91 protein-coding genes and 1 pseudogene (1 of these 92 cut by a window edge) are annotated in these 105,440 nt (G+C 66.3%); 61 read left to right on the top strand and 31 right to left on the bottom strand.

Going from position 1 to position 105,440, the window contains the following annotated elements; translation table 11 throughout:
• The 7 genes from M5D76_RS09215 to M5D76_RS09025 form a co-directional block, all read left to right on the top strand.
• The coding region (locus M5D76_RS09215) for an MBG domain-containing protein (protein ID WP_283102130.1) at window positions 1–1,582 on the top strand (1,582 nt) is incomplete at its 5' end.
• Window positions 1,583–1,587: 5 nt separating this feature from the next.
• Window positions 1,588–2,109, top strand: a complete 522-nt coding sequence (locus tag M5D76_RS09050) for a hypothetical protein (RefSeq protein ID WP_248923056.1) — start codon at window positions 1,588–1,590, stop codon at window positions 2,107–2,109.
• 239 nt (window positions 2,110–2,348) lie between these two features.
• Entirely contained in the window at window positions 2,349–3,191 is an 843-nt protein-coding gene (locus tag M5D76_RS09045; RefSeq protein ID WP_248923055.1) for a transketolase, read from the top strand.
• A gap of 2 nt (window positions 3,192–3,193) precedes the next feature.
• Window positions 3,194–4,129, top strand: a complete 936-nt coding sequence (locus M5D76_RS09040; RefSeq protein WP_248923054.1) for a transketolase family protein — start codon at window positions 3,194–3,196, stop codon at window positions 4,127–4,129.
• Between the two features lie 213 nt (window positions 4,130–4,342).
• Window positions 4,343–4,606 (top strand): type II toxin-antitoxin system RelB/DinJ family antitoxin, encoded by a 264-nt coding sequence (locus M5D76_RS09035; protein ID WP_248923053.1) that lies wholly within the window; start codon window positions 4,343–4,345, stop codon window positions 4,604–4,606.
• A 724-nt stretch (window positions 4,607–5,330) separates the two neighbouring features.
• Window positions 5,331–7,010 carry an energy-dependent translational throttle protein EttA gene (gene ettA / locus M5D76_RS09030; protein WP_248923052.1) on the top strand — a complete coding sequence of 560 codons (1,680 nt, stop codon included), beginning with the start codon at window positions 5,331–5,333 and terminating at the stop codon, window positions 7,008–7,010.
• 259 nt (window positions 7,011–7,269) lie between these two features.
• Complete coding sequence (locus tag M5D76_RS09025; protein WP_248923051.1) at window positions 7,270–8,388, top strand: aldo/keto reductase; 1,119 nt, start codon at window positions 7,270–7,272, stop codon at window positions 8,386–8,388.
• Between the two features lie 169 nt (window positions 8,389–8,557).
• On the opposite strand, the gene M5D76_RS09020 is transcribed toward M5D76_RS09025, so the two are convergent.
• The 4 genes from M5D76_RS09020 to M5D76_RS09005 form a co-directional block, all read right to left on the bottom strand.
• The gene (locus tag M5D76_RS09020; RefSeq protein WP_248923050.1) at window positions 8,558–9,778 is read right to left on the bottom strand and encodes a glycoside hydrolase family 25 protein; all 1,221 of its coding nucleotides are present in this window, start codon (window positions 9,776–9,778) and stop codon (window positions 8,558–8,560) included.
• A 7-nt stretch (window positions 9,779–9,785) separates the two neighbouring features.
• The gene (locus tag M5D76_RS09015; RefSeq protein ID WP_248923049.1) at window positions 9,786–10,940 is read right to left on the bottom strand and encodes an NAD(P)-dependent malic enzyme; all 1,155 of its coding nucleotides are present in this window, start codon (window positions 10,938–10,940) and stop codon (window positions 9,786–9,788) included.
• 3 nt (window positions 10,941–10,943) lie between these two features.
• Window positions 10,944–12,311: a class II fumarate hydratase gene (fumC, locus tag M5D76_RS09010; protein WP_248923048.1), complete on the bottom strand. Its 1,368-nt coding sequence runs from the start codon at window positions 12,309–12,311 to the stop codon at window positions 10,944–10,946.
• Between the two features lie 86 nt (window positions 12,312–12,397).
• Window positions 12,398–13,411, bottom strand: coding sequence for an alpha/beta hydrolase fold domain-containing protein (locus tag M5D76_RS09005; RefSeq protein WP_248923047.1), 1,014 nt, complete (start codon window positions 13,409–13,411; stop codon window positions 12,398–12,400).
• 378 nt (window positions 13,412–13,789) lie between these two features.
• On the opposite strand from M5D76_RS09005, the gene M5D76_RS09000 reads away from it, so the two are divergent.
• The gene (locus M5D76_RS09000; RefSeq protein WP_248923046.1) at window positions 13,790–14,512 is read left to right on the top strand and encodes a B3/B4 domain-containing protein; all 723 of its coding nucleotides are present in this window, start codon (window positions 13,790–13,792) and stop codon (window positions 14,510–14,512) included.
• Window positions 14,513–14,605: 93 nt separating this feature from the next.
• On the opposite strand, the gene M5D76_RS08995 is transcribed toward M5D76_RS09000, so the two are convergent.
• Window positions 14,606–15,103 (bottom strand): GAF domain-containing protein, encoded by a 498-nt coding sequence (locus M5D76_RS08995; RefSeq protein WP_248923045.1) that lies wholly within the window; start codon window positions 15,101–15,103, stop codon window positions 14,606–14,608.
• Window positions 15,104–15,229: 126 nt separating this feature from the next.
• On the opposite strand from M5D76_RS08995, the gene asnS reads away from it, so the two are divergent.
• Complete coding sequence (asnS, locus tag M5D76_RS08990) at window positions 15,230–16,633, top strand: asparagine--tRNA ligase (RefSeq protein WP_248923044.1); 1,404 nt, start codon at window positions 15,230–15,232, stop codon at window positions 16,631–16,633.
• A gap of 150 nt (window positions 16,634–16,783) precedes the next feature.
• Here asnS and M5D76_RS08985 read toward each other — a convergent pair whose 3' ends face one another.
• The 4 genes from M5D76_RS08985 to M5D76_RS08970 are packed head-to-tail and all read right to left on the bottom strand — an operon-like array spanning window position 16,784 to window position 19,512.
• Window positions 16,784–17,056 (bottom strand): barstar family protein, encoded by a 273-nt coding sequence (locus tag M5D76_RS08985; protein ID WP_248923043.1) that lies wholly within the window; start codon window positions 17,054–17,056, stop codon window positions 16,784–16,786.
• A 33-nt stretch (window positions 17,057–17,089) separates the two neighbouring features.
• Entirely contained in the window at window positions 17,090–17,608 is a 519-nt protein-coding gene (locus tag M5D76_RS08980) for a ribonuclease domain-containing protein (protein WP_248923042.1), read from the bottom strand.
• A complete protein-coding gene (locus tag M5D76_RS08975; protein WP_248923041.1) occupies window positions 17,605–18,570 on the bottom strand; it encodes a hypothetical protein in 966 nt (321 codons plus the stop codon). Before M5D76_RS08975 ends, M5D76_RS08980 begins: the two co-directional genes overlap by 4 nt.
• A 12-nt stretch (window positions 18,571–18,582) precedes the next feature.
• On the bottom strand, window positions 18,583–19,512 hold the full coding sequence (locus M5D76_RS08970) for a zinc dependent phospholipase C family protein (protein WP_248923040.1): 930 nt from the start codon (window positions 19,510–19,512) through the stop codon (window positions 18,583–18,585).
• Between the two features lie 210 nt (window positions 19,513–19,722).
• Here M5D76_RS08970 and M5D76_RS08965 point away from each other — a divergent pair, with 210 nt between their 5' ends.
• Together M5D76_RS08965 and M5D76_RS08960 are read left to right on the top strand one after the other, a co-directional pair.
• Window positions 19,723–20,343, top strand: coding sequence for a manganese efflux pump MntP (locus tag M5D76_RS08965; protein ID WP_248923039.1), 621 nt, complete (start codon window positions 19,723–19,725; stop codon window positions 20,341–20,343).
• 92 nt (window positions 20,344–20,435) lie between these two features.
• Entirely contained in the window at window positions 20,436–20,972 is a 537-nt protein-coding gene (locus M5D76_RS08960; protein ID WP_248923038.1) for a DUF308 domain-containing protein, read from the top strand.
• Window positions 20,973–21,108: 136 nt separating this feature from the next.
• Here M5D76_RS08960 and M5D76_RS08955 read toward each other — a convergent pair whose 3' ends face one another.
• Window positions 21,109–23,199 carry a glutamine synthetase III family protein gene (locus M5D76_RS08955; RefSeq protein WP_248923037.1) on the bottom strand — a complete coding sequence of 697 codons (2,091 nt, stop codon included), beginning with the start codon at window positions 23,197–23,199 and terminating at the stop codon, window positions 21,109–21,111.
• A gap of 387 nt (window positions 23,200–23,586) precedes the next feature.
• On the opposite strand from M5D76_RS08955, the gene gltB reads away from it, so the two are divergent.
• From gltB to rnhA, 5 genes are all read left to right on the top strand, one after another.
• Window positions 23,587–28,203, top strand: a complete 4,617-nt coding sequence (gene gltB, locus M5D76_RS08950; protein WP_248923036.1) for a glutamate synthase large subunit — start codon at window positions 23,587–23,589, stop codon at window positions 28,201–28,203.
• A 2-nt stretch (window positions 28,204–28,205) separates the two neighbouring features.
• Complete coding sequence (locus M5D76_RS08945) at window positions 28,206–29,711, top strand: glutamate synthase subunit beta (RefSeq protein WP_248923035.1); 1,506 nt, start codon at window positions 28,206–28,208, stop codon at window positions 29,709–29,711.
• Window positions 29,712–29,928: 217 nt separating this feature from the next.
• On the top strand, window positions 29,929–31,080 hold the full coding sequence (locus M5D76_RS08940) for an IS110 family RNA-guided transposase (protein ID WP_248922114.1): 1,152 nt from the start codon (window positions 29,929–29,931) through the stop codon (window positions 31,078–31,080).
• Between the two features lie 772 nt (window positions 31,081–31,852).
• Complete coding sequence (gene polA, locus M5D76_RS08935; protein ID WP_248923034.1) at window positions 31,853–34,585, top strand: DNA polymerase I; 2,733 nt, start codon at window positions 31,853–31,855, stop codon at window positions 34,583–34,585.
• A gap of 128 nt (window positions 34,586–34,713) precedes the next feature.
• Window positions 34,714–35,208, top strand: a complete 495-nt coding sequence (gene rnhA / locus M5D76_RS08930) for a ribonuclease HI (RefSeq protein WP_248923079.1) — start codon at window positions 34,714–34,716, stop codon at window positions 35,206–35,208.
• A 48-nt stretch (window positions 35,209–35,256) separates the two neighbouring features.
• On the opposite strand, the gene M5D76_RS08925 is transcribed toward rnhA, so the two are convergent.
• On the bottom strand, window positions 35,257–35,568 hold the full coding sequence (locus M5D76_RS08925; RefSeq protein WP_248923033.1) for a helix-turn-helix domain-containing protein: 312 nt from the start codon (window positions 35,566–35,568) through the stop codon (window positions 35,257–35,259).
• Between the two features lie 232 nt (window positions 35,569–35,800).
• Between M5D76_RS08925 and M5D76_RS08920 the strand changes: the two genes are divergently transcribed.
• On the top strand, window positions 35,801–37,276 hold the full coding sequence (locus M5D76_RS08920; protein WP_248923032.1) for a BspA family leucine-rich repeat surface protein: 1,476 nt from the start codon (window positions 35,801–35,803) through the stop codon (window positions 37,274–37,276).
• 99 nt (window positions 37,277–37,375) lie between these two features.
• Here the strand turns inward: M5D76_RS08920 and M5D76_RS08915 are convergent, their stop codons facing one another.
• Together M5D76_RS08915 and M5D76_RS08910 are read right to left on the bottom strand one after the other, a co-directional pair.
• Window positions 37,376–38,680: an L-cysteine desulfidase family protein gene (locus tag M5D76_RS08915; RefSeq protein WP_248923031.1), complete on the bottom strand. Its 1,305-nt coding sequence runs from the start codon at window positions 38,678–38,680 to the stop codon at window positions 37,376–37,378.
• A gap of 179 nt (window positions 38,681–38,859) precedes the next feature.
• Complete coding sequence (locus M5D76_RS08910) at window positions 38,860–39,615, bottom strand: HAD family hydrolase (protein ID WP_248923030.1); 756 nt, start codon at window positions 39,613–39,615, stop codon at window positions 38,860–38,862.
• Between the two features lie 290 nt (window positions 39,616–39,905).
• Between M5D76_RS08910 and rpsA the strand changes: the two genes are divergently transcribed.
• The 12 genes from rpsA to M5D76_RS08850 all read left to right on the top strand — a co-directional run bounded on the left by rpsA (window position 39,906) and on the right by M5D76_RS08850 (window position 52,512).
• A complete protein-coding gene (gene rpsA, locus M5D76_RS08905; protein WP_248923029.1) occupies window positions 39,906–41,123 on the top strand; it encodes a 30S ribosomal protein S1 in 1,218 nt (405 codons plus the stop codon).
• Window positions 41,124–41,278: 155 nt separating this feature from the next.
• Window positions 41,279–41,890: a pyroglutamyl-peptidase I gene (gene pcp / locus M5D76_RS08900; RefSeq protein WP_248923028.1), complete on the top strand. Its 612-nt coding sequence runs from the start codon at window positions 41,279–41,281 to the stop codon at window positions 41,888–41,890.
• Window positions 41,891–42,076: 186 nt separating this feature from the next.
• Window positions 42,077–43,708: an ABC transporter substrate-binding protein gene (locus M5D76_RS08895; protein ID WP_346348411.1), complete on the top strand. Its 1,632-nt coding sequence runs from the start codon at window positions 42,077–42,079 to the stop codon at window positions 43,706–43,708.
• Between the two features lie 133 nt (window positions 43,709–43,841).
• Window positions 43,842–44,777 carry an ABC transporter permease gene (locus M5D76_RS08890; RefSeq protein WP_248923026.1) on the top strand — a complete coding sequence of 312 codons (936 nt, stop codon included), beginning with the start codon at window positions 43,842–43,844 and terminating at the stop codon, window positions 44,775–44,777.
• The gene (locus M5D76_RS08885) at window positions 44,777–45,733 is read left to right on the top strand and encodes an ABC transporter permease (RefSeq protein WP_248923025.1); all 957 of its coding nucleotides are present in this window, start codon (window positions 44,777–44,779) and stop codon (window positions 45,731–45,733) included. Before M5D76_RS08890 ends, M5D76_RS08885 begins: the two co-directional genes overlap by 1 nt.
• Before the next feature lie 11 nt (window positions 45,734–45,744).
• A complete protein-coding gene (locus tag M5D76_RS08880) occupies window positions 45,745–46,848 on the top strand; it encodes an ABC transporter ATP-binding protein (RefSeq protein WP_248923024.1) in 1,104 nt (367 codons plus the stop codon).
• Between the two features lie 3 nt (window positions 46,849–46,851).
• The gene (locus tag M5D76_RS08875; protein ID WP_248923023.1) at window positions 46,852–47,889 is read left to right on the top strand and encodes an ABC transporter ATP-binding protein; all 1,038 of its coding nucleotides are present in this window, start codon (window positions 46,852–46,854) and stop codon (window positions 47,887–47,889) included.
• A 4-nt stretch (window positions 47,890–47,893) separates the two neighbouring features.
• Window positions 47,894–49,153, top strand: coding sequence for a peptidase T (gene pepT, locus M5D76_RS08870; RefSeq protein ID WP_248923022.1), 1,260 nt, complete (start codon window positions 47,894–47,896; stop codon window positions 49,151–49,153).
• A 36-nt stretch (window positions 49,154–49,189) separates the two neighbouring features.
• Entirely contained in the window at window positions 49,190–50,245 is a 1,056-nt protein-coding gene (locus M5D76_RS08865; RefSeq protein WP_248923021.1) for a M20/M25/M40 family metallo-hydrolase, read from the top strand.
• A 545-nt stretch (window positions 50,246–50,790) separates the two neighbouring features.
• The gene (locus tag M5D76_RS08860; RefSeq protein WP_248923020.1) at window positions 50,791–51,195 is read left to right on the top strand and encodes a zinc ribbon domain-containing protein; all 405 of its coding nucleotides are present in this window, start codon (window positions 50,791–50,793) and stop codon (window positions 51,193–51,195) included.
• 95 nt (window positions 51,196–51,290) lie between these two features.
• Window positions 51,291–51,923: a dephospho-CoA kinase gene (gene coaE, locus M5D76_RS08855; RefSeq protein ID WP_248923019.1), complete on the top strand. Its 633-nt coding sequence runs from the start codon at window positions 51,291–51,293 to the stop codon at window positions 51,921–51,923.
• Window positions 51,910–52,512, top strand: coding sequence for a lytic transglycosylase domain-containing protein (locus M5D76_RS08850; protein WP_248923018.1), 603 nt, complete (start codon window positions 51,910–51,912; stop codon window positions 52,510–52,512). Before coaE ends, M5D76_RS08850 begins: the two co-directional genes overlap by 14 nt.
• Window positions 52,513–52,708: 196 nt before the next feature.
• Here the strand turns inward: M5D76_RS08850 and M5D76_RS08845 are convergent, their stop codons facing one another.
• The 6 genes from M5D76_RS08845 to M5D76_RS08820 all read right to left on the bottom strand — a co-directional run bounded on the left by M5D76_RS08845 (window position 52,709) and on the right by M5D76_RS08820 (window position 55,761).
• Window positions 52,709–53,056, bottom strand: coding sequence for a DUF7674 family protein (locus tag M5D76_RS08845; RefSeq protein ID WP_248923017.1), 348 nt, complete (start codon window positions 53,054–53,056; stop codon window positions 52,709–52,711).
• Window position 53,057: 1 nt separating this feature from the next.
• Complete coding sequence (locus tag M5D76_RS08840) at window positions 53,058–53,471, bottom strand: hypothetical protein (protein WP_248923016.1); 414 nt, start codon at window positions 53,469–53,471, stop codon at window positions 53,058–53,060.
• Entirely contained in the window at window positions 53,471–54,190 is a 720-nt protein-coding gene (locus tag M5D76_RS08835) for a DUF4417 domain-containing protein (RefSeq protein ID WP_248923015.1), read from the bottom strand. The genes M5D76_RS08840 and M5D76_RS08835 overlap by 1 nt, the downstream gene beginning before the upstream one ends.
• A gap of 212 nt (window positions 54,191–54,402) precedes the next feature.
• The gene (locus M5D76_RS08830) at window positions 54,403–54,915 is read right to left on the bottom strand and encodes an ImmA/IrrE family metallo-endopeptidase (protein WP_248923014.1); all 513 of its coding nucleotides are present in this window, start codon (window positions 54,913–54,915) and stop codon (window positions 54,403–54,405) included.
• On the bottom strand, window positions 54,915–55,289 hold the full coding sequence (locus M5D76_RS08825; protein ID WP_248923013.1) for a helix-turn-helix domain-containing protein: 375 nt from the start codon (window positions 55,287–55,289) through the stop codon (window positions 54,915–54,917). The genes M5D76_RS08830 and M5D76_RS08825 overlap by 1 nt, the downstream gene beginning before the upstream one ends.
• 34 nt (window positions 55,290–55,323) lie before the next feature.
• Complete coding sequence (locus M5D76_RS08820; RefSeq protein WP_248923012.1) at window positions 55,324–55,761, bottom strand: tyrosine-type recombinase/integrase; 438 nt, start codon at window positions 55,759–55,761, stop codon at window positions 55,324–55,326.
• Between the two features lie 159 nt (window positions 55,762–55,920).
• Here M5D76_RS08820 and uvrB point away from each other — a divergent pair, with 159 nt between their 5' ends.
• From uvrB to M5D76_RS08760, 12 genes are all read left to right on the top strand, one after another.
• On the top strand, window positions 55,921–58,167 hold the full coding sequence (gene uvrB / locus M5D76_RS08815; RefSeq protein ID WP_346348414.1) for an excinuclease ABC subunit UvrB: 2,247 nt from the start codon (window positions 55,921–55,923) through the stop codon (window positions 58,165–58,167).
• 75 nt (window positions 58,168–58,242) lie between these two features.
• On the top strand, window positions 58,243–58,521 hold the full coding sequence (locus M5D76_RS08810) for a PTS sugar transporter subunit IIB (protein ID WP_248923011.1): 279 nt from the start codon (window positions 58,243–58,245) through the stop codon (window positions 58,519–58,521).
• A 177-nt stretch (window positions 58,522–58,698) separates the two neighbouring features.
• Window positions 58,699–59,418 carry a GntR family transcriptional regulator gene (locus M5D76_RS08805; protein ID WP_248923010.1) on the top strand — a complete coding sequence of 240 codons (720 nt, stop codon included), beginning with the start codon at window positions 58,699–58,701 and terminating at the stop codon, window positions 59,416–59,418.
• A gap of 331 nt (window positions 59,419–59,749) precedes the next feature.
• Window positions 59,750–61,204: a YfcC family protein gene (locus M5D76_RS08800; RefSeq protein WP_248923009.1), complete on the top strand. Its 1,455-nt coding sequence runs from the start codon at window positions 59,750–59,752 to the stop codon at window positions 61,202–61,204.
• A 25-nt stretch (window positions 61,205–61,229) separates the two neighbouring features.
• Entirely contained in the window at window positions 61,230–62,810 is a 1,581-nt protein-coding gene (locus M5D76_RS08795; protein ID WP_248923008.1) for an amidohydrolase, read from the top strand.
• A gap of 60 nt (window positions 62,811–62,870) precedes the next feature.
• A complete protein-coding gene (locus M5D76_RS08790; protein ID WP_248923007.1) occupies window positions 62,871–63,839 on the top strand; it encodes an SIS domain-containing protein in 969 nt (322 codons plus the stop codon).
• Window positions 63,840–63,891: 52 nt separating this feature from the next.
• Window positions 63,892–64,755, top strand: coding sequence for a PfkB family carbohydrate kinase (locus M5D76_RS08785; protein WP_248923006.1), 864 nt, complete (start codon window positions 63,892–63,894; stop codon window positions 64,753–64,755).
• 202 nt (window positions 64,756–64,957) lie between these two features.
• A complete protein-coding gene (locus M5D76_RS08780; protein ID WP_248923005.1) occupies window positions 64,958–65,575 on the top strand; it encodes a recombinase family protein in 618 nt (205 codons plus the stop codon).
• 191 nt (window positions 65,576–65,766) lie between these two features.
• Window positions 65,767–66,897, top strand: a complete 1,131-nt coding sequence (locus M5D76_RS08775) for an SPFH domain-containing protein (protein WP_248923004.1) — start codon at window positions 65,767–65,769, stop codon at window positions 66,895–66,897.
• A gap of 20 nt (window positions 66,898–66,917) precedes the next feature.
• The gene (locus tag M5D76_RS08770) at window positions 66,918–67,577 is read left to right on the top strand and encodes a hypothetical protein (protein ID WP_248923003.1); all 660 of its coding nucleotides are present in this window, start codon (window positions 66,918–66,920) and stop codon (window positions 67,575–67,577) included.
• A gap of 93 nt (window positions 67,578–67,670) precedes the next feature.
• Window positions 67,671–68,771, top strand: coding sequence for a hypothetical protein (locus tag M5D76_RS08765; RefSeq protein WP_248923002.1), 1,101 nt, complete (start codon window positions 67,671–67,673; stop codon window positions 68,769–68,771).
• A 30-nt stretch (window positions 68,772–68,801) separates the two neighbouring features.
• The gene (locus M5D76_RS08760) at window positions 68,802–69,710 is read left to right on the top strand and encodes a hypothetical protein (protein ID WP_248923001.1); all 909 of its coding nucleotides are present in this window, start codon (window positions 68,802–68,804) and stop codon (window positions 69,708–69,710) included.
• Window position 69,711: 1 nt separating this feature from the next.
• On the opposite strand, the gene M5D76_RS08755 is transcribed toward M5D76_RS08760, so the two are convergent.
• The 4 genes and pseudogenes from M5D76_RS08755 to M5D76_RS08745 all read right to left on the bottom strand — a co-directional run bounded on the left by M5D76_RS08755 (window position 69,712) and on the right by M5D76_RS08745 (window position 73,757).
• The gene (locus M5D76_RS08755) at window positions 69,712–71,085 is read right to left on the bottom strand and encodes an ISL3 family transposase (protein ID WP_248923000.1); all 1,374 of its coding nucleotides are present in this window, start codon (window positions 71,083–71,085) and stop codon (window positions 69,712–69,714) included.
• A gap of 231 nt (window positions 71,086–71,316) precedes the next feature.
• Window positions 71,317–72,018 (bottom strand): methyltransferase domain-containing protein, encoded by a 702-nt coding sequence (locus tag M5D76_RS08750; RefSeq protein ID WP_052241580.1) that lies wholly within the window; start codon window positions 72,016–72,018, stop codon window positions 71,317–71,319.
• Window positions 72,019–72,081: 63 nt separating this feature from the next.
• Window positions 72,082–72,222, bottom strand: a pseudogene (locus M5D76_RS09345) (putative RNA methyltransferase); the annotation flags it as partial.
• Between the two features lie 485 nt (window positions 72,223–72,707).
• Window positions 72,708–73,757 carry an ISL3 family transposase gene (locus tag M5D76_RS08745; protein WP_248922999.1) on the bottom strand — a complete coding sequence of 350 codons (1,050 nt, stop codon included), beginning with the start codon at window positions 73,755–73,757 and terminating at the stop codon, window positions 72,708–72,710.
• A gap of 443 nt (window positions 73,758–74,200) precedes the next feature.
• Here M5D76_RS08745 and M5D76_RS08740 point away from each other — a divergent pair, with 443 nt between their 5' ends.
• Window positions 74,201–74,479 (top strand): hypothetical protein, encoded by a 279-nt coding sequence (locus M5D76_RS08740; RefSeq protein ID WP_248922998.1) that lies wholly within the window; start codon window positions 74,201–74,203, stop codon window positions 74,477–74,479.
• A 149-nt stretch (window positions 74,480–74,628) separates the two neighbouring features.
• Here M5D76_RS08740 and M5D76_RS08735 read toward each other — a convergent pair whose 3' ends face one another.
• From M5D76_RS08735 to M5D76_RS08710, 6 genes are all read right to left on the bottom strand, one after another.
• Window positions 74,629–76,293, bottom strand: coding sequence for an NAD(P)/FAD-dependent oxidoreductase (locus M5D76_RS08735; RefSeq protein WP_248922997.1), 1,665 nt, complete (start codon window positions 76,291–76,293; stop codon window positions 74,629–74,631).
• 126 nt (window positions 76,294–76,419) lie between these two features.
• The gene (locus M5D76_RS08730; protein WP_248922996.1) at window positions 76,420–77,700 is read right to left on the bottom strand and encodes an aminoacetone oxidase family FAD-binding enzyme; all 1,281 of its coding nucleotides are present in this window, start codon (window positions 77,698–77,700) and stop codon (window positions 76,420–76,422) included.
• A gap of 9 nt (window positions 77,701–77,709) precedes the next feature.
• A complete protein-coding gene (locus tag M5D76_RS08725) occupies window positions 77,710–78,576 on the bottom strand; it encodes an Mrp/NBP35 family ATP-binding protein (protein WP_248922995.1) in 867 nt (288 codons plus the stop codon).
• Window positions 78,577–78,731: 155 nt separating this feature from the next.
• Window positions 78,732–79,448: an acetolactate decarboxylase gene (budA, locus tag M5D76_RS08720; protein WP_248922994.1), complete on the bottom strand. Its 717-nt coding sequence runs from the start codon at window positions 79,446–79,448 to the stop codon at window positions 78,732–78,734.
• A 152-nt stretch (window positions 79,449–79,600) separates the two neighbouring features.
• Window positions 79,601–80,602 (bottom strand): DUF5692 family protein, encoded by a 1,002-nt coding sequence (locus tag M5D76_RS08715; protein WP_248922993.1) that lies wholly within the window; start codon window positions 80,600–80,602, stop codon window positions 79,601–79,603.
• A gap of 56 nt (window positions 80,603–80,658) precedes the next feature.
• Window positions 80,659–81,243 (bottom strand): TetR/AcrR family transcriptional regulator, encoded by a 585-nt coding sequence (locus M5D76_RS08710; RefSeq protein WP_248922992.1) that lies wholly within the window; start codon window positions 81,241–81,243, stop codon window positions 80,659–80,661.
• Window positions 81,244–81,547: 304 nt separating this feature from the next.
• On the opposite strand from M5D76_RS08710, the gene M5D76_RS08705 reads away from it, so the two are divergent.
• From M5D76_RS08705 to hisE, 13 genes are all read left to right on the top strand, one after another.
• Window positions 81,548–82,768 carry an ATP-binding cassette domain-containing protein gene (locus tag M5D76_RS08705; RefSeq protein ID WP_248922991.1) on the top strand — a complete coding sequence of 407 codons (1,221 nt, stop codon included), beginning with the start codon at window positions 81,548–81,550 and terminating at the stop codon, window positions 82,766–82,768.
• Between the two features lie 219 nt (window positions 82,769–82,987).
• On the top strand, window positions 82,988–85,882 hold the full coding sequence (gene uvrA / locus M5D76_RS08700) for an excinuclease ABC subunit UvrA (RefSeq protein WP_248922990.1): 2,895 nt from the start codon (window positions 82,988–82,990) through the stop codon (window positions 85,880–85,882).
• Window positions 85,883–86,076: 194 nt separating this feature from the next.
• A complete protein-coding gene (locus M5D76_RS08695; RefSeq protein ID WP_248922989.1) occupies window positions 86,077–87,048 on the top strand; it encodes a CPBP family intramembrane glutamic endopeptidase in 972 nt (323 codons plus the stop codon).
• Between the two features lie 144 nt (window positions 87,049–87,192).
• Window positions 87,193–87,690 carry a Cys-tRNA(Pro) deacylase gene (gene ybaK / locus M5D76_RS08690; protein ID WP_248922988.1) on the top strand — a complete coding sequence of 166 codons (498 nt, stop codon included), beginning with the start codon at window positions 87,193–87,195 and terminating at the stop codon, window positions 87,688–87,690.
• 294 nt (window positions 87,691–87,984) lie between these two features.
• Window positions 87,985–89,658, top strand: a complete 1,674-nt coding sequence (gene hisG / locus M5D76_RS08685) for an ATP phosphoribosyltransferase (RefSeq protein WP_248922987.1) — start codon at window positions 87,985–87,987, stop codon at window positions 89,656–89,658.
• Entirely contained in the window at window positions 89,655–91,172 is a 1,518-nt protein-coding gene (gene hisD, locus M5D76_RS08680; protein ID WP_248922986.1) for a histidinol dehydrogenase, read from the top strand. Before hisG ends, hisD begins: the two co-directional genes overlap by 4 nt.
• Window positions 91,169–92,269: a histidinol-phosphate transaminase gene (gene hisC / locus M5D76_RS08675; RefSeq protein WP_248922985.1), complete on the top strand. Its 1,101-nt coding sequence runs from the start codon at window positions 91,169–91,171 to the stop codon at window positions 92,267–92,269. The genes hisD and hisC overlap by 4 nt, the downstream gene beginning before the upstream one ends.
• Window positions 92,266–92,850, top strand: a complete 585-nt coding sequence (gene hisB, locus M5D76_RS08670; protein WP_248922984.1) for an imidazoleglycerol-phosphate dehydratase HisB — start codon at window positions 92,266–92,268, stop codon at window positions 92,848–92,850. The genes hisC and hisB overlap by 4 nt, the downstream gene beginning before the upstream one ends.
• A complete protein-coding gene (gene hisH, locus M5D76_RS08665) occupies window positions 92,850–93,509 on the top strand; it encodes an imidazole glycerol phosphate synthase subunit HisH (RefSeq protein WP_248922983.1) in 660 nt (219 codons plus the stop codon). The genes hisB and hisH overlap by 1 nt, the downstream gene beginning before the upstream one ends.
• A gap of 3 nt (window positions 93,510–93,512) precedes the next feature.
• Entirely contained in the window at window positions 93,513–94,247 is a 735-nt protein-coding gene (locus tag M5D76_RS08660; RefSeq protein WP_248922982.1) for a 1-(5-phosphoribosyl)-5-[(5-phosphoribosylamino)methylideneamino]imidazole-4-carboxamide isomerase, read from the top strand.
• 30 nt (window positions 94,248–94,277) lie between these two features.
• Complete coding sequence (hisF, locus tag M5D76_RS08655) at window positions 94,278–95,045, top strand: imidazole glycerol phosphate synthase subunit HisF (RefSeq protein ID WP_248922981.1); 768 nt, start codon at window positions 94,278–94,280, stop codon at window positions 95,043–95,045.
• A gap of 22 nt (window positions 95,046–95,067) precedes the next feature.
• On the top strand, window positions 95,068–95,457 hold the full coding sequence (gene hisI, locus M5D76_RS08650; protein ID WP_248922980.1) for a phosphoribosyl-AMP cyclohydrolase: 390 nt from the start codon (window positions 95,068–95,070) through the stop codon (window positions 95,455–95,457).
• 1 nt (window position 95,458) lies between these two features.
• Window positions 95,459–95,779, top strand: coding sequence for a phosphoribosyl-ATP diphosphatase (gene hisE, locus M5D76_RS08645; RefSeq protein WP_248922979.1), 321 nt, complete (start codon window positions 95,459–95,461; stop codon window positions 95,777–95,779).
• A 277-nt stretch (window positions 95,780–96,056) separates the two neighbouring features.
• Here the strand turns inward: hisE and M5D76_RS09210 are convergent, their stop codons facing one another.
• Complete coding sequence (locus M5D76_RS09210; RefSeq protein WP_283102126.1) at window positions 96,057–96,185, bottom strand: hypothetical protein; 129 nt, start codon at window positions 96,183–96,185, stop codon at window positions 96,057–96,059.
• Between the two features lie 371 nt (window positions 96,186–96,556).
• On the opposite strand from M5D76_RS09210, the gene murJ reads away from it, so the two are divergent.
• Window positions 96,557–98,290 (top strand): murein biosynthesis integral membrane protein MurJ, encoded by a 1,734-nt coding sequence (murJ, locus tag M5D76_RS08640; protein WP_248922978.1) that lies wholly within the window; start codon window positions 96,557–96,559, stop codon window positions 98,288–98,290.
• 24 nt (window positions 98,291–98,314) lie between these two features.
• Complete coding sequence (locus M5D76_RS08635) at window positions 98,315–99,550, top strand: carboxylate--amine ligase (RefSeq protein ID WP_248922977.1); 1,236 nt, start codon at window positions 98,315–98,317, stop codon at window positions 99,548–99,550.
• Window positions 99,551–99,689: 139 nt separating this feature from the next.
• Here M5D76_RS08635 and M5D76_RS08630 read toward each other — a convergent pair whose 3' ends face one another.
• A complete protein-coding gene (locus M5D76_RS08630) occupies window positions 99,690–100,991 on the bottom strand; it encodes a peptidoglycan bridge formation glycyltransferase FemA/FemB family protein (RefSeq protein ID WP_248922976.1) in 1,302 nt (433 codons plus the stop codon).
• A gap of 189 nt (window positions 100,992–101,180) precedes the next feature.
• On the opposite strand from M5D76_RS08630, the gene M5D76_RS08625 reads away from it, so the two are divergent.
• The 4 genes from M5D76_RS08625 to rapZ all read left to right on the top strand — a co-directional run.
• The gene (locus tag M5D76_RS08625) at window positions 101,181–102,179 is read left to right on the top strand and encodes a lipid II:glycine glycyltransferase FemX (protein WP_248922975.1); all 999 of its coding nucleotides are present in this window, start codon (window positions 101,181–101,183) and stop codon (window positions 102,177–102,179) included.
• Between the two features lie 28 nt (window positions 102,180–102,207).
• Complete coding sequence (uvrC, locus tag M5D76_RS08620) at window positions 102,208–104,202, top strand: excinuclease ABC subunit UvrC (RefSeq protein ID WP_248923077.1); 1,995 nt, start codon at window positions 102,208–102,210, stop codon at window positions 104,200–104,202.
• A 100-nt stretch (window positions 104,203–104,302) separates the two neighbouring features.
• The gene (locus M5D76_RS08615; RefSeq protein WP_248922974.1) at window positions 104,303–104,653 is read left to right on the top strand and encodes a tRNA-binding protein; all 351 of its coding nucleotides are present in this window, start codon (window positions 104,303–104,305) and stop codon (window positions 104,651–104,653) included.
• Between the two features lie 8 nt (window positions 104,654–104,661).
• On the top strand, window positions 104,662–105,440 hold the 5' portion of the coding sequence (gene rapZ, locus M5D76_RS08610) for an RNase adapter RapZ (protein WP_248922973.1). It continues 145 nt past the right edge of the window; only the first 779 of its 924 coding nucleotides appear in the window; its start codon is at window positions 104,662–104,664; the stop codon falls past the right edge of the window.

The raw sequence follows: 105,440 nt of genomic DNA, 5'->3' as shown, positions 1-105,440 counted from the left end.
CTCCGAGATCGACTTCGCGCTCAGCCGCCAGGCGGGCGAGGACGTCGGCGAGTACGCCATCAGCGTCACGCTCGGCGACAACCCCAACTACGACGTGACCGCCACCGGCGCGACCTTCAAGATCACCGCGGCGAAGCTCCCCGACGTGAAGCCCGACCCCTCCGACGAGACCGCGCGCTTCGTGGTCGAGGGCCCGGAGAACACCACCTACAACGGCCAGGAGCAGAGGCAGCTCGTCACCATCCGCGACAAGGCCACCGGCGCCACCCTCGTCGAGGGCACCGACTTCGAGCTGGCCTACCCGGCCGACGTCACCAACGCCGGCACCAAGGCCGTCAAGGCCACCGGCAAGGGCAACTACGACGGCGAGATGGCGCTCTCCTACGAGATCGCCAGGGCCAAGTACACCGTCACCACCGACGGCGCCGAGAAGACCTACGACGGCAGCGCCCTCACCGCGCCCGCCAGGATCGACGGCCTCGTGAACCACGAGACCGCGACCATCAAGGCGACCGGCTCCCAGACCGAGGTCGGCTCCAGCGAGAACGGCTACGAGCTGACGTGGGACGGCACGGCCTCCGAGTCCAACTACGAGCTCGGCGAGGCGACCCTCGGCACGCTGACCGTCACCGCGGCCAAGCTGCCCGACGTGAAGCCCGACCCCTCCGACGAGTCCGCGCGCTTCGTCGTCGAGGGCCCGGAGAACACCACCTACAACGGCCAGGAGCAGAGGCAGCCCGTCACCATCCGCGACAAGAAGACCCGCGCCACCCTCGTCGAGGGCACCGACTTCGAGCTGGCCTACCCGGCCGACGTCACCAACGCCGGCGCCAAGGCCGTCAGGGCCACCGGCAAGGGCAACTACGCCGGCGAGATGGCGCTCTCCTACGAGATCGCCAGGGCCAAGTACGCCGTCACCACCGACGGCGCCGAGAAGACCTACGACGGCAGCGCCCTCACCGCGCCCGCCAGGATCGACGGCCTCGTCAACGGCGAGACCGCGACCATCAAGGCGACCGGCTCCCAGACCGAGGTCGGCTCCAGCGAGAACGGCTACGAGCTGACGTGGGACGGCACGGCCTCCGAGTCCAACTACGAGCTCGACGGGGCGACCCTCGGCACGCTGACCGTCACCGCGGCCCCGGCGCCCGGCCCGGCCCCGACGCCCGGCCCGACCCCGACGCCCGGCCCGCTCGGCCCGACGACCGACGGCGGTGCTACTGCCGCGCCTGCGCCCACGGCCGCCGCGGCGCCCGCGGCTCCTGCGGCTGACGCCACGCCTGCCGAGACCATCGTCGACGACGCGGTCCCGATGGCCGAGCCCCAGGCCGAGACCATCGAGGACGAGGGCAACCCGCTGGCCGGCAAGGCCGACCACGACCACGGCGAGTGCTGGGTCCACTGGGCCATGGGCTTCGGCATCCTGCTCTCGCTCATCGCCTACGGCATCGTCCTGCGTCGTCGTCGCTCCTTCACCGACGGCCTGCATGACGACGGCGACTCGATCCGCGGCATCAAGCGCGACGAGTCCAACGAGCCGCAGGGCTCCGCCTACGGCGTCCCCGCGTACAAGGAGGTGTAGTTGAAATGACCAAGTCTACCGCCATCATCACGGCAGTCCTCGTGGCCCTCTCGATCGCACTGCTGGTCGTCTGGTACGTCTCCGGGCTCTACCTGGTCGACGCCCCGCTCGACCTCATCGTCGACGCGTTCTGGTGGGTCGTCATCGCGGCCTGCGTCGTGCTCGTGGTGCGCAGCGAGCAGAAGCGCCGTCGCGCGATCCGCACGATCTACGTGTCGCCCACGTCGCTCTACAGCAGCAGCACCGGCGTCGTCGCGTGCCCCGACCCCTCGCAGCGCCCCGCGACGATGCGCAGGATGCTCGACAGCGTAAGCTACGACTACAGCAAGAAGCCGCTTCCCGATCGCAGCGAGTTCGAGTGCCACTACGTCGTGACCACCGACCGCTTCGAGGAGGGCGAAGACGCCAGCACCGAGGGGGTGCGCGTGTGGGAGGGCACCGTCGACACCGTGATTCCCGGCGCGCGCCAGCCCGTCTCCAGCAAGGCCTTCAAGGACGCCAGGGAGCTCTCCGCGATCGTTGCCTAATCAGTTGGGCATAGAGGTTCCTGCCACGAATCCGGCTCTTCTCCATTGCCTCATCGCGATGGGGGAGGGCCGGATTCCTTGCTTGGTTTGCGATGGCTATGTTGCCGTCCGCGGCGATGTTCGTGAGCTTGCCGATACGGGGGTGTGTGCGGACGTTCGAAGACGTATAGTAGCGGGTGGTCATTTTGCCTTGGGTCGGGGGTCGTCCCCGACCCGATTACTGACGAGGGAGTGAACAGATGACTGACACGTTGACTCGGCATTCGAATGACGAGCTCAAGGCGCTTGCCAGCAGCATTCGCCAGGGTATCGTGACGGCCACCCACGCGGCCAAGTCCGGCCACCCGGGCGGGTCGCTTTCTGCGGCGGACATCCTCACGTATCTCTACTTCGAGGAGATGAACGTGGATCCCGCGAACCCGCGCGACCCCAAGCGCGACCGCTTCGTGATCTCGAAGGGTCATGCGGCGCCTGGCCTCTACGCGACGCTCGCCGAGCGCGGTTTCTTCGACAAGGCCGAGCTCGAGACCCTGCGCCACATTGGCTCGATGCTCCAGGGTCACCCCAACATGAACGACACCCCCGGCGTCGACATGTCCACCGGCTCCCTCGGTCAGGGCTCCTCGGCCGCGGTCGGCATGGCCCTTGCCGCCCAGCACTGGGGCGAGGACTGGCGTACGTACGCTCTTCTCGGCGACGGCGAGATCGAGGAGGGCCAGGTGTGGGAGGCCGCCATGTTCGCGGGCAACCACAAGCTGGACAACCTTGTGTTCATCGTCGACTGGAACGGCCTGCAGATCGACGGCACCATCGAGGACGTCAACTCCGCGGCGCCGATTGCGGACAAGTTCCGCGCGTTCAAGTTCCACGTGGTCGAGGTTGCCGACGGCAACGACTTCGACCAGATTCGCGCCGCCTTCGCGGAGGCCCGCGCCACCAAGGGGATGCCGACCTGCATCGTCGCGAAGACGGTCAAGGGCAAGGGCGTCTCGTTCATGGAGAACCAGGTTGGCTGGCACGGCAAGGCACCCAACGACGAGCAGTTCGAGCAGGCCATTGCCGAGCTCAAGAAGGAGGCGTAGAGATGGCTGACGTGAAGAAGGTCGCCACGCGCGACAGCTATGGAAACGCTCTCGTGGAGCTTGGTGCGGAGCACGACGACTTCGTGGTGCTCGACGCCGACCTGGCCGCCGCCACCAAGACCGGCATCTTTAAGGCCGCCTACCCCGAGCGCTTCTTCGATGCGGGCATTGCCGAGGGCAACCTGATGGGCCTCGCCGCCGGCATCGCCACGACCGGTCGCGTCGCGTTCGCCTCGACGTTCGCGATGTTTGCCGCCGGCCGCGCCTTCGAGCAGGTGCGCAACTCCATCGGCTACCCGCACCTGAACGTGAAGATCGGCGCCACGCACGCCGGCATCTCCGTGGGCGAGGACGGCGCCACGCACCAGTGCTGCGAGGACATCGCGCTCATGCGCACGATCCCCGGCATGACCGTGGTCAACCCGTCCGACGACGTTGAGGCCCGCGCTGCGGTGAAGGCCGCCTACGAGACGGACGGCCCGTTCTACATGCGCTTCGGCCGTCTTGCGCTGCCCGTGATCAATGACCGCCCGGACTACAAGTTCGAGCTGGGCAAGGGCGTCCTCATGCGCGAGGGCTCGGACGTGACCATCGTCGCGACCGGCCTCATGGTGGCCGCGGCCCTCGAGGCCGCCGAGTCACTGGCGGCCAAGGGCGTCGACGCCGAGGTCATCAACATCCACACGATCAAGCCGCTCGACGAGGAGATCATCCTCGCGTCCGCGCAGAAGACCGGCAAGGTCGTCACCGCGGAGGAGCACTCCGTCATCGGCGGCCTCGGCAGCGCCGTGTGCGACGTGCTCGCCGAGAAGTGCCCCACGCCCGTGCGCAAGGTTGGCGTGCAGGACACGTATGGCGAGTCGGGCCCGGCGGTCGATCTTCTCGCCAAGTACGGCCTGGATGCCGCGGGCATCGAGAAGGCGGCTCTCTCGTTCTAGGGGAGCGCGCTTGGCGCACATGCGACTTCGCAAGGGGGCGGGCTTCGGCTCGCCCCCGTTTTTGTGTGGCCATCAGCCTGCCCTATGCGGGGTCGCCGAGAACGCGCTGCCTTTCGGGGGAAGCCCCTGCAGCCCGGCCTTCTTGAATTAGCTCGTCGGATATACTGACAATGTCGTACATTATTAGTACGTAATTGCTTGAGGTGATTGGTGATGACCACGCTTACTGTCCGTATGGATGAGGAAACAAAGGCCGCTGCCGCGGCCGTCGCGCATGAGTATGGATTTGACCTTTCCTCAATTACGCGGGCATTCCTTCGTCAGGTTGCTCGCGAACGAAGGATTCCGATCGATGTTGTGACCCCGTTGCCCAATGCGGAAACGCTCGAGTCCATTGCAGACGCACAGGCAATTATTGCCAGAGGCGAAGAGGGGTTCGATACCGCTGATGAGCTTCTGGAGCAGGCGAGATCGTAGGAAATGCGTCTCAAGGCATACTTCACGCCGGCATTTCGCAGGGACTTGGAAAAGCTTGATAAGCGACACGTTGATGATCGGCCTCTGCGCGAGGTGCTAGTGCTGATATATGGGGTCGATCGAGCGTCCGACCCGTTCTGTTCTTTGGCGTCATCTTTTTAGCATGCACGATTACGATGGCATATTGATAGACAGTCAGTGGCAGCGAGAAACGTCAGAACGATTGCATGCGCATGACTTGACGTGCGTTTCGCAGTGCTGATTACTCAGATTACGAAAAGGACGCAGATAATTACTCGAATTTCAGATTTGGCACGGCGGATTACTCAGATTACGGAAAAGGTACCAGAAATTACTCAGATTACGGAAAAGTCACCGACCCTCGTGAGGTGCGTTTTGAAGGCCCGCAGGTAGACGAGGTGCAAGTCGATTCGGGGTCGTGTTTGAGTGCGTCCTTTTCGAAATCTCAGTAATCGGCGGTGACATTTTCGTAATCTGGCTAATAATCTGCGTCCTTTTCGTAATCTGAGTAATCGGCGCGCGAGGGGCGGACGTGGGGTCGTTTCGAGATGCGCGTGGGGTTGTGCACGGGGTCTGGAATGGGGCTCTTCTCGGCGGGTGACGTTGCCTGGGCCTGATGTGGCGTGGGATACTTGGGAAAGTTTGCGATTGCACGCGCGCGCGGGCGGATGGCTCGGCGCGACCCAACCACAAAGGACGTGACATGGCGGAATTCATCTACCAGATGCACCAGGTTCGCAAGGCGCACGGCGACAAGGTCATTCTTGACGACGTGACGATGGGGTTCTTCCCCGGGGCCAAGATCGGCGTCGTGGGCCCGAACGGCATGGGCAAGTCGACGCTGCTCAAGATCATGGCCGGCAAGGAGGAGATCTCGAACGGCGAGGCGCGCATGGCGCCCGGCTACTCGGTGAGGCTGCTGGAGCAGGAGCCCGAGCTTGACGACACCAAGACCGTCAAGGAGAACATCGAGATGGCGTTTGGCGAGGTGATTGCCAAGGTCAACCGCTTCAACAAGATTGGCGAGGAGATGGCCGACCCCGATGCGGACTACGACGCGCTGATGGAGGAGATGGGCAAGCTCCAGGACGAGATCGACGCCGTGAACGGGTGGGACCTCGACAGCCAGCTCTCGCAGGCGATGGACGCGCTGCAGTGCCCCGACGCCGACGAGCTGGTCGACCACCTCTCCGGTGGCGAGAGGCGCCGCGTGGCGCTCTGCAAGATCCTGCTCGAGGCGCCGGACCTGCTGCTTCTGGACGAGCCGACCAACCACCTGGACGCCGAGTCGGTCCTGTGGCTCGAGCAGTTCCTCAAGAACTACCAGGGCGCCGTGCTCGCCGTCACGCACGACCGCTACTTCCTCGACAACGTTGCCGAGTGGATCTGCGAGGTCGACCGCGGCACGCTCTACCCCTACAAGGGCAACTACTCCACCTACCTGGAGACGAAGGCCGCGCGCATGGAGGCCGAGTCCAAGCAGAACGCCAAGCGCGTCAAGAAGATGAAGTCCGAGCTCGAGTGGGTGCGCAGCTCCCAGAAGGCGCGCCAGGCCAAGAGCAAGGCTCGTCTCGCCGCGTATGAGCAGATGGAGGCCGAGGCGCTGCGCGCGTCGGGCGTCGACTACACCGACATCCACATTCCCGTGGGCCCGCGCCTGGGCAGCAAGGTCCTCGAGGTCGAGCACCTGCACAAGGCCTTCGGCGACCGCGTGCTGATCGACGATTTGTCGTTCAGCCTGCCGCGCAACGGCATCGTGGGCGTGATCGGCCCGAACGGCGTGGGCAAGTCTACGCTGTTCAAGATGATCGTGGGCAAGGAGCAGCCGACGAGCGGCTCGCTTGAGCTGGGCGAGACCGTGCTGCTCTCGTACGTCGACCAGAACCGCGAGGGCCTCGAGGCCGAGAAGAACGTGTGGGAGGTCGTCTCGGGCGGCAACGACTACATCATCGTGGGCAAGCAGGAGATCCCGAGCCGCGCGTACGTGTCGGCCTTCGGGTTCAAGGGCACCGACCAGCAGAAGCGCGCCGGCGTGCTCTCCGGCGGCGAGCGCAACCGCCTGAACCTGGCGCTCACGCTCAAGCAGGGCGGCAACCTGCTGCTGCTCGACGAGCCGACCAACGACCTCGACACCGAGACGCTCGAGTCGCTCGAGGAGGCGCTGCTGGAGTTCCCCGGCTGCTCGGTCATCACCTCGCACGACCGCTGGTTCCTGGACCGCATCTGCACGCACATTCTGGCGTGGGAGGGCACCGACGAGAACCCCGGCCAGTGGCACTGGTTCGAGGGCAACTTCGAGGACTACCAGCGCGACCGTCTGAAGAGGCTCGGGCCCGACGCTTCGCGCCCGCACCGCATCCACCGCAAGCTGACGCGAGACTAGCGCAAGCCACCGTTCCCTCGTCGGCCGCAGCGAGCAGCGCGCCTTCGGCGCGAACTCGCGGCCAACGAGGGAAACGGCGTCTGCCCGTGCCTTGCGCGAACTTGCGCAGGACATGGGGAGTGGGAGTCAGTCGGCAGTCGCCGGCGCGTGTCGGGGAGGCGGCTGCATGGTGGTCGCGAGGCAAGCCCCGACGGGGTGATTGCCGAGGGAGTCGCGTGGAAGGCGCAGGCTCTTCTCGGCGGAGAGAAGGAAGTGACGTATGTCCGGATCATTTGACGAGTGTGGCGGCAAGCTGGGCTTCGGGCTCATGCGACTGCCGAAGCTCGAGGACGGCTCGATCGACATCGAGCAGACCAAGGAGATGGTCGACCACTTCATGGACGCGGGCCTCACGTACTTCGACACGGCCTTCGTCTACACCGGATCCGAGGAGGCCACGCGCAAGGCGCTGGTCGAGCGCTACCCGCGCGAGTCGTACACGCTGGCGACCAAGATCAACGCATGGATGGGCTGCACCGACGCGGCCTCCTGCAAGGCGCAGTTCGAGACGTCGCTTGCGCGCACGGGCGCCGGCTACTTCGACTACTACCTGCTGCACGCGCTGCAGGCCGACAACTACAAGAAGTACGACGAGTACGGCATCTGGGACTTTGCCGCCGAGATGAAGGAGAAGGGCCTCACTCGCCACGTGGGCTTCTCGTTCCACGCGACGCCCGAGCTGCTCGACGAGATCCTGCGCGCGCATCCTGAGGTTGACTTCGTGCAGCTCCAGCTCAACTATGCCGACTGGGAGAACCCGGCTGTCACGAGCCGCGCGAACTACGAGGTCGCGCGCAGGCACGGCAAATCGATCGTGGTCATGGAGCCCGTCAAGGGCGGCGCGCTCGCCAACCCGCCTGAACACGTGGCCTCCATCCTGCGCGAGGCGAACCCGGAGGCGTCGCTGGCCAGCTGGGCCATCCGCTACGTCGCGTCACTCGAGGGCGTCGAGGTCGTGCTCTCGGGCATGAGCAACCTCGAGCAGATGGACGACAACCTCTCCTACATGCGCGACTTCAAGCCGCTCGACGAGGACGAGGCTGCTGCTATCCGCCGCGTGCAGGCGGTGCTCGACTCCATCGAGCGCGTGCGTTGCACGGGATGCCGCTACTGCGCGCCCGGTTGCCCCATGGGCATCGACATTCCGGAGTACTTCTCCGCCCTGAACGACCTGCTCGTCTTTGGCAACGTCGAGCGGGCTCGCCGCGACTTTCGGGAGACCCTGGAGGATAGCGCGGCGCCGGACGCGTGCATTGGCTGCCTGCAGTGCGAGAGTGCCTGCCCGCAGCAGCTGCCGATCACGAGCTGGCTCAAGCGCGTGACCGCCGAGCTGGCGTAGGGCAGTGATAGTGGCCCGCGACTCGGGTGCGCGGGCGACGTGAGCGCGGCCCCTCCGTTTTGCGCAAGTTCGCGCCGAAGGCGCGTTGTTCGCAGCGCAAGGCGGAGGGGTCGCGTCCTGTGTCGTGCCGGATCGGCGGCGAGCAAGGCCAGGCTCTTCTCGCCCGGCGCTACGACGTGGCGAGCACGCCCATGAGGTCGAGGTCGAGGTCGACCTTCTCCTTGATGCCGTCGACGGTGGCGCTGTCGGAGTACTGCCAGATGCCCATGCGCAGGCTCATCTGGGGACGGCTGGAGTAGTCGGCGAACCAGAAGCCGTAGTCGATCAGGTCGTCGAGCTCGTAGTTGGAGAGGTCGCTGCGGCTGCCGTAGACGATCGCCTTCTGGCCGTGCGACGCAAGCTCGCGGCAGAAGGCGCGCGCGACGGCGTTGCGTTTGGCCTTCGAGAGCGAGCTGATGCGGTCGGAGCCCGACGAGGAGGGCTCCATGTCGAACGCGATGGGGTAGCGCGTCACGGTCGAGCCGAGCTTGCCCATCACGAACTGGGCCTCCTCGATGGCCTCGTCCTCGTTGATCGCCTCGGAGAAGAAGTAGACGCCCACGTCGAGGCCGGCCTCCTGCGCCTCGCGGAAGTTCTTCTCGAAGCTCGTGTCCTCGGCGATGTTGCCCTCGACGGTGCCGCGATATCCCACGCGCACGTACGCGAAGTCGATGCCGTCGGCGGCGACCTTCTTCCAGTCGATCGTCCCGCTGTGCGACGAGACGTCGATGCCCGCGCGCGACAGCGTCTGGCCGCCGTCCACGTAGCTGACTCGGCCGCGGTCGTCGGTCTCGAGCTTGTCCCAGTCGTAGGGGCTCACGAAGATGTCGTCGGCGCTCGCGATGGCCGCGCTCAGGCGCGTGTCGGGCGCGCCGACCTCGCCGGGCGCCGGGAAGAACACGAGGCGCACGAGTGCGATGACGAGAAGAGCCGACACCACGGCGATGAGGGTCTTGAACGGGAAGGACGTCTTGCGGGCGTTGTTGCGCCTCACGGTGCGGACGCGGCTCTCGTTCATGCGGCGCTCGGCCGCGCCGCGCATCTGGGCCATGTCGCGCGAGCGCGCGCCGACGCGGCGGGCCTGGCGGACCTGCGCCGGGCGGTCGTCGCGGGTGCCGCGGACCTCGTGCGCCATCGAGCCGAGGGGCGTGCTTGCGGGCGGGCGGTAGCGCGTGCTCGCGCTCGAGCCCGTGCTGGGGCCGGCCGCGAGCGTGGCGTGCGGGCCGCGCGAGGTGGCCTTGCGTCGCTTGGTGGCACGGCGCTGGGCCCCGGAGGAGGCTCTTCTCGCCTGCGGGCTGCCCTGGGCGCGGCTCGTGGCGCGCCTGTCGTCTCTGTTGGGGAGGTACGTCACGCGGAAGCTAGCCCTCCACGTTCTCGGCCACGGCGCGCGCGACGACGTCCGCGACGGACTTGTCGAGGGCCGAGGGGATGATGTGGTCGGGCGCGAGGTCGGCGTCGCTCACGTGCGCCGCGATGGCGCGGGCGGCCGCGACCTCCATGGCGCGCGTGATCTTGGGCGCGCGGGCCGCGAGGGCACCCTTGAAGATGCCGGGGAAGACCAGCACGTTGTTGATCTGGTTGGGGAAGTCGGAGCGGCCGGTGCCGATGACGGTCGCGCCCGCGGCGGCCGCCTCGTCGGGCATGATCTCGGGCGTGGGGTTGGCCAGCGCGAAGACGATGCCGTCGTTCATGGAGGCGACCATCTCGCGCGTGACGAGGCCGGGGCCCGAGACGCCGATGAAGACGTCGGCGCCGCGCATGGCGTCGGCCAGGGTGCCGCGCTCGTGGTCGGCGTTGGTGAAGCGGCTCGCCTCGGCCTTGCCGGCCGAGAGGCCCTCGTCACCCTCGCAGATGATGCCCTTGCGGTCGCAGAGCAGGACGTTGCCGAAGCCCATGTGGGTGAGCAGGGTCGCGATCGCGATGCCTGCCGCGCCCGCGCCGCTCATCGCGATGCGGAGGCTCCCCTTGGGCTTGCCGGTGACCCTGAGCGCGTTCTCGAGCGCCGCGGCCACCACGATGGCGGTGCCGTTCTGGTCGTCGTGGAAGACGGGCACGTCGCAGAGGTCCTGCAGGCGGCGCTCGATCTCGAAGCAGCGCGGGGCCGCGATGTCCTCGAGGTTGATGCCGCCGAAGCTCTTGGAGATGAGCTGCACCGTGCGCACGAACTCGTCGGTGTCGTGCGTGTCGACGCAGATCGGGAAGGCGTCCACGTCGCCGAACTCCTTGAAGAGGGCGCACTTGCCCTCCATGACCGGCATGCCCGCGGCGGCGCCGATGTCGCCGAGGCCGAGCACGGCCGTGCCGTCGGTGATGACGGCCACGAGGTTGCTCCGGCGCGTGAGGTCCCACGACCGCTGGTAGTCCGCCTGGATCTGGCGGCAGGGTTCGGCCACGCCCGGCGTGTAGAGCAGGGCGAGGTCGTCGTTGGTCTCGATGGGCTTGCGGCTCACGACCTCGATCTTGCCGTGCATCCGCTCGTGCAGGGCCAGGCTCCTGGCGCTCGTCTGGTCCATGGGCTAGATCATCTCCTCAGGCTTGAACACCTCGTCGAAGCGCTGGGCGTCCATCAGGCCGAGCGAGACGCAGGCATCGCGTAGGCTCGTCTCGTCCTCATAGGCCTTGTGCGCGACGCGCGCGGCGTTCTCGTAGCCGATGTAGGGGTTGAGGCAGGTCACGAGCATGAGGGACTGCTCGAGGTTGTGGCGCATGCGGTCGCGGCGCGCCTTGATGCCGCGGGCGCAGTTCGCGTCGAAGGAGCGGATCGCGTCGGCGAGCAGGCGCGCGCTCTGCAGGTAGCAGTGGGCGATCACGGGCATGAAGACGTTGAGCTCGAAGTTGCCCTGGGAGGCCGCGAAGCCGATGGTGGCGTCGTTACCCATGACCTGCGCGGCGACCATGGTGACGGCCTCGCACTGGGTGGGGTTGACCTTGCCGGGCATGATGGAGCTGCCGGGTTCGTTGGCCGGGATCTCGATCTCGCCGAGGCCGCAGCGCGGGCCCGACGCGAGCCAGCGGACGTCGTTGGCGATCTTCATCATGTTGGCGGCCAGGGTGCGGAGCGCCCCGTGCGAGAACGCGACGGCGTCCTTGGCGGAGAGCGCGTGGAACTTGTTCTGCTCCGCCGAGAAGAGCATGCCCGTGAGCCGGGAGATCCTCTGGGCACAGAGGGCGTCGAAGTTCTCGGGGGCGTTGAGGCCGGTGCCGACGGCGGTTCCGCCGACGGCGAGGCGCGAGAGGCCGGGCAGGGTCGCTCGGATGGACTCGGCCGAGAACTCGAGCATGCCGCGCCAGCCGGAGATCTCCTGGGCGAAGCTGATGGGGACCGCATCCTGCAGGTGCGTGCGGCCGCACTTGACGGCGTCGGCGTTCTCGCGCTCGAGGCGGCGCAGGGTCCGGGCGAGCCCCTCGATGGCGGGGAGGACGTCGTTCACGAGCGCCTGCGTGCAGGCGATGTGCAGGGCGGTGGGGAAGGTGTCGTTGGAGGACTGCGAGCGGTTGACCGTGTCGTTGGGGTGCAGGAGGCGCTCGCCGGCAATCTGGTTGCCACGGTTGGCGATGACCTCGTTGACGTTCATGTTGGACTGGGTGCCCGAGCCGGTCTGCCAGACCTTGAGGGGGAACTGGTCCGCGTGGTCGCCGGCGAGGATCTCGTCGCAGACGGTGCAGATGAGGTCGGCCTCGCGGCCCCCGATGGTGCCGAGCTCGGCGTTGGCCTCGGCCGCAGCCCGCTTGAGGATCGCAAATGCCGAGATGATGCCTGCCGGCATGCGCTCTTCTCCGATTCTGAAGTTCTCGAGCGAGCGCTGCGTCTGGGCTCCCCAGAGCGCGCTGCTCTCAACGCGCACCTCTCCCATGGAGTCATGCTCTACGCGGTAGTCGGGCACCGTTCCTCCTTCTCGTGCGGCTGGCATGACCGCCGGACGCTGGGTCCCGGCGGTCCGCCCTCGGCCATCGTGGTCTTGCGGGCGGGCTAGTCCATCGAGATCGCGAGGATGATCTTCTCGACCGCGCGATTCGCCTCGGGGATGGGGTAGAGGGGGAAGTTGTTGTGGAGGCCCGTGCCGACGACGAGCTCGCTGTGGTTGCCGCAGGCGTGGACGCGCTGGTGGAAGAGGACGGCGTCGGGGTGCAGGACCTCGCGCGTGCCGGTGAAGACCATGACGTTGCGCAGGCAGGTCACGTCGCCGTTGATGGGGCTGACGCGCGCGTCGGCCGGGTCGAGGTCGGCGGCCCAGAGCTTGCCGGACTTGCGCAGGCCGCTGGCCGAGAGCATGGGGTCGGCGCCCTCGAAGTGGGTGACGTCGGGGTTCTTGAGAGAGAGGTCGACCCACGGCGAGACGAGGATCAGGTGTTTGGGCTGGGCCAGGCCCTTGGCGGGCAGGCTCTGGCAGAAGCTGGCCGCGATGCCGGCGCCCGACGAGTCGCCCATGATGGTGATGTTGTCGGCTCCGTACTTGTCGGCGGTCGCGCGGTAGAGCTTCTCGATGAGGGCCTCGGCCTCCTCGTGCGTGTGGTCGGGCGCGAGGGGGTAGAGCGGGACGATCACCTCGGCGCGAGTGCGGCGCGCGATGGTGTCGAGGAACTTCCAGTGGTAGATCGTGGGCTGGTCGACCAGGGTGCGGCCGTGCAGGTAGATGACCGCGCGGTCGTTGATGGCGCGGCGGTTGAGGATGAAGGTCTGCATGCCCTCAAAGTCGGTGTCCTCGATGGAGACCTTGAAGGTCATGAGGGCGGGCATGGTGTAGCGGGCGTCGTTGACGTCGCTGCGCTCGAGGATGTAGTTGTCCCACTCGACGGGGTTGGCCATGCGCTTCTTGTTGCCGTTGACGCGGTGGTAGACCTCGGAGGCCGAGGCTATGTTGGAGCGACGGAACGCGATGCGGTTGATCGCGGTCACGGCGCCAAAGAGGACCGCCGGTGCCGCTGCCGCCGCGATGAGTGCCTTGGTTGCGGTGTTGCTGACCTTGCTCTTCCCGTCTGCCATGGGATCTGCCTCCGGGCGATTGCCTTGGATAGGAAACCTTGGTGCGACGTGCGCTCGCGCGTCGCACACCTATTCTAGTTGGACTTCGCCGCAGTGTGGGTGCCATATCCGACCCTCGACCGATTATGCACTCGGCGACGCGCTGAGCGGTGTCGGCTCTCACGGCCTGCGCCCCCGGCGCGGCGCGGGGCAGGGGATATGCTCTTCTCGCCCGCCCGACGTATGCAATTTGAAATGAATATTACTGTCAGATATTTCGATTTTCAGTCGTTAATCTGCTGCAAAACACCGAAAGATTCTCGCGCGCGGCTCATTTTTATGAGTGCCAGATGCTATGCTATGCGTCGTTGGACAACCGTCGCCGCAAGGGAGGATCGCATGAAGAAGTTCGTGGTCGAGGATTCGTTCTGGGAGCTCTTTCCCGAGGTCGAGATCGGCGTGCTCTGCGTCGACGGGATTCTGCCGACCGACCAGATCAGCGAGGAGAGCGCACGCGCCGCGGAGGCCTTCCTGAACCGCGCGAACGCCAACGCCGAGAAGTGGCTCACGAGCACGACCATCAGCCAGAACGAGGTCGTCGCCGTCTGGCGCAAGGCCTACCAGCAGTTCAAGACCAAGAAGGGTGCGCGCTGCTCGGTCGAGAACCTGCTCAAGCGCGTGCTGAAGGAGAACCCCGTCGGCCACATCGTCCCCTCCGTCGACGTCTCCAACGCGATCTCGCTCAAGTACGCGCTCCCCATCGGCGCCGAGAACATCGACGCGATCGAGGGCACGTTCCGCCTGGCCAAGACCGAGGGCGGCGACTACTTCCTCCCGATCGGCGAGGAGGAGAGCGACCCCACGCTGCCCGGCGAGGTTGCCTACCTCGACGACGCCGGCGCGGTCTGCCGATGCTGGAACTGGCGCGACGGCCAGCGCACGGAGGTCTCGGACGAGACGCCGCACTGCATGTTCATCATGGAGAACGTGATGCCCGAGCGCTCGGAGGACCTGCACGCCGCCATCGACGAGCTGGCCGAGAAGTGCGAACAGCTTCTTGGTGCGACCGTCACCAACAAGGACTACGCCACGCGCGAGCACCCCGAGATCGATCTGGTCTAAGGGACTGCGTCCAGAGACTCAAACCCCCTCGAAGGCGCTCGCGTCCTCGAGGGGGTTTGCTGTGTGCTGCGGTAGCGTTTGCTCGCGCCCGGCCTAGGCGAGGTCGGAGAAGTCGCAGCTGCGCTCGATGGTCGCGGCCACGAGCTCAAGCTCGCGCGCGTCCGCCTCGGAGAAGCGGTCCGGCAGGGGGCTGTCGACGTCGAGGACGCCGACGATCCTGCCGTCGGCGTGCAGCGGCACGACGACCTCGGAGCGCGACGCGCTGTCGCAGGCGATGTGGCCGGCGAACGCGTGCACGTCGGGAACGAGCTGGGTCTCGTCCTGCTCGACGGCGGTGCCGCAGACGCCGCGGCCGACCTCGATCGTCACGCAGGCGACCCTGCCCTGGAACGGGCCGAGCGCCAAGCGCCCTCCGCGCATGAGGTAGAAGCCGGCCCAGTTGAGGTCCGCCATCGAGTCCATCACCAGGGCCGAGGCGTTGGCGAGCACGCTCGACCAGTGTCGCTCCAGCTCGGCGAGGGACTCGACCTGTGCCGCGACGAGCGAGCCGTCGATCGTGGGCTTCTCGGCGCCGTTGTTGTCCTGAGCCATGGTTTCTCCTTCGTGAGGGTTGTTCGCAACTTGTGACACTGTAGGGCATTTCGCGATATGCTAGCTGAGTTGTTTTCCATGGCATGGCCCCATGCCATGCCCGTCTGCAAGAAGGGAGCTCGACAGATGGACCGCACTACGATCGCTCGTCTCTTTGCTGAGATGGACGAGTTCGGCGGCACTAAGGTGACCGTCGCCGGCTGGGTTCGCTCGATTCGCGACATGAAGAACTTTGGCTTCGTCATGCTGAATGACGGCAGCTGCTTCAAGGACCTGCAGGTCGTCATGAATCGCGAGGAGCTTGCCAATTACGCCGAGGTCGCGGCCCTCACCGTCGGTTCCGCGCTGCAGATCCAGGGCACCCTCGAGCTCACCCCCGACCGCCCGCAGCCCTTCGAGCTGAAGGCCGAGTCCATCTTCATCGAGGGGCCGGCCCAGGCCGACTACCCCATGCAGAAGAAGCGCCAGACCCGCGAGTACCTGCGCCTGCACCAGCACCTGCGCAGCCGCACCAACCTCTTCCGCGCCGTCTTCCGCGTCCGCTCGGTCGCGGCCTTCGCGATCCACTCGTTCTTCCAGGAGCGCGGCTACGTCTACGTGAACACTCCCATCATCACCGCCTCCGACGCCGAGGGCGCCGGCGAGATGTTCCGCGTCACCACGATCGACCCCGCCAACCCGCCCCTGAACGAGGACGGCACCGTCGACTACAGCAAGGACTTCTTCGGCAAGGCCACCAACCTCACCGTCTCCGGCCAGCTCCAGGGCGAGAACTTCGCCATGAGCTTCGGCGACATCTACACCTTCGGCCCGACGTTCCGCGCCGAGGACTCCAACACCCGTCGCCACGCCGCCGAGTTCTGGATGGTCGAGCCCGAGATGGCCTTCTGCGACCTCGAGGGCGAGATGGACGTGTCCGAGGACATGCTCAAGTACGTCATCCGCTACGTCATGGACCGCTGCCCCGACGAGCTCGAGATGTTCAACAAGTTCGTCGACAAGGGCTTGCTCGAGCGTCTCGAGCACGTCGCCAGCTCCGACTTCGCGCGCGTCACCTACACCGACGCGATCAAGATCCTGCAGGACGCCAAGGCCTCCGGCACCGAGTTCGAGTACCCCGTCGAGTGGGGCGTCGACCTCCAGACCGAGCACGAGCGCTACCTGACCGAGCAGCACTTCGGCAAGCCGACCTTCGTCACCGACTACCCGGCCGCCATCAAGGCCTTCTACATGCGCCTCAACGACGACGGCAAGACCGTCGCCGCGGCCGACTGCCTCGTTCCCGGCATCGGCGAGATCATCGGCGGCTCCCAGCGCGAGGAGCGCCTCGACGTCCTCGAGCGCCGCATCACCGAGCTCGGCATGGACCCCGACCAGTACAAGTACTACCTCGACCTGCGTCGCTACGGCTCCTGCCACCACGCCGGCTTCGGCCTCGGCTTCGAGCGCCTGGTCATGTACCTCACGGGCGTCGACAACATCCGCGACGTCATCCCGCACCCGCGCACCGTGGGCAACGCGGAGTTCTAGTCACGCGCCCACCGCGCCCACCGCGCACAACGCAGGCGAGAAGAGCCGCGGCCTCGGTCCGATCACGCTCGGGTCGGGGCCGCCTTCCTGTCGCGGCCTGCGAACCCGCACCCGCGGCGGCGCCCGCACCCGCGGCGACGTCCGCGTCCGCTAGCGCCGAAGCGACACCTCGAGCTCCTCGCTCGCGAGCCCCTCGCGCACAAGCACCTCGCAGATCCGCCCGAACCACGGCCGCTCGTCCCACAGCTCGTCGTCGACGCGCTCGATCACGATTCTCGTCGGTCTGTCGATGTCTCCGAGGCAGTCCGCAAGCGCCGACAGGTTGCTGCCGTAGTAGTCGGGAAACTCCAGCTCGCGCGCAAGGAACTCGTGCACGCTCGCGGCGTCAGGAAAGTCTGTCTCAAAGAGCGTGACGGTGCGCATGCCCCTCCTCCCGCCAAGGCCCCTGGCCCCGGCTCAGTACAGCTGCTCGAACGTCTGGTAGTGGTCGGGCGTGTAGTAGATCAGGCCGTCGTCCGAGTACACGATTCGCTCCGCGCCACGCGGCCCGCCGTGGTAGTTGACGTCGCACTCGCGCCACGTCCGCCCGCGCGCGTCCGGCAGCGCGCCCTCGTCGTTCTTGAACTGCCCGCCGCCGATGCTCATGCCGGGGCAGACCTCGTCGAGGTTACCCTTCGACGGCGACCAGCCCTTCGCGCGCGCCTTCGTCTTCGAGATGAAGTTCTTCGGCAGCCTGCCGTAGGCGTGCAGGTAGGCGGCCACGTCATCCTTCGATGTGTACGAGCCGTCCTTGTCTGGTGCGGCCCCGCCGACGCGCTCGGCGACCGCCGACACGACGCCGCCCGAGTCTCCGCCCCCGTGCGAGCACGCGGCAAGCGGCAGCGCCACCACGAGCGCCAGCATGACGAGAAGAGCGCACGCCACGCGCCCGAGCAGCCCCGTGCGGGACCAGACCCTCTCGTGCCCCCGGCTCACGGGCGCACCGCCTCCTCGGCCTCGCTGACCGACGCGCCGTCGCACTCCTCGCCGGCGCCCTCGCGCTCGCGGTGCAGCATGATGCGCGCGGCGAGCAGCGCCCCCGCGCCCGAGAAGAGCGCCCCGATCGCCGAGCCCGGCGCGCTTCCGGAGAAGACGCCCGCGGCCAGCGTCGCGCTCGTGAACGAGTACGTCTGCGCGGCGCAGGTCAGCGCCGCCATCACGAAGTAGCCAACGATGTAGCGGGGGTGGTTCGAGCACCAGATGCCGGCGAACCCCAGCGCGATTCCGGCAAGCCCGGTCATCGCCGCGCCGAGCGACGCCAGCGCCGGCAGCGCCTCGCGCGCGAGCGGCAGCGGGAACAGGTCGATGTCGAAGAACGCCTGCCGGAACGGCTCGAGGCCCGTCGCCAGAAGGATCGCCGAGCTCACGGCCGCCATCAGGAACAGGATCCCAACCAGCGTGATCACCGCGGAGATGAAGTGCAGCGCGCTCTGCAGGTTGTCGCGTACGACGAGCGTCCCCTGCACGCCCAGCTCCCAGTCGCGCTCGATGTGGTCGGCCAAGGTCGAGCAGATCAGCACGTAGACGATGGTCGCCGCAAGGATCAGCGGGTCGAAGATCAGTATGTCTCCGTTCGACCAGCCGTAGATGATGACCAGAAGGATGCACAGGCTCACGGCGTAGCAGAAGAAGCGGTACGTCGGGGCGAACGAGTAGTCCTTCGACGCCACGTAGCCCATCGCGCCGGTCACGAGCACGAGCGCGCCTGCCGCCACGACCGCAACGCCCACGATCGCGAGCTCGACCTCGCTCTGCGAGCCGCGCGCGGTCGGGTCGACCACGATCATCGCGATGCCGAACAGGCAGTCGATCGACCCCAGCGCGAGCATGACCAGCGAGACGAGGTACAGCACCGCCTGCGCCTTGGTCCTGCGCACGCGTGTCAGCCTCTCAGCCATGTCCCGCTCCCGTTACGCCTCGACCCTGCGCCCGTTATAGTCGAGCGCGAAGCCCGTCTTGAAGAAGTCGTCCGACGCTTCGGTGACGAACGCCTCGGTGAGCTCGGCCCACCGCTCGGTCGCGTCGAAGAACAGGTCCGGAAAGCTGTCATGCGAGACGGCGCCGGTGTCGCCGTCGCGCCACGCGCGCCTCTCGAGGTTCGCCGACGCGCACTCGTCGGTCGGGTGCGCCGTGTGCGCCATGGACTGCGCCATCGAGTGCGGGCGCACGATCCGCTCGATGGACGCGACGCGCCGCACCTTGGCAGACTCCAGCGGGTCGATCAGGCGGTAGAGCGTCTGGTAGTTGCCCACGGCCGCGCCGAACTCGTCGGGCGAGATCGCGATGCGGAACACCTGCCTCGCCACCGCCGAGAAGAGCGCGCCTGCGACGCGGTCGACTCGCTCGGTGCGCGCGAGGTAGTCCGTGGCCGGCGCCTCCGTCACCGTGAGGTGGCGCATGGTCCACAGCATCCACGTGTCCAGGTCGCTCTCGATCACGGCGTGCACCTCGTGGCTCGCGTCGTCGAGGCCCTCGGCGTTTTCGATGATCTCGTCCTGCTGCGCGAACACGAACGGGTGCGCGCAGCTGTCGAGCGCGTAGTGGCCCAGAAGCCCCAGCACGAAGGCACGTCCCACGTTCTTGTCCCGCTCGGGCAGGTGCGTGACGAACGTGCGCAGCGCGGCGAAGGCCTCGCCCACGTGCTCGCGGTGCATGCGCCTCGCGAGGTGGTGGCAGCGGTCTGCCTGCTCGGGGATCGTGAGCGCGCGCACGAAGAAGGGGTCGGGACCCTGGTTTCCCAGCAGGAAGGCGAGAAGTTCCTCCTCGCCCCGGATGATCCCCTCGGGAAGCCGGGAGACGGTCTCCTCTCCAAAGATGTGGTGCGTGATCAGCGCGGGCATCGCTACTCCCTGATCGTGGTGGACTCACGCGCCTTCGCGCGCTTCTCTTACAACCTACATAGCATAGTCCAACCTCGAGAGTTTGCGTGTAATCGCCCCGCTGCGTCGCCGATTGGTTACACTGGGCGTTTGCGCGCGGCACCGTGCCGCGCCCGTGCCGGCCCGCCCAAACGGCGCCGGCTTGCGTCCGACCAAGGTGGGGGAGAGCCAATGGGTGTCATCGAGATTCTGCTGCTGGGGCTTGCGCTCTCGGCCGACGCGTTCGCGGTGACGGTCTCCAACTCCTTCGCCTACGCCCACGAGCCGCGCGCCCGCCTCGCGCTCATGCCCGTCTTCTTCGGCGCCTTCCAGGCGCTCATGCCGCTTCTCGGCTACTTCCTCGGCGGCCTCGCCGCCGAGCTCATCGAGCGCTACTCGGGCATCGTCACGATGGTCATCCTCGGCATCATCGGCGCCAACATGGTCCGCGAGGGCGTCCAGGCCCTGCGCGCCTCCAAGGCCGAAGGCTCTGCCGACGCCTCCGATCCCGCAGGCGACTCCGACCACGCCGATGCCGCCGCGGGCGAGAAGAGCCCCAAGCGCCTGACCCTGGCCATCCTCGTCCTGCAGGCCATCGCCACGGCCATCGACGCCTTCGCCGTGGGCGTGAGCCTGCGCGCCCAGGACGTCAACCTCCCGTTCGCGGTCTGCGTCATCGGCCTCACGACCTTCGTCTGCTGCGTGGTCGCGCTTCTCGCCGGCAAAAGGCTCGGCTCCCTTCTCGGCGACCGCGCCGAGGTCGCCGGCGGCCTGGTGCTCATTGGCATCGGAATCAAGGCCCTTCTCGGATAGGTTGTCTTCCCTCCCCGCTGGTCGTGGTACGCTTCCCGCGACGCAGCAACAACGGATCATGCGCGGGGCCGCCCGTGCGAAAGGGGAGAACCATGGAAATCACCGGACGATCTCGCCTCGCGACCATCCTCGCGGGCATCCTCGCCGTCGTCATCGGCGGCTTCATGATCATGAGCCCTGGCAAGGCGCTCGTCTTCATCGTGACCTTCATCGGCTGGTCGCTCATCATCGGCGGCGTCATCTCGTTCGTCTCCGCCCTCACGGCCCGCACCGGCCTGTTCAACCACTCGGGCTTCTACTTCGGCGTCTTCGAGGTCCTCTTCGGCATCCTCTTCGTGACCATGCCCGGCTTCTTCGTCGCCTGGCTCTACGTCCTCATCGGCATCGGCGTCCTGCTCTCGGGCCTCGACTCCCTGCGCGTCGCCGTGGCGCTGCGCCGCCAGGTGCCCGGCATGTCGATCCTGCCGATCATCCTCGCGATCATGATCATCATCCTCGGCATCGCCGTGATCTGCTCGCCCTTCGTCGCGGCCGGCATCGAGGTCATCGCGACGGGCGTCATGCTGGTCGTCGCCGGCGTCGCCAAGGTCTGCGAGGGCATCTTCGTGCCCTCCACGCCTGCCGCCTAGGAGGCCTCCCCACGGCTGGCCGCCTGTCGGCCACGCCTTACGTCCCACGCACAAGAGAGGGGCGCCGCGCGAACGTCGCGTGGCGCCCCTTCGTCTAGGCACATATCTTCAGGTCTCGCCCTTGGGCGAGAAGAGCCTACACGTAGAACAGCATGTCGTTGTAGCTCGGGACCGGCCAGTAGTCCTTGCCGCAGACGCGCTCCATGTCGTCGACGTGCGACCTGAGCTCGGCCATGGCCGGCAGGATCTCGTCGCGGTAGGCGTCGTCGCGCTGCTTGAGGTCCTCGATCTGGCGCGCCGCCACGTTCTTCTCCTCCAGCTCGTTCGCGGAGGAGCTGATGGCCTCGATGCCCTCGGTCAGGCTGCGCACGAGGTCCTTCTCGGTCGCGCTCACGATGCCGATCTCGGCCTTGGTGGCCACGCTTGTGGCGAGGTCGCCGGAGTACTGCGAGAGCGCCGGCACGTAGAGGTTGCGCACCATGGCGACCATGGTGTTGGCCTCGATGTTGAGCAGCTTCGCGTACTGCTCGGCCGCCGCGGCGTAGCGGGCCTGGGTCTCGGCCTCGGTGAGGACGCCGTACTTGTCGAGGAAGTCGATGTTCTTCCTCGTGACCATGCAGGGCAGGGCGTCGGGCGTGGTCTTGTTGTTCTGCAGGCCGCGCTCCTCGGCCTCGCGCTCCCACTCGTCGGAGTAGCCGTTGCCCTCGAAGACGACGCGCTGGTGCTCGCGCAGGGTGCGCCTGATCCAGTGCAGGGTCTGCTTGACGAACTCGTCCTCGGGCACGTTCTCGAGGTCGTTGGCGAAGCGGTCGAACTGCTCGGCCACGGCGGCGTTGAGCACCATGTTGGCGTCGGAGACGTTCTGCTGGCTGCCGACCATGCGGAACTCGAACTTGTTGCCGGTGAAGGCGAAGGGGCTCGTGCGGTTGCGGTCCGTGCTGTCGCGGAAGAGGTTGGGCAGCTGCGGCACGCCGAGGTCGATCTCCTCGCGGTCGTGCGAGGCGATCTCGGTGTGGTTGATCAGGCCGCTCACGACGGCGGCGAGGTCGTCGCCCAGGAAGATCGAGATGACCGCCGGGGGCGCCTCGTTGGCGCCGAGGCGATGGTCGTTGCCCGCGGAGGCGACGGCGGCGCGCAGCAGGTCGGCGTGCTCGTCGACGGCTGCGATCAGACAGGAGAGCACGACCAGGAACTGCAGGTTCTCCTGGGGGTCGTCGCCGGGCTCGAGGAGGTTCTCGCCGTCGGCCGAGATCGACCAGTTGTCATGCTTGCCCGAGCCGTTGACGTACTCGAAGGGCTTCTCGTGCTCGAGGCAGGCAAGGCCGTAGTGGGTCGCCATGAGCTTGAGCTTCTCCATGGTGAGGAGGTTGTTGTCGATCGCGCGGGTGCTCTGCTCGAACACGGGGGCGAGCTCGTGCTGGCAGGGGGCGACCTCGTTGTGCTTGGTGCGCGCCGGGATGGCGAGCTTCCAGAGCTCGTCGTCGACCTCCTTCATGAAGGCGTTGACGGACGGGCGGATCGCGCCGAAGTAGTGCTCCTCGAGCTCCTGGCCCTTGGCGGGCTCACAGCCGAACAGCGTGCGGCCGCACAGGATGAGGTCGGGGCGGGCCTGGTAGTCGTCCTCCTTGATGAGGAAGTACTCCTGCTCGAGGCCCGTGGTCACGAGCACGCGGCTCGGCTCGTTGCCGAAGAGCTTCAGCACGCGCTTGGCCTGCTTCTCGACGACGACCTCGCTGCGCAGAAGCGGCGTCTTCTTGTCGAGGGCCTCGCCGGTGTAGGAGATGAAGGCCGTGGGGATACAGAGCACCTCGTCCTTGATGAACGCCGGCGAGATGGGGTCCCACACGGTGTAGCCGCGCGCCTCGAAGGTCGCGCGCAGGCCGCCATTGGGGAAGCTCGAGGCGTCGGGCTCGCCCTGGACGAGCTCCTTGCCAGAGAAGGTCATGAGCACGGTGCCGTCGCCCCTCGGGCTGATGAAGGCGTCGTGCTTCTCGCTCGTGATGCCAGTCAGCGGCTGGAACCAGTGCGTGAAGTGGGTCGCGCCGTGCTCGAGCGCCCACTCCTTCATGGCGTGGGCCACCTCGTTGGCGATGTCGAGGTCGATGGGCTCGCCCTCGTCGATGGTCCGCTTGAGCTCCTTGTACGTGGGCTTGGGCAGGCGTTCCTGCATGTCCGCGTCGGTGAAGACCAGGCTGCCGTACTCGGCGGAGACCTTATCTGATGCCATTGCGTCCCTCCTTGGGTGTTCTGGCGCTTGCGCTCCCATTCGCGCAGGCCCGAAAAGCTTGGCAACGAGACTACTCGCCAAGCGTTTCGCGCGTGTGACGCGTCTGGGGCGATTGCGTTGACGCTCGGGTTCGTTCACGAAATCGACCAACTATCACATGATACGTCAGCAAGCTGGGCGAATCGCAGACTTGACGCACCCCACACGTGACGGCGCGCCGTCGTTTTGTTAACGGGGCGATACGTCCGTTTTTCAAGTGCTTGCGCGTCATGTGTCCCGCGCGCGAACCTATGAGGGCTCACAACGTCATACGTTTGGGCGAGAAGAGCTACGCCGCACTCGCGACGCCGACCGGGGCGCGGCGGGTGCGAGAGGAGAGGAAGCAACATGGGACATGACAAGGCAGACTGTCTGGGCACGTGGAGGAAGGGCCTCTACGACCCCTCGTTCGACCACGACGCCTGCGGCATCGGGGCCATCGCGCAGCTGCACGGCGTGCGCTCGCACCAGACCGTGGACGACGCGCTCTCGATCCTGGTCAACCTCGAGCACCGCGGCGGCAAGGGCCTCGAGAGCAACACCGGCGACGGCGCCGGCATCCTCTTCCAGATGCCGCACCGCTTCTTCCGCAAGGTGTCGCAGCGATACGGGCAGATCCTGCCGGCCGAGGGCGACTACGCCGTCGCCATGCTCTTCCTCCCGCGCGACGAGGGCGGCGTCCAGGCCGCCAAGCGCGTCTTCGAGGACGGCTGCCTCGCCGAGGGCCTGAAGCTCCTCTTCTGGCGCGACGTCCCCGTCGACGCCCACGACCTCGGCGAGACCGCCCGCGCCTGCATGCCCACCATCGTGCAGGCCTTCATCGCGCGCCCCGACGACGTCGAGGCCGGCGACGACTTCGAGCGCCGCCTCTACGTGTGCCGCCGCACGATCGAGCGACGCGCCGACGCCGAGCACGCCCTCACCGAGAAGATCTTCTACGTCTGCTCGATGTCCAGCCGGACCATCGTCTACAAGGGCATGCTCGTCGCCACGCAGATGAGGCGCTTCTTCCTCGACCTCAACGACGCCGCGGTCGAGTCGTCGATCGCCCTCGTGCACTCGCGCTACTCCACCAACACGACGCCGAGCTGGGAGCGCGCGCACCCCAACCGCATGATCATCCACAACGGCGAGATCAACACCCTGCGCGGCAACGTCAACTGGATCCGCTCGCGCGAGCCCAACCTCTACTCGCCCCAGCTCGGCCACGACCTCGAGAAGGTCGTCCCCGTCATCAACCGCGAGGGCTCCGACTCCGCGATCCTCGACAACGTGCTCGAGTTCCTCACCATGAACGGCCGCAGCATCGAGCGCGCGATGTCGATGCTCGTCCCCGAGCCCTGGGACCACAACCCCACGCTCTCCGACAAGCGCCGCGCCTTCGACTCCTACCAGTCGATGCTCATGGAGCCCTGGGACGGCCCCGCCGCGGTCGCCTTCACCGACGGCCGCAAGCTCGGCGCCGTGCTCGACCGCAACGGCCTGCGCCCCGCGCGCTTCTACCTCACCCGCGACGACCGCATGATCCTCTCCTCCGAGGTCGGGCCCCTCGACATCGAGCCCGGCAACATCCTGAGGACCGGCTGCCTCGGCCCCGGCGAGATGCTCCTCGTCGACCCGACCCAGGGCCGCGTCGTCTACAACGACGAGATCCGCGACGCCCTCGCGGCCGAGAAGCCCTACCGCGACTGGCTCGCCTCCGAGACCCTCGCCGTCGACGACCTCGACGCCCCGGCCGCCGAGAAGAGCGAGCGCGACGCCGACATCGACCTCACGCTGCGCCTCGCCAAGCTCGGCTATCACTACGACGACGTCGACGAGTCCGTCCGGGCCATGGCCGCCACGGGCAAGGCGCCCCTGACCTCCATGGGCGCCGACGTCCCGCTGCCCGTGCTCTCCAAGCGCCCGCAGTCATTCTTCAACTACTTCAACCAGCTCTTCGCCCAGGTCACGAACCCGCCCATCGACGCCCTGCGCGAGAAGATCGTCACCTCGAACGTGCTCTACCTCGGCAACCACGGCAACATCCTCGAGGACGCCCGCGACTCCTGCCGCCTGATCCGCCTCGAGGGCCCCATCCTCTCCCGCGACCAGTTCGAGCGCATCGCCCACGTCGACCGCACCAGCTTCCACGCCGCGCTCTTCTCGGCAACGTTCAGGCGCGACGCAGGCGAGGGCGCGCTCGAGGCCGCCCTCGAGCGGCTCGCGACCGACGTCGAGGCCGCGGTCAGGCGCGGGTGCAACATCGTGGCGATCAGCGACCGCGCGGGGGAGGGCGAGGTGCCCATCCCGTCGCTTCTGGCGCTCGGCCGCGTGCACAACCACCTGATTCGCGCCGGCGTGCGCATGGACGCCGACATCGTGCTCGAGTGCGGCGACGCCATCACGCCGCACGACTTCGCGACGCTCGTGGGCTACTCCGCCTCGGCCGTCTACCCCTACGCCGCCCACGACTGCATCGAGCACCTCTGCGAGGTCGGCGCCCTCGAGCTCGACGTCGACGCCGCGATCGCCAACTACGACCGCGCGCTCACGGCCGGCATCGTCTCGATCATGTCCAAGATGGGCATCTCGACGCTGCAGGGCTACCACGGCGCGCAGATCTTCGAGATCGTCGGATTCGCCGACCCCTTCGTCCAGCAGAACTTCGCCGGCACCGCGAGCCGCATCGGTGGCCTCGACGCAGGCGACGTCCAGCACGAGTGCGAGCGCCGCTACGACGAGGCCCTCTCGCTGAGGACCACGCCGGCGCCTGACCAGCTCACGAGCTCCGGCCTCACCAAGTGGCGCCCCCTCGGGGGAGAGGAGCACCTCATCGACCCCGAGGCCATCTACTACCTTCAGCAGGCGGTCCGCAGGGGCGACTTCGAGCTGTTCCGCACGTTCAGCGACCACGTGCATGCGCCCGGCCGCGCGACCACCCTGCGCGACCTGCTCGAGCTCGTGCCGAGGTCGTCGGGCCCCGTCCCCATCGACGAGGTCGAGTCCGTCGACGACATCGTGCACCGCTTCAACGTGGGCGCGATGAGCTTCGGCGCCATCTCCAAGGAGGCCCACGAGTGCCTCGCCATCGCGATGAACCGCCTGGGAGGGCGCTCCAACACGGGCGAGGGCGGCGAGGACCCGCGCCGCGAGACCCCGCTTGCCAACGGCGACTCGCTGCGCTCGGCCATCAAGCAGGTCGCCTCCGGCCGCTTCGGCGTCACGAGCCGCTACCTCGCGAGCGCCGACGAGATCCAGATCAAGATGGCCCAGGGCGCGAAGCCCGGCGAGGGCGGCCACCTGCCCGGCCGCAAGGTCTGGCCGTGGGTCGCGCGCGTGAGGCGCTCCACGCCGGGCGTCGGGCTCATCTCGCCCCCGCCCCACCACGACATCTACTCGATCGAGGACCTCGCCGAGCTCATCTTCGACCTGCAGAACGCCAACCCGGCTGCGCGCATCTCGGTGAAGCTCGTCTCCGAGGCGGGCGTCGGCACGATCGCCACCGGCGTCGCCAAGGGCGGCGCGGGCAAGATTTCGATCTCGGGCGCCAACGGCGGCACGGGCGCGGCCCCGCGCGACTCCGTCTACCACGCCGGCCTGCCGCTCGAGCTCGGCCTCGCCGAGGCCCAGCAGACGCTCGTCGCCAACGGCCTCAGGTCGCGCGTCGTGCTCGAGGCCGACGGCAAGCTGCTCGACGGCCGCGACGTCGCCGTCGCGTGCCTCATGGGCGCGGAGGAGTTCGGCTTCGCCACGGCCCCGCTTCTGGCCATGGGCTGCCTCATGCAGCGCGACTGCCAGCAGGACACCTGCCCGGTGGGCATCTGCACGCAGAACGCGCGCCTGAGGGGCCGCTTCGCCGGCAAGCCCGAGCACGTCATCAACTACATGCGCTTCGTCGCGCGCGAGCTGCGCGAGATCATGGCGAGCCTCGGCTTCCGCACGGTCGAGGAGATGGTCGGCCATCCCGAGTGCCTGAGGCAGGTCGAGGTCCCTGGCAACGAGAAGGCCAACAAGTGCGACCTGAGCGCTCTTCTCGTCCAGCCCACCTGCGTCTTCGGCAGCAGCATCGAGGGGTCCGACTGCGCGCACTACCTGCCGAGCATGGGCTTTGACGCGCAGCTCGAATCGACGCTCGACGCGACGCTGTTCGTGCCCTTTACCGACCACGCCCGCCGCCACCTCGAGCCGATCCGCTTCACGGCCGACATCGCCAACGTCAACCGCTGCGTCGGCACGATGCTCGGCGCCGCCATCACCCGCGCGCACCCCGACGGGCTGCCCGAGGGCTCGGTCACGATCGACTGCGAGGGCTCGGGCGGCCAGAGCCTGGGCGCGTTCTTGCCTGCCGGCGTGACGATCAACGTCAGCGGCGACGCCAACGACTACTTCGGCAAGGGGCTCTCCGGCGGCATCCTCTCGGTGGCGCCGCACCCCAGCGCGAGCTTCAAGTTCGACGAGAACGTCTGCGTCGGCAACGTGGCCTTCTACGGCGCGACCTCGGGCAAGGGCTTCGTGAACGGCCTTGCCGGCCAGCGCTTCGGCGTGCGCAACTCAGGCGCGACCCTCGTCGTCGAGGGTGTCGGCAACCACGGCTGCGAGTACATGACCGGCGGCGTCGCCCTCATCCTGGGCGAGGTCGGGCAGAACTTCGCGGCTGGCATGAGCGGCGGCGTGGCCTACGTGTACGACGAGTTCGGCACGCTCGCCGAGCGCTGCAACCGCGACATGGTCGAGCTCATGGAGCCGACCGACGAGGAGCTCGAGCAGGTGCGCACCCTCATCGAGGAGCACGTGCGCCGCACGCGCAGCCCGCGCGGCATCAAGCTGCTGTTCCGCTTCGAGGTCGTGAGGTCGCACTTCGTGAAGGTCATCCCGACGGAGTACCACAAGATCATGGTCCGGGTGGACGAGGAGATGAGGAAGGGCGCGACCCGCGACGAGGCCGTCGAGCGCGCGTTCGAGCTCATGAGGGGAGAGATGTAGCCATGGGTAAGCCCGGAGCATTTCTGGACGTCGAGCGCAAGACGCACGACGAGCGTGACGTGAGGCAGACGATCGCCGACTTCGACGAGTTCGCGCTGCCGCTTTCCGAGGAGCTCCAGCGCGAGCAGGCCTCGCGCTGCATGATGTGCGGCGTGGCGTTCTGCCAGAGCGGCATCGGCTTCGGCGCCGCCCGCACGTCGGGGTGCCCCCTCCACAACCTGATCCCCGAGTGGAACGACCTGCTCTATCGCGGCCTCTGGGACGACGCCGCGGCGCGCCTCTCGCTCACGAACCCCTTCCCGGAGTTCACGGGCCGCGTCTGCCCGGCGCTCTGCGAGACGGCCTGCAACCTGGGCCTCTCCGACGACGCCACGACGATCCGCGACAACGAGCGTGCGATCAGCGACCACGCCTGGGCCACGGGATCCGCATCGGCCAGGCCTCTGCCCGCGCCTGCCGAGGACGCTCCCAGGGTCGCCGTCGTGGGCTCGGGACCCGCGGGCCTCGCCGCCGCATGGGAGCTCGCCCGCCTCGGCCTTCGCGTCACGGTCTTCGAGAAGAGCGACGCCCCCGGCGGCCTGCTCATGTACGGAATCCCCAACATGAAGCTGCCCAAGGAGGTCGTCTCCCGCAGGGTCGAGCTCATGCGCGAGAGCGGCATCGCCTTCGAGTGCGGCGCCGACGCCTGCGACGCGGCCGTCGCCTCGCGCCTCACGGGTGGCGAGTTCGACGCCGTGGTCGTGGCCGCCGGCGCGGGTGCGGCGCGCACGCTGCGCTGCCCGGGCGCCGACCGCCCCGGCGTGACGCTCGCGGTCGACTACCTCACGAGCTCCACCAAGTCGGTCGTCTCGGGCGAGGCGCCCGCCATCACCGCGGCCGGGCTCGACGTCGTGGTCGTGGGCGGCGGTGACACCGGCACCGACTGCGTCGCCACGGCGCTCCGACAGGGCGCGAAGAGCGTCACCCAGCTCGAGTTCCTGCCGGCCCCGCCCGAAGAGCGCGCGAAGGACAACCCCTGGCCCGAGTGGGCGACCCTCAAGAAGGTCGACTACGGCCAGCTCGAGGCCATCGCGCTACAGGGTGAGGACCCGCGCCTCTGGGCGACGAACACCCTGGAGGTCTTGCCGGCCGAGGTCGACGGCGAGCCGGGTGGGGAGGACGCGCCCGTCGGCGGCCTGCGCATCGTCTCGCTCGACTGGAGCCACGGCAAGCCGGAGCCTGTTGCGGGCACCGAGCGCACCATCGACGCCCAGCTCGTCCTCATCGCCATGGGCTTCAGCGGCCCCGAGTCGGCCGTCCTCCAGTCGCTCGGCGTCGAGTGCGAGCCCTTCCGCGACGGCGTGCGCCCCACCTCCGCCACCTCCGACAGCGAGGGCCATCGCGTCGCGGCGACGGGGGAGGTCCCGGTCTTCGCGGCGGGCGACGCCCGCTCGGGCTCGTCGCTGGTGGTCAACGCCATCGCCGACGGCCTCGCCTGCGCCCAGGAGGTTGCCTCCGCGCTTCTCTAGCGCAGGCTCCTCAGTAGATTGTGATGCAGCCTTCGCGGCCCGCGGTCTCCCATGACTGCGGGCCGCTCGTGGTTGGCTGCAGCGCAGACGGTATGTTCATCAGCTTCGAACCTGTGAGCCGTTCGCAGCAGGGCGAGCCGAAGGGGCTCCCCTCCTGGACTACGCTCGGTTTGCAGGAAAAAAGGGCCGGCGACGGTCCGAAGGAAAGGAGCCCCTGATGAACGAGTATAGCGCCCGCCACTACCAGAGCTTCGCCGCAATGGACGTACACGCCCGCTCGATCGCGATCGCCACGCTCGACACCTCGACGGGGGAGGTCGCCAGCACGACGCTGCGCGGCTGCCCGGGGGCGGCCGAGGTGATGGGGTGGGTCGGCGCCCACACGACCGGCAGGGTGCTCTACGCCTACGAGTCCGGCCCCACCAAGTCCTCCCTCTGCAGGTCGATCAGGGACCTCGGCGGCGACTGCGGCATCGTCGCGGTCGCCACGCTCCCCCGCTCAACGAAGCAGGCGCAGCGCAAGACCGACCCCGGCGACGCCAGGGCCCTGCTCATGCTCATAAGCGCCCCCGCGCACGACTTCTCGTGGTGCTACGTCCCCTCCAGGGAGGAGGAGCAGGCGCGCGACCTCTGCAGGGCCTACCGCCTCTCCGCCGACGAGCTCGCCCGCGCGAAGCAGAGGGTCTCGTCCTTCCTGCTGGGCAAGGACATCGTCTGGAACGACCGCACCGAGGCGGGCAACCTCAGGTCGACGTGGACGAAGCGCTACGTGACCTGGCTCAACGGGAAGACGGCCGGGCTGGGCGGCGCCGACGCGCTCACGCTCTCGCTCTACCGCCAGGACGTCGAGGACTGGAGGGCGAAGGTCGACGAGCGCAGGCGCCTCGTCCTCGCCCTCTGCCAGGAGGACAGGTGGAAGCCGTACGTCGACTCGATCTCCCAGCTCACGAGCATCGGGCCCGAGACCGCGCTGCTCGCCGCCGCCGAGCTCGGCGACTTCAGGCGCTTCCGCTCCGGGCGCCGCGTGCGGAGCTGGATGGGCCTGACGCCCAAGGAGCACTCGAGCGGCGAGAAGGGCTCCCGCGGCCCGATCACCAAGAGCGGGCCGAGCTGCCTGCGGAAGTGCCTCGTCGAGGGCCTCGGCACGTTCCCGAGGCGCAAGTCCGCCGTCAAGAGGACGAGGGAGGGGCAGGAGCCCGTCCCCGGGACGAGGGCGGAGGCCGCGAAGGCCAACGCGAGGCTCATGAGGAGGTACAGGGCCCTCGAGGACGGCGGCAAGTCGGGCAACAAGATCAAGGTGGCGCTCGCCTCCGAGCTGGCCGTCTGGGTCTGGCACATCGGCGTGATCGTGGCCGAGTCGCTCGAGTAGCGGCTGGCCGGCCCTGATAGCGGATTGACCGCCGCGCCGGCTGGGCCGGCGCCGGGAGGAGACCTGCGACCACTTTATGTGCGCGGCGCCCGCGTCCCCGGGTCGCCGTATGCACGTGCGCAGACTGGCCTTGGGCCAAGAGCAACCCTCCCTACGGATCGTCGTTGTGTGGGCGGACTGTCGCCGCACCCTGGGCGGCATGCCGTATCCACGGATGTGAAACTGTGCACGTTGGCCCGGTCCGCCCGCGGGCCGGGATGCGGTGCCAGACGGCGTGGCGGATGATCTTTCTCGCCGTTCGGCGGCAAGGTGGCCTAGCTAGCCACCGAGCCGCCGAACCGGTGAGCCTTGCGCGCTTGACACGCTGATGAACATATGAAAGTGGCCTCGAGGGCGCGAGGGGTCAGCGCAGAATGCAGTTGAGGGCGTGAGCTGCAGCGCAAAACCCGCTCGAGGGCGCGACTCCACTCACGCCCTCGAGGCCATTCTGCGCTGACGGTCACGCCCTCAACCCACATCTGCGCTGCAAGGCATCAAAAACTCACGCCCTCGAGCCCAGTTTGCGCTGCAGACACAAAATAACTCACGCCCTCGAGGCCATTCTGCGCTGACGGCCATCGGCACTCGCGCCCTCGAGGCCATTCTGCGCTGCAGCTCACGTCCTCAAGGCCACCAGACCCGCGTCCGCTGCGCCCATTGTGTGCGCGCTTCGAACTCTCCCTGCCCGCCCGCTACAATCAAGGGGCACACCCAGACGCAAGGAGAAGATCGCATGGCAGACACCACCATCGCCGAGGCCCCGGAGCACGACGGCGCCGCGGGCGCCGAGCAGGCGAGAAGGACCATCGCCGTCATCGACGGCAACTCCCTGATGCACCGCGCCTTCCACGCGATCCGCCAGCCCATGAGCGCGCCCGACGGCCGCGCGACCAACGCGCTCTTCGGCTTCTTCAACATGTTCATCAAGCTGGTCGAGTCCTTCCAGCCCGACGGCGTCATCTGCGCCTTCGACCGCGGCAAGCCCCAGGTCCGCATCGACATGCTGCCGCAGTACAAGGCCCAGCGCCCGCCGATGGACCCCTCCCTCCACGAGCAGTTCCCCATGGTGAAGGACCTGCTGCGCTCGCTCGACGTGCCCGTGGTCGAGCTCCAGGGCTGGGAGGGTGACGACATCCTCGGCACGCTCGCCCGCCGCGGCGAGGAGGCCGGCTTTGAGATGCTGCTCTTCACCGGCGACCGCGACATGTACCAGCTCGCCACCGAGAACGTGAAGATCGTCGCCACCAAGAAGGGCGTCTCCGACGTGCAGATCATGACGCCCGAGAGCGTCGACGACCTCTACCACGGCGTCACGCCCGAGCTCGTCCCCGACTTCTACGGCCTCAAGGGCGACTCGTCCGACAACATCCCCGGCGTGCCGGGCATCGGCCCCAAGAAGGCCGCCGCCCTCATCGTCGAGTACGGCAGCCTGGACGAGGTCATCGCCCACGCCGACGAGGTGAAGGGGAAGATGGGCGAGAACCTGCGCGCCCACATCGACGACGCGCTCGTCAGCCGCAAGATCGCGACCATCCGCACCGACGCGCCCGTCGAGCTCGACCTCGCCGACGCCAAGTTCCCCACCTTCGAGGCCCAGACCGTCACCGACGCCTTCTCCGCGCTCGGCTTCACGGGCATGATCTCCCGTCTCCTTCGCCTTGGCGGTGCCGAGACGAGCGTGGACGTCGCGCCCGCACCCACCCTGGAGGTTCCCGAGCCCCTTTCTGGCGACGCTGCGCGCGCGGCGCTCGACGCCGCCATCGCCGACGGCGCCCCGGTCGCGGCAGAGCTTCAGTCCCCCGAGACGAAGAAGGGCCAGCAGTCCCTCTTCGCCGAGGAGGAGCCCCGCGTGCTGTGGTGCGCCACGGGCGACAAGCTGCTGCGCATCGAGGGTGACGACGCCCTGCGTGCGGCCATCCGCGACCTCGCGCTCAAGGGCTGGCTCGTCAGCGCCGACGTGAAGGCCCTTCTCCACGAGGTCGTCCCCGCGGACTCGGCCCTGGAGCCGCTCGTCGACGTCGCCGCGCTCGACGCCTCGCACCTCTTCGACGTCTCCATCGCCGGCTACCTGCTCGACTCCGACTCGGGCGCCTTCTCGCCGGCCGAGCTCTACCAGAACCCTCAGCTCACGGGCGGCGCCATGCCCGAGCCGTCCGACGAGGCGCCGCAGGAGGCCCTCGACGTCCTGGCCGAGCTCGCGCTCGTGGACGTGCTGGGCCAGGCTCTGCAGGCCGACGGCTCGCTCGAGCTCTTCACCACGGTCGAGATGCCGCTCACCCTCGTCCTGCTCCAGATGGAGCGCGAGGGCCTCAGGTGCGACCCGAACATCCTGGCCGAGCAGGCAGCGAGCCTCGGCTCCGAGATCGACGCCATGGTCGCCGCCATCCGCGCCGAGGCGGGGGAGGAGTTCAACCTCGACTCGCCGCAGCAGCTCTCGCACGTCCTCTTCGACGTGATGGGCCTGCCCACCGCCGGCCTCAAGAAGACCCGCAAGGGCTTCTACTCCACCAACGCCAAGGTCCTCGCCGACCTCGCCGGCGACCACAAGGTCGTGGCCGACGTGCTGGAGTACCGCGAGCGCGCCAAGATCAAGAGCACCTACCTCGACGCCCTGCCCAAGCTCATCCGCACGGACGGCCGCATCCACACGACGCTCAACCAGACCGTCGCGGCCACGGGGCGCCTGTCGAGCTCCGAGCCCAACCTCCAGAACATCCCGACCCGCTCCGACCTCGGCCACCGCGTGCGCACCGCGTTCACCGTGGACGAGGGCAACGTGTTCCTCGCCTGCGACTACTCCCAGATCGAGCTGCGCCTCCTCGCGCACCTCTCCGGCGACGAGCACCTGGTCGCCGCCTTCTGCGAGGGCGCCGACTTCCACGCGGCCACGGCGGCTCGCGTCTTCGGCGTTCCCGTCGACGAGGTCACCCCGCAGCTGCGCAGCCGCGCCAAGGCCGTCAACTTCGGCATCGTCTACGGCCAGCAGGCCTTCGGCCTCGCGACCTCCCTCAAGATTCCCCGCGGCGAGGCCCAGGAGATGATCGACCGCTACTTCGAGGCCTACCCGGGCGTCCGCCGCTTCCTCGACGAGTCCGTCGAGACTGCGCGCAAGAGCGGCTTCGCGACCACCATGTACGGCCGCAAGCGCCACATCAAGGACATCAACTCCCGCAACTTCCAGCTGCGCTCCTTCGCCGAGCGCACCGCCATGAACCACCCCATGCAGGGCACTGCCGCCGACATCATCAAGATCGCCATGGTCCGCGTCGCCGAGCGCCTGCGCGAGGAGGGCCTCGCGAGCCGCCTCGTCCTGCAGATCCACGACGAGCTCGACTTCGAGGTGCCCGCCGCCGAGGTCGACGCGCTCTCGAGCCTCGTCCGCGAGACGATGGAGGGCGTCTGCGAGCTGCGCGTCCCGCTGATCGCCGACGTCAGCTTCGGCTCCAACTGGGCGGAGGCGAAGTAATGGCATCCTTCGACGAGATCATGCACGACCACCCCGACCTCTTCGAGGACGAGCTCGTGGACGCGACCCTCGACGACGATTCCGCCGCCGAGAAGAGCAACGGCCGCGTCGGTGGCTCCGCCTCAAAGATGCGCGTCGTGGTCTGGACGGACGGCTCCTCGCGTGGCAACCCCGGCCCTGGCGGCTACGGCGCGGTGCTCCTCTTCCGCGACTCCGCGGGCGTCGAGCACCGTCGCGAGCTCTCGGCGGGATATCGCGAGACGACCAACAACCGCATGGAGCTCCTCGGTGTGATCAGTGCGCTCGAGGCGCTCAAGCGCCCCTGCGAGGTGGAGGTCCACTCCGACTCGCAGTACGTGGTCAACGCCTTCAACAAGGGCTGGGTCTGGGGCTGGCTCAAGCGCGGCTGGAAGACGGCCTCCAAGCAGCCGGTCAAGAACCCCGACCTCTGGAAGCGCCTGCTTGCGGCCAAGAAGCCGCACGACGTGACCTTCATCTGGGTCAAGGGCCACGCGGGCACCGAGCTCAACGAGCGCTGCGACGAGCTTGCCACCACGGCCGCCGACGACCGCGCAAACTGGCTGGAGGACAAGGGCTTCTCCGCCCAGGGCGGCCTGTTCTAACAAAGCAAACGCGAAGGCCTTCCCGGTCGTAGCGCCCACACGACGTGGTTAGGCGGTGTGCTTGCTCCCCTTGGCATGCTTGGGAGCCTTCTCTGTTTCGTCGTCGCGCGTGTCGCGGGCTCCGATCTCGACCTTCCATGCGCGGCGGGTCACGAAGAGCTCTCGCGGTGTGACCCCAAGTGCGTTGGAGATGCGGCAGAGCAGGTCGAGGCCCACGTTGACCTTGCCGTTCTCGACCTTCCAGATATGGGTGTAGCTCGTGCCGACCATGTCGGCGAACACGTGCAGGCTGAGCCCCTGCGACTCGCGCTTTCTGCGAATCTCCTCGCCCACCATGATTTTGAGTTCGTTGCCATCCATGCGGGTAGCGTACGTTGAGAAGAGTTGCGCCCTTTATCATATGTGATAAAGCCAGGCGGTATTTATAGTGGTACACCTGCTTTACCTGTAGATTTGCAGACCTGTATGGCCAAAAAACTCTGCTCTACGCTCACTGTATTGCACAGACAGTTTTCTCATTGATGTACGCTATGCAACGCTGCACGCGATTGCCGCGTGCCTCTGAATGCGCCGTTGTCCTAGGAGGGTCTGTATGAGTGGCTCCATGCGTTGTTGGATGGCTCGATGCGGCTTGGCATGTGCCCTGTCGTGCCTCGTTGTCTTGGCGGGCGTCCCCGCGCTTGCCCGCGCGGATGATGAGGCCGGCGACGCGGAGGCGACCCTCACCGATGCGGTGGTTGATGACCTCGCGACCCAGGCAAGTATTGTGAGTAGTGGCACGTTTGGAACCTGCCCATGGACCTTTGACAGCGACGGGGTTCTGACGATCGGTTCTGGCACGCTCCCGAACAGCACGGGTTACATGTATTGGGATTCCCTGCAGACTTATGAGGTAAAGCGCGTGAGGACGAGCGGTCGCATTGTCGCCGCCGAGTCAATCTCCGGGCTGTTCTCGTCGTTTAGCAAAATGACTTCAGCCGATCTCTCGGGCATCGACACGTCTGCCGTGACGAATATGAGCGGAGTATTTCGGAGCTGCAGCTCGCTGACTTCCATCGACCTGACTGGGTGGAACACATCACGCGTACGTGACATGAGCAGATTGTTCCAGTCGTGTGATGCGTTGACTTCAGCCAACCTGGCTGGCTGGGACACTACGAGCGTCACGGACATGAGCGAGATGTTCTGGGCGTGTGATCATCTCTTTGACCTCAACATCTCGGGCTGGGATACGCCGCAGGTCGAAACCATGAACCAGATGTTCTGGGGTTGTAGGAGGCTCGAATCGATTGATGTTGCCCGCTGGAATACTGAATCACTGACCAACGCGAATCAGCTGTTTTATTTCTGTGACATCCTTGGGTCCCTTGATCTCTCGGGCTGGAATACCGCGAAGGTTCTGAACATGGAGAGCATGTTTGCGTACTGCCAGGAGCTCGAGCGTATCTACGTTGGGGACGGCTGGTCGACGGCGTCTCTTGGGCCTCTCGAGACCTATCGGATGTTCGATGGGTGCTACAAGCTCGTTGGTGGCAATGGGACCAAGTACGATTACTCGCATTCGTCTGCTGATTACGCTCACGTAGATGCGCCGGATAACCCTGGGTACCTGACGCATAAGCAGGGGTCTGCGCCCGCGCCCTCGCCCTCGCAGGGTGGAAAGTCGTCGATGTATCGCCTGTATAACCCGTACACCGGCGAGCACTTCTACACGGCCTCGCCCGTGGAGAAGGATCACCTTGCGAACATAGGCTGGTCGTATGAGGGCATCGGCTGGGTAGCGCCGGAGCGTTCGAAGAGCCCCGTGTATCGACTCTATAACCCCTACGCTGGCGACCATCACTACACGATGAGCGCGGGCGAGCGTGACAACCTCAAGTCTGTGGGTTGGAGCGACGAGGGCGTTGGCTGGTATTCCGACGACGCGCACGGCGTACCTCTGTATAGGCAGTACAACCCCTATGCGAGCGTTGGAACGCACAATTACACGACGAGCCGCGGCGAGAACGACGCGCTCGTCTCGATTGGGTGGAACGCCGAGGGAATCGGCTGGTACGGAGTCGCGTAGGACAGGTAGTCGAGATAACGGTTGTCGACGATGCGCGTATCGTGCATCGTCGGGGCCTGCCGCATGCGCCCCGAGCGAGGGCGTGCTCTTCTCGTCCGCCTATGCGCTGGTGACGTCCGTCTTGCCGATCATGATGTTGAGGATCTCGACGTCGGTGGGGTGCATGCCCACGCGGCCGACGTAGCCCATCGAGCGGATGGTCTCCTCGGCGTTCTGGCCGACCAGGCCGTCGCCCGCCAGGAAGTTGTCGTCGGCGAGCGCCATGTCGCAGCCGAGGATCGCGGCGTCGACGGCCGCGCAGATCTTGGCGGCGCAGCTGGGCTTGGCGCCGTCGCAGACGATGCCGCCGACGTTGGCGAGGGTGTTGACGATGGTGGCCTCGAGCTGGGCGAACGAGCCGCCGCGCAGCATGCAGATGCCGCCGCCGGCGCCGCAGCTCGCCGAGACCGCGCCGCAGAAGGCCGAGAGCTCGCCGATGAAGTACTTCACGTGCACGGCGACGAGGTCGGAGAGGACCACGGCGCGCACGAGCTCCTCGTGCGTGCTCCAGAGGTCGTGGGCGTACTCGAGCACGGGCTGCGAGCAGGTGATTCCCTGGTTGCCGCTGCCGCAGTTGATGACGACGGGCATGGCGCAGCCGCTCATGCGGGCGTCGGACCCGGCGGCCGCCGCGGCGCGCGCCTTGCAGGAGATGTCCTGGGGGCGGCTCTTGAGCAGGGTGCTGCCGATGTTGGCGCCCCAGCGGTTGGTGAGGCCCTCGCGGGAGATGGCCTGGTTGGTCTCGATCTGCCTCGTGATGAGCTCGTCGACGTCGGAGAGCTTTACCTCGTGGGCGAACTCCCAGATGGAGTTCAGGGTGAGCTGGGAGCGGTCAGCCTCGCTCTTCTCGGAAGACGTGGCCTGGGCATGGGCGCTCACGCCTGCCGCGACCGTGGGCTCGCCGTCGAGGGCGAGCTCGACCACGTTGGTGTGGCGCTCCTCGATGCAGGCGACGGCCGTGTGGCCCGCGCCCTCGCAGGTCACGCGCACGTAGAGGTTGGGGACGTCCTCGGCCAGCTCGACGTCGCAGTAGCCCGCCGAGACGAACTCGCGCGTGCGCTCGATGTCCTCGGGCTGGACGGCCTGCAGCACCTCGAGCTCGCGGCGGGCGTCGCCGCCAAGTGCGCCGAGCGTGGCAGCCGCCTCGATGCCGCGCATGCCGCCGGAGTTGGGGACCGTGACGCTCTTCACGTTCTTGATGATGTTGCCGCTGCACGAGACCGACAGGTGCTCGGGGCGCTCGCGCAGGGCGGCGCGGGCGAGGGCCGCGGCAAGCGCGACGGCGATGGGCTCGGTGCAGCCCAGTGCGCAGACGAGCTCCTCGTGCAGGATGGCAAGGTGGTTGTCGTAGGCGGAGGCGTCCATGGTGCTCCCTCTCGGTGCGGTCTGCCGGCGCGGTGCGGGCAGGTTCGGTCGTGTGGCTGTGATTGTTGCAGGTATCAGCTGCGCATGCCACAACGGCGAGAAAAGACCATCAATGGGGGAGCGGCGCATCGGGCGTGCGGTGCCCGGTGGGCATGCGGGTGGCGCCCAGTGGGTGGCGCCTAGTGGGAGTGCTCGCTCTTCTCGTCCTGGGTGTTGAGGATCTCGAGGATCTGCGGCAGGGCGCTGCCGAGCGTGCCGATGGGCCCGCGCCAGATCGCGCGCTTGGGCCAGCCGTGGCCGACGTAGGCGGTGCGCAGCTCGATGTCGGGGCGCGGGAAGTCGCGGCGCGCGTCGTTGCCGACCATGAGGCACTCGTGCGGCTCGAGGCCGATCGCCCCCACGAACTCCTCGTAGTAGGCGGCGTCGGGCTTGACGCGGTGCGAGTTCTCGATGTGCGAGATGCGGGCGAAGTCGACGTCGGCGACGCCGGCCCACTCCATCCTCACCTTGTCGCAGGCGAGCGAGAACGTGGGGTTGGTGGCCAGCGCGACCGTGAGGCCGAGGGACTGCGCGCGCTCGATGGTCGCGCGGGCACCCTCGCGCTCGCGGGCGAGAACGGGGCCGCCCTTGAGGTCCCAGAGGCACTCGCTCTCGTAGTAGTCGATCGCGTCCGCGATGACGGGGTCCTCGATGGGGATGCCGGAGAGCCTCTCGAAGGTCTGGTTGTAGAGCTCTGCGTTGGTGAGGTCGTCCGTGCGCGACTCGGAGCAGACCGCCATGTAGCTGCGGGCGATCCGCGAGAAGGTGAGCGAGGTGGGGACGCGGGCGATCCGCGAGAGGATCTTGGCCTTGCCAAGCGCGTAGCGCGCGACGAACGCGGAGAGGTTGATGTCGAGCAGGGTGTCGTCCAGGTCGAACAGGACTGCCTTGATCATCGGTGCCTCCTTCGCGTCTCGCGGTGTGCCACGACGTATCTAAGCGTACCCAAACGCGGCCGCGAGTGGCGCAAAATTTGCAACAGAAGTGAAAATCGGGATTTGCACAACTTTGGCTTGAAATCAACACTAAACAACGGGTATTCTATCTGGCGTATGAGCGAAAGCTTGTACACTTGTATCTGTCGGCCCCCGAGAACATGTAAGTTTCCAATTGCGCAGAGCATCCGCCGAGCGCCCTAGGCAGCGGTCATGTAGATCGGGGCCCCGTTTTTGAAAGGGGTCCACCTTTGAGTGAGATTCAAAACTCGTCCATCTTCTCTCTGGATGACGTATCCGACGAGGAGCTGAACAGCCTCATCGACGGCACCATCACCGACTTTGATGAGGGCGATCTTGTGACGGGCACTGTCGTTAAGATTGAGCACGATGAGGTTCTTCTTGACATCGGGTTCAAGTCTGAGGGCGTCATCCCCTCCCGCGAGCTCTCCATCCGCAAGGACGTCAACCCCGAGGAGATCGTCAACCTCGGCGAGACCATCGAGGCTCTCGTTCTCCAGAAGGAGGACAAGGAGGGCCGTCTGATCCTCTCCAAGAAGCGTGCCGAGTACGAGCGTGCCTGGAACGCCGTCGAGGAGAAGTTCAACGCCGGCGAGAACGTCGAGGGCGAGGTCATCGAGGTCGTCAAGGGCGGCCTTATCCTCGACATCGGCCTCCGCGGCTTCCTGCCTGCCTCCCTCGTTGACCTCCGCAGGGTCAAGGACCTCAGCGCCTACATGGGCACCCGCATCGAGGCCCGCGTCATCGAGATGGACCGCAACCGCAACAACGTCGTCCTCTCCCGTCGCGTCGTGCTCGAGGAGGCCCGCAAGGCCGAGCGCACCGAGATCCTCTCCAAGCTCCAGAGTGGCATGCGCCTCAAGGGCACCGTCTCCTCGATCGTCGACTTCGGCGCCTTCGTCGACCTCGGCGGCATCGACGGCCTCATCCACATCTCCGAGCTCTCCTGGAACCACGTCAACCACCCCTCCGAGGTCGTCAAGGTCGGCCAGGAGGTCGAGGTTCAGGTTCTCGACGTCGATCTCAACCGCGAGCGCATCTCCCTCGGCCTCAAGCAGACCACCGAGGATCCCTGGCGCACGCTCGTCAAGAAGTACCCCGTCGGCGCCATCGTTGAGGGCACCGTCACCAAGCTCGTCACCTTCGGTGCTTTCGTCGACCTCGGCGACGGCGTTGAGGGCCTGGTGCACATCTCCGAGATGGCCCGCCAGCACGTCGACGCTCCTGCGCAGGTCTGCGCCGTGGGCGACGCTGTCCAGGTGAAGGTCATGGAGATCGACCTCGACCGTCGTCGCATCTCCCTGTCCATGAAGGCCGCTGCCGAGACGCTGGGCGTCGAGGTCGAGGTCAAGCCGATGGACAAGCCCGAGTCCGAGGACGAGGAGGCCGCTGAGGCTCCCGCCGAGGCCGTCGAGGCTGAGACCGAGGAGGCTCCCGTCGAGGAGTAAGCCTCACCACATAGGCTGAGTGGGGGAGTCGCTTCGGCGGCTCCCCTTTTTTGTAGGCTCTTCTCGCCCGCCCGGCGCGTAGGCGAGAAGAGCCTCGCCTTGACCGCAGGGGCGGGTGCGCTACCATCGTGCGAAACGAAGACGCGGGAGGAATCATGGAGCGACCGATCATTGTCACGGGCTTCGAGCCCTTTGGCGGCGAGAAGAGCAATGCCTCGTGGGAGGCCGTGCGACTGCTGCCGGACGAGGTCTGCGGTCGCGAGGTCATCAAGCTCAAGCTGCCCGTCGTCTTCGGCGCGTCGGGCGACATGGTCGCAGGCGCGATGCGTGAAGCCGCGCCGGCCGTGGTCGTGAGCGTGGGGGAGGCCGGCGGGCGCACCTGCCTCACGCCCGAGCGCGTGGCCGTCAACCGCATGGACGCGCGGATTCCCGACAACGACGGCGCGAGGCCGCAGGGCGAGCCGATCGTGTGCGGGGGTCCCGACGCCTACCTTGCGACGCTTCCCGTGGCCGACCTCGCGAGCGCATCGTGCGCCGCGGGCGTGCCTGCGAAGGTCTCGGACACGGCGGGGCTCTACGTGTGCAACCAGGTGATGTATCGCGTGCTGCACGAGGCAGACGTGTGCGGCATCGAGGCGCGCTGCGGGTTCGTGCACGTGCCGTACACGCCGGCGCAGACCGTCTCGCGTCCCGATGTGGCGTGCCTGCCGAGCGATCTCGCGAGCGCGGGTCTGGCCGCGATGATCGAGGCGGCCTTGGTCTCTTAGGGCTACGACCTTTGCTTGAAATATCCCTGTAATATTATCTACCTGCGGTTTGTTAAGTGTCGATTTCCACGCAAATTGAGTTGTCCATCTTCTTGTGGACGTGATGCATAGTGTTCGCAATGCAGATTCTGACCCCTGTGGGGTCGTTGCAGAGACAGTACAAGATCACGTCGAAAGGTGCGCAACATGATGGAGAAGTCCCTTAGCCGCCGCAGCTTCCTCAAGGCTTCCGCCGCCACCGCCGGTGGCGCCGCAGCAGCTTCGATGCTCGCCGCCTGTGGTGGTGCCGGCGCTGCCGACTCCGGCAGCAAGAAGAAGGTCCTGAGGTTTGCCCAGTCCAACGCCAAGCAGGGCCTGGACATGCAGAAGTCCACGAACTCCGGCTCCTCCTCCATCGCCGACTGCATCTTCGAGTCGCCGCTTCGCTGGACCGAGGACAACGAGCTCGTGCCCTGCCTGCTCAAGGAGATCCCGACCTTCGAGGCTGATGGCGTCACCCTGCACTGCGAGCTGAAGCCCAACATCAAGTTCCACGACGGCACCACGCTCACCGCGAGCGACGTCAAGTACTCCTTCGAGCGCATGTTCAAGCCCGAGACCGGTGGCAAGTCCACCTACATGTACGACCTGATCAAGGGTGCCAAGGAGATGCTCGCCGGCACCGCCACCGAGCTCGAGGGCCTCACGGTCGAGGACGACACGCACTTCACCTTCGTCCTCACCAACCCCATGGTCACCTTCGTGAACAACCTCGGCATCAACTACGCCGACATCTTCCCGAAGGACGCCTGCGAGAAGGCCGGCAAGTCCTGGGGCACGGGCACCAACTGCATCGGCACCGGCAAGTACAAGGTCGTCTCCAACGACGACACCACCGAGGTCGTGCTCGCCCGCTTCGACGACTACCACGACGGCAAGCCCGCCCTCGACGAGGTTCACTTCCAGTTCGTCGACGACCTCAACACCAAGATGATGTCGTTCAAGAACGGCGACGTCGACTACTGCGACCTCGACGCCTCGCAGCTCCAGCAGTACAAGAGCGACCCCGAGGTCAAGGACCTCATCACCCAGTACCCGACCCTGGGCGTCCAGTTCGTCAACCTCAACCTCAGTTCCGAGAAGCTCCAGGACGTCCGCGTCCGCAAGGCGCTCTCGCTCGCCATCAACCGCGACGAGCTCATCCAGTCGATCGTCGGCGGCGCAGGCACCGTCCCGTCCGGCTGGCTCGCACCCCAGACGCCGGGTCACGACCCGAACGCGCCCGCGTTTGAGTATGACCCCGAGAAGGCAAAGGCTCTTCTCGCCGAGGCGGGCGTCACCAACCTCGAGCTGTCCGCCAAGGTCCGTGCGAACATCAACCAGAAGCAGCTCGTGGCCGTGCAGGACTACTGGTCCAAGATCGGCGTCAAGCTGACCGTCGAGACCGAGGACCACGGCGTCTGGGCCCAGGACTGGGCGGACGGCAGCCTCGAGATCACGGCCGTGGGCTGGTTCCCGCTCTACGCCGACGCGGACAACCACATGTACACGTACTTCTACAGCGAGAACGCCAAGGGCAAGAGCTCGTTCTACAACAACCCCGAGTTCGACGCGCTCGTCTCGCAGGCTCGCGTCGAGCAGGACAAGCAGAAGCGTGCCGACCTGTACCGCCAGGCCGACGACATCCTGACCCGCCAGGACTACGCCACGCTGCCGCTGTACTACCCCAAGAACCAGTTCGTCGCCAAGGACTACGTCCAGAACGCCAAGGTCGGCAACCTGATCTACCACATGATCGACGTTGACATCGACACGACCAAGCCGGACTACGCCGGCTAGTGTCCATGGCCTGGCGCACTGACGACATCACCAGGTAGCCAGACACGAGAGGCGCCGCCAATTTGGTGGCGCCTCTCATCCCGTTGGAACGAGCGAGGCCGCGCGCCTCGCGCGAGAGGAGAGGAGAGATCAGATGAGGGACTTCCTGCTGAAGAGAGTCCTGCAGGCCGTCGGGGTCGTCATCTGCATTTCCGCCATCACGTTCTTCATCCTGAACGTGGTTCCGGGCGACCCGGTGCGGGTCATGATGGGCGACATGGCGGACCAGCAGACCATCGAGCAGGTCAGGCACAACATGGGCCTCGACAAGCCGGTGGCCGAGCAGTACGTCAACTGGTTCGCCAACATGGTGCGCGGCGACTTCGGCACCTCCTACACCCAGAACAAGAGCGTCGCCTCGCTCATGGGCAAGGCCTTCTCGGTGACGGCCGTGCTCGCGGGCCTCGCGTACGTCTTCGCGCTCGTGTTCGGCCTCACGATTGGCGTCGTGTCGGCGGTCTTCCACGGCAAGTGGGTCGACCGCCTGCTCATGGCGATCTCGATCTTCGGCATCTCGGCGCCCGCGTTCTGGGTAGCCATCCTCATCCAGATCGTCTTCGCGCTCAACCTCAAGTGGTTCCCGCTCTCGGGCATCAAGACGGCCGCGGCCTTCGTGCTGCCGACGATCGCGCTCGGCACGCGCTACGCCGCGAGCATCGCGCGCGTCACGCGCACCTCGATGCTCGACGTGCTGGGGCAGGACTTCATGCGCACCGCCGAGGCAAAGGGCCTCGCCACGCCGACCATCATCCTGGTGCACGGCCTGCGCAACGCCCTCATCCCCATCATCACCATCGCCGGCACGCAGCTCGGCGAGATCTTCACGGGCTCCATCCTCATCGAGTCGGTCTTCGCGATCCCGGGCATGGGCAAGCTGCTGCTCGACGCCATCAACGCGCGCGACCTGCCCCTGATCGAGGGCGGCGTCATGTACATCGCAATCATCTGCGTCGTGGTCTACCTCGCCGTCGACATCCTGTACGCCGTCGTCGACCCGCGCATCCGACTCGGAGGGGAGGTCGCGGAGTAATGGCACTTCTCAACAGCGACAAGAGCAGCCGCAAGGTGCAGGAGGCCGAGCGCGTGGCCGCGGGGGCCGCGGAGGCCCTGACCGCGGAGCGCACGGGCGCGCCCGCGCGCCGCGCCTCGAGCTACTGGGCCGTGAGCTGGAACATCTTCAAGAAGAACAAGCTGGGCATGGCCTGCCTCGTGGTGGTCGCCCTTCTCGTCATCGTGGCGATCGTTGCGCCCGTGCTCGCGCCCTGCGACCCCGACGCCCAGGAGCTCTCCAACATGCTGGCCGGCCCCAGCGCCGCGCACGTCTTCGGCACCGACGAGTTCGGCCGCGACATCCTCTCGCGCGTCATCTTCGGCTGCCGCGTCTCGCTCTCGGTCGGCGTGGTCTCGCAGGCAATCGCCCTGGTCATCGGCTTTCTGGCGGGCGTCTTCGCGGGCTACTTCGGCGGCAAGGTCGACGCCGTGATCTCCTTCGTGATCCAGGTCTTCTCGTCCTTCCCGTTTCTGCTCTTCGCGATCGTCGTCATGTTCGTCATGGGGCCGGGCCTCGTGAACCTCTACGTGGCGCTCGGACTTCTCATGTGGACGTCGACGGCGCGCCTCGTGCGCGGCGACGTGATGCGCCTCAAGGGTTCCGAGTACATCCAGTCGTGCATCCTCTCGGGCGGCAAGAGCTGGCGCATCATCATGAAGCACCTGCTTCCCAACTGCGTCTCGACCCTCATCGTCGTCTCGACCCTGGGCATCCCCAACGCGATCCTCTCGGAGGCGTCCCTGTCCTTCCTGGGCCTCGGCGTCCAGCCGCCGATGTCGAGCTGGGGCCAGATGATCTCGGCCTCTCAGCCCTACATCCAGTCGAACCCGAACTACTCGATCGTCCCGGGCATCGCAATCATCGTGACCGTAATGGCCTTCAACCTTCTTGGCGACGCGCTGCGTGACGCGCTCGATCCCAAGATGCGCTCGTAGGGAGGGGTAGCATGACCGAAGAGGAGAGGGAGCGGCTCGGCCGGACCACCACCGACGTCGTCTCCGACCAGTATCGCGAGCGCGGGCGCGAGCTCACGCAGGAGCGGCTCGACACCAACGCGCAGCGCGAGGTGCTTCTCCGCGTGAGGGACCTCAACGTGACGCTCTTCACCGAGGACGGGGCGCTGCCCGCCATCACGAGCCTGTCGTTCGAGATGCGCAAGGGCGAGACGCTCGCCGTCGTGGGCGAGAGCGGCTGCGGCAAGTCGATGACGGCCCTGTCGATCATGGGCCTTCTGCCGACGCCGCCCGCCAAGGTCACCAACGGCTCGATCGAGCTGTCGGGCGCCGACCTCGTCAAGCTCACGCCCGAGGAGATGCGCTCCTACCGCGGCAGCAAGATCGGCATGATCTTCCAGGAGCCCATGACCTCGCTCAACCCCGTCATGTGCGCGGGCAAGCAGATCCGTGAGGGCATCCTCGTGCACAACCCCAAGATGAGCAAGGCCGACGCCGACGCGCGCGCCCTCGAGATGATCAGGCTCGTGGGCATCCCCGCGCCCGAGAAGGTCTTCCGGAGCTACCCGCACGAGCTGTCGGGCGGCATGCGCCAGCGCATCATGATCGCGATGGCGCTCGCCTGCCAGCCGGAGCTGCTCATCTGCGACGAGCCCACCACGGCGCTCGACGTCACGATCCAGGCGCAGATCCTGCAGCTCATCGACCGCATGCGAGAAGAGCTTGGCACCGCGGTGATGCTCATCACCCATGACATGGGCGTCGTCTCCGAGATGGCCGACTGGGTTCTCGTCATGTACGCGGGCCACAAGGTCGAGTACACGCTCGCGCCCGAGCTCTTCGTCAACCCGCTGCACCCGTACTCGCGCGGGCTGATCGACTCGATCCCCTCGATCGACAACGCCGTGGACACGCTCTACGCGATCCCGGGCAACGTGCCGATGCTCTCCGAGATGCCGAAGGGCTGTCCCTTCCATCCGCGCTGCCCGTTTGCCAAGGACATCTGCCGCCAGCAGGCGCCTGAGATGCTTCCTGTCGAGGGGGACGAGAACCACCTGGTCGCATGCTGGAAGTACCGGAAGGGATGGGGTGAGTAGCCCATGGGCAAGAACATCGACGAGAAGGACGTCGTGCTCAAGGTCGAGCACCTCGTCAAGCGCTACCCCGTCAAGAAGGGCGTCTTCGGTCGCGCCAAGAGCTACGTTCACGCCCTCGAGGACGTGTCGTTCGAGCTGAGGCGCGGCGAGACCTTCGCCATCGTGGGCGAGTCCGGCTGCGGCAAGTCGACGACCGGCAAGTGCGTCCTGCGCCTGACGGAGCCCACCTCGGGCACGGTCTACCTCGACGGCGAGGAGCTCACGGCACTTTCGGGCGCCGAACTCACGCGTGCGCGCCAGAAGATGAAGCTCATCTTCCAGGACCCGTACAGCTCGCTCAACCCGCGCATGACCGTGGCCGACATCATCGCGGAGCCGATCGACATCGCGGGCACCTACAAGACGCGCGAGGAGCGCGACGCCCGCGTCGAGCGCGTGATGGAGGCCGTGGGCCTCGACCTCAGCTACAAGTACCGCTACCCGCACGAGTTCTCGGGTGGCCAGCGCCAGCGCATCGGCATCGCCCGCGCGATCGCGCTCGTGCCCGAGGTCGTGGTCTGCGACGAGCCGGTGAGCGCCCTCGACGTCTCGGTTCAGGCCAAGGTCATCAACCTGCTCGAGCGCCTCCAGGACGAGCTCGGCCTGTCCTACGTCTTCATCAGCCACGACCTGTCGGTCGTCAAGCACATCGCCGACACGGTCATGGTCATGTACCTGGGTCACGCGATGGAGCTCGCGAGCGCGGACGAGCTCTTCTCGAATCCGCTTCACCCGTACACGCAGGCGCTCCTGGACGTCATCCCGCGCATCGCCGACGAGCGCATCCAGGACAAGAGGATCCTGCAGGGCGACGTGCCCAGCCCCACCAACCCGCCGAGCGGCTGCGCGTTCAGCACGCGCTGCCCGAAGTGCATGGCCGTGTGCCGCGAGCGGGTTCCCGAGAAGTTCGAGGTGGAGCCCGGCCACGCGTGCCGCTGCCACCTGTTCGACGAGAGCCTGAGCGAGGCCGAGCGCCAGTTCGTGGCCGGAAAGGAAGCATAGCCTGATGAGTGACGTAGTCGATCGGTTCATGAGGTACTGCGCGGTCGCGTCGCAGTCGGATCCGCTGAGCGCGGACGTCGTGCCCTCCACGGTGTGCCAGTTCGACATCGCGAGGATGGTCGCCGACGACCTGCGCGAGCTGGGCGCCGAGGACGTGAGCGTGAGCGAGCACGCGTACGTGATCGCCCACTGGCCGGCGAGCGAGGGCTGCGAGGACCTGCCGACGCTGGGCTTCTGCTGCCACATCGACACCGCGTGGCAGACCTACGGCGACGTGGTGCGCCCGCAGCTCAAGCGCTACGAGGGCGGTCGCATGACGATAGGGGTCGGCCGCGACGGCAAGGAGGTCTTCGTCAGCCCCGAGACCAACGAGTGCCTCGAGCACATGGTGGGCTGGGACCTCGTCTGCTCGGACGGCACATCGCTTCTGGGCGGCGACGACAAGGCGGGCGTCGCGCTCGTCGTGTCGCTGCTCGCGCGCCTCAAGGAGAACCCGGCTCTTCCGCACCCGCGGCTGGCCGTGAGCTTCGTTCCCGACGAGGAGATCGGCCACGGGGCCGCTCTTCTCGACATCGACGAGTTCGGGGCGAGCTTTGGCTACACGATCGACGGCGGCCCCTTGGGCGAGTGCAGCTACGAGACGTTCAACGCGGCCGAGGCCAAGGTGCGCGCCAAGGGGCTGTCGGTGCACACGGGCACGGCAAAGGGGACGATGATCAACGCGAGCGAGGCCATCTTCAAGTTCCACGCGCTCGTGCCGCCGCAGGAGCGGCCCGAGTTCACGGAGGGCTACGACGGCTTCTACTACCTCGAGCGCATTGAGGGCAACTGTGAGGAGGCCCTGGCCGACTACATCATCCGCGACCACGACGCGGCGAAGGTCGAGGCGCGCAAGGAGACGATGAGGCGCGCCGTTGAGTTCGTGAACCAGACCTATGGCCAGGAGGTGCTGACGATCGAGATCCACGACCAGTACCGCAACCTGGCCGACGTGGTGTGCAAGCCCGAGTACCGGCACCTGATCGACAACGCGCGCGAGGCGTTCGCGTCGGTGGGAACGGAGATGGAGTGCGTACCCATGCGCGGCGGCACCGACGGATCGCAGCTGAGCTTCCGCGGCTTCGCCTGCGCGAACCTGTCGGCCTGTTACTACAACGCGCACGGCGTGCGCGAGTTCGTGCCGGTGCCCGAGCTGGAGGCCATGCTCGATATGCTGCAGGAGCTCGTCGCGCTCTACGCGCGTCCGCAGGGCGCGGCCGAGTAGGCCCGCCCGGGGAGATTACGTCATCGAGGAGATGCCATGTCCTACCAGATAGATTCGAAGTACCTGATTGACACGCTGCACGAGCTCGTCGAGGTCGACAGTCCCGTGGGCTACTACGCTGACATCCACGCGTACCTGCGCGAGGCCTTCGCGAAGATGGGCTACGAGATGTTCTGCGACAACAAGGCGACGGCCTACGTGCGCGTCGAGGGGGCCGACTCGTCGAAGACGGTGTGCGTGGGCGCGCACCTCGACACGATCGGCCTGATCGTGCGCGGCTTCAACGACGACGGCACGCTGCGCGTGCGTATGCTCGGCGGCATCAACTACCACGCCATCGAGGGCGTGACCTGCCGCATCCACTGTCGCGGCGGCGAGGTCGTCATGGGCCAGGTCATCTGCAACAAGCACTCGGTGCACGTGTTCGAGGACTGCCGCTCGGCCGAGCGCGACGAGAACACGATGAGCGTGAGCGTGATCGCCGACGTGGCCTGCCCGGCCGACGCCCGCGCACTCGGCATCACCGAGGGTGCGATCATCTCGATCGACCCGCAGTTCGAGGCCTTCGAGAACGGCTACATCGTCTCGAGGCACATCGATGACAAGGCCGCGGTTGCAGCTCTTCTCGACGTCCTGAGGTGGCTCAAGGAGACCGGCCAGAAGCCCGCGTTCGACACGCTGTTCGCGTTCCCCATGTACGAGGAGATCGGCCACGGCGGGGCCTTCGTGCCCGAGGGCGTGAGCGAGTACGTGGCCGTCGACATCACGCTGCTCGGGCCCGACTACGACTCCAACGAGCACCACGTCGGCGTGATCGCCTCCGACGCCAAGGGTCCTTACGACTGGGACCTCACCAACCAGCTCATCCGCTGCGCCAAGGAGCACTGCGACGCCGACAAGTGGGACACGCAGGTGTGCTTCCACTACTCGACCGACGCGAACGCCGCGTCGCACCTCGACCACGACCTGCGCCACGGGGCGTTCGGCATGGCGTGTTTGAACTCTCACGGCCGCGAGCGCTGCCACGTCGACGCGATCGTCGAGACCGAGAAGCTCGCCCGCGCGTATGTGATGGGGGAGGGCAGGGCGTAGGGCCTGCCTGATAGGGAGTTAGTGCGGGGCGGCGTGCGGTGGCGCGTCGTCCCGCTTCCGTGAGGGCTGCCGTGGATTACCCAAATAACGGAATCGACGCAGATAATTACTCGAATAACGGATTTGTCACGCCCGATTACTCGAATTACGGAAAAGTCACCTCAAATTACTGAGATTACAGATTTGACACCGCCTCCGAATCTGCACTCCTAAGGAATGACGAGGTAGACGACTTGTCAGCTCCTTCGGCGCCGCGCTGGCGTGCGTCCATTCTGAAATCTCAGTAATTCGGCGTGTCAAATCTGAAATCTGAGTAATAAAATGCGTCCTTTCCGTAATCTCAGTAATTTTCTGCGTCGATTCTGAAATCTGAGTAATCGTCTGCGTCGATTCCGTAATCTCAGCAAACGTCTCGCCTGCAGGCACGCTCGTCCGCAACGGCGCAATCTGTATGGTGCTTTGCGGGCGACGCATAGAAAACTGGCATAATGGAAAAGCTGAGTTTTGACTACATGACCCACTACGTGGCTTGAGAGGCAACACCAATGAACGACTTCATGTCCAAGGTCCAAGAGTTCATGCGCGGTCGCAACGGCTCCGACGAGCTGGCCCTCGCGTCGATCGAGCTCGCCGTCATCCTCGTCATCATCAACTTCTTCGCCAACAACGGCATCATCAGCCTGATCGCGCTCGCCCTCGTGGCGTACGCCATCTTCCGCATCGTCTCGCCCAACGTCAACGCCCGCCGCAAGGAGAGCATGGCCTTCGCCGAGAAGCTCGGCCCCGTGCGCCCCTGGGTCTCAAACCCCGTCGCGGCGTTCAAGGACGCGCGCGTCTATCGCCACGTGACCTGCCCCAACTGCCACCAGCGCCTCCGCGTCCCGCGTGGCAAGGGCCACATCAGCGTCACGTGCCCGCGCTGCAAGCAGAAGTTCGACTTCCGCTCGTAGCCACACCGCTCGACGACCTTCCGACCGGCTGGCCCCAGGGCTGGCCGGTCTGTGCTATCCCGCCAGCCACCGCGCGCGACCCGAGGGGGGTGCCCGTGTACAAGGTTATCCTCGCCGGGGGCATCGCCTCCGGGAAGTCCACCGCCGCCGCCGAGCTCGAGCGCCTCGGCGCCCGCCGCATCGACCTCGACCAGGTCTCGCGCGACGTCCTGGCGCCCGGAACCGCCTGCACGGCCGAGGTCGCGGCGGCGTTCGGCGCCGACCTTCTGGACGAGAAGAGCGGCCGCCTCGACCGTGCCCTTCTTGCCAGCCGCGCGTTCGCCTCGGCAGAGGCCACGGCGCGTCTCGAGGCCATCGAGCTGCCGCACATCACGCGCGAGCTCGAGCGCCGCCTCGCCGCGGCCGAGGCCGACGACGTCGCCTGTGCCCTCGTCGAGGTGCCGCTGCTCGACCGCCTGGGCGACGCGCACGCGCTCGCCGACGAGGTCCTCGTCGTGACCTGTCCGACCGACGCCCGCCGCGAGCGCGCCCGCGACCGCGGCATGGCGCCCGCAGATTTCGACCAACGCCTCGAGCACCAGCCATCCGACGACTACCTCCGCGCGCACGCCGACGCGGAGATCGCAAACGACGGCGACCTCGCGCACCTGCTCGACCAGGTCCGCGCCTGGTGGGCCGACCGAACCGCAAAGCAACTGATCAAGGGGGACCCGCATGGGCAGCGATAGATTCTTCAGGTGGTACCGCACGGTGCCCATCGCCATCATGCTCGTGTTCTGCCTCGTGTCCGCGGGCATCAGCTTCGCGCCCACCGGCCTCGTGCGCGGCCTGCTCTTCCCGGTGCACCACGCGAGCATCATCAAGAGCGCCTCGCAGCGCTACGGCGTCGACGAGCACCTCATCTGCGCCGTCATCAAGTGCGAGTCCAACTGGGACGACAAGGCCGTGTCGGGCGCCGGCGCGGTCGGCCTCATGCAGCTCATGCCCACGACCTCCAGCGAGCTCGTGCGCCTCGGACTCGTCGACGGCGACGCCTACGACCCAAACAACCTCACCAACGCCGAGACCAACATCGAGTTCGGCACGGCCTACCTCAGCTACCTGCAGAAGAACCTCAACACGCAGGACGAGGTCATCGCCGCCTACAACGCCGGCCTCGGCTCGGTCTCCTCGTGGCTCCAGAACGGCGCCGACGTCTCCAAGCAGATCCAGTACGCCGAGACGGCCGCCTACCTCGTCCGCGTGAACGACGCCTACACGCGCTACCAGCAGCTCTATCCCACGGGCATCGAGGACACCAAGTCCATCTTCGGCTAGGTGCGCCCCGCGCCGCCGAGAAGAGCATGCCCGCGCCCCGCGCCGTCTCGCGGGTGCGCCCGTGCCAATGGATACTATGTCGATATCGGCATAGCCTGCATTAACCCGAGAAAGAGACTAAGCCGAGGAATCCGCAGAGCGCCTGCTAGATAAGGCGTCGATGCGTTTTCCTCGGCTTAGCACATGCCCAATAAAGCTAGTATTTGAGCTCGTCGAACTCCCTCTGGGTTATGGGCTTCAGGAACGATCGAACCGCCTCGTTGTCGCAGTTCGCTTTCAGCCCCTCAAGGATCCCGACGTAGACGACGTTAACCGCGTACTCCTCTTCGGTGAGGTAAAGATCCTCTATAAAGGCGCCCGCTCTGTCGAGGAAGTCCGCGTCTCCGTTCTCGATTGCTCGCTCTATATGCGGACGAAAGACGTCCTCATAAGTTAGAAAAGCTCCAGTATCCATGCCGTCCTGCCACGACACATACTTTTCGAACTCGTTTTTAAGCTCGGGGAATGCAGCCAGCAGTGACTCGTTCATTTGCCTTTCGTTCATCTTAGGCACCCCCAAGTGCGTCTTCAAGATCGTCTCTCAGTCTCTCCAGCAATGCTCTATCGGGATGGTCGGGATTACTGGTGAGAATCTTCTCTATCTGGCGAAGACGCTCGCGCCCCTTCCGGATATGGTCTTTTCCTCCGACCATCTCGCCGGTACGCAGCTGTTCGCGAATCGCATCAGCCGTTCCGCCGTCGCCGGTTTCGGCATTCGGCCTGTAGAGTTCTTTGACTATCCTGCGCGCCTCGTCAGTGGTGGCTTCGTCCAGCAGACGTTCGCGTGCACTCCCGACTTCCGGCGATGAAGCTCTAGTTTCTGCTTCGGGTATTGTACCGCCTCCCAAGCCCGAATCCAGGCTGTTGTCGACAGGTCCCGACGCCCCTGGGAACAGCCCGCCGCTGCTGTGTCCGCCCATCAGAGCTCACCGCCGTGGTGGTCGAGGTTGCCACGCCCTTTCGCCGGGTACATGTGCACCGGAATCCCTTTGGAGCGCGGGTAGTCAGCGACCCCATACTGGTCGCTGCCGTACCAGAGCAGGTTTTTCGGCTCGAGGAAGTCGACAATGTTCTCGACCGATTTCACCAGCACTGCGCGGTCGGCGAGGTCGCGGACCATGGAGCGCGCGCCGATGGCGATGGTCGAGTTCTTCGGGAAGCCCGCCAGCACCGATTCGTAGTCCCCGTCCTCGCAACGCGCCTGGGGCACAGCACAAGGAAGGTGTTGCTGCAGCCAGTAGGTGCAGACCGAGTTTCGCCAATGGTTGTAGTCCTTCAGCGCCGCTGGGAAGTCCCAGCACACGCTATAGTCGAGCCCGATTACCCCTTGGAATTTGCCCAGTTTGCCGATGTAGGCTTTCGGGTTGTTCCAGAAACGCTCGATCCTGCAATCATCCTCGAAGAAATGAACGAAGCAGTCGAAGTCGTGCCATTTGGGGCTCATCGCGTCCGAGAACGCGATGATTCGGTCGGGGTCTGCGTAGGCGGGTGCGAGTTTGGGCATGCCCAGGGGCTTCTCGTATTCCGCCCCCTTCAGCATCCAGGAGTGGAACACGTCGCGAGCGTGGTGCGCCGGTTTCTTGCGACAATCGGGATTCTCGCCCGGCTCGGGGGCGAGCGTTTTCATAGAAGGCATCATTATGCCCTCCAATCTAAAAATAGAATCTGATGTGTCTATCGTTAGGCTGGAGATGGCATAATGTTCTTTGTCAGGGATTGGCATATGCCAGTCCAGCCAGTGCGCGCGAATCGCTGCTACCAACAGCTGATCGCGCGCGCGGCATTTTAGGGGTAGGTGTCCGGATTGGACCTCCTATTCAAACGAATGTGTTCTTGGATTGCGACCATGGCCTACCTCTTCTTCAGCTGGTACCGCGCCGCAGGTTCCGATACGCCGCATTTCTCGGCGACATCCCATGCGGTCATGCTGCCTACGAGGTGGTGGGGCACCAGCAGCTCTCCTGCGAGGCACTTGGCCTGCCATTCCGGATCGCGGTACGCTTCCACAGGCCTGTCGTCGAAGGAGCGGTAGAGCTTGAAGCCAACAAAGCACAAGGTCATGAAGTGGGCGAACTCGTGCGCGATCGTCATGCGGTCCCTACCGTTGCCCTGGCGGGCGCCGTCGTACACGCTCTGCTTGATGCGCACCACGCCGGTTTCAACGTCGGTCTCGGCGTGCTTCTTAGGTGGAAGCTCCCCGTCGCCGATGATCTCGTAGGAGAATCCGGGCAGCGTCTCCTCGAGCACGTCGAGCAGCTCTACGATCGGGAAGTAAAGCTCGTCCTCAAGACCCAGCACCTTTCTAATTGAGAATGCGAGTCGCCTGAGGTCTTCCCTGGATTTTGGCTCGACGGCGATTTCCATTAGCCATCACGTCGCTTTGCCTGGAGCAGTTTGAGAATCCGCCTCGAAGTATCATCGTCGAGCTCGTCGAATGACCTGGCGAACACGAGGGCCGCCTCGCGCTTTACGTCGCTGGTGGCTCCGAGGTCGACCTTGACGTTCCTCACGGTCTTGTCCGCCGCCGCGGCTAGATCCCTTTCGTCGTCTGGGGACAGCGAGTAAAGCTTTGCCAACTTGCCCGCGAACCCCGCCGGAGCGGGCCGCTTGCCCTTCTCGATTGCGGACAGGTACGACGACGTGAAGCCAAGGCGTTCGGCCATGTCGCCAAGCGTCTCCTCGCGGTCTATTCGAAGTTTTCTCAGCATTTTTCCCAGTTCTGTCGTCGTCGAGTTCATCGGCTCCTCCTCCTCCTCTCAGCGGATGATAACATCATTTGTGCGAGGAATCAACAATAGAAGTTGATTTCTCGCTCGCAACATGTTTATACAAGTGCAAACCCCAGGGACTGAGGCCCGTTTGACCGCTTGCCATCCGCTTTATGTCTAGCCAGTAGAGGGTCTGGAGCTCTGGTCGGGCAAGTGTCTGCTGGCGTGACGACAGGGATATCGGCGCTGCGGCGCGAACGGCCTCGGCCATTATGCCGTCGGTTGCGAGCGCGTAAAACCCCGACGTGGTAGAAACGCTCTCATGGCCGAGGAGCTGCGCCACCAGCGGCAACGGCACGCCTGCCTGGGAGAGGCCCATCGTGCGCGTCTTGCGGATCAGGTGGCAGTGCGATCTCGGCATGCCCGGGCAGGTTGCCCTCGCCGCGTCGCCGGCTTTCTTCAGGACAAACGCTAAGCCGAAGAAACCGTAACGGCGCCTCATTTAGCTCATTTAGGCTCATTTAGCGGGCGTCCTGCGGATTCCACGGCTTAGTCTCTTTCTTGTGCCAATGTGGGTACACTGGACGTTGATGGCCGCGACGAGGGAGGCAGAGTGGACGCCGCCGAGGTGCGTACGTTTCTGAGCGAAGACGGCGAGAGGATCGCCTACGAGCCGCTTGCAGGCACGCCGGAGGCCAAGGAGCGCTACGGCGCGGAGCTCAAGCGCTTCGGCCTCGAGCACGGCGACGAGCGCCTCGAGGTCGTGTCCTCCTTCGAGCCCGCGGGCGACCAGCCCAACGCGATCGCCAAACTCTCCAAGGGCGTGGAGGACGGCCTGCGCTACCAGACCCTGCTCGGCGTCACCGGCTCGGGCAAGACCTTCTCGATGGCCAAGACCATCGAGGCCGTGCAGCGCCCCACCCTCATCATGGAGCCCAACAAGACCCTCGCCGCGCAGGTTGCGAGCGAGATGCGCGAGATGTTCCCCAACAACGCGGTCGTCTACTTCGTCTCCTACTACGACTACTACCAGCCCGAGGCCTACGTCCCGCAGACCGACACCTACATCGAGAAGGACGCCTCCATCAACGAGGAGGTCGAGAAGCTCCGCCACCAGGCCACCTCGAGCCTGCTCTCGCGCCGCGACGTCATCGTGGTCGCGTCCGTCTCGTGCATCTACGGCATCGGCTCGCCGCAGGACTACGCAGGGCTCGCGCCCAACGTCGACAAGGCCGTCCCCATGGAGCGCGACGACCTCGTGCGCGAGCTCATCGACATCCAGTACGACCGCAACGACTACGACCTGCAGCGCGGCATGTTCCGCGTTCGCGGCGACACCGTCGACGTCTTCCCGCCCTACGCCGAGAACCCCCTGCGCATCAGCTTCTTCGGCGACGAGATCGAGCTCATCGCCGAGATCGACTCCGTCACCGGCGAGGTCGTGCGCGAGTTCGACGCGATCCCCATCTGGCCGGCGTCGCACTACGTCACCGAGCGCCCCAAGGTCACGCACGCCATCAAGACGATCGAGGAGGAGCTCGAGGGCCGCGTGAAGGAGCTGAAGGACGCCGACCGCATCCTCGAGGCCCAGCGCCTCTCCCAGCGCACGGGCTACGACATCGAGATGCTCGAGACCATGGGCTACTGCTCGGGCATCGAGAACTACTCGCGCCACATGGACGGCCGCAAGCCCGGCGAGCCGCCCTACACGCTGATCGACTACTTCCCGAGCGACATGCTCTGCATCATCGACGAGTCCCACGTCACGGTCCCGCAGATCCGCGGCATGTACGAGGGCGACCGCTCGCGCAAGGTCACCCTCGTCGACCACGGCTTCCGCCTGCCCTCGGCCCTCGACAACCGCCCGCTGCGCTTCGACGAGTTCGAGCAGCGCATCCCGCAGTTCATCTACGTCTCGGCGACGCCCGGCGACTACGAGGAGTCCGTCAGCCAGCAGCAGGTCGAGCAGGTCATCCGTCCCACGGGACTGCTCGACCCCAAGGTCGACGTCCGCCCGGTCCGCGGCCAGATCGACGACCTCATCGAGGAGATCAAGGCCCGCACGGCCAAGGGCGAGCGCGTGCTCGTGACCACCCTCACCAAGCGCATGGCCGAGGACCTCACCGACCACCTGCTCGACGAGGGCGTCCGCGTCAACTACATGCACTCCGACACCGCGACCCTCGACCGCATCGACATCATCCGCGAGCTGCGCCTCGGCAAGATCGACGTCCTCGTCGGCATCAACCTCCTGCGCGAGGGCCTCGACATCCCCGAGGTCTCCCTCGTCGCGATCCTCGACGCCGACAAGGAGGGGTTCCTGCGCAACCGCCGCTCGCTCATCCAGACCATGGGCCGCGCCGCGCGCAACGCCCAGGGCCAGGTCATCATGTACGCCGACACGATCACCGACTCCATGCGCGAGGCCATCGACGAGACGGCGCGCCGCCGCTCGATCCAGGAGGCCTTCAACGCCGAGCACCACATCACGCCCAAGACCATCGCCAAGTCCATCACCGACGTCTCGAGCTTCATCGCCGAGGCCGACGACACCCTCTCCACCAAGTCCCGCGTCGACGGCGAGTTCTTCACCGACGCCGGGGGAGAGGAGCGTGCCCCCTCGGCCGACGAGCGCGACCATGAGCGCACGATCGAGTCGGTCGCGGCCGAGCTCTCCGCGCTCCCGCCCGCCGAGGTCGCCCGCATCCTCGGCGCCCTCGAGGACGAGATGATCCAGGCCTCGGCCGACATGGACTTCGAGCGCGCCGCGCACATCCGCGACCAGGTCGTCGAGCTGCGCAGCCACCTCGAGGGCACCTCGGCCTCGGACGTCATCGACCGCCTCAAGGCGGGTGCCCGCAAGGGCAGCGCGCACGCCACCCGCCGTCACTACAAGCGAAAGCACTAGCGCCCCGCCCCGTCCGTACAACCCCTGCCGCCTCGTGCGGCCCTCGCATATCGTCCCCGTCGAGAGGAGAGCACCATGCAGAAGAAGGTCATCGTCGCGTGTGGGTCGGGCATCGCCACCTCGCACATGGTCGCCAAGAAGATCCAGAAGCTTCTTGACGCCCGCGGCGTCGATGCCGACGTCCGCGCCGTCGAGATGTCCGCCGTCGACGACGCGCTCGCCGACGCGGCGGCCTTCGTGCCGGTCGTCAACACCGAGGAGACCTACGACACGCCCACCTTCAGCGGCGTCGCATTCCTCACGGGCATCAACCAGGAAGAGGAGCTCGACCGTCTCGTCGCGACCCTGTCCTAGCGCCGAGCCACACTACCAGCCCGTCTCCACGCCCGCCCTGCGACCCGTCGTCGCACGGCGGGCGTGATGTCCTACAATGTCTGATACCGTCATGGGCCCGGATGGGTCGGGCCAGGCCCGCGGCCACACGTCGTGCCGCGTGCCACCACGACGCGAGCGCAGATTGGACTGAGGCACGTGGACGCATCGCTTACCCCGCTCTTCCAGCAGGTGATGGACTCCATTAAGGACGACGTCGACAGCGGCAAGTACCAGACGGGTGACCGCATCCCCTCGGAGGACGAGCTTTCCGAGATGTTCTCAGTCAGCCGCATCACCGTCCGTCGCGCCGTGTCCGAGCTCGTCGACCGCGGCTACCTCACCAAGGTCCGCGGCAAGGGCACCTTCGTCAACCGTCCCAAGCTCGCGCGCAAGATCTGCCAGACGAGCGAGATCCAGAGCTTCACGGAGACCTGTGCCGAGGCCGGCCGCGTCGCAGGCGCCACCGTGCTCGGTGTCGAGGTCGTCGAGGCCCACGCGAGCGAGGCGGAGTTCCTCGGCGTCGAGCAGGGCTCCAAGCTCGTGCACGTCAAGCGCGTGCGCACGGCCGACGGCGTCCCCATCATGCTCGAGAACAACTTCTTCCCCGTGCGCGACTTCGCCTTCCTGCTCTACACTGACCTCGAGGACACCTCGATCTTCGAGGCGGTCGAGCGCGAGACCGGCCGGCGTCCCACCTCGGACGTCAAGTGCACCCTCGAGATCGCCCACGCGAGCTCCAAGGCCGCCGAGGACCTCAAGGTCTCGGTCGGCGAGCCCCTCTTCCTCGAGACGATCCACTTCCTCGACCAGGACGGCAAGCCACTCATGATCGGTCGCCAGTACATCGTGGGCAGCCTCTACATCTTCAACATCTAGCTTCCTCACCCCATACGCCGCCGAGAAGAGCTTGTATTCCGGCGCGAGGGCGTGGCGCCGGGCTCTGCAGGCGCGCCGCGGCGCGAACTCGCCCGGCGCCACACCCTCGCGCCCCGAAAGGCATGCCCCTCCCGTTGGCCATCCATGGCCCCAATCGCGTCAGATAATCCGGTCAGGTACCGCCTGGCCGGATTTTTCTACCGTTCGCGGCTGATTTCTCCTCCGTGTGAACACGATGTATCCTCCTGCCGTAAAACATCATACGCCGTCATACCACAACGTATGATGTGGCACGTTCGCACGTCAGCCAACAACGCTAGGAGGTACCTGCATGTCCGAAGAGAACACGCAGCGCAAGCGCTCGTTTCGCCTGCCGCACGTGTACACCATCGTCTTTCTGCTGATGGTCGTGTTCGCCGTCCTCACGTGGATCATCCCGTCCGGCTCCTACGAGCGTCAGGTCATCGAGACCGCCGCGGGCGAGAAGGAGGTCGCGGTCGCGGGCACCTACGCGCCGCAGGACAAGGTGTCGACCGACCCCGAGACCGGCGAGGTCGTCGACCTCCGCTGCAACGTCATGCAGCTGCTGCAGGCGCCGACCCGCGGCATCCAGGGCGCCGCCGACGTCGTGGCGTTCGTCCTTCTCATCGGCGGCTCCTTTGCCATCATCACCAAGACCAACGCCATCAACGCGGGCCTCAGCCACGTCATCGGCAGGTTCCGCCACCGCGACATCCTCATCATCCCGATCGTCATGGTGCTGCTCTCCATCTGCGGCACGACCTTCGGCATGTCCGAGGAGGCGCTGCCGTTCTACGCGATCTTCATCCCGATCGTCATGGCGCTCGGCTACGACTCCATGACCGCCTTCCTTATCTGCTTCATGGGTCCCAACATCGGCTACATCGCCTCGACCGTGAACCCCTTCAACGTGCTCATCGCGCAGGGCATCACCGGCATCGAGGGCAACCCGCAGCTGTGGCTGCGCGCCATCGTGTGGGTCGTCTTCACGATCCTGGCCATCGTCTGGACTGTGCGCTACGCCGCCAAGGTCAAGCGCAACCCCGAGAGCTCGATCACCTTTGAGGACGACAAGGCCAAGCGCCTCGAGTTCTCCGTCTCCGACGACGCCATCGAGCAGCCCTTCACCGGCCGCCAGAAGGGCGTGCTCGCCGTGTTCGCCATCGGCATGGGCATCATCGTGTGGGGCCTTGTCACCCAGCACTGGTACATGGACGAGATCTCCGCCGTCTTCTTCGGCATGGGCGTGCTCTCCGGCATCGTCGCCGGAATGGGCGAGCGCGAGATGGCCGACGAGTTCGTCCACGGCATCGCCGACTTCGCCTACGCGGCCATCATCATCGGCCTGGCCCGCTCGATCCTCGTCATCGCCGAGGACTCCATGATCATCGACACGATCCTCAACGCCATGGCCGGTGGCCTCGCCGGCGTGCCCGCGCCCATCTACACGACCCTGCTCTACCTCGTGCTCGGGCTGCTCTCGTTCCTCGTGCCCAGCTCATCGGGACTCGCCGCCCTCACGATGCCGATCCTCGGGCCCCTCACGCAGCTCATCGGCGTCAACCCCGAGGCCGCGGTCACCGCGCTCGCGATGGCCAACCAGACCATCAACACCATCAGCCCCACCGCCGGCATGACCGTCGCGGGCCTGGCCGTCTGCAAGATCAGCTTCGGCCAGTGGTGGAAGACCTGCTGGAAGTTCATGCTGCTGATCGCCGCCCTCGGCATCGCCGTGACGGCCGTCTCCGGCATGCTCCCGGCCTAGTGCGCGCGACATGCGAGGTGAGAAGATGACCACCCAGTCAACCGCTACCACGGAACGGCTCGTGATCCTCTCGACGTGCGTCTTCCCCGCGACGGGCACCGAGTCGTTCGACGGCTTCGTCGCGACCGAGGGCAACGCCATCGTCGCGGTGGGTCCGCGCGAGGAGGCCGCGCCCTATGTGGAGCGCGCAACGCGCGTGATCAATGCCGGCGACCGCACCGTGCTGCCTGGCCTCTGTGACAACCACACGTTCTTTACCGGCTGGGCGCTCGAGTCGCTTGGCGCGGACCTCGCGGGCATCACGAGCGTCGACGAGGCGCTCGCGGCCCTGGCCGAGGACGCCCGGGGCAGGGGAGACGCGGAGCCCGCCTTCGGCCACGGCTGGGAGGGCACGCTCCTCTCGGCTGAGGAGAGGGAGGCGTGGGAGGCCGCGCTTGACGAGGCGTTCCCGGAGAGGCCCGTGGTCGCGTTCACGGCGGGGCGCGAGACGTGCTGGATGAACCGGGCGGCGCGCGAGGCGTACGGCTTCTCTCCCGAGGCGTGCTACGCCGAGAAGATCTGGCGCATGATGGCCGACTACCTGCGGCGTCCCGAGATGCGTGGGCTGTACGGCGCGTACATGCGCATGCTCAACGCGCGCGGCATCACGCAGGTGAAGGAGATGAGCTTCGACGACTACTTCGGGTTCGTCGACGTGATGCGCGCGATGGAGCGCGACGGCGAGCTGACCGTGCGCGTGTGCCTGATGAGCCAGCCCGTGGGCCGCGGCATGGACCTTGCGCACGGACGTCGCATGCGCGAGCTGCTCACGGGGTCGTTTGTGCGCTTTGGCGGGTTCAACCGCATGACCGACCGCTCGATCGGGTCGGGCCTGGCCGAGCTGAAGGAGCCTTACCTGGACGCGTCCGGCGTCCGCTGCGGCGAGCCGGTGGAGTGGGACCTGATCGAGCGTGAGCTCATGGCTGCCGACGAGGCGGGCTTCCGCTTCTCGCTGCACTGCCAGGGCGACGCCGCGGTCGCGCACGTGGTCAACCTCCTCGAGCGCTGCCGGCGCGGCGCCGACGGGCGCATGCTCGAGCGCCATGCGATCACGGACCTCGAGCTGTCCGACGCTGATGACGTGCGCCGCCTGGGCGCGTTGGGTGGCATCTGCGAGGTCTACCCACAGATCCAGTCGCTCGACGCCGAGGCCGACCTTCGCCGGATGGTCGCCGAGAAGATCGGGCCCGAGCGCTTCGGGCGCTACTGGCAGCGCAGGCAGATGTGGGACGCGGGCTGCGTGGTCGTGGGCGACACGGACCTGCCGCTCATGCTGCCCTCGATCGGCGAGGCCATCTACTGCGGTTGCGGCGGCTACTTCGACGACGGCGGCCGTGCCCGCGAGGAGAACATGCTGACCGTGCCGGAGATGCTACTGGCCTGGACCGCCAACGGCGCCTACGACTGCCTGGACGAGGAGAGGCTGGGCACCCTCGAGGCCGGCAAGCTGGCTGACATCGTGGTGCTTCAGCGCGACGTGCTCGCCGCCGACCCCGCCGACGTTCGCGACGTGAACGCGGCGCTCACGGTGAGCGACGGGCGCGTGGTGTTCGACGAGCTGGGATAGGCAGGGCGTTGCCCCGACAAGAGAGACGTTTCAAACTGTTCGTACAGTAAGGAGTAAGACATGAACGCAACCGACTACGTCAAGCAGGTGCTGGCCGAGAGGGGCCAGGTGAGGCAGGTGTACTGGGTCGCATGCGGCGGCTCGGTGATCGACCTGTACCCCGCGCACTGCCTGCTGGGCGCCACGAGCACCTCGATCGAGAGCGGCATCTTCACGGCGGCGGAGTTCAACACGTTTCCGCCCGCGAAACTGGGGGAGGGCTCGCTGGTCGTGACCTGCAGCCACTCCGGCGGCACTCCCGAGACGCTTGCGGCCTGCGAGCTCGCGAAGGAGCGCGGCGCCTACGTGATTGGCATGACCAACAGGGCCGGCACGGCGATCGACTCTGGTAGCTGGCCCTGCTGGGTCTACGAGTGGGAGGACGACACGCCCCAGGCCGAGCGCCCGGCGGCCTTCTCGCTCGCGGTCGCGGCGGAGCTGATGTCCGCACAGGACGGCTACGAAGGGGGCGCGCTCCTCTCGGCGGAGGTCGAGAAGTTGGACGCCATCATCCGCGAGGCGATCCCGCGCGTGGAGCGCGACCTGGGGCCGCGCTTCGTGGAGACGTGCCGCAAGCACGACTTCTTCTACGTGCTGGGCTCGGGCCCGACCTTCTGCCAGACCTACGGGTTCGCGATCTGCTCGCTGATGGAGATGCAGTGGCAGCACTGCTCGTACGTGAGCTCGGCGGAGTACTTCCACGGGCCGTTCGAGTGCACCGAGGACGGCGTGTTCTACTTCCTGCAGAAGGGCGCCGGCGCGAACCGCGCGATGGACGAGCGCGCCGAGCGGTTCCTGGAGGGGCACACCGACACGTACATGGTGCTCGACTCGGCCGCCTACGGCATGGACGAGATCGACGAGTCGGTGCGCAGCTACCTCGACCCGATCTTCTTCTACGAGATGAACGTGGCGCTGCGCGGCGTGCGCGGGCGCGCGTTCGACCACGACCCCGACGTCCGCCGCTACATGGGCATCGAGAAGTACTAGGCCGCCGGCGGCCGGACGAAGGGCAAGGACAATGGACCCGAAGGGATGTGACATGGGAAACCTCGACGTCAGCGTGTGCGGCTTTGGCGACAACGTCGTCGACGTCTACGAGCACGTGCGCACGATGTACCCCGGCGGAAACGCCGTCAACTTTGCTGTGTACGCGAAGAAGGCCGGCGTGCGCCGCGCCGCGTACATGGGCTACTTCGGCACGGACGACCGCGCCGAGCACGTGATCTCGAGCCTCTACGACGAGGGCATCGAGCTGGTCAAGTGCAAGCAGCTCATGGGCGAGAACGGCTACAGCTGCGTGTCGATCGCCGAGGACGGCGACCGCATCTGGGGCGACTACAACCAGGGCGGCGTGCGTGGCGAGTCGCGCTACGTGCTGGACCGCTTCGACATTGAGTACCTGCGCCAGTTCGACGTCGTGCACTCGGGCAACTACTGCTACACCGAGCGGCAGCTGCCCAAGATCGCCGCGGCGGGCATCGAGCTGTCGTTCGACTTCTCCGACGACTCCACGTGGGAGTACTACCAGGAGGTCGCCCCGAGCGTGACCTATGCGTTCTTCTCGGCGTCGGACCTCTCGATGGAGGAGATGGAGGAGCGCCTGCGCAAGGTGCACGAGCTCGGCCCCAAGTGGGTCAGCGCGACGCGCGGCGTGGACGGGTGCTACGCCTTCGACGGCGAGCGGATGTACAGGCAGGAGTCCAAGCCCGTCGAGCACATGCGCGACGCGATGGGCGCGGGCGACTCGTTCCTCACGAGCTTCCTGGTGAAGAGCATCGACGAGCGCAAACATGGCGCCTCGCAGGAGGAGGCGTACAGGGCCGGGCTGGCGTATGCGGCCGAGTTTGCGTCCGACGTGTGCTGCGCCCAGGACGGCAGCTGGGGGCACGGAAAGAAGTACTAGGGGCTGCTTGACGGCGCGCGCCTTGCGCGCAATTGAGATTCGACGAGGGGGCGGCCCGTTTGGGTCCGCCCCCTTTGCTTTCCTGACGCGTTGTGAGGTAGCGATCTGTATGGATATCTGCTCTATTGACACTTCGTATGCTCGCTGGGATACGAGGCCTGACGTCGATTTTCAGACGAGAATCAAAGGGAAGGGGTTGTCTATGGGGAAGACCTACGGCTATGCGCGCGTTTCCACAAGAGAACAGAATCTAGACAGGCAACTTGATGCGCTAGGAGAGTTCGGCGTCAAACCGGGGCGCGTGTTCTCTGATCAGGCGAGCGGAAAGGACTTCGATAGGCCGGAGTATCGGCGGCTCATTGCACGGCTTCGAGAGGGTGACGTGGTTGTAATTAAAAGCATCGATAGGCTTGGGAGGAACTACGACGAGATTCTGGAGCAGTGGCGCTTGCTCACGAAGTGCAGGGGAGTCGCAATCGTGGTGCTCGACATGCCGCTTCTTGATACGAGGAACAATCGCGAGGGCATAACGAGCGTCTTCCTAGCCGACCTCGTTCTTCAGTTGTTGTCGTATGTCGCACAGGTGGAGCGAGAGAACATCAGGCAGCGCCAGGCAGAGGGAATTGCCGCGGCGCGAGCTCGCGGTGTGCGCTTTGGAAGACCGAGACTGAGTCGCCCCGGCAGCTACGAGGCTACGAGGCAAGACTATCTTGCGGGTCGACTGACAAAGCGCGACGCAGCGGCCCTCCTCGAGGTCTCTGAGAGCACGTTCGGACGTTGGATTAGGGCCGACAGGCTTGGGGAGGGCGTCATTGAGTGAGCCCCGCGAGGTGAGGGTGGAGGTCAGATTAAAGCCGGCAGGTCAAAACCTACACAATATGGCGACGCACCTTGAATCGATTGTAAATGGTGCAAAGCGGCATTTCTCCTTTTCATCGGGCCAGCGGCCTCCGTTAATCGGATACACGCACACACATCAAAATGTGTACTTTTCGATAGGGGTACCCTGCCATGAGCATCATCGACGTTATCAAGTATGAGGGGGATAACCACACCTTCGTTTGGAAGCATCCCAGCGAGGATTTCAACACATCCTCGCAGCTCATCGTTCACGAGTCCCAGGAAGCCATGTTCTTCATGAACGGCCAGGCATTGGATCTGTTTGGCCCAGGACGCCATACATTGGAGACCCAGAACCTTCCCTTGATAAACAAGGTCGTCAACTTGCCCTCTGGTGGCGTGTCGCCATTCCATGCCGAAGTCTACTTCGTGAACCTTACCGAGCAGATGGGAATCTCCTGGGGCACGAGCTCCAAGGTGCAGTATATGGAGCCAGAGTTTGGCTTTCCTCTCTCGATTGGGGCTTCGGGAGAAATGGCGCTGGCCGTGCGTGAGGCCAAGAAACTGCTCATAAAGATTGTCGGTACCGAGGCCGTTCTCTCACAGGACAAGCTCATAAGCTATTTCAAGGCGTTCTTGCAGACGCGGGTAAAGGTCGCATTGGTTCAGGCAATCCAAAGCCAGAAGCTCAACATCTTCGAGTTGGACGCACATTTGGAAGAGCTGTCGAACGATGTAAAGAGCCGTCTTCAGACCGATTTTTCCGAGTATGGACTCGACCTTACCCAGTTTCTTGTGACAACGATTATGCGTCCCGAGGGGGATCCAATCTACGAGAAGTTTCGCGACCTCTACTTCCGTCAGTATGCCGACGTCCGCGAGGCTCAGATTGAGCAGCAGGTGGGTGTTATCAATCAGGAAACCGAGGCGAAGAAGACCGTTATCGAGGCTACGGCAATGGCGGACAAGCGACGACTTGAGGGCTACACCTATCAACAGGAGAGGGGTTTCGATGTCGCGGAGCGCGCCGCCTCGAATGAGGCCGTAGGCGAGTTTTCAAACATGGGGATCGGCTTGGGCATGATGGCCGGAGTCGGCGGTACGGTCGGCGGTGCGGTCGGTGGCGCGGTGTCGGACGCCATGGGCCAGGGCTTTGGTGGTCCCGGGCAGGCGGTGACTGCGGCAGGGCCGAGTGACGTGACGCAGGGTGCATCTACTGGGGCGAAGTTTTGCCCAGGGTGTGGGAGGCCCTTCCAACCAACCGACAAGTTCTGTCCTGAATGCGGCACGAGAAGGTCATAGCGATAGGGACGGGTGATGCGATGAATAAGCGATACGTTATTGCGGCAACGCTCATTCTGTGCGCTAGCTATGCGGTGATCGTCATTCTGCTCGCTCCGCATACGAGCATGCTATGGACGAATCTCGCATTTGTACTGATTCAGGCTTTCATCTTTACTGTCGCTAGTTTTGGCATGCGTGAAGATGGGCCCGAAGGCTTGTTCAAAACCTACCCGATGGCACTTGTGCCGGCTGTCTGTTTGGTCACGCAGATGGCGGTTGGTTTTGTTTTCACGTTTCTCTTTTCTGCCGCTAGCGGCATCCAAGTCGTTGTAGGTGTAGCTCTGCTTGCACTCAGCGTTATTGGATTGTTGGCAGCGCGCGGCGGTGTGCGGCACGCGGTAGATGTGGAGGGGCGCGTTGAGAGCGATTGCTCCTGCATGCGAGACATCGGATTGAGACTGCGCCGAATTCAAGCAAGAGGTAACTATGATCCTGAGCTTGCTCCCCTGATCGAGGCCGTGGTCGACAAATCGCGATTTTGTGACATTCGCAGCACTCCCGAAGCTGAAATGCTTGACAAGGCAATAGATGAGCGAGTCAAACAGCTAGACGAAAGCGGAGTCAGCGATGCGAGACAGCTCGAGGAGCTGGGGCGTCTGTTTGACGAGAGAGCGTACGTGCTAAAGGAGTCTAAGTAAGTAGTTATCTGACCCTGCGCAGGAGCGATTGCGCTTGAGTAATCGGTTGGGGCGGTTGACTTTTTTGGTTGGCGGGAGTTGATGGGGGCGGCAATGAAGCAATTGGCCTGTGAGATGTGCGGCAGCACCGACCTCGTGAAGAACGGCGGCGTCTTCGTTTGCCAGTCATGCGGCTGCAAGTACTCGGTCGAAGAGGCAAAGCGAATGATGGTGGAGGGCACGGTCGAGGTGACCGGAACAGTCCACGTTGACAACTCCGAGTTCGTCAAACGCTACCTTGCCAATGCGCGCAGGGCGAAGGAAAAGGAGGACTGGGAGGAGGTGGAAAAATACTACAACATGGTCGAGCAGAACGACCCAGACAATATTGAGGCCATCTTCTACAGTGCGTACGGTAAGGCGAAGCTCTCGCTTCTCGATGAAGATATTTATAAGCGGCAGGCGGCGTTTAAAGTCCTGTCCAACTGCATCTCGGTGATCGATGACCACTACAGGCCGGAACGACTAAGCGAGAACATCGAAGCGATTGAGAGCATGTCTGCTGATTTGGGAGACATGCTCGTGAGTCGCTTCGTTTATTCGACGGAGTCAAGAGTTCGCACCCCCGACTCCATTTTCAAGGTGGGCACTATAGAAGCGACGCATGCGCTATTTAGGGATCTGGTTAAGCAGTTTTCGGATTCGATAGACAACATCAAGAAGATTGATGATCGTCCCTATCTTCATGAGGCAATGATCGGCTTGTACAACGTTGGCAAGCAGTGCAGCTATATCAGCAGCGCAAATATGAGGCAGTTGATTCAGTTGGAGGAGCGTCAGCTTAGAGCGCTCCGTAGGAAAACAGCGCGGAAATATTGGGCAAAGCATCCAGAGGAGAGGGCATCTTTAGAGAGCCAAAGGTCCGCCTTTGAAAAACAGCTCAATGAGCTGAAGGAGGAAGAGCGCGGGTTGCCCGGGGTGGCTGAAAAGACTGAATGCGAAGAGAGAATCCGCTTCTTGAAAAACGAGATAAGCAATCTCGGGATTTTTGAAGTGAAAGAAAAGAAGGCTCGGCAGGACGAGATTAAGTCATTGGAGAAACGCGTTGAACAAATAGACGGTTCTCAAAGTGGATTACTCATAAATATCAAGGCGCGAAGAGGAGAGCTGTTGCGGAGCATCGAGAAGATCGACAAGCGTCTGAATGGTGCGTAATGGATTAACAATCGACCTTGGGAGGGAACAATGAAGCAACTGACATGTGAGATGTGCGGCGGAACCGACCTTATGAAGGACGGAGGTGTCTTCATTTGTCAATCCTGCGGTTGTAAGTACACGGTTGAGGAAGCAAAAAAGATGATGGTAGAGGGCACGGTTGACGTGACTGGAACCGTCAAGGTCGATAATTCTGAGTTTGTTCAACGTTATCTTGCCAATGCGCGCCGTGCAAAAGAGAAGGAAGATTGGGAGGAAACCGAGAAGTATTACAACCTCGTCGAGCAGAATGATCCTAATAATATCGAGGCCATCTTCTACAGTGCGTATGGCAAGGCAAAGGCGTCGCTTGTTGATGGCGATATTTACAAAAGGGAATCTGCGTTTAACGTGCTTTCTAATTGCATTTCAATAATTGACGACCATTACAAACCCGAGCGGCAGGACGAGAATCGTGAGGCCATAATGAGCATGGCTGATGACTTGGCAGAAATGCTCTGCAGTGGGTTTGTCTTCAGCGAGTGGAAAAACGGCTACGGTGTCGTAGTTCGAGACAACAAAAGCGACACTTACGCTTTGTTTGTCGACCTTATCGTCCAGTTTGCAAAGTCAATAGAAAACATCAAGCAAGTAGATGATCACCCCTACCTGCATGAAGCGCTAATCGGTCTTTTCTCTTCCGCTCTCAATCGTGATTACTTGGATTTCTCTCAAAAGAATCTATTGAGAGACTGGATTAAGGATGAGCAGCGCGAGCTTGCTGTTTTGCAAGAGAAACAGGCTAAAGAGTATTGGGCCGAGCATCCAGTAGAAAAGGCGAATCTGAAGAAAAAGAAGTCAGAGCTTAATGAGCAGCTCCTTGCCCTAAAGACGGAAGAAGGTCAGCTGCCGGGAATGGAGGAAAAAGAGGCTTCGGTAGTTTGTGTGACAAGGGGCTAGCCTAGGCGGCAACGCTCTTCGCTCCCTTCACGCCCTTCTTCCTCGCCTTCGCCGGGCGACCCGGGAGCTGGGGCTGGCAGTCGCCGCACCTGAGCATGAGCAGGGCCACGAGGTTGTCGGTGTTGCGGAAGCCGTAGCCCATCCTCACCGTCACCTTGATCTTGTTGTTGATGGCCTCTACGCGCCCGTTGCTGATGCCGAGCTCGACTGCGGCGATGATGTCGTCGCGCCGGCGGCGCACCTTCTTCTCCACGGCGACGACCTTGGCGATCTTGCAGCAGGCGGCCCCGTGCATCCAGTCGTCGAGCAGCTCGGCGGCCTCGGAGCCGTCGGCTGCCCGGAAGACGGCCCGCAGGTCCTCCTTGAGCTCCCAGGCCCTGACCAGCCGCGAGCCGGCCCTCTTCTTGAGCGCCTCGAGCCTCGCCCTCTGGCCGTCGGTGAGGTCCTCGGGGTTCTTCACGAGCGCGTAGCGGCTGCCCTTGATGGAGGCCGCCTCCTCCTCGAGCGCCCTGACCTCCTCGGGCGGCAGCTCGCCTTTGGCAGGCCTGCCGCGCTTGCCCTCGGGCCTGGGCCTGGCGGCCCTGGCGGCGGCCCTGGCGGCGTTCCACTCCTCGCAGCGCACGGCGTCGAGCGCGTCGTTCATCCACTGGACCACGTGGAAGGGGTCCATGACCCACCTCGCGTTGGGGCAGCGGCGCTTGACCAGCTGCCTTATCCACCTCGCGCCGTCGGCGGTCACCACCTCTATGGCGCGCCTCTGCTCGCGCGTGAGCTCGTCGAGGAACAGGTTGAGCACGTCCTTGCCGGTGCCCTCGTGCGCCCAGATGAGGCAGCCGCGGTCGTGGTCGACGACCACCGTGACGTACTTGTGGCCCTTCTTGTACGACGTCTCGTCGATGCCGATGCGGCGCACGCCGTCGAACCTCGAGGCGCCGCGCGCGGCCTCCAGCTCGGCGTAGACGCGCCTGCACACGCCGCCCACGCTGTGCCACTCGACGCGGGCGAGCTCGGAGACCGCCGAGGCGGTGCAGCGGACCGCCAGCCACGCCACCCAGTCCTCGAAGTCGCGCGTGAAGCGCGCCCCGTGCCGCGCCCAGGGGACGGCCTCGGTGCGCACGCCGTGCTCCGGGCAGCGCACCCTGCAGGGCGCGTACTCCAGGTAGCAGGCCGAGCGCGCCAGGTCCATCGCCCTCCACAGCCTGGGGGCCCCGCGGTTCGCCATGTCGTAGAAGTCGCAGGCCCTGCCGCATACGGGGCAGCGGCGCTGCTCGCGCTTGTAGGGCCGGACGCTCACGACGATGCGCTCGGCCTCGATGCGCGCGCCCAGGACGACCGTGCGGGCCAGACCGAGGGCGAGAAGTAGTAGACTCTTCATGCGTCACACCTCTTCGGTTGTCTGAATTTGGCTTAGCAATCATAGGCGGATGACGCGGAAACGGCCCCTCCCGGGGCCGTTTCAGTTCCAGATCGTTGTTTTCGCCCGCTGAGCTGGGCCTATGCCGGAATCTCTCCCACAGAAACCACCGAAGAGCCAGATTTCTTCTGGGGCGGTTGACAAGGGCTGTCCTTCAGCCCTGCAATTAAGAGGATGATGAGCTGGCTGAGCTCATGAAGGGCCTTGGGAGCGAGGGGTGCCCACCAGCAATTCAGCCTCGATGGTGATGCTTTTCACACGCGATAGATTTAGGGACTCCGCGTCGATGCCGAACAGCAGCGGCGTCATCTCGGCGAACACGCGGACGTCCCTTTCGGACATCTCGAAGGTGCGCGTCACCTTGATGCGGTCGGTCATCTTGAAGTGCTTCTCAAAGCAATCGGTCACCAGCTGGTTTGAGTATTCCTTGCTGCGCAAAGATCCTTCAGCAAGGTGGCGCAGCTCCGTAAGATGATTGCTGCCTGGAACCACTTTGACCAGCACTCCTGGCGCGGAGGCGTTTCTGGTTGGGGTGAGAACGCGCTTGAATTCGTCGTAGTTCGAGGGAGCGAATACGTCCACCACGCAGTTGATGGAGCCTTTCAGCACGGGGATGTTCGTCAGGTCGCCAACCAGCCATTTGACCGCCTTTCTGGAATCGTGGCGGGCCGCCATCAGCATGGCGTCTTTTGAGAGGTCAAACGCCACCACGTCGACACAGAGGTTTTCTCGGATTGCACGTGCATAGAAGCCTTCTCCGCATCCCGCGTCGAGCACGCGGAATGGCGTCGCGTTCACAGCTGCAGGACCCTCGCTTGGGGAAAGGGCCCTTCCTACCGCGGTGAGGACGGCTTCTTTCACGTGGTCGTAATACCCTGCCTCCAGGATTGCCATGCGGCTCTCAAAGGATTCTTTGCTGTAGTGGGCTGACTGCCTGGAGGGCCCTAGAAGGTTTACGTACCCCTGCTTTGCGATATCGAAGCAGTGCCTCTTCGGACATACGAGGCTCCCTTCCTGCAGCTTCAGGGCGCTGTGGCAAAGGGGGCAAGAGAGCACGTCGGCGCTGTCAGCAAATCGCGCGTATCTGTCGAGTACCATTGCGTCTCCTTTCGTCCAAGCAATTCTAGCGGATGAGTCTTCCCCAGCAGTGCATGGCTAATCACAGCAGGCAGAACCGCACAGTGACAAATAGCTGAGCTATTTCAAGCTGGGATTTCGGTATTCTGCTGCCCTCTTTTGGGCCACTTCATTTCGCCACGCTTTTGACAGGAGCAACAGGGTCCTCGCGCGCAAAACGCATATGGGCAATGCAGCCGTCTGTCAGGGCATGCCTGCGCCCCCGAACCTGCCGAAAAGGCGCTGATCTGCCCGCCAGGGCATGCCTGCGACCCCGAACCAGCCGAAAGGGCGGTGGATCTGCCCGTCAGGGCATGCCTGTGCCCCCGAACCAGCCGAAAGGGGGGTGGATCTGCCCGCCAGGGCATTGGCAGAAGAAAGAATGCCGAGATACTCAATAAGAAGATTGATAACCTTCAGCAGGTGAAAAAAGGAGGCTTCGGTAGTTTGTGTGACAAGGGGCTAGCCTAGGCAGCAACGCTCTTCGCTCCCTTCACGCCCTTCTTCCTCGCCTTCACCGGGCGACCCGGGAGCTGGGGCTGGCAGTCGCCGCACCTGAGCATGAGCAGGGCCACGAGGTTGTCGGTGTTGCGGAAGCCGTAGCCCATCCTCACCGTCACCTTGATCTTGTTGTTGATGGCCTCTACGCGCCCGTTGCTGATGCCGAGCTCGACTGCGGCGATGATGTCGTCGCGCCGGCGGCGCACCTTCTTCTCCACGGCGACGACCTTGGCGATCTTGCAGCAGGCGGCCCTGTGCATCCAGTCGTCGAGCAGCTCGGCGGCCTCGGAGCCGTCGGCTGCCCGGAAGACGGCCCGCAGGTCCTCCTTGAGCTCCCAGGCCCTGACCAGCCGCGAGCCGGCCCTCTTCTTGAGCGCCTCGAGCCTCGCCCTCTGGCCGTCGGTGAGGTCCTCGGGGCTCTTCACGAGCGCGTAGCGGCTGCCCTTGATGGAGGCCGCCTCCTCCCCGAGCGCCCTGACCTCCTCGGGCGGCAGCTCGCCTTTGGCAGGCCTGCCGCGCTTGCCCTCGGGCCTGGGCCTGGCGGCCCTGGCGGCGGCCCTGGCGGCGTTCCACTCCCCGCAGCGCACGGCGTCGGGCGCGCCGTTCATCCACTGGACCACGTGGAAGGGGTCCATGACCCACCTCGCGTTGGGGCAGCGGCGCTTGGCCAGCTGCCCTATCCGCCTCGCGCCGTCGGCGGCCACCGCCTCCATGGCGCGCCTCTGCTCGCGCGCGAGCCCGTCGAGGAACAGGTTGAGCACGTCCTTGCCGGTGCCCTCGTGCGCCCAGACGAGGCAGCCGCGGTCGTGGCCGACGACCACCGTGACGTACCCGTGGCCCCTCTTGTACGACGTCTCGTCGATGCCGATGCGGCGCACGCCGTCGAGCCTCGAGGCGCCGCGCGCGGCCTCCAGCTCGGCGTAGACGCGCCTGCACGCGCCGCCCACGCCGTGCCACTCGACGCGGGCGAGCTCGGAGACCGCCGGGGCGGTGCAGCGGACCGCCAGCCACGCCACCCAGTCCTCGAAGTCCGCGTGAAGCGCGCCCCGTGCCGCGCCCAGGGGACGGCCTCGGCGCGCACGCCGTGCTCCGGGCAGCGCACCCTGCAGGGCGCGTACTCCAGGTAGCAGGCCGAGCGCGCCAGGTCCATCGCCCTCCACAGCCTGGGGCCCCGCGGCTCGCCATGTCGCAGAAGTCGCAGGCCCTGCCGCATACGGGGCAGCGGCGCTGCTCGCGCTTGTGGGGCCGGACGCTCACGACGGTGCGCTCGGCCTCGATGCGCGCGCCCAGGACGACCGTGCGGGCCAGACCGAGGGCGAGAAGCAGCAGACTCTTCATGCGCCACACCTCTTCGGTTGTCTGAATTTGGCTTAGCAATCATAGGCGGATGAAGCGGAAACGGCCCCTCCCGGGGCCGTTTCAGTTCCAGATCGTTGTTTTCGCCCGCTGAGCTGGGCCCATGCCGGGATCTCTCCCACAGAAACCACCGAAGAGCCAGGAAAAAGCGCAATGCGATGCGAGGATTGCGTTACTTGAAAAGGAGAAGGGAGAGCTTGGTTTCTTCGCGATGAAGGAGAAGAAAGCCAAGCAGGATGAAATTGACTCGTTGAACGAGCGTGTGAAAGAAATCATGGCCCCTATGAAAGAGCGGCTAGGGCAAATTGAGGCGCGTAGAAATGAGCTGATCGAATCCATCGAGGAGATTGATGGTCAGCTGGCTCATCCACTAGCTGAATAAACGTGAAGTGAAGGTCAAAGGACAAGCGGCACCCAAGATATAAGCTATTTTGGGTGCCGCTCTACTGATTGAATGCGAAATGGTTTCATATTCAATTTGATCGAGTCAGGGCGAAGCGAGTGAGTTTCTGGTCTGGTGATGCAGTTCGATTACAAAGACTCCACCAGCGCCGCCGCCACGCGCAGTCCGTCGGCGGCGGCGCTCATGATGCCGCCTGCGTAGCCTGCACCCTCGCCGCAGGGCCAGAGCCCGGCGGTCGAGACCGACTGGCAGTCCTTGCCGCGGGTGACGCGCACCGGTGAGCTCGAGCGCGTCTCGACGCCGGTGAGCACCGCATCCGCGGTGTTGAACCCATGCAGCTGGCGGTCCATCTTGGGGATGGCGCCGCGCAGCGTCTCGCTCACGTAGTCGGGAAGGCAGTCGGAAACGTCGCCCCAGGCGACGCCGCGCGGGTAGGTGGGCTCGACCGATCCGCCCGCGCTCGAGGCCACGCCCTGCAGGAAGTCGCCCACCAGCTGGGCGGGCGCGACATAGCCGCCACCACCCGCCGCAAACGCCGCGCGCTCGCAGGAGCGCTGCAGCTCGACGCCCGCGAGCACGTCCTCGCCAGGTAGGTCCTCGGGGAAGACGTTCGCCAGGAAGCCCGAGTTGGCGTTGGTTCCCGCACGGTCCGAGAGGCTCATGCCGTTGGTGACCACGCCGCCCTCCTCGCTCGCCGCGGCGACCACGTAGCCGCCGGGGCACATGCAGAACGAGAACGCGCTGCGGTCGTTGGGCAGGTGCGCGACCAGCTTGTACGGAGCGGCACCCAGCGCGGGGTGCCCGGCGGCGCGGCCGTACTGCGCACGGTCGACCATCGACTGCAGGTGCTCGATGCGCACGCCCATCGCGAACGTCTTGCGCTCCATGGCGACGCCGCGCTCGCGGAGCAGCTCGAACACGTCGCGCGCGGAGTGCCCGCATGCGACGACCACGTTGTCAGCGGCGACCTCCTCGGTCGAGAGGAGCCCGTCCTCGCCCCGCGTCTCGAGCGTGACCGAGGCTACGTGCGGGGTGGGGGAGCCCTCGATCCGCAGCTCGCTCATGCGGCACGACAGGCGCACTTCGCCGCCCAGCTCCTCGATGCGTGCCAGGATGTTGGTGACCACGGTCGGCAGCACGTCGCTTCCCACGTGCGGCTTCGCGTCCCACAGGATGTCGCGGCGCGCGCCGGCGGCCACGAGCGTCTCCAGGATGTAGCGATGCGACGGGCTCTTGGTCCCGGTCGCGAGCTTGCCGTCGCTGAAGGTGCCGGCGCCGCCCAGGCCAAACTGGATGTTCGACTCCACGTCGAGCTCGCCGGTCGCATTGAACCGCTCGATCGCGGCCGTGCGCCTCGTCGCGTCCTGGCCGCGCTCGACCAGAAGCGGCTCGAGCCCGGCCTCGGCCAGCGCGAGCGCGCAGAACAGCCCCGCGCATCCCGCGCCGATCACGACGGGCCGACGCCTGGGCTTGACCTCGGGGGCGGCGGGCAGCGAGAAGAGCCTGCCCTCGGCCACGCGCACGCCCTTGTCCGCATGGCGGCGCTTGAGCCGCGACATCAGCTCGCGCTCCGCGTTGGCCCCGCCGCGCAGGCTCGCGCGCACGGTGTAGGTGAGGTGCACGTCGCTCTTCTTGCGCGCGTCGATTGAGCGCTTGCGCGGCTCGATGCTCACGAGGTCGTCGGGGGCGAGGTGCAGCTTGCGCAGCACGGCGCGGCGCAGGGCGCGCTGCTCGGCGGCGTCGGTTCCGTCGAGCGCGTCAAGCGTAACGCGAAGGTTCGAGATGTCGAGCACGGTCACTCCTGTGCGTCGTGGGTGAGAAAAGGGGCCAGGCGTCCCAGCCCGGCCCCTCAATTCTAGCTGCTTGTCGCGTTGCGCCCGTGCGCTGCACGGTCTCTTCGCACGGTGGCGCCGCCAGCGCTACCGAGCGGCCCGCACGAGCTTCTGGGCCCGCCTCGCGGCCGCGGCGCCGGCGACCATGCCGCTCTTCCACGCCCACGAGAGGTTGTAGCCGCCGCACGCGCCGTCCACGTCGAGCACCTCGCCGCAGGCGAAGAGCCCCGGCACCTCGGAGCACTCGAGCGTGCCGTCGTCGAACTGCTCGTTGACCAGGCCGCCCTGCGTGACCTGCGCGCTGTCCTCCTCGCAGGTCCCGGTCGCCCTCAGCGGCAGGGCCTTGACCAGCGAGATCAGCTCCTCGGAGTCCTCGGCCATGCCCTCGACCACGGCAGCGACCTTGGGGTCGAGCACGCCGTCCAGGCACCCGGGCACGAACTCGCCGCGCCCAAAGGGGTCGACGATCTGCTGCAGGTCGGAGCTGCCAAGGTCCGGTGCCAGGTCGAGCTCGACCGTGTCGCCCTCCTCGACCTCGCGCGACATGTTGAACGTCACGATGCCCGACAGCCCGTAGCTGCGGAACAGCACCTCGCCGCGCTCGCTCCAGCACGGGAAGCGCCCATGGCTCAGCTGCGCGCGCACGTGCGCGCGGCACCCGTCGAGCTCCTCCAGGAAGTCGGCCTCGCATGCCACGGGGCAGAGCGCCGCCGAGAAGGTCGTGCTCTCCAGCCCCAGGCCATCCAGGGCCTCAAGCGCGCCGCCGCCCGAGGCCGCCACCACGCACCGCGCCTCGACGGTCCTGGAGTCCGCCTCGCCGCCGAAGACCTCGTCGAACGTGACTTCGAACCCGCCGCGTCCGTCGGCATCTTCGCCCGCGGTCTCCACAAGCGTCACCGAGCGCGCCGGCGCCAGCGTGACGCCCGCCGCCTCGGCCCGTGCCAAAAGCACGTTGCGCACGCTCGCGGCCTTGCGCGACATGGGGTAGAGCCGCGCGCCCTCGAGGCCCCAGCGCAGGTTGCAGTCGCGGAAGAACCCCAGGATGTCCTGGAGCGCGTCGCCGCCAAAGACGGCCGACACGAACTCGGGGTCGTTGTACGCCTCCGCGTCGAGCTCGACGTTCGAGAAGTTGCAGCGCCCGTTGCCGGTCGCCAGGATGCTCCGCCCGCACTCAAGGTCGCGCTCGAGCACCAGCACGCTCGCGTCGTCCTCCGCGGCGCTGATCGCCGCGACGAGACCCGCCGCCCCGCCGCCGATCACGACGACGTCATAGCTCTTCTCGACCTCGACCTTCGCCGCCTGGGCGAGAAGAGCCTCCCTCTGGGCCGCGCGCGAGACGCGCCTTCCTGACTTGCTGGACCCCGACATGCGGCTCACCTAGCCCTCGACCGTCGCGGAGGGCGCGCCCGCCGCCTCGACGGCGGCAACGGCCTCGGGGATGAGCCCCTCGGGCACGACGGACTCGAACGTGCCGTCGTCGCAGCTCGCGGCCACGGCGGGGTCGATGGGGATGCGGCCCAGGTCGGCCACGCCAAACTCGTCCACGATCTCGGAGAGGTGGCTCGGCCCGAAGGGCTCGAGGCGCCTGCCGCAGTCGGGGCACTCCATGTAGCTCATGTTCTCGACGACGCCGAGCACGGGCACCCTCATCATCTCGGCCATCTTGATGGCCTTGCCGACGATGACCTGCACGAGGTCCTGCGGCGAGCTGACGATCACCACGCCCTCGATCGGCAGGCTCTGGAACACGGTGAGCGCCACGTCGCCGGTTCCCGGCGGCATGTCCACGAGCAGGTAGTCGATGTCCTCCCAGAGCGTGTCCTCGTAGAACTGCTTGATGGCGCCCATGAGCATGGGGCCGCGCCACAGCACGGGGTCGTTCTCGTTCTCCAGGATCAGGTTCGTGCTCATGATCTTGACGCCGGCCTTCGACTCCGGCGCGATGATCATGTCGCTCTGCCCGTAGGCGCGCTGGCCCGACAGGCCGAACATCTTGGGGATGGACGGACCGGTGATGTCGGCGTCGAGCACGCCCACCTTGTGGCCGCGCCTGCGCAGCTCGGTCGCCAGGATGCCGCACACGAGCGACTTGCCCACGCCGCCCTTGCCGGAGATGACGCCGATCACGTGCTTGACCGACGAATGCGCGTTCGTCTGGAACCGCTCGGGCCCCTCGTGCTTGGGCCTGTTGCCGAAGACCTTGTCCACGTCGTTGCGGACGGCCTCCTCGTCAAACTCTGCCATGTCAAACCTTCCTCTATGCATTGCCGGCATGCCGGCATCGGGGCACGCCGCCCCGCGTTTTCGCAACGTTTCGATTCTACCCAATGGGAGGGATTCAATGGCAGAGAGGAGCGTACGCGCCGCCCTCGGCGCCGGCGCGGGGGCTCTTCTCGTCCCTACTCCACGGACTTGATCTCGGCCTGCAGGTCCTGCTTGAGCGCGTAGGTGTCGAAGGCCGCCTCGCGCGGCAGCTCCAGCTCCATGTTGCAGATCTTGTCCACGCGCGCCGTGCCCGAGCGCAGGCGCATGTCGAAGACGTGCCCGCCCAGCGTGCGGTCCTCGGAGAGGAAGTGCAGGTGCCAGCCGGGCATGTTGATGCCGTCCATGTAGTCGGGGAAGTAGACGCCCACGAGCGAGCCGCGCAGGTCGTCGAAGACGAAGGCCCTCTGGTTCTTGCCGAGGATCTCCTTCAGGGTGACGTGGTGGGAGTGGTAGGGGCTCTCGGAGCGCGCGTCGACCATCTCGAAGTCGCCGTCGATGCGCGCCACGTGCATGCTGTTCAGGCCGAAATGCCCCTCGATGCGCTCGGTCAGCTCGGCCCTCAGGGCCTCGATGTCGCCCATCTCGCCCAGCTCGAAGGTGTGCTCGCCGTGGAGGGTCGCGACCGCGGCGAAGGGGATGCCCGTTTCGGGCGCGACCACGCTCACGTGGCCGTCCTGGTCCGCGCGAAAGCACTGGCCGTCCATGACGATCATCTCGCCGTCGACGCCCGTGAAGGTGCCGAGGCCGCAGTCGCCCTTCTCGAGAAGCTCGCCCGCGCTCACGACGGCACGGCTGTACCCCAGCGCGAGGGCCTGCAGGGTCGAGACTTGGTACATCCGGTTCTGCGGCATGGCGTCCCCCTTCGGGTGCGGCTGATGCGGCCATGCGTCCAGTCTAGAAGAAGGACGGGCCCCGTTGGAGAGGCCCGTCCTGGACGGTACGTTCTGTTGCGTGAAACGCAGGGGCGCGTCGCGGGGTGCGTCGCGCCCGTGTGCGGGACCTGCTACGCGGCGATCTCCTCGCGGCGGGCAGTCGCCTGCTCCCAGTCGCGGGTGCCGACGAAGACGTCCTGCTTGTAGGGGTTCACGCCGAGCTTCTTGGCGCGGTAGGCGATGTAGATGATCGCCGCGACGTTGGCCACGAGGGCGACGACGGAGACGGCGGTCGCCACGTTGGGGTCGAGCGTCGAGTGCGTCACGAAGATGCTCTCCTCCTGGAAGTAGGGGAAGACCTGCGCGAACATGCACCAGATGGCGAGGGTGTTCGCACGGTTCTGGATCCAGCCGCCCTTGTTCCAGAGGGCGTTGGCCACGGTGGGGGCGAGCAGGAGGGCGAGGCCGCAGAACCAGGCGTGGGTCGGCAGGCAGTTGTAGGTGTAGCAGAAGTTCCAGAGGTCGTAGGCGACGATGAAGACCCAGGTCATGTCAGGCCAGAGCATGTCGTGCTCGTCCTTGGAGCTGTAGACGCTCCACCAGGCGGTCATGCAGAAGATGTTGATGAGGCCGGCGATGCCGTTGAAGACGTTGTTCCAGCCACCGATCTGCGTGACGCCCTCGGAGGTGACCCACGTGATGGGGTTGGTGCCGCCAGCGGCGAAGAAGTGCGAGGCGCTCTCGAAGTCCGAGACGACGGCGATCAGGATGTTGATCGCGACGATCACGAACGGGAAGGCGCGGAACCAGTGGGCCTTGCCGAGGGAGCCCCACTTGTACTTGATGACCATGAAGCCGATGCAGCCGGTGAGGGCGGCGTAGACCTTGGCGTAGTGGAACCAGCTGTTCTGGTAGACGTGCGTGGGGTTGTTGATGGCCCAGTCCTGGCCCTGCGACACGCCGATGGCGATGGCGATGCAGTAGATGGTCATCGCAATCGGAGCGGCGCCGAAGACGATGAGGCCGCCGACCTTGGAGCGGCGGGCGAACTCGTTGAGCAGGATGAGGCCGACGAAGACCAGCACCCAGCCCAGGAGCTGGAACGGGAGGTTGACGCTGTGGTCAAACAACATTTCGGATTCCTTCCTTTTGGTGCGTACCGTCTTGCTATGAACAGCCGCGTCGCGGCTTAGTTCTGAGGTGAGAGGTCGAGGTGGAGCGTGTCGGCTATCAGGTCCGAGATCAGCTCCTCCGAGGCGTCGGGGTTGTAGCGCAGGTACCCGATGAGCCCGGTGACGAGCAGGTAGAACTCCTCGTACATGTGGCGGATCTCGACCTTGTGGCGCTTGGCGTAGTCGCGCCCGGTGGTGTCGGTGAGGTAGCGCGCGAGCGACTCGGCCACGCGCTGGGTGAACTGCTGGTAGAGAAGAGCGTTGTTGCTCTTCAGAAGGTCGGTCCTGAACCCGTCGTCGTCAAAGAGGTGCGCGCGGAGCATGCGGGTGCACTCGCGCAGGGCCCCCGAGACGTCGCCTGGGACGCGCGCCTCGTTCCAGGTGCGGATGGCTGAGATGAAGCCCGTCACGTACGCGTCGAGGATGGCGTCGGTCACGTCCTCCTTGCAGGAGAAGTAGTGGTAGAAGAGGCTGCGCGAAATCTTTGCCTCGCGAGCGATGTCGCGCACCGAGGTGTGCTCGATGCCGCGCTCCTCGTAGAGCGCCTTGGCCGACGTGATGATCTGGGCCTTGCGGGACTCGGCCACGGACGTGGACTCCACGGTGGACCTTTCTTCGGTGCTGGTCGAACGTGCTGACACTGTGTCAACATCAATCAGTATCTGCTTTGCGACCCTCTGGGGCAATGGACACTTTCGACAATGTGTCCAACGCGGCACCCGCGCGTGCCGCTCCGCTCTGACGCGCTCCGATGCCATGTGTCGCCGCACGTCCTATGGGGTGCCAATGGGCATCGGGCCCTGTGCTACGCTGCATCCGAGCGTCTCTATCGGCACACCCGGCCCATCGCGAGCCGGCGCCCGCGCGCCAGGCATCCGTGGACGGATCGTCAGAGGTGGTGCGCACATGGACAAGGCAGGTCTCGAGTACTTCAAGGCGATTGGCGCCGTCCAGGGCGTCATTGCGAACGCGCCCACGATCGACGAGGCCATCAGGTCCTCGCTGAGGGTGATCGTCGACCGGTCCGGTGCGGAGTCTGCCGTCATCTGGTACATGGACGCGAGGGGCGACGGCGAGCTTCACCCCTACTTTTGGATCGGCCCGGTCGACCTGACGAGTCGCAGCCACGCGCCGGGCCACGGCGCGGTGGGACGGGTCTTCTCGTCGCAGCAGGCCGAGAGACTGCTCGCCTTCGACGCGCTCCAGGACGTCGAAACCGCGATCGACTTCAAGGGCATGCCCGTCGCCTCGATGGTCTGCGTGCCCTTTGCGAGCGGGTCCGACCACCGTGGCGTCGTCCAGTTCGTCAACGGCCATGAGCGCGGAGAGTTTGCCGACGAGGCTGCCGACGTGATGGAGATCATGGCCATGATGGCCGAGATCGCCATCGACGAGAAGGAGGCCATCTCTCGGCCCTGGAACCCCGGCACCCCCATCATGGAGCTGCGCGACATCACGCGCGAGTTCCAGAACGGCGACGTCGTGACCAAGGTGCTCAAGGGCGTGAACCTGGACGTGTACGACGGCGAGTTCCTCGTCCTTCTCGGCGAGAGCGGCTGCGGCAAGTCGACCCTGCTCAACATCATCGGCGGGATGGACCAGGCCACCTCGGGATCGGTCAGCTACCTGGGGCGCGACCTCACGAGCGCCACGCCCGACGAGATGACGGAGTACCGCCGCGACAACGTGGGGTTCATCTTCCAGAGCTACAACCTCATGCCCAACCTCACGGCCCTGCAGAACCTGCGGCTCATCGGCGAGCTCGTCGACCGGCCGATGGACGCGGCCGAGGCCCTCGAGGTCGTGGGCCTCGCCGAGCGCAAGGACAACTACCCGAACCAGATGTCGGGCGGCCAGCAGCAGCGCGTCTCGATCGCCCGCGCGCTCGTGAAGCGGCCGCGCCTGATCCTGGCCGACGAGCCGACGGCGGCCCTCGACTACGCGACGAGCATCGAGGTCCTCCAGGTGATGGAGGAGGTCGTGCGCGACGGCACCACGATGGTCATGGTCACGCACAACGAGGAGATCTGCCGCATGGCCGACCGCGTGGTGCGCATGAGGGACGGCCGTATGCACGAGGTGACGGTCAATCCGAGGCCCGCCCATGCCACCGATCTCGCGTGGTAGCCGGGGCGCTGTGCGGTGCGTGCGGGAGTGCGCTCGCGGGGGAGGACGAGGCTCTTCTCGGCGGCTTCACATGCGACCAAACACGTGTTCTAATTCGGTCGAAAACGGGTAGAATGCGTGCGTGGGTCCCGACGCGGGCCCGCCTTGCTAGACTGGTAAACGATAGTCGCAAGACAACATATGAGCGCGGGCGCAGCCCGCATCGAGCGAGGAAGTGCCATGGCATCTGATTCCATCGTCATCCGCGGGGCGCGCGAGCACAACCTGCGCGACATCGACGTCACCATCCCGCGCGACAAGCTCGTGGTCATCACGGGGCTGTCGGGCTCGGGCAAGTCGAGTCTCGCGTTCGACACGATCTACGCCGAGGGGCAGCGCCGCTACGTGGAGTCGCTGTCGAGCTACGCGCGCATGTTCCTGGGGCAGATGGACAAGCCCGACCTCGACTCGATCGACGGCCTGTCGCCGGCCGTCTCGATCGACCAGAAGACCACGAGCCGAAACCCGCGCTCGACGGTGGGCACCGTGACCGAGATCTACGACTACCTGCGCCTGCTGTTCGCGCGCATCGGCACGCCGCACTGCCCCGAGTGCGGCCGGCCCATCAGCCGCCAGACGACCGACCAGGTGGCCGACAAGGTGCTCGAGGCGGGGCAGGGGAGAAGGGCCTACGTCCTGGCCCCGGTCGTGCTCGGGCGCAAGGGCGAGTACACGAAGCTGCTCGAGGACCTGAGGCGCGAGGGCTTCTCTCGCGTGCGCGTGGACGGCGAGGTGCGCGAGCTCGACGAGGAGATCAAGCTCGACAAGAAGTACAAGCACTCGATCGAGGTCGTGGTCGACCGCATCGTGATCCGCGAGAACTCGCTGGGCCGCATCGCCGAGGCCGTCGAGCAGGCGACCAAGCTCGCGAGCGGGCGCGTGGGGTTCTACCTGCTGCCCGATCGTGACGCGCCCGAGGGGACGGAGGGAGAGCTGCTGCAGTACTCGCTCGCGCTGGCCTGCCCCGAGCACGGCCACTCGATCGACGACCTGCAGCCGAGGGACTTCTCGTTCAACGCGCCCTACGGCGCCTGCCCCGACTGCGACGGCATCGGCACGAGGCGCACGGTGGACGCCGAGGCGCTCATCGAGGATCCGACGCTTCCGGTGTCGGAAGGGGCGTTCGGCTCGTACTTCAGCAGGTCCAACTACTACCCGCAGGTGTTCGCCGCGGTCGTGCGCCACATGGGGGAGGACCCGGACACGGCCTGGGAGGACCTGTCGAGGAAGACGCGCAACGCTCTTCTCGACGGCCTTGGCCAGACCAAGGTTCGCGTGGACTACCACACGCGCGACGGGCGCGACACGTACTGGTTCACCAAGTTCTCGGGCATCCGCTCGATCATCTTCGAGAAGTACCAGGAGACCACGTCGGAGAACGTGAAGGCCAAGCTCGACAAGTTCATCCGCGAGGTGCCGTGCCCCACGTGCCACGGCGCGCGCCTGAAGCCCGAGTACCTCTCGGTCACCGTGGGCGAGCGCAACATCCAGGAGGTCTGCGACCTGTCGTGCCGCGAGAGCCTCGAGTTCTTCGAGCGTCTGCAGCTCACGGAGAGGCAGCACCTCATCGGCGGGCCGATCGTGAAGGAGATCGTGGCGCGCCTGCGCTTCATGGTGAACGTGGGCCTGGACTACCTGACGCTGAGCCGCGCGGCCACGACGCTATCGGGCGGCGAGGCGCAGCGCATCCGCCTGGCGACGCAGATCGGCGCCGGGCTCATGGGCGTCCTCTACATCCTGGACGAGCCGTCGATCGGCCTGCACCAGCGCGACAACGACCGCCTGATCGAGACGCTTCGGCGCCTGCGCGACCAGGGCAACACCGTGCTGGTCGTCGAGCACGACGAGGACACGATCCGCGCGGCCGACTACGTGATCGACATGGGGCCGGGCGCCGGCGAGCTGGGCGGCGCCGTGGTGGCCGCCGGCACGCCCGCCGAGATCGAGCGCAACCCGGACTCGCTCACGGGCGCCTACCTCACGGGCAAGCGCATGATCGAGCTGCCCGAGAAGAGACGCAACCCGCGCCGCGGCGCGTTCAAGATCTCGGGATGCCGTGCCAACAACCTGAAGAACGTCTCGGCCAAGGTCGAGTTTGGAACGCTGACGGTCGTCACGGGCGTCTCGGGCTCGGGCAAGTCGTCGCTCGTGACGGACACGATCGCGCCGCTGCTCACCAACGAGGTCCAGAACTCGAGTCGCTTCGTCGGGCCGTTCCGCAAGGTGGAGGGCATCTTCGACGACGAAGGCCACAAGCTCATCGACAAGGTCATCGACATCGACCAGAGCCCCATCGGCCGCACGCCGCGCTCGAACCCCGCGACCTACATCGGGCTCTGGGACGACCTGCGCAATCTCTTCGCGTCGACGCCCGAGTCGCGCGCCCGCGGCTACTCGGCCGGGCGCTTCTCGTTCAACGTGCCGGGTGGTCGCTGCGAGGCCTGCAAGGGCGACGGCCAGATCAAGATCGAGATGAACTTCCTGCCTGACATCTACGTGCCGTGCGAGGTCTGCCACGGGCACCGCTACAACCGCGAGACGCTCGAGGTCACCTACCACGGCAAGTCGATCTCGGACGTGCTCGATATGACGGTCACCGAGGCGCTCGCGTTCTTCTCGAACATCCCGCGCGTCAAGAAGAAGCTCCAGACCCTCTATGACGTGGGCCTCGGCTACATCCACCTCGGCCAGAGCGCGACCACGCTCTCCGGAGGCGAGGCGCAGCGCGTCAAGCTCGCCAAGGAGCTGCACCGCCAGCAGACCGGCAAGACCTTCTACATCCTGGACGAGCCGACGACCGGCCTGCACTTCGAGGACGTGCGCATGCTGATCGAGGTGCTCGAGAAGCTTGTCGACGCGGGCAACACCGTGCTCGTGATCGAGCACAACCTCGACGTCATCAAGATGGCGGACCGCATCATCGACCTCGGTCCCGAGGGCGGCGAGGGCGGCGGCACGATCGTCGCCTACGGCACGCCCGAGAAGGTCTGCAAGGTCGAGGGCTCCTACACGGGCAAGTACCTCGCGCCGATCCTCGAGCGCGACCGCGAGAGGATGAGGGGTCGCAGGAAGTAGCCCTCGCCTCCCTGCGCGATATGGGTCCTCGCGCAACGGCACCGCCTCGGAACAGTTCTGGGGAGGTGCCGTTTTCATGTTCGCGACCTCCTGGCATATACTTTCTTTAAACATTTGCACGAATGGATTCTGGCCCCCTTGGAGAGCCACATCGAGCGTGCGTCATCTTGCAGGCGTTCAAAGAGGGGATTTTAATGAGAGAGCTATTTGAGGGTTCCGAGCTGCTACGTCGCGCTCGGAAGAACGGCCTCGGCTGGAATGCGATCATCGAGGTCATCAAGTTCCTGCTTGTCATCAAGGCTGCCGATTCTCTGACGCAAAGGGTCGCCTGGGCGGCTTACTCGCATGGGCTTGATCGCTTTGTCAGTCGCGATGTGCTCTGGCTTCTCAGCATTGGCCTCATCGGCCTTGTCGCAATTGCCTATTCCCTCATTTGGGAGCATATGCGCCCGGCGGACGTTGGCGTACGCTTCTCGCCTGCAGGAAAGATTCTTCGGGGACTTGGCTGCGGATTTGCCGCAGGCGCGATTGTGATGGGGGGGGGGTGGCTCATAGCCACGCTCCTCGGCGGTTTTGACGTTAAGGTCACTGTCCAGGATACCCAGGCAGCGAGCTTCGTGGGAATGCTCCTGGTTTACCTGTTCCAGTCGTTCGGCGAGGAGGTCATGTACCGCGGATCGTTCATGATGGCGGTCGCGCGAAGGAACGGGCCGTGGATTGCGGTCATAGCCTCTTCTCTCTTGTTCTCCCTTCATCACCACATCAACAGCGGCTACGGACCGGTTGCGTTCATCAACCTCTTCATGCTTGCCGCGATCCTCGGCATCGTGACGTTCTTGACCGACCGCATCTGGGCCGCGACGGCCATCCATGCGGCTTGGAACTTCTTCCAGGGCAACGTCTTCGGCGTGAACGTCAGCGGCGTATCGCCCGACCCCACGACTACGCTCATGAGCAGCACCGCGCAGGGCAGTGCGCTCATCTCCGGGGGCAAGATGGGCGTCGAGGGTAGCCTTGCGGCAACGCTTGCGCTCGTTGTCGCCCTGGCGGCCCTCATCGTGATCGCCCGTCGCAAGGCCTCGGAGGGCAGTGTCGGCGAGTCCGGGGCAGCCGACGCGCCCGTCGCGCGAGCCGACGCCGGTGCCGCTCGTCACCTGCGCGGGTAGACGTATCATTCTTGGGGGCGTCGCGCCTGGCTCTAGACGCTGGAGTCCGGAAGGACTAACGTTTCGTAGGTGTGTCAAGGTCGGGCGAGCCACGGCTCGTGCGACGTGACACGTGCGGGCGAAGGCAGCCGGGAAGGTGAGACGATGGCCAAAAAGAATCGCGTCCAGAAGACCAACGCCATGCGAGAGCTCGAACGCGGCGGCATCGCGTACACGCTTCAGAGCTACGACGCCGACAACGAGGACCTCTCGTCCGGCGTGGGCGTGCGCATCTCCGAGGCCCTCGGCGAGGACCCCGACTCCGCCTTCAAGACGCTCGTCACCGTGACCCTCTCGGGAGGGCATGTCGTCTGCTGCATTCCCGTCGCCGAGGAGCTCGACCTCAAGAAGGCCGCTGCCGCGGCGGGCGAGAAGAGCCTCACCATGATGCACGTCAAGGACCTCGAGCCCACGACCGGCTACGTCCGCGGTGGCTGCACCCCCGTGGGCATGAAGAAGCAGTTCCCGACCCTGATCGACGAGACCGCCCAGCTCTTCGACGAGATCGGCATCTCTGGCGGCCGTCGCGGCATCTCGCTGCGCCTCGACCCCGAGCAGCTCGCCTCCTTCATCGGTGCCACCTTCGCCGACATCGTGCGCTAGCTCACCGCTCGCAAGCGGCGTTAGCCGCGTGCCAGAAGACAAATTACGAAACCGTTAGCAATCGGGTACGCACCCTATACTCGCGTACCGTATAAGACGTAAGCTACCCCTATCACTTTAGTGTGATAAAGTGAGTTTCCGACGACGCGGCATGCACCGATAAGGTCGACCGCACGCCACGACGTCGAGCCGGTTGCCACCAGGGCGCTCTACCGTGGTGCGCACCACGACGATTTCAATGCGCGCTCGGCGCGGGGGAGTCCCGTGCTGGGCGCTTGGCGAGAGGGAGACGGCGTGAAGGCAGCAACTCCAAACGGCTTCAGGGACATCCTCCCGACCGAGGCCCGCGCACGCGAGCGCATCTCGGGCGTGGTGCGCGAGTGCTTCTCCGCCCACGGCTACGAGCCCATCGAGACGCCCCTGCTCGAGACCCGCTCGGCCCTCGAGCGCGGCGGCGAGATCCAGGACTCGCCCTTCCAGCTCTTCGACGCCGACGGCAGCCTCCTCATGGTCCGCCCAGACCTCACGCTTCCCATCGCGCGCCTCGTCTCGAGCCGCATGTCGCTCGACGCGGGGCCCGTCCGCCTGCGCTACGCCGCGCCGGTCGTGCGCGAGGGCTCCTCGCTCAAGGGCCAGCCGCGCCAGTTCACCCAGCTCGGCATCGAGCTTTACGCCGCAGACGGCCCGTCGCCCGAGGCCGAGGTCGTCGACCTTCTCGCCTGCGCCCTGCGCGAGCTCGCCGTGCCCTCGTGGCGCATCGTCTGCGGGTCGGTCTCGCCGCTCATGTCGCTCCTCGACGAGTGCGTCTCCGACGCGGGCCTGCGCGAGCAGATCCTCTCCCTCGTGCACCAGAGCGACCTCGTGAGCCTCGACGACCTCGTGGCCGCAGCCGACCTGCCCGAGGGCGTCGCGCGTGCCCTGCGCGTGGTGCCGCGCATCTCGGGAGGGACCCAGGTCATCGAGAAGATCGACGCCGTCCTCGAGGCTGCCGGCGTGCCCGAGGGTCGCCGTGGCACCGCGGAGCTGCGCGCCTTCGCCGCCGAGGTCGCAGACCTCTTCGACGCGGGGCGCATCAGCTTCGACTTCTCGATCATCAACTCCTTCGACTACTACACCGGCGTCATCTTCAAGGGCTACTCCGAGGGCACGACCGCCTCGATCGCCTCCGGCGGCCGCTACGACGCGGTGCTCGCCAACTTCGGCGCCGCCGGCGTCTCCGCCTGCGGCTTCGCGCTCTCTCTCGAGCGCCTGCAGGAGGTCCTCGGCGAGCAGGGCGAGAGCGGCGTCGTGACCCAGGGCGTCGCGGCGAGCGAGCGCCCCGTGCGCATCGCCGTCCCCAAGGGGTCGCTCTTCAAGGACTCCGTCCGCCTGCTCGCGGCCGCGGGCCTGCCCACAGGTGCCCTTTCCGACCTCGGTCGCAAGCTCATCGTGCGCGACGGCGACTACGAGTACGTCATCGTCCGCGCCCAGGACGCCCCGGCCTTCGTCGCCCACGGCGGCGCCGACTGCGGCATCTGCGGCTACGACTCCATCTTCGAGGCCGGCCACGACCTCCTCCAGCTCGTCGACCTCGACTTCGGCGGCTGCCGCTTCGTCGTGGCCGAGCCCGCCGCGAAGGCCGGCGCGGCCGAGGCCGCATACAGCTGGCGCGGCACCGTGCGCGTCGCGACCAAGTACCCGCGCATCACCCAGAGCTACTACGACCGCATCGGCCAGCAGGTCGACATCGTGACCCTGCACGGCAACATCGAGCTCGGCCCCATCGTCGGCATGACCGACCGCATCGTCGACATCACGGCAACGGGGACGACGCTCGCCGAGAACGACCTCGTCATCGTCGACGACGTGATGGAGTGCACCGCGCGCTTCTTCGCGGGACCCGCCGCCTACCGCACCGACGAGCGCATCCGCAGCTTGGCCGAGCGCCTGGCCGCGGCCGTCGCACAGACCCCAAGGGAGGACCAATGAGAGAGATCCGCCTCAAGAGCGGCCAGCGCCTGACGCCCGCGGCCCTCGAGCGCACGAGCGCCCTGCCGCGCGAGATCATGGACGCCGCCGAGAAGATCGTGGACGCCGTTCGCGAGGGCGGTGACCAGGCCGTGCGTGACTTCTGCCTCGAGTTCGACGGGGCATGCCCCGACGCCTTCCGCGTGCCCGACGAGGTCGTGGACGCGGCGCCGAGCATGGTCGACCCCGCCTTCATGAAGGCCCTCGAGCAGGCGGCCGCCCAGATCCGCGAGTTCCACGAGCGCGAGCGCGAGCAGTCCTGGTTCACCACGCGCGACGACGGCACGATCCTCGGCGTCAAGGTGACGCCGCTTCCCTCCGTCGCAGTCTACGTCCCGGGCGGCCGCGCGCAGTACCCCTCCACGGTCCTCATGGACGCCATTCCCGCCAAGGTCGCGGGCGTGCGCCGCATCGTCATGGTGACCCCGCCGCAGAAGGACGGGTCGCTCTCCGCCTACACGCTCGCCGCGGCCAAGGTCGCCGGCGTCGACGAGGTCTACGCCGTGGGCGGCGCGCAGGCCGTCGCGGCCGTGGCCTACGGCACCGAGACCATCCCCAAGGTCGCCAAGATCGTCGGCCCCGGCAACGCCTACGTGGCCGCCGCCAAGCGCTACGTCTCCGGCGACGTCGGGATCGACATGGTCGCCGGCCCCTCCGAGGTCTGCGTCCTGGCCGACTCCTCGGCGCACGCGAGCATCGTCGCGGCCGACCTCATGGCGCAGGCCGAGCACGACCCGCTGGCCACCTGCTACCTGGTGACCACCGACCCCACGCTTCCCGAGCGCGCCGCGGCCGCCGCCGAGCTGCTGCTCTCCCAGAGCCCGCGCGAGGACATCACCCGCGCCTCGCTCGAGCACGCGCTCGTCGTTGTGACGCCCGAGCTCGACGCCGCGATCGACGCCGTCAACCTCATCGCCCCCGAGCACCTCGAGCTGCACTGCGACGGCGCCTTCGACCTGCTCGGCCGCATCGAGAACGCCGGCGCCATCTTCGTCGGCCCCTGGAGCTCCGAGCCCCTCGGCGACTACGTCGCCGGGCCCAACCACACGCTGCCGACCGGCGGCACCGCGCTCTTCTCGGACCCGCTCGGCGTCTACGACTTCTGCAAGCGCTCGAGCGTCATCGCCTACACGCCCGAGGGCCTGCGCCGCGACGCCCCGGCGGTCAAGACCCTCGCGCAGGCGGAGGGCCTCTGGGCGCACGCGCTCTCGGTGGGCATGCGCGAGAGGCTGCTCGACGCGGGCGGAAGCGGCCTTGCGGGCTTCCTGTCCACCTGCGCCGACGCCATGAGCTGCGCCTGGCCCACGAGGCTCTCCAAGCCCGGCGTGCCCAACATCGCCGCGACGACGGCCGCCGAGAAGAGCGCGCCCGCCGCTTCCGCGCCCGCTGCGGCTGACGGCGACACCACCGCGCCCGACGCCGGCGCCGGCGCGACCGACGCGCCCACGACCGACGGAGCGGGGGAGGCCCGATGACGGGCGCGACCACATACGACCTGCGCACGCTCCTGCGGCCTTCGGCCGCGGCGCTCGAGCCCTACGACCCGGCCTTCTCGCCGGCGCGCATCAACCTCTCGGCCAACGAGAACACCTTCGGCCTGCCCGAGGGCGTCCGCACGCGCGTGGCCGAGGCGCTCGCGGGCGCGGTTACGAACCGCTACCCGAAGCCCCTCTCCGACGAGCTGCGCGCCGAGATCGCGGCGTGGCACGGCGTGGCGCCCGAGCGCGTCATCGTGGGAAACGGTGGCGACGAGCTGCTCTTCAACCTGTTCCTGGCCCTCGGCGGCCGCGGGCGCAGGCTCGTCACGTGCCCGCCAACCTTCACGGTCTACAAGCTCTACGCCGAGCTCGTGGAGACCGAGGTCGTCGAGGTGCCGCGCGACGCCGAGACCTTCGAGGTCGACGTGGATGCGCTCGTCGCTGCCGCAAGCGAGGCCACGCTCACGATTGTGTGCTCGCCCAACAACCCGACGGGCACGCTCTTCTCGCCTGCGGACGTCCGCAGGCTCTGCGCGGCCACGCCGGGCGTCGTGCTCGTCGACGAGGCCTACATCGAGTTCGCCCGCGAGGGCGCATCGGCCGAGCCGCTGCTCGACGAGTGTCCCAACCTTGCCGTGCTGCGCACGTTCTCGAAGGCGCTGTGCCTGGCCGGCGCGCGCGTGGGCTACCTGATCGGGCCCGAGGTTCTCGTGGGCGCGCTCGCCGCGGTGCGCCAGCCGTATTCGGTCAACGTGTTCTCGCAGGCGGCGGCCCTTGAGGTCTGCCGCGCGCGGGACGAGCTCGCCGCAACGATCGAGGAGATCCGCGCCGAGCGCGAGCGCCTCGCGGCCGCCCTCGCGGGGCTGCCCGGCGTGCGCGTCTGGCCGAGCGACGCCAACTTCCTGCTCGTGCGCGTGCCCGGCGCGCACGGGGTCCGCGAGTGGCTGCGCGACGAGTTCTCCATCCTGGTGCGCGACCTTTCGGGCGCGCCCGACACCCATGACTGCCTGCGCATCAGCGTGGGAACGAGAGAAGAGAACGACATCGTCATCGAGGCGATGTCGATCCTGATTCGAGAGGGGGACGCGCGATGAGACGTGCGACCGTGGAGCGCAAGACCAACGAGACCGACATCAGCGTCACGATCGACCTGGACGGCAGCGGCGCCTGCGACGTCGAGACCGGCGTCGGCTTCTTCGACCACATGCTGAGCGCGCTCGGGCGCCACTCGCTGTGCGACCTGACCGTGCGCGCGAAGGGCGACACCTGGGTCGACGACCACCACACCGTGGAGGACGTGGGCATCGTGATCGGCCAGGCCATCCGCGAGGCGCTCGGAGACAAGCGCGGCATCGGCCGCTTCGGCGACGCCGCGATCCCCATGGACGAGGCGCTTGTGCTCGCCGCCATCGACGTCTCGGGGCGCGGCGAGCTCTTCTGGGACGTGGACATCGTCGCCGAGAAGGTCGGCACCTTCGACTGCGAGCTCGCGCGCGAGTTCTTTGCGGGCCTTGCCCGCGACGCTGGCATCACGCTGCACCTGCGCAAGCTCGCCGGCGACAACGCGCACCACATCATCGAGGCGACCTTCAAGGCGTGCGGACGCGCGCTTCGCGCCGCCGTCGAGGCCGACGCGCGCGTCACCGGCGTGCCCTCCACCAAGGGGAGCCTCTGATGCTGCGCGGCGACATCGTGGTCGTCGACTACCAGAAGGGCAACCTTCAGAGCGTCGTGCGCTCGGTCAACGCGGTGGGCGGCAGCGCCTTTGCCTCGTCCGACCCCGCAGACATCGCCGCCGCCTCGGCGGTGATCCTGCCGGGAGTGGGCAGCTTCGAGGACGCCATGGCGAGCCTGAAGGCGAGCGGCCAGGCGGACGCCATCGTCGAGACGATCGCGAAGGGCACGCCGTTTCTCGGCATCTGCCTGGGGCTCCAGGTCCTGTTCACGCGCGGCGCCGAGCATGCGGCCGCGTCGTCGTTCGGCGGCGAGTGGGTGCCCGGCCTGGGCGTGCTGCGCGGGTCGGTCACGCGCCTCGAGTCCGACCGGCTCAAGGTGCCGCACGTGGGCTGGGACCAGGCGCACCTGACGGAGCACGGCAGGCGCTGCCCGCTCTTCGTCGACGTGCCGGACGGCGCGAACCTCTACTTCACGCACTCGTTCGCGCTCGCCGACGACGTGGACGCCGACGTGGTCGCCACGCGCACGCACTACGCGCGCAGCTTCGCCTCCGCCGTCTGGAGGGACAACGTCTTCGGCGTGCAGTTCCATCCCGAGAAGAGCTCCCGCGTAGGCTTGGCTCTTCTCGGTAACTTCGTGAACGTGGCGAGGGGGTAGCCCATGATCTTCTTTCCCGCGATCGACCTCGTGGCCGGGCAGGTTGTGCGACTGAGGCGCGGCGACCGCTCGCAGATGGACGTCTACTCGAGCGACCCGGTGGCCGTGGCGCGCGACTTTTGCGCGCGCGGCGCCACGTGGATCCACGTGGTCGACCTGTCGGCGGCGCTCGGCGAGGACGAGGACGCGTGCGAGAGGAACGCCCGTGCGATTGCGGGCATCTGCGGCGTCGAGGGGGTGTCCGTGGACACCGGCGGCGGCGTGCGCGACGCGGCGACGCTCGAGCGGCTCGTGGACATGGGATGCTCGCGCGTGGCCATCGGCACCGCGCTGGTGCGCGACCCCGACTTCGCGCGCGTGGCAGCCCGCGACTTTGCCGAGCACGCGGTCGCGGACGTTGCGGCGAAGGACGGCATGGTGCGCGTCAACGGCTGGCGCGAGGGGGCCGAGACCTCGGCCGACGAGCTCGTGGGCAGCCTCGCCGAGCTGGGCTTTCGCCACCTGGTTTTTACCGACGTCAGTCGCGACGGCATGCAGTGCGGCATCGACGTCGAGAGCTACGTGCACATCGCGGGCGTCGCGGGCTTTCCCGTGGTCGCCTCGGGCGGCATCGCGGGCCTGGACGACATCCGCGCCCTGGCCGCGGCCGGCGACGACGTCATCGAGGGCGCCATCAGCGGGCGGGCGATCTTCGAGGGGAGCTTCACCCTGGAGGACGCGCTCGCCGCGGCGTCGTAGGCGCGCAGGAGACCATCGAGAGGATGCAGCATGCTTGAGAAGCGAGTCATACCGTGCCTCGACGTGAAGGAGGGGCGCGTCGTCAAGGGCGTGAACTTCGTCGACCTGGTTGACGCGGGCGACCCGGTTGAGCTGGCCCGGGCCTATGACGTGGAGGGCGCCGACGAGGTCGTGTTCCTCGACATCACGGCGACCTCGGACGACAGGTCGACCACCATCGAGCTTGCCAGCCGCGCGGCCGAGGAGCTGAGGATCCCCTACGCCGTGGGCGGGGGATTTCGCGACGTGGCGGGCATGCGGCAGATGATTGCCGTCGGCGCCGACAAGGTCTCGGTGAACTCCGCGGCGGTGCGCGAGCCCGAGCTCATCAGCCAGGCGGCCTCCGCCTTCGGCAGTCAGGCCGTGGTCGTGGCGATCGACGCGAGGCGGCGGGGGAGCACGGACTCGTGGGAGGTGTTCACCGCGGGCGGGCGCACGCCCACCGGCATCGACGCCGTTGCCTGGGCCGAGGAGGCTGCTCGTCGCGGCGCCGGCGAGATCCTGCTCACGAGCATGGACCGCGACGGCACCAAGGACGGCTTCGACCTCGCGCTCACGCGCGCGGTGGCACGCGCGGTCCCCATCCCCGTGATCGCGTCGGGCGGCGTGGGCACGCTCGAGCACTTCGCGGAGGGCATCATCGAGGGAGAGGCCGACGCGGTGCTGGCCGCGAGCGTCTTCCACTTTGGCACGTATTCGATTCGCGAGGTCAAGGAGTACATGGCCTCGCAGGGCATTCCGGTGCGCCTGGACTTCTAGCGCGGTAGGGGAGAGGAGAGCGATGGAGGAGAGCCTGGGAGAGGGCATCTATGCCGGCGAGAAGCTCGTCTCGGCGGACCTGGCCTCGACACCCGTGCGCTTCGACGAGCGCGGGCTTGTCACCGTGGTCGTGCAGCAGCACGACACGGGCGAGGTGCTCATGGTCGCGTGGGCAAACGAGGAGGCGCTGCGGCTGACGTTCGAGACGGGCACCTCGTGGTTCTGGTCGCGCTCGCGGCGCGAGCTGTGGAACAAGGGCGCGACGAGTGGGAACATGCAGAGCGTGCGGCGCGTGCTCGTCGACTGCGACGCCGACACGCTGATCTATGAGGTGGACTCTCCCGGCCCCGCCTGCCACACGGGCGCGAGGAGCTGCTTCTATCGCGAACTGACTATGGGCAAGGAGGCCTAGGATGGGCGAGCGTACGGCAAACGTGCAGGAGATGGAGATCGGGCCGACCCTGGAGGGGCTGGCGCGGGTGATCCACGAGCGCGCGACCGAGCGACCCGAGGGGTCCTACACCGTGCGGCTGCTCGCGGAGTGCGCGGGCGACAAGCTGCTGTCGAAGCTCGCCGAGGAGTCGAGCGAAATTATCATGGCGTGCAAGGACGAGGACCACGATCACATTCGCTACGAGATGGGCGACCTCCTGTACCACCTGCTGGTGGTGTGCGAGAAGTACGGCGTTACGCTGGGAGAGCTTGCCGGAGAGCTCGACGCGAGGCGGGCCTAGGCGCGCCTGCCGACCACGGGCGGCGTCCCGTTGACCGTTGGTCCTGCGCGTGCGAAGATGCAGCTGGCGACGTAATGACTCAGTGCCGAGCGCTACGTGCGTCGGCGTGGCCCTCTGACCGCTCGGCCAGAGGGCCACGCGCAACCGTTGACCCGCCCGGTCACGCGTGCGAAGATGTAGCTGGCGACGTCCTACGGTTGTGGGTAGGCGGCGCCCATCTCAGGTCCCGCGATGTTCCAGCATCACGGGACCCTACTAATGACTAAGGTGCCGAGCGCTACGTGCGTCGGCCTGGCCTTCCTTCCGAGCCCTCATGGTCGCGCAAGGCGCCATAGAGCTCAATCGCGGCCTTCAGCAGCCCGAACAGGGCCGTCAGAAACGCCATGACCAAGAAGAATAGATCCATAGGCAACACCTCCCTCGAGAGGCGCCACCCCGCACGTAGGTCCGTCGACCAGCGTGAGTGGAGCATAGCGCGTGCGGGCTCGAATTCTCGCGAGAATGGCCTTCCAATCGACAGAAATCCTTGTCTCTAGCTGGGCTTTTGCTGGCCCTTGGCTGGCATGAGGGGCCGCGGTGGCGGGTTTTGCAGGGGTGTGGCCACTGGGGGCGGCCGCGTTTCGGGCGTGTTCGCATGGCCTGGGGCCTCGATGCCTGGAGACGTTGCCTGCGCGTCTCTTCTTTCTTTGTGATGCGTCTCACAGCACGTGGGCGAGTTGTTACCCTTAAAAGGATGCGCGTTTTGCATCCGCACCGTCCCCAACGTGGAAAGGCACCATGAGCGAGCAGGACAAGAGCGACCTTACGGTCGAGCAGGCGGCTGAGGACGCCGCGGTCGAGCCTGAGGCGCAGGCCGTTGTCGAGAGCGAGCAGGAGGCCGGCGACAAGCTTGCCGAGCAGGGCGAGGAAGGCGGCGAGGACCTCTCGAGCGAGGCCACGCGCTCCTCGAACATCGTGAGCCTGCTGGTGATCGTGAGCCGCATCACCGGATTCTTCCGCACGTCCGCGCAGGCATGGGCCCTGGGTGCCTTTGGCATCGCGAGCGCCTACACCGTCGCGAACAACCTGCCCAACCTGCTGTACGAGTTCGTCGCGGGCGGCATGCTGATCACGGCGTTTCTGCCGGTGTACCTCTCCGTCAAGAGGCGCGCCGGAAGCGAGGGTGCCTGCGAGTACGCCTCCAACCTGCTGTCGCTCGTGCTGATCCTCATGGCCGTCGTCACGGTCGTGAGCTTCGTGTTCGCCGTGCCCATCGTGTGGACGCAGTCGGCGGGAGCCACGGCAGGCTTCGACGCCGACCTTGCCGTCTGGTTCTTCCGGTGGTTCGCCTGCGAGATCGTCCTCTACGCGTTGTCGTCGATCATCTCGGGCGTGCTCAACGCGGAGCGCGACTACTTCGCGAGCAACGCGGCTCCGATCGCCAACAACCTGATCGTGATCGCCTCGTTCGTGGCGTACGCTCTTCTCACCCGCAACCCCGGCGTCGACTGGCGCCAGGCCGCGATCGTGCTGGCCATCGGCAACCCCCTGGGCGTCGTCGTGCAGGTGCTCATGCAGATCCCGGCGCTTCGCCGCCACGGCGTGAGGCTGCACGCCCGCGTCGACGTGCACGACCCCGCGATCAAAGAGACGCTCAGGATCGGCCTGCCCACGCTGGTCGTCACCGTCATCTCGACGCCGACGGCGGCCGTCACCTCGAGCATGGCGCTGTCGGTCACCGCGGCGGGCGCGTCGATCGCGTACTACTCGCGCGTCTGGTACGTGCTGCCGTACTCGATCTTCGCGATCCCCATCTCGGTGACGCTGTTCACGGAGCTGTCGAGCAGCTTCATCAAGGGCGACATCGACTCGTTCAAGGGCTACCTCTCCATGGGCACGCGCAGGATCTTCTTCACGCTGATCCCGCTCACCATGTTCCTGGTCGTGTTCGCGCCGTGCCTGATCGCGGTGCTCGCCTCGGGCGCGTTCGACTCCGAGGCGGCCAGCCAGACCGTCGTCTACCTGCAGGCGCTTGCGATCTCGCTGCCGTTCTACGGCCTGATGAGCTTCGTGCAGAAGGCGTGCTCGTCGATGATGCGCATGAAGTTCTACATGATCGCGACCTGCATCGCGACGGTCATCCAGATTGCGATCTGCGTGCTGCTCACGCCGCGCTTCGGCCTCTACGTCGTGCCCCTCTCGTCCACTCTCTTCTACGGGACGATCGACCTCGTGGTCTTCATGCACATCCGCAAGGAGCTCGGCAACATCGGCATGCGCTCGGTTGTCGTCGCGTCGCTGCGCGCGCTCGCGCTCGGTGTCGCCGGCTCGCTCGTGGGAGGCGGCATCCTGCTGGCCCTCACGCACTTCGTCGGACCCTGCCAGGGTGCCATGCGAGGGCTTCTCTACGCCGTCCTCGGTGGCATCCCCGCAGTGATCGTCACCTTTGGAGGGGCCGCTCTTCTCGGCGTCTCCGACGCGCCGTTCTTCGACGCGCTCTTCGCCCGCATCCTGCCCAAGCGCGCCCGCTAGCGCGCAGTCAGTGAGGAGATCTTCATGAAGCCGCTCATGCCACGCGAGGACATCCAGCCCGTCATCTTGGGCGGGGACTGGTCCACCTACGCGCTCGCCCGCGAGTTCTATGAGGCCTTCGGCGTCACGAGCCGCGTCATCTGGCCCGGCGTCGTCGCCGTCATCAAGTACTCGCGCTTCATCGAGCACGTCGTGGTCGAGACGGCGGGGGAGGACGACGTGCTGGCCGCCGTCAAGCGCATCGCCGCCGACGCCGCCGACAAGACCGTCGTGCTCATCGCCAACACTGACGACCGCGTGCGCACCGTCGAGGCCATCTGCGGCCGCCTTCCCGAGAACGTCGTCTACCAGCTCTCGCCGCACGAGCTCGTGGACCGCGTCTCCGACAAGGTCTCGTTCCAGCGCATGTGCGCCGAGTACGGCCTCGACGTGCCCAAGACCGAGGTCGTGAGCCTTGCCGGCGACGAGCCCATCGCCGCCTCTGAGGTCGGCTTCCCCCTCGTGGCGAAGCCCGCCGTCTCGTCCGAGTACGCGCACCTCTACCCGAAGGGCTTCCAGAAGGTCTACTTCATGCACGAGCAGGCCGAGCTCGACAAGCTTTGGTCCGACCTGCGCGCCGAGGGCTTCGGCGGCGAGTTCCTGGTGCAGGAGCTCATCGAGGGTGACGACAACTACATGGACAGCATCACCATGTACGTCGACAGCGAGGGCGAGATCGCGCTGCGCTCCGCCGCCCACGTCATCCTCGAGGACCACGTGCCCGCGCTCTACGGCAACCCCGTCGCCATGATCACCAAGCCGGTCCCCGAGCTGTGGGACAAGGTCGGCGCCATGCTCAAGGGCATCGGCTGGCGCGGCTTCGCCAACATCGACCTCAAGCGCGACCCCAAGACCGGCCGCGCGATCTTCATGGACTTCAACCCCCGCATCGGCGCGAACTCCTACTACTCCTGCGCCGCGGGCGTCAATCCCATGTACGTGCTCGTCCGCGACATCGTCGACGGCGTCCACGACGAGTCCCACAGCATCGAGAGGAACGTGCTCTACAAGCGCGTGCCCGTCTCGCTGGCGCGCCGCTACGTCACCGACCCCGAGCTGCTCGAGCTCTTCGACCGCGTCGTGGGGGAGGGCGCCATCGCGAACCCGACGCGCTGCCCCGACGACACGCTCGGCTCTCGCCTCAACGGCATGCTCATGGAGCGCAACTACATCCGCAAGTTCAAGCGCTACTACCCCAAGCCGACCGAGACCTCGTTCTAGGCTCCACGTCGACAGGCGCATCTGGCCGCGTATCCGGGCTTCCCGGTGCGCGGCCTTCTTTTAGCGCCGCACGCGCGCAAAAAAGGCGCCGTCCCGTGCGGGGCGACGCCTCTGATGGCTGAGTGCGAAGCGGCTGGCGCTACCTGCCCAGGATCTTGTGGGCGACCTGCTTGAGCTTGTAGACGCCCGGCTTTACGGGCAGCGTGAACGAACCCATCATCTCCTCGACGTAGCCGGCGAAGCCCTGCTTGAACTCGAGCAGGCCGCGGCCGGGGTCGTCGGGGTCGTCGAAGATGCCGTCGATGCCGTAGAAGTTGTAGCGGCCGCAGCCGCGCTCGATGCAGTCGCTCATGATGCGGTGCTGGATCGCGGTCGCGGCGTAGAACTTGGCGAACTTCGGATCGGAGCCGGAGAAGAGGTAGACGCACTCGCGCGGGTGGAAGCAGAACAGCGCGGCGGCGGCGGGGATCTTCTCGCCCTCCTCGAGGTAGGCGTGGGCGCTCTCGATGCGCTTGAGGGACGCCTCGTACTTGGGGCGCACGTCGTTGAGCTTCTTCTGGTTCTTGGGCGAGAGCGGCCCCTTCTCGCGCTCGAGCTCCTCGAGGTGCTCGATGTCGCGCGCAAAGCCGTCGCGCTTGTCCTCCCACGACTTGAGGAAGGCGCGCGCGTCGAAGTAGGCGATGTAGAAGACGGCGTTGTCGCCCAGGCAGTCGTAGAGCAGCTCGAAGTACTCGAGCGGGCGGTTCTCGAAGCCCTGCTTCTCGCAGCTCTTCTCGCAGAGCGCGTGGAAGGTCGGCAGGTCCTCGCGGCTCGCGCGCTCGACGTGGACGGAGCTGTTGCGCGCGATCTTCACGTTGCGCTTGGTGTTCTTGTTATATGACGAGAGGAGCTTGGCGTCGTCCTCGAAGGGCGTCAGGTCCTTGAGGTAGCGCCAGCGCGGCACGGCGTTGTACTGGCGGTCGAAGCCGTCGTGGACGAAGCCGCAGGCGACGATGTTGTCGAAGGAGGCCTGGTCGACGCCCGCGGGGGCGCCGTCGGGCACGCCGGCGGGACGCTCGGTGCCCTCCTCGAGCTCCTCGCCGTCGGAGGTGCGGACGGCCCAGGGCTTGTCGGGCGTGATCTCGATCTGGGCGCAGCCCGCCTCGTCGGCGACGCGGGCGAGGTTCTCGAAGAGGAAGCGCGTCAGCTCGGCGTCGTGGAAGTCGCAGAGCGGCCCGTTGTGGACCTCGGCGAAGGTGGAGAGCCTGCTCTTGTGGATCTCGAGCTCGGCGGCGGCGACCAGCTTGCCGTCCTCGCGCACGCCCAGGTAGCGGACCTCGATGCCCCTCCTGGTGCGAACCTCTCCCATGAGGGAGGTCTGCTGGAAGTTGCCCTGCGGGTGTGTCGCGCTGAACTCGTCGAACTCCTCGGTGCCCAGCTCTTCGAACGCGAATGATCTCATGAGGTTGTGACCCTCCTTGTCCGTGTGCGTTAGCCCAGAAATTATATCGCGCGCCCACGTGGGGGCAGGTACCCTTGGTGCAAGCACACATGTTCTCTTGGTAATTATTGTGCCCATGCGGGCCGTCCGTGCGCAGGTCAAGTAGGATGGACTAGAAAAAAGCAACTGCGAGTGCAGGAAGGCTGGCCAATGGACGTTCGCGTTATCACGACTGAGCAGGACTGGAACGAGCTGGCGGAGGGCTTCGGCGCCCACCCCATGCAGATGTGGCAGTGGGGTTCGCTCAAGGAGCAGACCGGTCCGTGGTGCGCGCACCGCCTCGAGATGCTCGACTCCGACGGCACGAGCGTTGGTGGCGCCCAGGTGCTCGTCCGCAAGATGCCCTGGCCCTTCGGCGCCATCGCCTACGCCCCGCGCGGGCCGTTCTCCGCTGACGGCCGCCTGATGGAGGTCGCCGACACCGCCGCCGAGTGGTGCCGCGCCCACACCAAGGCCCAGAGCCTCAAGGTCGACCCGGCCGTCGCCGAGCTCGACTGGAGCGAGGGGTGGGAGAAGAGCGAGACCTCGCTCATCAACAAGACCGCCGTCATCGACCTCACCAGGCCCGAGGACGAGATCATGGCCGGCATCCCCAACCGCAAGTGCCGCCAGTACATCCGCAAGGGCGAGCGCGACGGCGTCGTCGTGCGCCCCGGCGAGGAGCGTGACCTCGATGCCATCCTCGCCCTCTACCACCAGACTGCCGAGGCCGACGGCTTCCCCATCCACGAGGACGAGTTCTACCGCACGGCCTTCACCGCGCTCGAGGGCTCCCAGCAGCTCTTCGTCGCCGAGAAGGACGGCGAGCTGCAGGCCTTCCTCTGGAACGTCACGTCCAAGGGCGGCTGCGCCTTCGAGCTGTGGGGCGCCGTCTCCGACGCAGGCAAGCGCAGCCGCGCCAACTACTACATGAAGTGGGTCGCCATCCGCGCCGCCAAGGAGGCCGGTGCCAAGCTCTACGACCTCAACGGCCTGCTCAACGACGGCATCAGCGACTTCAAGCTGCTGTTCGTGCCCGAGCCCACCTACTGGGTCGAGACCCACGACAAGCCGCTTGGCATGCTCTTCCACGTGATGGACAAGGCCCTCGAGATTAGGCGCGTGCGCAACGAGCGCGGCAACGCCCAGCAGGACACGAGCCGCGACTAGCCCCATGACCATCCGCGACCCCGGCTACATGCCCGACCTCTCGGGCGAGGCGCCCCTCCCGGAGGAGCAGGGCGCCCCCTCGATCGCCGAGCAGGTGAGCCAGGTCCCCACGAGCCCCGGCTGCTACCTCTGGAAGGACGCCAAGGGCGAGGTCATCTACGTCGGCAAGGCCAAGAACCTGCGGTCGCGCATGTTCCAGTACGTGAACCTGACCGACGACCGCGCCAAGATCCCCCTCATGATGCAGGTCGTGAGGGGTTTCGACTACGTGGTGGTCGAGTCCGAGCACGAGGCCCTCGTGCTCGAGCGCAACCTCATCGAGCAGTACCACCCCTACTTCAACGTCGACTTCAAGGACGACAAGAGCTACCCCTGCATCGCGATCACCGAGTCCGACGTCTTCCCCGCGATCAAGTACACCCGCGAGCGCCATCGCAAGGGCACGCGCTACTTCGGCCCCTACACCGACGCCCGCGCCGCCCGCGAGACCATCGACACCCTGCGCAAGGCCGTGCCCGTCTGCATCGCCTCCTGCGCCGAGTGGAAGCGCACGCGCCGCTACCTCGAGGCCCACCCCGACGACGCGGCCGTGGCCAACATCGTCCTCGCCAAGCAGGGCCGCCCCTGCTTCGACTCGCACGTCGGGCGCGGGCCCGGCGTCTGCTGCGGCCAGATCACCACGGTCGACTACGCCGAGAACATCCGCCAGGTCGAGCAGTTCCTCGCCGGCCGTCGCGGCGAGATCATCGGCGAGCTCAAGGAGCAGATGGCCGAGGCCGCCGCGAACCTCGAGTTCGAGCGCGCGGGCCGCCTCAAGCGCCGCATCGAGGTCATCTCCGGCCTCGACGACCGCCAGCAGGTGACGTTCCCCACCAGCGTCAACATCGACCTCATCGGCATCTACCGCGAGGAGACGATCTCGTGCGCCTGCGTCTTCGTCGTGCGCGAGGGCCGCACGATCCGCACGAGCGAGTTCATCCTCAACAAGGGAATGGACGTCGACGAGGACGAGCTCGTCGAGGGCTTCGTCAAGCGCTACTACGACGAGACCGCCGACATCCCGGCCGAGGTCGACGTCACGGTCGACCTGCCCGACGCCGAGCTTCTGGGGGAGTGGCTCTCCGAGAAGCGCGGCCACGTCTGTCACCTGCATCGTCCCATGCGTGGCGAGAAGAGCCACCTCCTCGAGCTCGCGTCGCGCAATGCCCGTCACGCCCTCATGCGCTACATGGTGCGCACGGGCTACGCCGACGACCGCACCAACCAGGCCCTGCTCCAGCTCGAGAGCGCGCTCGCCCTCGACGCGCCGCCCCTGCGCATCGAGTGCTTCGACATCTCCACCCTGCACGGCGCCTTCACGGTCGCCTCCATGGTCGTCTTCACCAACGGCCGCCCCGACAAGTCGCAGTACCGCCGCTTCAAGATCCGCACCGAGCTCGACGAGGCCAACGACTTCGTCTCCATGCAGGAGGTCCTCGGCCGGCGCTACAGCCCCGAGCGCATGGCCGACGAGCGCTTCGCCGCCACGGCCCCGGACCTGCTCGTGGTCGACGGCGGCAAGCCCCAGCTCACGGCTGCCATGACGCAGCTCGCCGAGCTCGGGCTCGACATCCCGGTCTGCGGCCTGGCCAAGTCCGACGAGGAGGTCTTCGTCCCCTGGGACGAGACGCCCGTCGTCCTGCCGTCGGGCTCTGCCTCGCTCTACCTCATCAAGCAGGTGCGCGACGAGTCGCACCGCTTCGCGATCACCTTCCACCGCGAGCTCCGCACCAAGGCCCAGTCGGTCTCCATCCTCGACGAGGTCGAGGGCGTCGGCCCCAAGCGGCGCAAGGCCATCATGCGCCACTTCGGCTCCCTGAAGCGCCTGCGCGCGGCCACGCCGGAGCAGATCGCCGAGGTCAAGGGCGTCCCCGAGCAGGTCGCCCGCGACGTGTGGGAGACGCTGCGCGCCTGGGAGGGCGAGGCGGCGGAGGTCGCCGAGAGGGCCGCCGGCGCCGAGGGCCCGGCCGCCGCGAACGACTAACATGTGAGCCACCCCGCCGCCCGCGGGCGTGGGGTAAGCTTTGGGGTGAGCCCCGGGCCGCCCGCCCGGGCCGACCGCAGAAACGACGGAGGGAGTCTGCATGGGCGCACCTGTCAAGGACAACGTCACCTACGACGACTGGGACAAGCTCGACATCCGCGTCGGCACCATCGAGCGCGTCGACGACGTCGAGGGCTCCAAGAAGCTCGTCGCCCTCACCGTCGACTTCGGCGACTTCAAGCGCACCATCCTCACCGGCCTGAAGGAGGAGCGCGCCAACCCCAAGGAGATCGAGGGCATGCAGACGCTCTTCCTCGTCAACATGGCCCCGCGCAAGATGGCCGGCATGGTGAGCGAGGGGATGCTGCTCGACATCGGCTACGACGACGGCATCGACTCGGTCATCGCGACGCTCGAGAAGAGCGTGCCCAACGGCACGAGGCTCTGCTAGGGGAGCGCATGGCTGACGCGAACGAACAGATGCGCACCGCCGCCGCGGCGGACCGCGTCCCCGACATCGTGATCATCACGGGCATGTCGGGGTCTGGCCGCACCCAGGCCATGCATGTCTTCGAGGACATGGGCTACTACTGCATCGACAACCTGCCCCCGCGCCTCGTGCTCGACCTGGCGTCGCTCGTGGGCATCAACACCGGCGTGGGACGCCACCTCGCCGTCACCTGCGACCTGCGCGCCCAGGGCCTCTTCGACGAGCTGACCGACGCCCTCGCCCAGCTCGAGCAGCACGAGCTCACGGTCAAGGTACTCTTCCTCGACTGCTCCGACGAGGTGCTCATGCGACGCTACAAGGAGACGCGCCGCCGTCACCCCATCGCGGGCCCCGGCGAGTCCCTCGAGAGCGCCATCGCCCGCGAGCGCGCGCAGCTCGCCGGCGTCCGCGAGCGCGCCGACCTCGTGCTCGACACGAGCCACATGCGCACGGCCGCCCTCGGCTCGCGCATCCGCCGTAGCTTCTCCGAGCTCACCGAGCAGCAGCTGCTCGACGTCCACGTGTTCTCGTTCGGCTTCAAGCACGGCATGCCCGCCGAGGCCGACCTCATGATCGACGTGCGCTTCCTGCCCAACCCCTTCTACGACCCTGAGATGCGCACCCTCACGGGTAACGACGAGAAGGTCGCGACCTACGTGCTCGGAAACGACGTCACGAAGCGCTTCCTCGAGGCCTGGCGCCACCTCCTCGACGTCGTGATGCCCGGCTACGTGGCCGAGGGCAAGTC

It is taken from the genome of Olsenella intestinalis (assembly GCF_023276655.1).
Lineage (GTDB): Bacteria > Actinomycetota > Coriobacteriia > Coriobacteriales > Atopobiaceae > Olsenella_J > Olsenella_J intestinalis.
The sequence above is the reverse complement of the archived record's forward strand: the minus strand, read 5'-3'. Positions and strand labels throughout refer to the sequence as shown.

Bases quoted from the DNA above. Each gene is read 5' to 3' on its own strand.
- M5D76_RS08960 (WP_248923038.1), top strand. From the start codon at position 20,436: ATGGAAATCACCGGACGATCTCGCCTCGCGACCATCCTCGCGGGCATC.
- M5D76_RS08695 (WP_248922989.1), top strand. From the start codon at position 86,077: ATGAGAGAGCTATTTGAGGGTTCCGAGCTGCTACGTCGCGCTCGGAAG.
- M5D76_RS08765 (WP_248923002.1), top strand. From the start codon at position 67,671: ATGAAGCAATTGGCCTGTGAGATGTGCGGCAGCACCGACCTCGTGAAG.
- M5D76_RS08785 (WP_248923006.1), top strand. From the start codon at position 63,892: ATGGGAAACCTCGACGTCAGCGTGTGCGGCTTTGGCGACAACGTCGTC.
- M5D76_RS08865 (WP_248923021.1), top strand. From the start codon at position 49,190: ATGTCCTACCAGATAGATTCGAAGTACCTGATTGACACGCTGCACGAG.
- M5D76_RS08880 (WP_248923024.1), top strand. From the start codon at position 45,745: ATGACCGAAGAGGAGAGGGAGCGGCTCGGCCGGACCACCACCGACGTC.
- hisB (WP_248922984.1), top strand. From the start codon at position 92,266: ATGAGACGTGCGACCGTGGAGCGCAAGACCAACGAGACCGACATCAGC.
- hisC (WP_248922985.1), top strand. From the start codon at position 91,169: ATGACGGGCGCGACCACATACGACCTGCGCACGCTCCTGCGGCCTTCG.
- M5D76_RS08725 (WP_248922995.1), bottom strand. From the start codon at position 78,576: ATGGCAGAGTTTGACGAGGAGGCCGTCCGCAACGACGTGGACAAGGTC.
- M5D76_RS09005 (WP_248923047.1), bottom strand. From the start codon at position 13,411: ATGGCAGACGGGAAGAGCAAGGTCAGCAACACCGCAACCAAGGCACTC.
- M5D76_RS08715 (WP_248922993.1), bottom strand. From the start codon at position 80,602: ATGTTGTTTGACCACAGCGTCAACCTCCCGTTCCAGCTCCTGGGCTGG.
- hisI (WP_248922980.1), top strand. From the start codon at position 95,068: ATGGAGGAGAGCCTGGGAGAGGGCATCTATGCCGGCGAGAAGCTCGTC.
- pcp (WP_248923028.1), top strand. From the start codon at position 41,279: ATGGAGCGACCGATCATTGTCACGGGCTTCGAGCCCTTTGGCGGCGAG.
- budA (WP_248922994.1), bottom strand. From the start codon at position 79,448: ATGCCGCAGAACCGGATGTACCAAGTCTCGACCCTGCAGGCCCTCGCG.
- M5D76_RS08705 (WP_248922991.1), top strand. From the start codon at position 81,548: ATGGACAAGGCAGGTCTCGAGTACTTCAAGGCGATTGGCGCCGTCCAG.
- uvrC (WP_248923077.1), top strand. From the start codon at position 102,208: ATGCCCGACCTCTCGGGCGAGGCGCCCCTCCCGGAGGAGCAGGGCGCC.
- M5D76_RS09000 (WP_248923046.1), top strand. From the start codon at position 13,790: ATGAAGAAGTTCGTGGTCGAGGATTCGTTCTGGGAGCTCTTTCCCGAG.
- M5D76_RS08615 (WP_248922974.1), top strand. From the start codon at position 104,303: ATGGGCGCACCTGTCAAGGACAACGTCACCTACGACGACTGGGACAAG.
- M5D76_RS08920 (WP_248923032.1), top strand. From the start codon at position 35,801: ATGAGTGGCTCCATGCGTTGTTGGATGGCTCGATGCGGCTTGGCATGT.
- M5D76_RS08835 (WP_248923015.1), bottom strand. From the start codon at position 54,190: ATGATGCCTTCTATGAAAACGCTCGCCCCCGAGCCGGGCGAGAATCCC.
- M5D76_RS09050 (WP_248923056.1), top strand. From the start codon at position 1,588: ATGACCAAGTCTACCGCCATCATCACGGCAGTCCTCGTGGCCCTCTCG.
- M5D76_RS08850 (WP_248923018.1), top strand. From the start codon at position 51,910: ATGGGCAGCGATAGATTCTTCAGGTGGTACCGCACGGTGCCCATCGCC.
- M5D76_RS08730 (WP_248922996.1), bottom strand. From the start codon at position 77,700: ATGTCGGGGTCCAGCAAGTCAGGAAGGCGCGTCTCGCGCGCGGCCCAG.
- M5D76_RS08750 (WP_052241580.1), bottom strand. From the start codon at position 72,018: ATGGCAATCCTGGAGGCAGGGTATTACGACCACGTGAAAGAAGCCGTC.
- M5D76_RS08875 (WP_248923023.1), top strand. From the start codon at position 46,852: ATGGGCAAGAACATCGACGAGAAGGACGTCGTGCTCAAGGTCGAGCAC.
- ybaK (WP_248922988.1), top strand. From the start codon at position 87,193: ATGGCCAAAAAGAATCGCGTCCAGAAGACCAACGCCATGCGAGAGCTC.
- gltB (WP_248923036.1), top strand. From the start codon at position 23,587: ATGGGACATGACAAGGCAGACTGTCTGGGCACGTGGAGGAAGGGCCTC.
- murJ (WP_248922978.1), top strand. From the start codon at position 96,557: ATGAGCGAGCAGGACAAGAGCGACCTTACGGTCGAGCAGGCGGCTGAG.
- M5D76_RS08965 (WP_248923039.1), top strand. From the start codon at position 19,723: ATGGGTGTCATCGAGATTCTGCTGCTGGGGCTTGCGCTCTCGGCCGAC.
- M5D76_RS08915 (WP_248923031.1), bottom strand. From the start codon at position 38,680: ATGGACGCCTCCGCCTACGACAACCACCTTGCCATCCTGCACGAGGAG.
- M5D76_RS08970 (WP_248923040.1), bottom strand. From the start codon at position 19,512: ATGCCCGCGCTGATCACGCACCACATCTTTGGAGAGGAGACCGTCTCC.
- M5D76_RS08790 (WP_248923007.1), top strand. From the start codon at position 62,871: ATGAACGCAACCGACTACGTCAAGCAGGTGCTGGCCGAGAGGGGCCAG.
- hisF (WP_248922981.1), top strand. From the start codon at position 94,278: ATGCTTGAGAAGCGAGTCATACCGTGCCTCGACGTGAAGGAGGGGCGC.
- M5D76_RS08845 (WP_248923017.1), bottom strand. From the start codon at position 53,056: ATGAACGAAAGGCAAATGAACGAGTCACTGCTGGCTGCATTCCCCGAG.
- M5D76_RS08625 (WP_248922975.1), top strand. From the start codon at position 101,181: ATGGACGTTCGCGTTATCACGACTGAGCAGGACTGGAACGAGCTGGCG.
- M5D76_RS08925 (WP_248923033.1), bottom strand. From the start codon at position 35,568: ATGGATGGCAACGAACTCAAAATCATGGTGGGCGAGGAGATTCGCAGA.
- ettA (WP_248923052.1), top strand. From the start codon at position 5,331: ATGGCGGAATTCATCTACCAGATGCACCAGGTTCGCAAGGCGCACGGC.
- M5D76_RS08975 (WP_248923041.1), bottom strand. From the start codon at position 18,570: ATGGCTGAGAGGCTGACACGCGTGCGCAGGACCAAGGCGCAGGCGGTG.
- polA (WP_248923034.1), top strand. From the start codon at position 31,853: ATGGCAGACACCACCATCGCCGAGGCCCCGGAGCACGACGGCGCCGCG.
- M5D76_RS08890 (WP_248923026.1), top strand. From the start codon at position 43,842: ATGAGGGACTTCCTGCTGAAGAGAGTCCTGCAGGCCGTCGGGGTCGTC.
- M5D76_RS09035 (WP_248923053.1), top strand. From the start codon at position 4,343: ATGACCACGCTTACTGTCCGTATGGATGAGGAAACAAAGGCCGCTGCC.
- M5D76_RS08895 (WP_346348411.1), top strand. From the start codon at position 42,077: ATGATGGAGAAGTCCCTTAGCCGCCGCAGCTTCCTCAAGGCTTCCGCC.
- M5D76_RS08800 (WP_248923009.1), top strand. From the start codon at position 59,750: ATGTCCGAAGAGAACACGCAGCGCAAGCGCTCGTTTCGCCTGCCGCAC.
- M5D76_RS09210 (WP_283102126.1), bottom strand. From the start codon at position 96,185: ATGGATCTATTCTTCTTGGTCATGGCGTTTCTGACGGCCCTGTTCGGG.
- M5D76_RS08660 (WP_248922982.1), top strand. From the start codon at position 93,513: ATGATCTTCTTTCCCGCGATCGACCTCGTGGCCGGGCAGGTTGTGCGA.
- hisD (WP_248922986.1), top strand. From the start codon at position 89,655: ATGAGAGAGATCCGCCTCAAGAGCGGCCAGCGCCTGACGCCCGCGGCC.
- rnhA (WP_248923079.1), top strand. From the start codon at position 34,714: ATGCGCGTCGTGGTCTGGACGGACGGCTCCTCGCGTGGCAACCCCGGC.
- M5D76_RS08810 (WP_248923011.1), top strand. From the start codon at position 58,243: ATGCAGAAGAAGGTCATCGTCGCGTGTGGGTCGGGCATCGCCACCTCG.
- M5D76_RS09045 (WP_248923055.1), top strand. From the start codon at position 2,349: ATGACTGACACGTTGACTCGGCATTCGAATGACGAGCTCAAGGCGCTT.
- M5D76_RS09040 (WP_248923054.1), top strand. From the start codon at position 3,194: ATGGCTGACGTGAAGAAGGTCGCCACGCGCGACAGCTATGGAAACGCT.
- asnS (WP_248923044.1), top strand. From the start codon at position 15,230: ATGGACCGCACTACGATCGCTCGTCTCTTTGCTGAGATGGACGAGTTC.
- M5D76_RS08985 (WP_248923043.1), bottom strand. From the start codon at position 17,056: ATGCGCACCGTCACGCTCTTTGAGACAGACTTTCCTGACGCCGCGAGC.
- pepT (WP_248923022.1), top strand. From the start codon at position 47,894: ATGAGTGACGTAGTCGATCGGTTCATGAGGTACTGCGCGGTCGCGTCG.
- M5D76_RS08635 (WP_248922977.1), top strand. From the start codon at position 98,315: ATGAAGCCGCTCATGCCACGCGAGGACATCCAGCCCGTCATCTTGGGC.
- hisE (WP_248922979.1), top strand. From the start codon at position 95,459: ATGGGCGAGCGTACGGCAAACGTGCAGGAGATGGAGATCGGGCCGACC.
- M5D76_RS08830 (WP_248923014.1), bottom strand. From the start codon at position 54,915: ATGGAAATCGCCGTCGAGCCAAAATCCAGGGAAGACCTCAGGCGACTC.
- uvrA (WP_248922990.1), top strand. From the start codon at position 82,988: ATGGCATCTGATTCCATCGTCATCCGCGGGGCGCGCGAGCACAACCTG.
- M5D76_RS08940 (WP_248922114.1), top strand. From the start codon at position 29,929: ATGAACGAGTATAGCGCCCGCCACTACCAGAGCTTCGCCGCAATGGAC.
- M5D76_RS08780 (WP_248923005.1), top strand. From the start codon at position 64,958: ATGGGGAAGACCTACGGCTATGCGCGCGTTTCCACAAGAGAACAGAAT.
- M5D76_RS08630 (WP_248922976.1), bottom strand. From the start codon at position 100,991: ATGAGATCATTCGCGTTCGAAGAGCTGGGCACCGAGGAGTTCGACGAG.
- M5D76_RS08775 (WP_248923004.1), top strand. From the start codon at position 65,767: ATGAGCATCATCGACGTTATCAAGTATGAGGGGGATAACCACACCTTC.
- M5D76_RS08760 (WP_248923001.1), top strand. From the start codon at position 68,802: ATGAAGCAACTGACATGTGAGATGTGCGGCGGAACCGACCTTATGAAG.
- M5D76_RS08825 (WP_248923013.1), bottom strand. From the start codon at position 55,289: ATGAACTCGACGACGACAGAACTGGGAAAAATGCTGAGAAAACTTCGA.
- M5D76_RS08755 (WP_248923000.1), bottom strand. From the start codon at position 71,085: ATGAAGAGTCTACTACTTCTCGCCCTCGGTCTGGCCCGCACGGTCGTC.
- hisH (WP_248922983.1), top strand. From the start codon at position 92,850: ATGCTGCGCGGCGACATCGTGGTCGTCGACTACCAGAAGGGCAACCTT.
- M5D76_RS08840 (WP_248923016.1), bottom strand. From the start codon at position 53,471: ATGGGCGGACACAGCAGCGGCGGGCTGTTCCCAGGGGCGTCGGGACCT.
- M5D76_RS08945 (WP_248923035.1), top strand. From the start codon at position 28,206: ATGGGTAAGCCCGGAGCATTTCTGGACGTCGAGCGCAAGACGCACGAC.
- M5D76_RS08885 (WP_248923025.1), top strand. From the start codon at position 44,777: ATGGCACTTCTCAACAGCGACAAGAGCAGCCGCAAGGTGCAGGAGGCC.
- M5D76_RS08910 (WP_248923030.1), bottom strand. From the start codon at position 39,615: ATGATCAAGGCAGTCCTGTTCGACCTGGACGACACCCTGCTCGACATC.
- M5D76_RS08740 (WP_248922998.1), top strand. From the start codon at position 74,201: ATGCCGGGATCTCTCCCACAGAAACCACCGAAGAGCCAGGAAAAAGCG.
- M5D76_RS09015 (WP_248923049.1), bottom strand. From the start codon at position 10,940: ATGGACCAGACGAGCGCCAGGAGCCTGGCCCTGCACGAGCGGATGCAC.
- M5D76_RS08795 (WP_248923008.1), top strand. From the start codon at position 61,230: ATGACCACCCAGTCAACCGCTACCACGGAACGGCTCGTGATCCTCTCG.
- M5D76_RS08995 (WP_248923045.1), bottom strand. From the start codon at position 15,103: ATGGCTCAGGACAACAACGGCGCCGAGAAGCCCACGATCGACGGCTCG.
- M5D76_RS08770 (WP_248923003.1), top strand. From the start codon at position 66,918: ATGAATAAGCGATACGTTATTGCGGCAACGCTCATTCTGTGCGCTAGC.
- M5D76_RS08820 (WP_248923012.1), bottom strand. From the start codon at position 55,761: ATGAGGCGCCGTTACGGTTTCTTCGGCTTAGCGTTTGTCCTGAAGAAA.
- M5D76_RS08955 (WP_248923037.1), bottom strand. From the start codon at position 23,199: ATGGCATCAGATAAGGTCTCCGCCGAGTACGGCAGCCTGGTCTTCACC.
- M5D76_RS08860 (WP_248923020.1), top strand. From the start codon at position 50,791: ATGAACGACTTCATGTCCAAGGTCCAAGAGTTCATGCGCGGTCGCAAC.
- M5D76_RS09025 (WP_248923051.1), top strand. From the start codon at position 7,270: ATGTCCGGATCATTTGACGAGTGTGGCGGCAAGCTGGGCTTCGGGCTC.